Genomic DNA, 110,864 nt, shown 5'->3' on the forward strand with positions numbered 1-110,864 from the left:
CCGGTGCGCAGCGAGCCGAAGGTGGGGCGCAACGAGCCATGCCCTTGTGGTTCGGGCAAGAAATACAAGCATTGCCACGGTCAGATCGGCTGATCATGGCAGTTGAGCGCTGCTAGGGCGCTTGCAGTAAGGAGGGCTTCGGCTATGCTGCCTGCGCCCTCGTTGACGCCGCGACGGCTGTGCCGCTCGCGGCGTTTTACCATCTCTCAGACCGCCTGGCGGTCGGCAACGTCTTACAAGGAGCTCACCTTATGGCTGTTGGTCTTGGCCCGCTGTCTACCCTGCACCCGGTTCCTGGTTTCGAGCTGGGCATCGCCTCGGCCGGCATCAAGCGCCCCGGGCGCAAGGATGTGGTGGTGATGCGTTGCGCTGAAGGCTCGCGCATCGCCGGGGTGACCACCACCAACGCCTTCTGCGCCGCGCCGGTGTTGATCACCCGTGAGCGCCTGGGTGGCGAGGTGCGTTACCTGCTGACCAATACCGGTAATGCCAATGCCGGTACCGGTGCCGATGGCCTGGCTCGCGCGCGCCGCGCCTGTGCGCGTCTGGCCGAGCTGACCGGCGTTGCCGAAAGCGCCGTGCTGCCATTCTCCACCGGCGTGATCGGCGAGCCGCTGCCGGTGGAGAAGATCGAATCCGCGTTGCAGGCCGCGCTGGATGATCTCAAGACCGACAACTGGGAAGCTGCTGCCACCGGCATCATGACCACCGACACCCTGCCCAAGGGGGCCAGCCGCCAGTTCCAGCACGATGGCGTGACCATCACCGTTACCGGCATCTCCAAGGGCGCCGGCATGATTCGCCCGAACATGGCTACCATGCTTGGCTACATCGCCACCGACGCCAAGGTCGCCCAGGGCGTGCTGCAGGATCTGGTGCGCGACGCGGCGAACAAGTCGTTCAACCGCATCACCATCGACGGCGACACCTCCACCAACGACTGCTGCATGCTGATCGCCACCGGCCAGGCCGCTCTGCTCGAGATCAGCGAGGCTTCCGGTGAGCTGTTCACCAAGCTCAAGCAGGCGGTGTTCGACGTATTCATGGAAGTGGCGCAGGCCATCGTGCGTGACGGCGAAGGTGCGACCAAGTTCGTCACCGTCCAGGTCAACGGCGGCGGCACCCATCAGGAGTGCCTGGACGTGGCCTATGCCGTGGCCCACTCGCCGCTGATCAAGACCGCGCTGTTCGCCTCCGACCCCAACTGGGGGCGCATCCTGGCTGCTGTCGGCTATGCCGGCGTGCCGCAGCTGGACGTGAGCAAGATCGACGTGTTCCTCGGCGAGGTCTGCATCGCCAGCAAGGGTTGCCGTGCCGCCACCTACACCGAAGAGCAGGGTGCAGCGGTGATGGCGCGTGAGGAAATCACCATTCGCATCGAACTGGGTCGCGGCACCTGCAGCGAGACCATCTGGACCACCGACCTGTCCCACGAATACGTCAAGATCAACGCCGAATATCGGACATAAGCGGCTACAGGCGGCAAGCTGCAGGCCTCAGGCTAAGAGCCTTTAGCCTTTAGCCTTTAGCCTTTAGCCTTTAGCCTGTAGCTGCTTTTCTCATTCCCGCGCCTCATGCCCGCATGACGCGCGGGAATTTGCTATTCGGGGTGCGGACTTTTAACGTCGAATGACTTATGGGCATTTCAGGAACCCAGGCGAGGAGACGCAAGATGGCACTGCAACTGGTGATTGGCGACAAGAACTATTCCTCCTGGTCTTTGCGCGCGGCGCTGGCGGTCGATCTGGCTGGTGCCGATTGCGAAGAGCTGCGCGTGCGTTTGTTTCAGCCGGATAGCCGCGCACAACTGTTGCGCTATTCGCCTACCGGCAAGGTGCCGGTTCTGCTGACCGAGCAGGGCGCGGTGTGGGATTCCCTGGCCATTGCCGAGTACCTGGCCGAATGTTATCCCGAGGCGCAGCTGTGGCCGCAGGAGCCTCAGGCCCGCGCGCTGGCACGCAGTATCTGTGCGGAAATGCACAGCGGCTTCACGGCGCTGCGCAGCCATCTGCCCATGGACCTGGCACGGGACAAGGCTCTTGCCGAGCTGCCTGAGGCGGCGCAGGCCGATATCGACCGCATCTGCGCGATCTGGGCCGGCTGCCGCGAGCGATACGCCAGTGCCGGCAACTACCTGTTCGGCCGGGCCAGCATCGCCGATGCCTTCTACGCACCGGTCGCCGCGCGCCTGCGCAGCTATCGCGTAGTGCTACCGACTGCGGCAGCAGCCTATGTCGAAACCATTTATCGCTGGCCGGCGTTCCAGCGCTGGTATCAGGCGGCATTGCAGGAGGTAAAGGGGTGAAGCGTGTTCATGTCGCCGCAGCGGTGATTCGGGGTGTCGATGGACGCATCCTCATCGCCAGGCGGCCCGAGGATAAGCACCAGGGCGGTCTGTGGGAGTTTCCCGGCGGCAAGGTGGAGGAGGGCGAGGCAGTGCGTGTCGCCCTCGATCGAGAGCTTGAAGAGGAGCTGGGCATTCGTCCGCAGGCGGCGCGCCCGCTGATCCAGATTCGCCACGACTACCCGGACAAGCAGGTACTCCTGGACGTCTGGGAAGTCTCGGCCTTCAGCGGCGAGCCCCATGGCGCGGAGGGCCAGCCGCTGGCCTGGGCCAGCGAGCGGCAGTTGCTGGAGTATGAATTTCCCGCCGCCAACAAACCCATAGTCGCCGCCGCGCGTCTGCCGGATCGCTACCTGATCACTCCGGATGACCTGGAGCCTGGTGAACTGCTCGCCGGTATCCGCAGTGCACTGGCGCAGGGGGTACGGTTGATTCAGTTGCGCGCGCCGAACATGTTCGACCCGCAGTACCGCGACCTGGCCGTCGACGTGCAGGGCCTGTGTGCCGGCAAGGCCCAGCTGATGCTCAAGGGCCCGCTGGAGTGGCTGGGAGACTTTCCTGCGGCCGGCTGGCACCTGACCGCTGAGCAACTGCGCAAGTACGCCGCTGGCGGTCGGCCGTTCCCGCAGCAACGCTGGCTGGCGGCGTCGTGCCACAGCGCCGACGAGCTGGCACTGGCGGCGCAGATGGGCGTGGACTTCGTCACCCTGTCGCCGGTTCAGGCGACCGCAACGCATCCCGAGGCTCAGCCGCTGGGCTGGGAGGCTGCAAGCGAGATGCTGGGCCATTTCAACCTGCCGGCCTATCTGCTGGGCGGCGTCGGCCCGGCCGATATCGAACGTGCCTGGCAGGTTGGCGCCCAGGGCGTCGCCGGTATCCGCGCGTTCTGGCCTTCTAGCGCCCTGTAGGCGCGAGCTTTGCTCGCGAACATCGGCGATGTCCAGGAAGCTTCGCGAGCAGAGAACTAGGCCCCCCTCGCTCCTACCGTCTATATCTGAGGTATTGGACAAGCTGGAGGCAAGGAATGCCCCATTACCATGCATCTCATCTGCGAAGCGGTCGATTTTCCGAGCCTGGCCGCATCTATTCGATTACAGCCGTTACCCACTGTCGACAACCTTGGTTTCACGATTTTTTTGTGGGACGGCTTCTGATCGACGAATTACGTCTCGCTGAAAAACAAGGCCTCGCCATCTCGTTGTGCTGGGTTGTAATGCCGGATCACTTTCACTGGTTGCTTCAACTGGGGCAGTGCGACTTGGAGAGGCTGTTGCAGCAGGTCAAGTCGCGCAGTGCCAAGGCAATCAACCAACGCTTACAACGAGGCGGCAGGATCTGGCAATCCGGCTACCATGACCGGGCTTTACGCCGGGAGGATGATGTACGTGACATCGCTCGGTATATCGTCGCCAACCCTTTACGTGCCGGCTTGGTCAAGCAGCTCGCCAATTATCCCTTGTGGGACGCCGTATTCCTGTAGGAGCGAGCTCTGCTCGCGAACGTCGGCGAGTCTAAGAGCTTCGCGAGCAGAGCTCGCTCCTACCCCCCTCCATATTTGAGGTTTCAGGCCTATCGGGCCATCCCTAGGGCCTGTCCGCAGCCTTCCACAGCACTTCGGCCACGCCCTGGCGTCTGGCAATCAGGCGCGCGGCGACGAACAGCAGGTCGGAAAGACGGTTGACGTAAGCCAGGCCCTCGGCGCGTAGCGGCTCGACGGCGTTGAGGTGCTGGCAACGGCGCTCGGCGCTGCGGGCGAAGCTGCGACAGACATGGGCCTGGGCGATCAGTCTCGAGCCGCCAGGCAGGATGAAGTTCTCCAGCGGTCCGACCTCGTCGTTCCAGCGGTCGATAACGGCCTCCAGACGTTCGATTTCCATCGATTGCAGCGCCTGATACTCGGGCATTGCCAGCTCGCCGCCAAGATCGAACAGGCGGTGCTGGCAGGGGCTCAGCACCTCGCTGATCTCCTTGAGGCCCGGACAGGTCGCGGCGGCCTCGTCCAGGTCGGCGAGCAGCAGGCCGAGCTGGCTGTTGAGCGTATCCAGCTCGCCGATGGCTTCGATGCGCGGGTGGTCCTTGCCGACTCGGCGGCCGTCGGCCAGGCCGGTTTCACCCTTGTCGCCGGTGCGGGTGTAGATTTTCGAAAGGCGAAAGCCCATGGCTCAGAGTCCTGTGTTTTCGGGCAGCGAGGCCAGCGGCAGGCGCAGGGTGAAACAGGTGCCCTGGCCCGGTGTGGAGTGCACCTCCATCTGCCCCTTGTGGTTGTTGGTGACGATGAAATAGGAGACCGCCAGGCCGAGTCCGGTGCCCTGGCCGACTTCCTTGGTGGTGAAGAAGGGCTCGAAGATGCGCTTGCGTACCGCCTCGCTCATGCCAGTGCCGTTGTCTTCTACCTGCACTTCCGCCCAGTTGCCGGCTTGCCGGGTGCGCAGGATGATCCGGCCCGGTTCGGCATCGTCGTCGCGCTGGTGGATGGCCTGGGCGGCGTTTTTCAGCAGATTGAGCAGCACCTGTTCCAGTTCGTTGGCGGTACCGGCTACCGGCCCTAGCAGCGGGTCGAACTGACGCACGATCTCCAGCGTCCTGAAATCGAAACTGTCGGCCAGGTCGAAGTCATTGCCGGCGATCTCCAGCGCCTGGTCGATCAGTGCCGGCAGGTCGCAGGGCGAGAGCTGGCGGTCGCTGCGCCGGCTGAAGCTGAGCATGTGGCTGACGATCTTGGCGGCGCGCTGGCCGGCGTGCTGGATGCCATCGAGCAGGCGCGGTATTTCGCGTGCCTCCATGTAGTGCTGGATGGCAGGCAGACTGACGCCGGCCTGCTCGGCCTGCTCGAGGTTCTTTTCCAGGTCCGGCGACAGGCGCCGGCGGATGTTCTGCACGTTGTGCAGGATGGCGCCGAGCGGGTTGTTGATCTCGTGTGCCATGCCCGCTGCCAGGCCGCCCACCGAAAGCATCTTCTCCGATTGCACCATCATCTCTTCGAGGGCCAGGCGCTGGGTGATGTCGTCGATGCGGATGACCACGCCGCGCCCGGCGCTGCCCATCAGTGGGTAGAAGGTCAGGGCGTAATGGTGGGGCTCCTCGTCCTTGTGCCAGGTGACGCGCTCGATCTTTTCCACTCTGTGCTGTTCGGCGGTGCGCTTGAGCTGTGAGAGAAACGGCTTGAGCGGTGGAAATGCGAGGAAGACCGGCTGGTTGAGCGCCTCTTCCAGACGCGTACCGGATAACACGCTGGCCTCCTGATTCCACTGCGTTACGTAGAGCTGCTCATCGAGGGCGATCAGTGCTGACGGCATGGAGTCGATGATGCTGTTGAGGTAGTTCTGAAAGCCGGTGAGTTTCTTCTCGATCTTGCTGCGTACCTGCACTTCCAGCTCGAGCTTGCGGTTGGAATGGCGGGTTTCCTCGGCCAGACTCTGGGCCTGGTCGAAGGCCTGCTGAGCGTCGTCACGTGCGCGCTTGAGCTGCTGCTCACGCGCCTCCATGCGCATCAGCATGGTATTGAAGGCGTCGGCCAGGCTGCCGATTTCGTCCTGATGGCCGCGGTTGGCGCGCAGCGCATAGTTCTCTTCGCGAGTGACCTGGCGTGACAGCTCTTCCAGGCGGCGGATGGGTTTGGTCACCAGGCGTTTGATCTGTTTGGCCACCAGCAGCCAGAGCAGCACGCTGAAGGCCAGGATCACCAGGCTGGCGGTCAGGGTGCCGGTATAGAAGACGCTGGGCAGTTCACTGGAGGCGACCAGCAGCAAAGCCCCGGGGCGACCGCTGGGGTGCGGCAGGTCGACCAGCAGATTGGTGCGAAAGGCGGTTACGCGCCAGTTCTGCAGCTGACTGAGTTGTTGCGGCAGCTGCAGTTTCTCCCCGCGCTGCAGTTGTGCCAGGCTGTTGCCGTTGCTGTCGTAGATGATCGCTGCACGCAGCGGCGCGTAATCATCCAGGCGCTTGAGCAGGGCTTCGGCCGAAGCTGACGAGTGCAGGGCCTCCTTGCTCAGTGTCGGGCTGGCGATGAGCCGGCCGAGAGTGTGCAGGGCTTGTGGCGCCATGCTCTCCTGGGTGATCCAGTAGGCTGCGCTGATGAACGCCAGGTTGGCTACCAGCATCACCGCGGCGAGCAGCACCAGCAGCGCGGCGAGCAGTTTGCGGCCTACCGGCAGGTTTTCGAGGCGCTGGCGCAGTCTCATGAGGTTATCGCTGTGACGAGTGGAGCGGGCAGGTTAGCGCGCCAGGACCGTCATTGCCACGGTCTGGCCCGCTAGTTCACGGGCAGGCCGCGTGCTTGCAGATGCCCGAGCAGGCGCTGCTGCAGATCTTGCAGGTGCGGCAGATGCAACTGGTGGCGCTGTGCGGCGGCGCAGGCGTAGCCGAGCAGATAGCTGATCTCGGTGCGGCGCCCTTGGGCTACGTCCTGATGCATGGAGGAGTAGTTCGCCGCGGTGGCGTGAATCACCCGCTGCACTTCCTCGTGCAGATTGTCCGCTGCAACCGACTGGCCACAGCGCTGCAGCAGTTCGCCGAGCTCGGTACACAGGGCGGCGACTTCGGCCGGGTGGTCGGCCAGACCACCATTGCGACAGTCATGCAGTACGGTGAGCGGGTTGATCGCGCAGTTGAGCGCCAGTTTGCGCCACAGGCGCGCGAGGATGTCCGGACTCCACTGATGAGCGATGCCGGCGCGTTGCAGCTCGTCCAGCCAGAGCGGCGGCCGGGGATCGCACGGGTCGCCCAGCCAGTTGTGGCCGTTACCGGCGAACACCACCTGAAAATCGGCGGGGCGAAAGGCGCCTTCGGTGCTGGAGACGAACAGGCAGCGTTGCCCGGGCAGACGTTGGGCGACTTCATCCTGGCTACCCAGGCCATTCTGCAACAGCAGCAGCTCGGCACCCGGGGCCAGGCGCTCGGCGATACTGGCCACCGCGTCTTGCGCGTCATAGGCCTTGCAGGCGAGCAACAGACGATGAATTGGCGTCTGCGACTGCGGCAGCTCCGCAGGGATGGCGTACTGCAAGGGCTGGCCCGCCTCGATCAGCGTCAGGCCGCCAGCCTGGCGATAGGCTTCGAGGCGCTGCCGGTTGCGCATGATCAGCCTGACCGGCAGTCCTGCACGGGCCAGACGGCTGGCCCAGAGGCTGCCGAGGCTGCCGGCGCCGAGAATGTGCCAGGTCACGGCAGGGGCAGGCGCATGGCTGCGACCCGGCCGCTGGCGTAAGACTCTGGCAGCAGGTTTTGCGCGTGCTGGATCAGTTGTTCGGGATCGGTAGGCAGTGCCTTGGCATCCAGGCCGACCAGGCTGATACCGGCCTTGAGGGTGATGAAGCCCTCGCTGGTTTTGAAGGCTTTGAGGTTGAGCCCTTCGTGCAGGCGCTTGAAGCTGCTCGGCGAGCATTCGTGCAGGTCTTCGAGCAGGGTGATCAGACCGAAGTGGTTGTCATCCAGGCGGGTCAGCACGTCCAGTGGCCGCACCAGTTGTTGCAGGCGTCGCGCTACGCCGTGCAGCAGCTCGTTGAAGAAGCGGTCGCCATACTGGCTGCGCAGCTGCCCGGCATCCTGCAGGCCGATCAACAGATAGCAGACGGCACCACCGCGCGATTCGATCTGACGCAGGCTGTCGTTGAGCTTCTGCCGCAAGTAGCGCGGATTGCCCAGGCCGGTGAGCGGATCGACCAGGTTGCGTCGCTCCAGACTGGCGATGTTCTGCGTCAGCATGCGGTTCTCGTGCAGCAGGCGCTGCAGCGTATTGCACAGCCGGTCGGCGGCGTAGACGCGTGGCACCAGCTGTTCGTTCATCGCCGCCTTGCTGATGAAGTCATCGACGCCGCGGTCGAAGGCTTCGCCGAGGACGTTTTCGCCTTCCTTGCCGGTCAGCAGGATGATGTAGGTGTAGTGATCGGCCGTCTCGTCCAGCTGGCGCACCCGTGCGGTCAGCTCCAGGCCATCTATCTCGGGCATCAGCCAGTCGGCCAGCAGCACGCTGGCCGGGCGCCGTTCCAGGAGCTGCAGCGCTTCGCTGGCGCTGCTGGCGAAGCGTACGTCCTGGTAGCCGGCCTGGCTCAGAGCACGACCGATCATGGCGCTGGAAAACTTGGCGTCGTCCACCACCAGGATGCTGAGATGGGGGTTGGGCATGGTGCAGGCTCGCAGGCAAAGAGGAAGGACGCCAAACGGCGTATATCAGTCTGGTTATAATGGGGCCGCCAAAGTTATCGTCAAGTCAGGCGCGTTCACTCCGTGAAGAGGATCGCGCCGTCCATCAGGAGCCCTCTCATGCCTTCGTTCGACGTCGTGTCCGAACTGGATAAACACGAACTGACCAATGCGGTCGACAACGCCATCAAGGAACTCGACCGCCGTTTCGACCTGCGCGGCAAGTGCAGCATCGAGAGCAAGGACAAGGCGCTGACCTTGACTGCCGAAGCCGAGTTCATGCTCGAGCAGATGCTCGACATCGTGCGCAGCAGCCTGATCAAGCGCAAGATCGACTGCCAGTGCATGGAAACCAAGGAACCTTACGCCTCGGGCAAGGTGATGAAGCAGGAAGTCACCTTCCGCGAAGGCATCGACAAGGAATTGGCGAAGAAGATCGTCGCACATATCAAGGACGCCAAGCTCAAGGTGCAGGCCGCCATCCAGGGTGAGCAGGTACGCGTCACCGGCAAGAAGCGCGATGACCTGCAGGAGGCGATTGCCTTGTTGCGTGGTCACGAGTTCGGCATGCCGCTGCAGTACAATAACTTCCGCGATTGAACCTTTGCGGCGCTGGGGCGTCGCAGCTCAGGCTGATAGCACTTTGACCGCCATGGCATGCCATGGCGGTTTCGTTTCATGTATGGGAAAACGGGAGCACCCTATGGAGATGAACGTCGACGAACTGGTCAAGCTGTCCGAGGCCTGGCTGCCTGTGGTACTGGAGTACAGCGGCAAGCTGACCCTGGCAGTAATCACCCTGCTGATTGGCTGGTGGTTGATCAGCAAGCTTACGTCGAGCATCGGGCGTGTGCTCGAGGCGCGCAAGGTGGACCGCGCACTAAGCAGTTTCATCGGCAGCCTGGTCAGCATCGTGTTGCGCATTCTGCTGCTGATCAGCGTGGCATCGATGATCGGTGTGGAAACCACCTCCTTCATCGCCATGATCGGTGCCGCGGGCCTGGCCATCGGCCTGGCACTGCAGGGCAGCCTGGCCAATTTCGCCGGCGGGGTGCTGATCATGCTGTTCCGGCCGTTTCGTGCCGGCGACTGGATCGAAGCACAGGGCGTATCCGGCAGCGTCGACAACATCCAGATCTTCCACACCACGCTGAAGACGGCGGACAACAAAGTGGTGATCGTGCCCAACGGCAGCCTGTCCAACGGGCATATCACCAATTTCTCGCGTGAGTCGCGCCGGCGTGCCGACATCAACATCGGCATCGATTATTCCAGCGACATCAAGCGCGCGCGTGAAGTGCTGCTGGAGATCGCCAAGGATCCGCGTGTCCATGTCGAGCCGGAGCCGGTGGTGTTCGTCACCGGCCTGGGTGACAGCGCAGTGAACTTGTCGTTGCGTGTCTGGGTGGCGACTGGCGACTTCTGGCCGGTGACCTTCGCCTTCACCGAGCTGGCCAAGGAGCGTCTGACCGAAGCCGGCATCGGCATCCCGTTCCCGCAGCGGGTGGTGCATCTGGCCAAGGCCGATTGAGAGCCTCTGTAACGAGAAAGCCCCGGTCGAACCGGGGCTTTTTTCTGTCTGGCGGTCAGGCTTTTTCCACGCCAGGCGGCGCCGCTTCAGCGATGGGCTGGCGCTTGTCACGCCGCCACTGAATGATGATGAGCAGCAGGGTCGGGATGCCCATCAGCGCCGTTGCGAGGAAGAAGTGGGCGTAGCCGAGGTGCTCCACCATCACCCCGGAATAGCCGCCGATCAGACGCGGCAGCAACAGCATGATGGAGCTGAGCAGGGCGTACTGGGTGGCGGAGAACTTCAGGTTGGTCAGACTCGACAGGTAGGCGACGAACGCCGACGTGGCCAGGCCGGCGCTGAAATTGTCGCAACTGATGGTGACGATCAGCATGTTCAGATGCGGCCCCATGCCCACCAGAATCATGAACAACAGGTTGGTCGCTGCCGATGCCGCGGCGCCGATCAGCAGGATCGGCATGATGCCGAAGCGCACGATCAACAGGCCGCCGACACCTGCGCCGAGCAATGTCATCACCAGGCCGAACACTTTGCTGACACTGGCGATCTGCTCCTTGGTGAAGCCCTGATCGATGTAGAACACATTGGCCATCACGCCCATCACCGTGTCGGACAGGCGATAGGTGGCGATCAGACTCAGCAAGAGCAGCGCCTGCCAGCGATAACGCACGATGAAGTCGTTGATCGGCGTCAGCACCGGGGCCATGCCGCCCCAGAACAGGCTGGATATCGACAGGCTGGTGAGCAGGGTATAGAGCAGCGCGCGCAGGAAGGCGCGGTCGTAGTACAGCAGATCCTGCAGGGTCGTCTGGCCCTGGAACAGCAGCATCAGGTCACTTTCATAGAACTGGGTGACCATGGCCGGAATGGAGATCAGCAGGATGATCAGCAACAGTACGGAAAGCAGCTGGTGGAAGAAGCCGTACTTCGCCGCGGCGGTTTTCAGTACCGGCGCCAGCCCGCCCCAGAACAGCCCAGAGGCGCACACGCAGGCCAGGGTGCTGTAGAGCATGGCGCGCAGGAAGGCGCGGTCGTGATAGAGCAGCTCCTGCATGCTGACATCGCCGAGCAGCATGGCCGTCAGGTCGCTTTGGTAGAACTGGATGAACATGGTCGGCACGGAAATCACCAGCACGATCACTGCAGCGATCGCCAGCAGCTGGTGGAAGAAACCATGTTTGGGGGGCGCGACGTGAATGTGTGGCGGTGCCGGTGGTTCACGCATCCACAGGGAGGTGAGCAGCCCCGGCAACATGAGCAGGGCGAAGACCAGATAGGTGCCGGTCCAGGCGCTGAACTGGTAGTCCTTGGCGGTCGAGCCGAAGCCTTCGGCGAAGTACAGCGCACCAGCTGTGGCCAGCAGCGCGGCGACGCGGTAGCCGGTCATGTAGGCGGCGGCCAGCGCGGCCTGATGCTCGTCGCCGAGAATTTCCAGGCGGTAGGCGTCGACGGCGATGTCCTGGGTGGCCGAGGCGAACGCCACCAGTACGGCGAGCGCGATCAGCGAGGACAGATGGGTTTGCGGGTCGTAATTGGCCATGCCGATCAGGCCGATGGCCACCAGACCTTGCGACAGCACCAACCAGGAGCGGCGCCGGCCGAGCTTGCCCAGAAGCGGCAAACGCCACTGGTCGAGCATCGGCGCCCATACCCACTTGAAGGCGTAGGCCAGGCCGATGAGGCTGGCGAAACCGATGGTTTCGCGCGCCACACCGGCTTCGCGCAGCCATACCGAAAGGGTCGAGAACACCAGCATGTAGGGCAGGCCGGCGGCGAAACCCAGAAGCAGCAGAGCCAGTGTGGCGGGGTTGGCGTAGGTGGCGAGGGCTTCTCGCCAGGATTTGCGTGGCATCAGGCTCGAATCTGGGCAGGGTGGTTCGTAGCGCGCACTCTAACTGCTGTGCTCCATCGGGCGCCAGCCGTGACGACGCATATCCACACGTTCGTTCAGGATGCTGATGCCTTCTGCGCGCAAGCGCGCCCGTTGTTCATTACCAGAGGGGCTCCCGGCGGCCAGGCTCAGGCGCCCGCCGGCGGCGATCACGCGATGCCAGGGCAAGGTGGTGCCGTCTGGCAACTGGCTCAGTGTGCGGCCGACCCAGCGTGCGGCGCGACCGAGGCCGGCCAGTTGGGCCAGCTCGCCATAGCTGACGACCTTGCCTTGCGGCACCTGCGCCAATACCAGATACAGCGCTTCGCGGCGCGCCTCTGCGCTTGCCGGTGGCGATGCCGGCCATGCAGACTCTGGCGGTTTCGTCTTGCCCATAGGGTTTGCCCTCATCATGCGCATACTGATCGCCTTGTTTCTCTTTTCCCTGGCAGCCCCGCTCTGGGCCGATACCGTCTGGCTGAACAACGGTGATCGCCTTAGCGGTGAAATCATCCTGCTCGATGGCGGCAAGCTGGCGCTGAAGACCCAATACGCCGGCCAGGTGCTGATCGACTGGAAGGATATCGATACCCTCAGTTCGGACAAGCCCCTGCTGGTGCGGCGCAGCGGTTTCGACAACGAACGCAGCGAAAGGTTGGTCGCAGCCGGTGCAGGTATGGTGAGAGTGCAGGGGGAGCGCGAGTACAGCCTGCCGCTGGCGCAGATCAAGCGCCTGGTTCCGCCGCGGGCAGTGCTGGAAGATCGCCTCTGGGAGGGTAATCTCGACGCCAAGCTGGATATGAAGCGCAACCAGAACGATGTCGACGAATGGAAGTTCAAGGGTGACACCCGTGTCGAACATGGGCGCTGGCGTCATGTGCTCAGTGGCGAACTGGAGCGTGAAACCAAGAACGAGAGAAAGGTCGAGGACAACTGGGAGCTGGAATACGACCTCGATCGCTTTCTCTCCGAGCACTGGTTCTGGCGAGTCGGGGTGGAGCAGGCCGAGGATGAGTTCGAGGCGGTCGACCGTCAGCGCATCGTTGGCACCGGCCCCGGCTATCGCTTCTGGAACGATGAACTCGGGCGCTTCGACCTGATTGCGCAGTCCAACCGCGTACGCCTGGAGTCGGATGTCGCCGACCTGGCCTTCAACACCACGTCGTTGGAACTGGATTACAAACGTCTGTTATGGGGCACGCGGCTGGAGTTCTACGCCAATGCCGAATTGCAGGTTCCGCACATCGATGAGATCGACTACGTACTCGATAGTGAATTCGGCTTGCGCTATCGCCTCAATCAGTGGGCGCGCCTTTCTCTTCTGTATGAACTGGACCAGTTGCGTGGGCAGGGGCAGACCGTTTCCGATCGGCATTATCTGATCGGTGTCGGCGTCGGTTGGTGAGCCGTTAACCACTCTTCCAGTTGCGTCACACAGTGCCGCTCGGCGGAAAACGCTGAACTCCGCTGCGCGCGGCCGGTCAGCTCTTGCTCTAACGTCGGGCTTGCGCATAATGCCCGGTTTTTCGCCCATCAGAGCCGTATAGACCTGCCATGTCGCGTGCAAAATCCTTATCCCTGCTTGGTCTGAGCCTAACCTTGCTCAGCTCCGCCACCCTAGCCGACACCGTCTGGTTGACCAACGGTGATCGTCTCACCGGTACCATCCGCTTCTTCGATGGCAGCAAGCTGCTGCTGGAAACCGATTATGGCGGTTCCATTCCGCTGAGCTGGAAGAAGATCGCCACTCTCGAGAGCGACCATGAGCTGCTGGTCAAGCTCGGACCGGTCGATGGCGAGCGCGCCAAATCGTTGCTGGCCGCTGAGCCTGGCAAGGTGACACTGGCCAATGGCGATTCGCCCAAGACCGTCGAGTTGGCGCAGATCGAGCAGATCATGAAACCCAAGCCGCTGGTGGAGGACTTCACCTGGAAGGGCAATATCGACCTGGGGCTGGATTACAAGCGCGGTGAGCGCGATTCCGACGACTACGATGTGGACGTCAAGACCCAGGCTCGCCACGGTCTTTGGCGGCATAACGCGCTTGCCGACTACAACCGCGAGTTGAAGGACGACGTCGTCAGTACCGACAACTGGAGTGCCGAATACGCGCTCGACCGCTTCCTCACCGAGAAGTGGTTCTGGCAGGGGCGTTTCGAATACAAGCGCGACCGCATCGAGGAGGTCGAGCGTCAGCGCACCCTCGGTACCGGTCCCGGTTACCAGTTCTGGGACGATGAGCTGGGCGCATTCTCCATCGCCACCCTGGCCAACCGCAGCGATTACCGTTACCGCAACGGCGAGCAGGATCGTTTCTATGCGATGAGCGTGAAGTGGGATTACAACCGCTATCTGGTCGGCAAGACCGTCGAGCTGTTCAGCGTCGGTGAGGTAGGGAAGCCACTGGAGGGCGTCGCCGATTACACGCTGGATGCCGAGATCGGCCTGCGTTACAAGGTGACCGATTGGGCCTCGCTGAACATGAAGGCCGAGAAGGACAGGGTCAGCGGTGCCGAGGGCGATCTGGATGAAACACGTTATACCCTGGGCTTCGGTGTTGGCTGGTAAGTCCTAGCGTCGCTGCGAAGGTACGAACGAAAAGCCCGCGATGAACGCGTAATGCTGTTCACTTAAGGTCGTACACGTTTGGCTCCCCTCTCCCATTTATGGGAGAGGGGCTGGGGGAGAGGGCTGAAAACACCGCAAAATTGCCAGTTTTCCCCTCGCCGAACGCGGCCCGCCCTAACCCTCTCCCCAAAGGGGCGAGGGGACTAATCGTGTCCGGCCAGTTCTTATGTGAACAGCGTTACGCGATGAACGCGGGCTTTTTTGTCGGCAGCGGAATCAGGCGTCTTCCACGTCCCGCTTGCGCCAACCGGCAGCGCCCGGCAGCACCAGATTGAGGAGCAGGGCGCTGATTGCGCACAGGGAGATCCCCGACAGGGCGAATTCCTTGCCGCCGATGACCATGCCGCCGATGCCGAATACCAGCGTCACCGACACGATGATCAGGTTACGCGCTTCGGACAGATCGACCTGGTGACGAATCAGGGTGTTGAGGCCGACCACGGCAATGGAACCGAACAGCAGGCAGAGAATACCCCCCATCACCGGAACCGGGATGCTCTGCAAGGCCACGCCGAACTTGCCGATGAAAGCCAGGGCGATGGCGAATACCGCAGCCCAGGTCATGATCTTCGGGTTGTAGCTCTTGGTCAGCATCACCGCGCCGGTGACTTCGGCATAGGTGGTATTCGGCGGGCCGCCGAACAGGCCGGCGGCCGAGGTGGCCAGACCGTCGCCCAGCAGGGTGCGATGCAGGCCTGGCTGCTTGACGAAGTTCTTGCCGGTAACGTTGCCGATGGCGACCACGCCGCCGATGTGCTCGATGGCTGGAGCCAGTGCCACGGGTACCATGTACAGGATGGCGCCCCAGTGCAGTTCCGGTGCGATGAAGTTGGGCACGGCGAACCAGGAGGCCTGGCTTACGGCGCTGGTGTCGATCACGCCGAGCACGGCGGCGATGGCGCAGCCCACCGCGATGCCGGCGAGGATCGGCACCAGGCGGAAGATGCCGCGGCCCAGCACGGCGACCAGCAGGGTGGTGACCAGCGCCGGCATCGAGATCATCATCGCGGTGCTGTAGGGCACCAGCTCGACGCTGCCATCACCGGCCTTGCCCATGGCCATGTTCACCGCCACCGGCGACAGCGCCAGGCCGATGGAGATGATCACCGGCGCGATCACCACCGGCGGCAGCAGGCGGTCGATGAAGTTGGGGCCGCGCAGTTTGACCAGTAGCGAAAGCAGGATGTAGACCAGGCCGGCTGCTATCACGCCGCCCATGACCGCGGGCAGACCGAATTCGCCTTTGGCTGCCAGGATCGGCGCGATGAAGGCGAAGCTGGAGGCCAGGAAGACCGGAACCTGGCGCTTGGTCACCAGCTGGAACAGCAGGGTACCGATACCGGCAGTGAACAGTGCGACGTTGGGGTCCATGCCGGTGATCAGCGGCATCAGCACCAGAGCGCCGAAAGCCACGAACAGCATCTGTGCCCCGGAAATGCCCTGGCGCCACAGCGGGTCGGTGAATTCCGTCTGCGACATCTCAGGCGTCCTTCTGCTTGGTGCCGAAAATCTTGTCGCCGGCATCACCCAGGCCCGGAATGATGTAGCCCTGCTCGTTCAGACGCTGATCGACGGACGCGGTGAAGATGGTCACGTCCGGGTGAGCCTGCTCGACCGCCTTGATGCCCTCGGGGGCGGCGACCAGTACCATGGCGCGAATGTCCTTGCAGCCGGCCTTCTTCAGCAGGTCGATGGTGGCAACCATCGAGCCACCGGTGGCCAGCATCGGGTCGATGATCAGCGCCAGGCGCGAGTCGATCTCCGGCGCCAGCTTCTCCAGATAGGTGTGTGCCTCGAGGGTCTCCTCGTTACGTGCCACGCCCACGGCGCTGACCTTGGCACCGGGGATCAGGCTGAGCACGCCGTCGAGCATGCCGATGCCGGCACGCAGGATGGGGACTACGGTGATCTTCTTGCCGGCGATCTTCTCGACTTGTACGGTGCCCGCCCAGCCCTCGATGTCGTAGGCCTCCAGTGGCAGGTCGTTGGTGGCCTCGTAAGTCAGCAAGGCGCCCACTTCCTGGGCCAGCTCACGGAAATTCTTGGTGCTGATATCGGCGCGGCGCATCAGGCCGATCTTGTGACGGATCAGCGGGTGGCGGATCTCGCGAGTGGGCATGGGCTGGGATCTCCAACGGGGCTCTGGGAAAAAATCGCGTTAGATTAAAGCATTGCTCATGCCAAGTGGTGAGTAACTGATAAGTCACAGTATCCGGCGGCGTGCATCGGCTACGCTGGTCAGTCGATACTTGGCAAGCGTTGTGCGGCGCTGTACCTTTGCCCGCTTTTATTTGACGAGTCGATCAGCTTTCAGGCTGTTCGCCGCCATTCATCAGCCGATCTAGAGAGAATCCCATCATGTCCGCCGATCTCGCGCACATTCGCCAAGTCATGGCGGAAGCCGATTGCCTGTTCACCGAAGCTGAAGTGGAAGCGGCCATCGACAGGGTCGCCAGCCGAATCAACGACGAGCTGGCCGAGCGCAACCCGGTGGTGTTCTGCGTGATGAACGGTGGCCTGATCTTCTCCGGCAAGCTGCTGACCAAGCTGAATTTCCCGCTGGAAGCGTCCTATCTGCACGCTACCCGTTATCGCAACGAAACCAGCGGTGGCGAGTTGTTCTGGAAGGCCAAGCCGGAAGTCTCCTTCATCGACCGCGACGTGCTGATCATCGACGACATCCTCGACGAGGGGCACACCCTCGGCGCAATCATCGATTTCTGCCGCCATGCCGGCGCGCGCGCCGTGCACACCGCGGTGCTGATCGACAAGGAGCACGACCGCAAGGCGCGTCCAGACCTGAAGGCCGATTACGTCGGTCTGCAATGCATCGACCGTTATATCTTCGGTTACGGCATGGACTACAAGGGCTACTGGCGCAACGCCGCCGGCATCTTTGCAGTCAAGGGCCTGTAACCTCTCTACGTCGTAGGAGCGAGCTCTGCTCGCGAACCTCGTATTACGCGATAGGGGCGCCGAGCTCGCCGGCTAAACAGGCGGCGCTCCCTGCTCGGCAGGCGTCTCCTTGGTCGTGCCATCCAGCCAGCGCAGGGCTTTCTCCCGCGCCTGCGGCAAATCATGGACGTAAGCCAGCTGCCCGGCGCGTCGGTGAATGCCGGCGCGGCGCAGTTGCAGGCGCACCCGCGCCGAGGGGCCGCTGAGAATCAGGGCGATGCCCTGTTGGCGGTAGTCGCGCAAGACGTTGTCCAGCGCGGCGATGGCGGTCATGTCCAGCAGCGGTACGGCGCTGATATCGACGATCACGACTTTCACCCCGGGCGCGAAGCGGCGCAGCACGCTCAGGGCTTTCTCGGCCGCGCCGAAGAACAACGGGCCGCGAATGGCATAGGCCAGTACATGCTCGGGCAGGTCTCGCAGCGCCTCTCGCTGCTGGCGGTTCAGGGCGGCCGTATCGGTCAGCTCGCTCATGCGTTTGATGAACAGCCCGGCAGCCAGCAGCAGGCCGACGCCCACGGCCAGCACCATGTCGAACAGCACCGTCAGCACCAGGCAGGTCAGCAGCACCAGCACATCGCTGCGTGGGGCGATGCGCAGGGTGTGGGCAACATGGTGGGGTTCGCTCATGTTCCACGCCACCATCAACAGCAGCGCTGCCAGAGCCGCCATCGGCAGGTAGCTGAACAGCGGTGCGAGCAGCAGGATGGCCGCCAGTACCACCCCGGCATGAACCAGAGCCGCCAGTGGCGAAAAGGCGCCAGCGCGCACGTTGGCGGCCGTACGGGCAATGGCCGCAGTGGCGGTGATGCCGCCGAAGAAGGGCGCGGCCAGATTGCCCAGGCCCTGGCCGATCAGTTCGGCGTTGGGATCGTGCTTGCTGCCGGTCATGCCATCGGCCACCACGGCGCACAGCAGTGACTCGATGGCGCCGAGCATGGTGATGGCGAATGCAGGGGCGAGCAGTTGGCGAATCAGCTCGAAAGACAACACCAGAGGCTGGCCGTCAGCGCCAGGTAGGTTCCAGGGCATTGCCAGGTTCGGCAGGAAGGGCGGAATGCCGGGATACTCGATACCGTCGAGCTGATAGCTGAAACGCTCGCCCAGCGTCGCCGCCGGCAGCCCGAAGCGCTCCAGAGCGAGCGCCAGCAGCGCGCCGACCGCCAGGGCTACCAGATGCGCAGGGATCTTTGGCATCAGGCGCGGCCAGATCAGCAATGTTGTCAGGCAGGCGAGGCCAACCAGCGTGTCGCCAGGCTGCAGGCCGGGTAGGGCGCGCACCAGAAGATTCACCTGTTCCAGCAAGTGGTGCGGTGCCGCCGCCAGATGCAGGCCAAACAGGTCCTTGATCTGCAGAATGGCGATGACGATACCGATACCGGCGGTAAAGCCCAGGGTGACCGGGTAGGGCACGAACTCGATCAGACGTCCGGCGCGCAGCAGGCCCAGAGAGATCAGGATGACGCCGGCCATCAAGGTGCACAGCAGCAGGCCGCCAAGTCCATACTGCTGGGTGATCGGCAGCAGGATCACTACGAAGGCGGCGGTGGGACCGGAAATATTGAAGCGCGAGCCGCCGCACAGTGCGATCAGCGGTGCGGCGATGAGCACGGTGTAGAGCCCATGCTGCGGCGCAACACCTACCGCTATGGCCAGTGCCATGGCCAGTGGAATGGCGATGATGCCCACCGTCAGGCCAGCGCTCAGATCCCCGCGCAGGGCCTTCCAGGAGTAGCCCGCACGCAAGGTCTGGCGCCAGGCGGCGAACAGCGGTAACGATGGACGTGACATGCTGGCTCCCTAATGGCTTGGCGCATTATAGGGTGCGGTTTGCACTGCGCGGCATGACCTAGGTCGGCTGTCGTGTCGATTGTTCGCGTGTTAGCGTGGCGGGCTGCGCGTTGAGCCGCGCGCGGCTCGGCGGTACACTGCCGGCCCTCTGTAATGCTGGCGGGAGCGGGCGATGCGTAAAGACAAGAAGCAGGTGATTGGCGAAGAAATCAGCGATGACTCGATCAAGCTGTTCCTTGCGGTGGAACCGGCGGACGCCACGCCGCCTTCGCTGCACAAGCTGATCAAGGCTTACCGCGGTCTGCGTATCGATGATTTCGAGCGTTTCGTGGGCTTCTTCGTCGCCGAAGGCTACGACCTCTCGGCAACCGATGCGCAAGGCAATGATTTCGTCGCACTGATCCAGGATCAGCGCAATGCCGAACCGTATATCGAAGTGATCAAGGCCGCCCGCGGCTGACTCTCGCAGGTGGCGAAAATGCCCGCGCTCCGTTCAGGAGGCGGGCATTTTTTATGGCCTGCCATCCTTGGCGGCACCCTGCGGGCCGTCGCTGCGCACCGTTAAAAAAGGCGCCCGGCCATTTCTATGGCCTGAAGATCATGAGCGTGGGGCAATAAAAAACCGGCCTCTAGGGCCGGTTTTTCAAGAACCTGTCGCGGTTAGGCGGCAGCAGCTTCGCCCAGCGCCTTGATGTGCGCGTTCAGGCGGCTCTTGTGACGAGCGGCTTTGTTCTTGTGGATGATGCCTTTGTCAGCCATGCGGTCGATGACCGGGACGGCTGCGGTGTAAGCGGTCTTGGCAAGCTCGAGATCCTTGGCAGCAATAGCCTTGACCACGTTCTTGATGTAGGTACGAACCATCGAGCGCAGGCTGGCGTTATGGCTACGGCGCTTCTCAGCCTGTTTGGCGCGTTTTTTGGCAGAAGGTGAGTTGGCCACCGTCAAGCTCCTCGAAAACTGGGGGGTTACGACAAATAAGGCCGCGAATCATGCCGATCCATCTGCCTGCTGTCAAGTCTGATGACGCTTTCCTGTGCTGGCCTGACCAGTGGTGGCTCGCTACACTCGTCGCCTTCGTTGGGCGGCGGATTGTCCGCTACTGCACCTCTTTATGGAAGCCGAAACACCCCATGAATCTGCTCAAATCCCTGGCTGCCGTCAGCTCCCTGACCATGGTGTCGCGCGTGTTGGGGTTCGTGCGCGACACCATCATCGCCCGTACCTTCGGGGCTGGGGTGGCATCGGATGCCTTCGTGGTGGCCTTCAAGCTGCCCAATCTGCTGCGCCGCATCTTCGCCGAAGGCGCCTTCTCCCAGGCCTTCGTGCCGATTCTGGCCGAGTACAAGATGCAGCAGGGCGAGGAGGCCACGCGTACCTTCATCGCCTACGTGTCCGGTTTGCTGACCCTAGTGCTGGCGCTGGTCACGGCCGTCGGTGTGCTCGCCGCGCCCTGGATCGTCTGGGCCACCGCGCCGGGGTTCGCCGATGAGGCCGAACGCTTCGATCTGACCGTCGATCTGCTGCGGGTGACCTTCCCTTATATATTGCTGATCTCACTGTCGTCGCTGGCCGGGGCCATCCTCAATACCTGGAACCGCTTCTCGGTACCGGCGTTCGTGCCGACGCTGCTGAACGTCAGCATGATCGTCTTCGCGCTGTTCCTGACGCCCTATTTCGATCCGCCGATCATGGCGCTGGGCTGGGCCGTGCTGGTTGGTGGACTGGCGCAGCTGCTCTGGCAACTGCCGCACCTGAAGAAGATCGGCATGCTGGTGCTGCCGCGCCTGAATTTCGGTGATCTGGGTGTGTGGCGCGTGCTCAAGCAGATGGGGCCGGCGATCTTCGGTGTATCGGTCAGCCAGATTTCGCTGATCATCAATACCGTCTTCGCCTCATTCCTGGTGGCCGGCTCGGTGTCCTGGATGTATTACGCCGACCGCCTGATGGAGCTGCCCTCGGGAGTGTTGGGTGTGGCGTTGGGTACCATCCTGCTACCTGCGCTATCGAAAACCTACGCGAGTAAGGACCGCGAGGAGTATCGACGCCTGCTCGACTGGGGGCTGCGCCTGTGCTTCCTGCTGGTGCTGCCATGCACCCTGGCGCTGGCGATTCTCGCCGAGCCACTGGTGGTGTCGCTGTTCCAGTACGGCAAGTTCACCGCCAACGACTCGCTGATGACCCAGCAGGCGCTGATGGCCTACGCGGTCGGCCTGCTGGCGCTGATCCTGGTGAAAATTCTCGCGCCGGGGTTCTACGCGCAGCAGAACATCAAGACGCCGGTACGCATTGCCGTGATCAGCCTTCTGGCGACCCAGGCGATGAACGCATTGTTCGTCTTCGGTCTGGAGATGGCGCACGTTGGCCTGGCGCTGGCGATCAGTCTCGCGGCCTGCCTCAATGCCGGCCTGCTGTACTGGCAGCTGCGCCGCGCCGATATCTTCCAGCCGCTGCCGGGGTGGGGCGTGTTCCTGTTCAAGCTGGTGGTCGCGGTGGCAGTGATGGTTGCCGTATTGCTGGGGCTGCTGCAGGTCATGCCGGCCTGGGCGGAAGGGGAGATGCTCGTGCGCCTGATGCGCCTTGGCGCTCTGGTGGCAGCCGGGCTGGTCGCCTACTTCGGTATGCTGCTGATATTGGGATTCCGTCCGCGCGATTTCGCCCGGCGGGCGTTATAGCGGCTCCAGGCGTCGCGATGCCTGTTGTGCCTGGCGCGCTGTGCGTATAATCGGCCACTTTGTGAACAAGAAGCGTGCTATGCAGCTGGTTCGAGGTCTTCATAACCTGCAGCCCCAGGCTCGGGGCTGTGTGGTCACCATCGGTAATTTCGACGGCGTTCATCTTGGGCACCAGGCTATCCTGGCGCGCTTGCGTGAGCGTGCCGCGGAATTGGGTATGCCCAGTTGCGTGGTGATCTTCGAACCGCAGCCGCGCGAGTTCTTCGGCCCGGATACCGCTCCGGCGCGTTTGACCCGCCTGCGCGACAAGCTTGCGCTGCTGGCCACCGAAGGCGTCGACATGGTGCTGTGCCTGGCCTTCAACCGCCGCCTGCGCGAGTTGTCAGCCGCCGAGTTCGTTCAGCGTGTGCTGGTTGACGGTCTGAGCGTGAAGGACCTGGAAATCGGCGACGATTTCCGCTTCGGCTGCGACCGTGCCGGGGATTTCGAATTTCTCAAGGCCGCCGGCCAGCGTTACGGCTTCAGCGTCGATGCCTCGACCACAGTCGAAGTGCTGGGCGGCAGGGTCAGCAGCACGCGCGTGCGTCAGGCGCTGGCCGATGGCGATTTCGTATTGGCCGAAGCCTTGCTCGGTCGGCCCTTCCGTATCGCCGGGCGCGTGTTGCACGGACAAAAGCTCGGCCGCCAGCTCGACGCACCCACTGCCAACATCCAGCTCAAGCGGCGCAAGGTGCCGCTGACCGGGGTTTATCTGGTGAGCTGTGAAATCGATGGCGTGATTCAACCGGGCGTCGCCAATATCGGTGTGCGCCCCAGCGTTGCCGGTGACGGCCGCGCCCATCTGGAAGTGCACCTTCTGGATTTTGCCGGCGATCTGTATGGCCGGCGCCTCTCGGTGGCTTTCCACCACAAGCTGCGTGATGAGCAGCGTTTCGCCTCGCTGGAGGCCTTGAAGGCGGCGATTGCCGCTGATATCGCCGCTGCCCGTGAATACTGGCAGAGCCACCCGCTGATGAAGAGCCCGAAATGACCGACTACAAAGCTACGCTGAACCTGCCCGATACCCAGTTCCCGATGAAGGCCGGCCTGCCGCAACGCGAGCCGCAGACCCTGCAGCGCTGGAACGAGATTGGTCTGTATAGCAAGCTGCGCAAGATTGGCGAAGGTCGGCCGAAATTCGTCCTGCACGACGGCCCGCCCTATGCCAACGGCAGCATCCACATCGGTCATGCGGTGAACAAGATCCTCAAGGACATCATCACCCGCTCCAAGACCCTGGCCGGCTTCGACGCGCCCTACGTGCCGGGCTGGGACTGCCACGGCCTGCCGATCGAGCACAAGGTCGAAACCACCTTCGGCAAGAACCAGCCGGCGGACCTGACTCGCGAGCGCTGCCGCACCTACGCCACCGAGCAGATCGAAGGGCAGAAGGCCGACTTCATCCGCCTCGGTGTGCTGGGCGACTGGGACAATCCCTACAAAACCATGGATTTCGCCAACGAGGCCGGCGAGATCCGCGCCCTGGCCGAGATGGTCAAGCAGGGCTTCGTGTTCAAGGGCCTGAAGCCGGTGAACTGGTGCTTCGACTGCGGCTCGGCGCTGGCCGAGGCCGAGGTGGAGTATCAGGACAAGAAATCCGATGCCATCGACGTCGCTTTCCCCATCGAAGACGCAGACAAGCTGGCAGCCGCTTTCGGTTTGAGCGAGCTGAGCAAACCGACCGCCATCGTCATCTGGACCACCACGCCCTGGACCATCCCGGCCAACCAGGCGCTCAACGTCCATCCGGAATTCACCTACGCGCTGGTCGACACCGGCGAGCGCATCCTGCTGCTGGCCGAGGAGCTGGTCGAGTCCTGCCTGCAGCGCTACGGTCTGCAGGGCCAGGTGATCGCCACCGCGCCGGGCGCGGCGCTGGAGCTGATCCGCTTCCGTCACCCGTTCTACGAGCGTTTCTCGCCGGTGTACCTGGCCGAATACGTTGAACTGGGCGCCGGTACCGGCATCGTCCACTCGTCGCCGGCCTACGGTGAGGACGACTTCCGCACCTGCAAAGCCTACGGCATGAGCAACGACGACATCCTCAGCCCGGTGCAGAGCAATGGCGTCTACACCCCGGATCTGCCGTTCTTCGGCGGCCAGTTCATCTGGAAGGCCAACCCGGCCATCGTCGAGAAGCTGGCCGAAGTCGGTGCGCTGCTCAAGCACCAGCCGATCCAGCACAGCTACATGCACTGCTGGCGCCACAAGACCCCGCTGATCTACCGCGCCACTGCGCAGTGGTTCGTCGGCATGGACACTCAGCCCAAGCAGGGCGGCACCCTGCGTGAGCGCGCGCTGGCCGCCATCGAGCAGACCCAGTTCGTGCCGGCCTGGGGACAGGCGCGCCTGCACAGCATGATCGCCGGTCGTCCCGACTGGTGCATCTCGCGTCAGCGCAACTGGGGCGTGCCGATCCCGTTCTTCCTGCATAAGGTCACTGGCGAGTTGCACCCGCGCACCGTCGAGCTGATGGAAGAGGTTGCCAAGCGTGTCGAGCAGGAAGGTATCGAAGCCTGGTTCAAACTCGACGCTGCCGAGCTGCTGGGTGCTGAAGCGGCCGACTACGACAAGATCAACGATACCCTCGACGTCTGGTTCGACTCCGGTACCACCCACTGGCATGTGCTGCGTGGTTCGCACGGTCTCGGCCACACCACCGGCCCGCGCGCCGATCTGTACCTGGAAGGCTCGGACCAGCACCGCGGCTGGTTCCATTCGTCCCTGCTGACCGGCAGCGCCATCGATGGTCACGCGCCGTACAAGGCGCTGCTGACCCACGGCTTCGTGGTCGACGAGAACGGCCGCAAGATGTCCAAGTCGCTGGGTAACGTGGTTGCGCCGCAGGAGGTCAACGACAGCCTGGGCGCCGACATCATGCGCCTGTGGGTCGCCTCCACCGACTATTCCGGCGAGATGGCCGTGTCCAAGGTGATCCTGCAGCGCAGCGCCGATGCCTACCGCCGCATCCGCAACACCGCGCGCTTCATGCTGGCCAACCTCAATGGCTTCGACCCGGCCAAGGACCTGCTGCAGCCCGAGCAGATGCTCGACCTCGACCGCTGGGCCGTCGACGCCGCCCTGCGCCTGCAGGAAGAGATCATCGAAGCCTACGCCGACTACCGCTTCTGGAACGTCTACTCCAAGGTGCACAACTTCTGCGTGCAGGAGCTGGGCGGCTTCTACCTGGACATCATCAAGGACCGCCAGTACACCACCGCCGCCGACAGCGTGGCGCGTCGCTCCTGCCAGAGCGCGCTGTTCCACATCAGCGAGGCGCTGGTGCGCTGGATCGCGCCGATCCTGGCCTTTACCGCCGAGGAAATCTGGCAGTTCCTGCCGGGCGAGCGCAACGAGTCGGTGATGCTCAATACCTGGTACGCCGGTCTGCAGCGCCTGCCGGAAGGCTTCGAGCTGGACCGCGCCTATTGGGATCGCGTCATGGAGGTCAAGGCCGCGGTCAACAAGGAGCTGGAGAACCTGCGTACGGCCAAGGCCATCGGTGCAAGCCTGCAGGCCGAAGTCACCCTGTTCTGCGACGACGCCAAGCAGGCCGACCTGGCCAAGCTCGGCGACGAGCTGCGTTTCGCCCTGATCACCTCGGCGGCGCAGACTGCGCCGCTGGCCGATGCGCCGGCCGATGCGGTGGTGACCGAGGTCGAAGGCCTGAAGCTGAAGATCCTCAAGTCTGCCCACGCCAAGTGCGGCCGCTGCTGGCACTTCCGCGCCGATGTCGGCAGCCATGCTGAACATCCGGAGCTGTGCGGCCGTTGCTTGAGCAACATCGAAGGCGAGGGTGAGGTGCGCAAGCATGCCTGAGTCCTCGCGTTTCGGGCATCTGCCCTGGTTGCTGCTGAGCGTGCTGATCCTGGTCGTCGACCGGGTGACCAAGGACATCTTCGAGGGCGCGCTGAGCATGTATCAGCGCATCGAAGTGATCCCGGGCTACTTCGACTGGACCCTGGCCTACAACACTGGCGCAGCGTTCAGTTTCCTGGCCGATGCCGCCGGCTGGCAGCGCTGGTTCTTCGCCGCCATCGCCATCGTCGTCAGCGTCGTGCTGGTGGTCTGGCTCAAGCGCCTCAAGCGTCACGAGACGTTGCTGGCCGTGGCACTGGCCATGGTCCTGGGTGGCGCGCTGGGCAATCTGTATGACCGCGTGGTGCTTGGCCACGTGGTCGACTTCATCCTGGTGCACTGGCAGAGCCGCTGGTTCTTCCCGGCGTTCAACCTGGCCGACACCTTCATCACCATCGGCGCCATCCTGCTGGCGCTGGATATGTTCAAGAGCGACAAGTCCGTGAAGGAGGCTGCGCAATGACAGACGTACGCATCGGTCCGGACAGGGAAGTGACCCTGCATTTCGCCCTCAAGCTGGAAAACGGCGATGTGGTCGACAGCACCTTCGACAAACAGCCGGCGACCTTCAAGGTCGGCGACGGCAACCTGCTGCCCGGTTTCGAGCAGGCGCTGTACGGCTTCAAGGCCGGCGACAAGCGCAGCGTGCAAGTGCAGCCGGAGCAGGGCTTCGGCCAGCCCAACCCACAGAACGTGCAGATCATGCCGCGCAGCCAGTTCGAGGGCATGGAGCTTTCCGAAGGCCTGCTGGTGATCTTCAACGACGCGGCCAACGCCGAGCTGCCAGGTGTGGTCAAGGCGTTCGACGACAAGCAGGTCACCATCGACTTCAACCATCCGTTGGCCGGCAAGACGCTGCAGTTCGATGTGGAAATCATCGAGGTCAAGGCGCTCTAGCCTGCGCTGCCGCTCTTGTAGGAGCGGCTTTAGCCGCGAAGCTCTAGTTGCAGCCTGCGTTCATCCCGCGCAGGCTGTACCTTTCCGGGGGCGAACCATCGCGTCGTGCGATCCCCGATCAATACCGAGACAGCCAGCATGCATATCAAACTCGCCAATCCCCGTGGCTTCTGCGCCGGCGTCGATCGCGCCATCGAAATCGTCAACCGGGCGCTGGAGGTCTTCGGCCCGCCGATCTACGTACGCCATGAAGTGGTGCACAACAAGTTCGTGGTCGAAGACCTGCGTGCCCGCGGCGCGGTATTCGTCGAAGAGCTGGACCAGGTGCCGGACGACGTCATCGTCATCTTCAGTGCCCACGGCGTGTCCAAGGCCGTGCGCGACGAGGCGGCCCGGCGCGGCCTTAAGGTATTCGACGCCACGTGCCCGCTGGTGACCAAGGTGCATATGGAGGTGGTGCGCTACAGCCGTGAGGGCCGTGAGTGCATCCTGATCGGCCACGAAGGCCATCCGGAAGTCGAAGGCACCATGGGCCAGTACGACGCCAGCAACGGCGGCGCCATCTACCTGGTGGAAGACGAGGCGGACGTCGCCGAGCTGCAGGTGCGCAACCCAGAGAACCTGGCGTTCGTCACCCAGACCACCCTGTCCATGGACGACACCAGCAAGGTGATCGACGCCCTGCGTGCCAAGTTCCCGGCCATCGGTGGCCCGCGCAAGGACGATATCTGCTACGCCACGCAGAACCGCCAGGATGCGGTCAAACAACTGGCCAGCGAGTGCGACGTGCTGCTGGTCGTCGGCAGCCCGAATAGCTCCAACTCCAACCGCCTGCGCGAACTGGCCGAGCGCATGGGCACCCCGGCCTATCTGATCGATGGCGCTGAAGACCTCAAGCACGAGTGGTTCGAAGGGGTGAGTGGTATCGGCATCACCGCGGGTGCGTCTGCGCCTGAGGTGCTGGTGCGCGGGGTGGTTGATCAACTGTGCGCCTGGGGAGCGGCGGGAGAAACCGAGCTGGATGGTCGGCCGGAGAATATTACGTTTTCGATGCCGAAGGAGTTAAGGATGAGGCAATTGTAAGCAATCGAGAGAAGTCACCCATTGTTTTACACAGCTTCGCCTTGAAAGCAATGCTGCTTCACTTCCAAGTTGAAGGGGGCATGTCCATGACGACCGCTTCGATTTGCTAGTAGCGCTCAACTTCGAAGGGTGGACGGGTGGCGGGCGATCACAGCGTCGGCCCCAGTCTCCAGACGATGTTTGTCGAGTGTTGTGCCGGTGTAAGTTGGTCAGTTGGCTGAGGTGGCTAATGGGGTAGAAACCTTGTTGGTAAGCTTGATCTTCCCTCAACCCCGCGAAGAGCCTAAAGCATCCGATGCCTGCTTCAGGCATCGGATGTTGCTTCCGGGGTGACTGGCATTAGGCGATTCAAGCCGGTTCCTGGTCTTTTACTTCCAGCACTCTTCTACGCTCTTGGCACTAGGGCCGGTGGCACTAATAGTTCTGATGCCAGTGGCGTTGAGAGAAAGGTTACCGCAGGCTGGGTCACTGAACGTCGGCGAATTGGGAGTGGCAGTTAGGGTATAGCCACCATCGCCAGCGAACACGGAGACGGAAACTCTGTAGTAGTCATTTTCCGAGCGGATTCTTTGGGCTGCTCCCGAACCGACTACCTGGCCAGGATTGTTGCTCAGTCGTTGAATATTCGAATTGTTCGTGACGTAGCTGTTGTTCTGCGCATAGAAACGTTCCTGTAACGCTGCAGCATTTGCCAGTACCGCCTGCCCTTCGGAGCGTTTGGTTCTGTTCAGGTATTCGGAGTAGTTGGGGATGGCAATAGCCGCCAGCAGGCCGATGATGGCAATCACCATCATCAGCTCAATCAGCGTGAACCCCTTCTGTTGTATTGCTGCGCTCATTGGAAGTCCTCGGGAATGATATGCCAGCTCTGGCGGGGGGGGCCTATGACATCCGGTAAGGTCATGGGGGGCTGGCCGCCTTCGCCAAATACGCCGCCAGGAGACATGGTAAAGCCGCCGGGAGCATTAAAACGCCGGCCCGATACAGCCCGGCCTTTGAATTGATCCAAGTCGTTAAAGACTCTGTCGTTATTCAAATCCAGAATATTCTTGGGGGTGCGACCGCCTGTGTGAGCACTGACACCATAGAACCAAGTGGTAGCGCCAGCTTGGCAGGGATCATCGTTAGGTGTCAGGGTGCTAAGCAAAAGCGTTTTGCCGCGTGCGGCCATATTGTTTACAACCATTTCGCCAGCCAAGGTCTGGGTGCCTTTGCGATCCTCAGATTTATCCCAGTCGTCTTCATTCGCAACTTTTTCTACTGCCAGGTCCAGACGCCAGCCCCATTTTTCAACGTGTTCATCCTTGCCCGGCTCGATGGGGCCACCAAGAACCTCGGGGTCTTTGTACCATTGAACGGTGTTCTGGCTGAGCAGGCGAATATCGTTGGTAACCTCTTTGCCATCCTCGCCAAACTCTACACTTTCTTCCTGGGTGATAAATTCCTGCTTCTGCAAGTTGGCGCGGACACGATTCTTTTGGGCGTATTCATCGTATTCCGTCTCCTGCCGCCGAGTCTTGCGATCCCAGATACCATAAACGCTCATAGCTCTGCTCTTATCGACGTTGGCATCGCTATTTTCGAAATACTTGCCAGTGCCTATGAGTACCAGGTAGCCAAGGTTGGATGGGTGACGAACCAATGATGGCTGAATTGTGATGGCTTGACGTTTTCCCGCGTTGTCCCTTGCAACGAATAGAGGCTTTTCACCATAAGCCAGTTTGATACTGGCTGCAGTAAATTTTTCAAGTTCATTCTGGCCACGGTAGAACGGATCATCGTTGGGTCCAAATTCTGCAGTCGTACCGGGGGTCAGGTCGAAGCGCCAGACATTGCCTTGCAGGTCGCCCGCATAGGCATAATCAGCCAAACCATCGCCATTGTTATCGGCGGCACGAACGCTCGACAATCCATTGGATAGCGTGATGTTGTCAGCATCGATGGCATCGGGGACGACAACTTTCTTCAACAGCTCGCCCGTCTTGATGTCAATGACCAGCAGGGCGGCCTTGTCGTTGGTGCTGTTGTAGCCATTGCCTTGGAGCACTGCCCATTGCCCGCTGTGCAGGCGAACGATTTCGGGCTGGGCAAAGGTATAGCCGAGGTCTTCATCGTTGCTCGAATCAAATTCCCATAGCAGCTTGATGTTATCCGGGTCGGTGACGTCGAGGGCGAACAGGGCCTTGCCACCTGCGCGCAATGTTCCGACCAGAACCGTACGCCAGCCGTCGGTATTGTCAAAATAGACATCTCGCACAACAGGGCTGCCGTCGACAAAGTAATGGTGCTCGCCGCCTACATAATTTTGTCCGGTAAGTTTGTTCAGATTTGCTATTACTGCGCTGGGTATAAAGGCGAAAGTTTCTCGACCGGTCGCGCTTTCAAAGCCATGCAGCATACCGCCATTGCTGCCAACGTAGAGCATCTCCTTGCGCTGTGACCGTTGGTTGGCTAAGCGGAATTCGCCATAGTTCTTGTACCCATCTCCGCGGTCCCTTCTTTCAATACTGTCCGCAAGGTGTGGCAGGTAGGCAGGGGTGCCTACCAGTGCAGGGCTGGAGTTGATGATGTCGCCCAGTATGGTGCTACGCTGACGGAAGTCTGGAGAGGCTATGCCCTCTTTGCTACGGTCACCACGAATATAATTAAGACGATCTTGCCCACGGTTATCCGAGGCTGCACCAAGGCTTTCCGGATTTATATTGAGTGCGGTCTGTTGAGCAGGCGTGAGGTTGCTCCAGGTAAAGCTTTGCAAGCCTATACTTTTGTTACCTGCATCCTTGATCATCACCTTACGTTCGGCGGGGTCGACATTGGCATTGGCGGTTCGGGTGCTCCAACCTTCTCCCGGAACGACCATGCCCATTTTGTTTATGGTAGTTTTGGTGATTTCACCACTCCAGTCCTCGCTGGAGAACTGTGTGGCATAGACTCTGCTCTGTAGCTGATTGACATTGTCGGCTACGAACGCCGCGGATACGGCTGGGCGAGCGGCTGTCGTGGTACGGTCGGCAATGCGGTTGAGAATGGCTTTGAATGCCTTGACCATATCGTCAGGGCTGTCGACGCTGAAGAACTCGCCGCGTGAATTGACTGCGGCGTGCCAGAGGTCGTAGACGTTATTGGCATTGCTAACGGATGCGGCAGGCCAATTGGCAGTGCCCGCAGCAAGTCTCTCGTAGCCTGCGCCACCGAAAGTCTCGCCTGTCCATGGTAGGTTGGCTACGTTTAGCGAGTTGGTTAGACCCAATCCCATGGTGTAGTTGACCATATGTTGCCAGGTGGCAGGGTTATTGCGTGGATCCCAGAATTGCTTTTCCGCATCGCTATTTTTGGTGTGTATATAAGGTTTTAAATCATTGTCTAGGCCAGAGCGAAGGTCTGTAGCCCAATAGTGCATGGCAATATCGGCCAGGGTTCCGGCTGTTGTCCTTTCGTCATTGCCGAATGGTGCTCTTGTACCACTGTAATTATATGAGGTGTCACCGGTGGCTCCGGGTTTGAAAGTGGCACCATCGTGTCGGGTAATGCCGCTGGGGAAGTTGCCGTCGTTCCACATGCCGTCGGTCATCAGTACATGGAAGCTTGGTCGGCAGGCATATTCAGGCGAGGTGACGGTGGTGCCACGTCCACCACTACTAGTCATGGGGTTAGGGGTGTGTGCCCAGGGCGTAGCTGTTGTGTAGAAGTCGCCGGCACGCTTGGTCGCAGCAAGTAGAGGCGTGCTGCTGTTGAACTTGACGTTGGCCAACCAGTTGAGAAAGTTGGCTTTATGGCGCGGACTGAAGTCCCTGAAGTAATTAGTACCGCAGTCGGTAGAGTTGGTATTGAGGGTGTTGCATACGGCTAGTGTCTGCCAGGTGAGACGAGTGGAAGAGGCCATCTCGTTGAAGGCCAGATTGGCGGCGCTGACGGTAGCCAGGGCGCGAGTCCGGTAGAACGAGTACCAGATGGCGAAGTTTTCTCGCTCGTCGGTACCGCCAGGGCCAGAGTTGGCTGATACAAAGACTAGGCGGTGGCAGGCGTCGCTATTTTTGTTGGCGTTACAGCCGCTAAGAGAGGTGTCGTAAACGTAATAGTAGGCAGGAACGGCAGTCTGAGTCAGGCTTCTGGTGATGCGGAAGGAGTCCCCACTGTTTCGAGTACAGGTTACGCCTGAAGTTGTAGGCGAAATTGAACAACTGGTTCCACTTCGAGTGAAGGTGACAGTTCTGCCTAGGATATTCCTGGTTACGGGGGATCCTGCTACTAGGGTTACATTCTCGCTACCGCCGAAGTCCAGGGAAGGATTCTGAGATAAGTTAAATATCTGCCCTGTCGGGGCTGCATAGTTGACGGAAGAGTTGTAATTGTAACTTACGGCACCATCGGTGCTGAAGTTCCAAGAAACACGATAATTATTGCTCAGGTTGATGCTGCCGTACGAGGTCTGAAAACCATTCTGCCAGGCCTCGGTGAAGCTGGTTGTATAGCCTGTAGCCGGGGTCGAGCCGTCCGTATTCAGCTTGGCCGGCAGGCGGTATTCCACATTGGGGTTGTAATACATTGGGTTGGTGCTGGACGACATGCCTCGGCGAGTATTGCGCAGGTTGCTGGCACTCTCCTCCCGGCCGGCATCATCGGGGGCGAAGGCCCAGCGCATACTGCCGGAGTCATCCAGGGTGAAGACCAGGTTGGGGGCCACGGTTTCACTCAATATCAAAGGTTTTTGACTGATGTTGAGTGTTGCTGCGACGGCACTGTTGAACCCTGAGAAGTAAAAAACGAATACCAGCATGCTGCCGAGAGTTTTACCGGCTGTTTTGATTGTATGCATGGTAGTCTCCCTGACTCGATCAGGTGGGGTGATGATGGGCTTGGTAGTCATGCGATTCATTCTTCTTCGATAAGGCCTTCGCCATGGTAGGCTGCAGTGGTGCGAATCGCTGTGGTCATATCTTTGCGTTTAGCTTCACCATTGACTTCGTAGCGGAAGATACCAATCCCCAGCAGCATGTTGCCGTATTCGGGATTTTCAGTTTCGCCACGGCGTTCTCCAGCTGGCGATACGAGGACATAGTAGTTTGCGTCTCCATCAAGTTTAGTAGAGTCGGGGGAATATCCACGTTTTTCGCTAATATCCAAGGCGTATTCAGGCTCGCGGTTCAGTACGCAGGGTCTATTCGCTTGTACGCTTGTGCAATCTGCCCGTGGGATGGGAGGAGAGAAGTACACATCTCCGTCTGAGTCGACTAAGGTCAGGCTTCTCTCGCCGTCGCGCACGGCTGATTCAGCCACATTGAGCAGGCGCTTGCTTTCGATGGTATTGCCGGTGATGCGGCTTTCCAGGGCTACTTCGCGCATGTTGGCGATGGTGACCATAGTAATGATCAGCAGAAAGACCAAGGCAATGATCAGCGCTGCACCCTGTTGTGCATGTGAAAACTTTGGCGGGCGGCATGCTTTGCTCATGGCAGTAGGTTCCTCATGCTGGCGCTTGTGGAAAACAGGCTATAAAGTTTTTTATCGGTTGGCTCTGCGTCATCAAACCAGAACTCATAAATGGTACTGGCTGACTCTTTGGTGACTTCAGTTGGGCTGCTGGCCAGTACGGAGAGCTGGATGACACGAATATTCTCATTGTCTTCAGGTATGTTGATATACCTGCTTATGGCTTTTTCATCCTTGAGAGAATTAACGCCATAGTTGAAGCGTATGTCACCGATATTGGCGGCGATTTCCTGGCCGTTACAGGTTAGGGTTTGAGTCGCGTTATTGAGAGCGAAGCGTGCATAAGCCAGTTCTGCGCCCGACTCAACCTCATAAGGTTTGTTGGCTATATTGTCGATAGGCTCACCATCGCAATTGCTGGCACCAGTGAAAGCGGGTTGATAACGGATGCAGAATTCCGTGTCGCTAATATATTTGGCCACTTGTCCTTTGACCATTTCACCACAGCCTGGGTAGCTGGCTGTAGGAAAGGCGAACTCAGTGTCATCGTCAGGTCGTCTTTTATAGCCAGCTTTTGCCAGCTCCTGCTCCAGCAGTAGGATGGAAAAACGAGCATTTTCAATGTTACTGGCTTGGCTCTGCTGAAAGAGCGTGTTGCTCCTGTTGTCCAAATAAACCTGGGTAACACCAAGAATAAGAAAGCTACTAATGAGCATGGCCACTAATAGCTCAATCATGGAAATGCCAAGTTGCTTGTGTTTCATCAGAGCTCTCCCTGTATGTGGAGACGGCAAACAGATGGATCGTTGCCTGCTTCTGGACTGTCATCCATACAGTTGTCACCTGCCGCCCGCCAGGCTACCTGTACCATGTACGCTGCGCCGTCAGCATTGCAGGACTTGGGTGCGTCAGAGCGACATATTCTGAATTCTGATTTAAGTATTTCGGCGTCAGGTAGCAGCAGTCGTACTCGAGAAGCCCAGCAGCCTAGTTGTTTTTCGATGTCGTCGGACGAGATCTCTAATTCGCAAGCTGAGTTGGTCGGCAGTTCGTTGAGGTTGTAACTCGCTGCCTTATCCCGGTTGGCGCGAATCATCTCCATGGCTTCATTGGCTAGCATCAGGGCGTTATTTCGCTGGGCAGCATCTGCCGTGTACTGGATGCCACGGCCTTGCATAGCAACAAGGCCCAGCATGCCCACCGTCAACAAAACTAGTGTCACCATGACCTCAATTAGGCTGAAGCCCTGATCTCTCTTTTCATAACGCGTCATGGTGTGCAATCTCCCAGATCGGTGCCGTCGTGTTTTTTACCTCGGGCGTGCAGGCGGGTAAGACCGCTGGGTTGAACGGTTAACTGGTAGGCGAAAATAGGGTCGTTGTCATGACATATGGTGAAGCTTGGTGTTGGGATTGTGGCAGTGCCGTTGTAGAGGAAAGTGATCGCCACGGGGGATTCGGTGGCTGCGATCGTAGCGTGCTCAGGGTCGAAGCTTTCTGTGCGCAAAGTCTGGCCGTTGGCTGTGACGATCCAGTCATTACCGTTATTGCTAAACTCAACCGATGTACGCCGCACAACTGCCTCTGTTCTCGCGTATTGCAGAAGGCTGTTGAGGGACTGAGCCTGGGTTTCGATCTGATGATTACGTATCAGGCGCGACATGTTGGGGATGGCTATGCCTACCACAATTGAGAGCAGAACCAGGATGATCATCAGTTCGATCAGGGTAAAACCTCGCATGCTTGACCGCTGCAGCATGTTGCGCTCCTTAAGAATATCCGAGCTAATCTTGCTTTAAGGGATTGCGCATGTCTGCCGCTGCGTGACGGTTGGCTGGTTCAGGGGGATGACTGGCTATGGTTGGCAGCGATGAGCCTCTGCTAGGTTTTCGCTAAGACTTGCGTGCCTGACTCGTCCTTGACGATTGATGATCAGTTGCCAGGAGATTTGTCCCTCCTTGCATTGGAAGAAGCGGCCGTTGCTGGTAGGTGTTGTGCCGTTTTTTTGAAAGCGAAGCCGTCTGTCGAAGCCAGCCCAGCGTAGCCTCGAGGATTTGTCTAGCTGTTGGATTAGCAGGCTCTGTTCAGGACTCTTCAGTTGGTACACGCGCCAACCTTGACTCCAGTCGTTGCGGCATGTGAGTCCGTCGGGAGAACCGCACAATCCTACGGCGGTTCGGTGTAGCACGGCGTGGGTCCTAGCGTGATTGAGTGAGGCATGTAGTTGATCGCGCAGTGCGGCATGCGCACTTTTATCTTTGAGAATGGAGTAAGCAGGGATGACCATAGATAGGACGATACTGAAGATCATCAGAGTAATGATCAGTTCTAACAGGCTAAATGCGGAAGGCGCGCGACGGTTCATTGTTATAGTCCCTTAATTTATAGTGAGTGCTTTCCTGGCACTACTAGGGGTGTAGTCGTTATTGGCAGTCTTTGCAAATTGGGGGGAAGGTGGGAAGGACGATAGTCGTTGGTGGAGGCGTGCTGGGGCTGCTGTCGGCCCGGATGTTGGCTTTGTCCGGTAGATATGTGCTTCTTCTAGATCGCCAGGGGCTTGGCCGCGAATCCTCCTGGGCCGGCGGCGGCATCGTTTCGCCGCTCTACCCCTGGCGCTACAGCGCGGCGGTGACGGCGCTGGCGCATTGGTCGCAGGATTTCTATCCGGGGTTTGCACAGCAGTTGCTGGAAGGCACTGGTGTCGACCCCGAGGTGCATGTCACCGGGCTCTATTGGCTGGATCTCGATGACGAGGCCGAGGCCCTTGCCTGGGCTCAGCGTGAGGAGCGGCCGCTGTTCTCGGTGGATATCGCCGAGGCTTATCGGGAGGTGCCTGTGCTGGGCAGCGGCTTTGAGCGCGCCATTCATATGCCGGGTGTGGCCAATGTGCGTAACCCCCGCCTGGTCAAGGCGTTGCGGGCGGCGCTGGCGGCTATGCCGAACGTGGAGTTGCGTGAGCATTGCGCGGTCACTGGCTTCATTCAGGAGGGCGGACAAATCTGTGGCGTGACCACGGCGGATGGCGAGATTCGCGCTGATCGTGTGGTGCTTGCGGCCGGTGCCTGGAGTGGCGAGCTGCTCAAAACGCTTGGGCTGGAGTTGCCGGTCGAGCCGGTGAAAGGGCAGATGATCCTTTACAAGTGCGCCGAGGATTTTCTGTCGAGCATGGTGCTGGCCAAGGGGCGTTATGCGATACCGCGGCGCGACGGCCATATTCTGGTCGGCAGCACGCTGGAGTACTCCGGCTTCGACAAGACGCCGACCGACAGCGCGCTGGCCAGCCTCAAGGCTTCGGCCGAGGAGTTGCTGCCTGCGCTCAAGGACGCCGAAGTGGTGGGGCACTGGGCCGGTTTGCGGCCCGGCTCGCCGGAGGGCATTCCCTTTATCGGCGAGCTGCCTTCGCATCCTGGGCTTTGGCTCAATTGCGGGCATTTCCGCAATGGTCTGGTGTTGGCACCGGCCTCCTGCCAGCTGTTGGCCGACCTGATGCTCGGGCGCGAGCCGATCATCGATCCGGCACCTTATGCCCCGGCAGGGCGGCTCGGGCATTGATCCGAAGGCTGGGTATCAATCGATGCCCAGCTTCTTCAGGCGATAACGCATCGAGCGGAAGGTCAGCCCCAGACGCTGGGCCGCCGCCGTACGGTTCCAGCGTGTCTCTTCTAGGGCCTGCATGATCAGCTTGCGTTCGATGTCCTCAAGGTAATCCTCGAGGTTGTCGATCTGCGCCAGGCTGGCTTCGCCGCCTTCGTTGCCAGGGGCGCTGGCGTCTGCCAGGCGCAGGTCGCTGGGTGTTATCTGATCGTCTTCGCACAGGGTGTAGGCGCGTTCTAGCATGTTTTCCAGCTCGCGCACGTTGCCCGGGAAGCGGTAGTTCTTCAGCTTTTCCAGTGCATCGGGGTGCAGCTTGGCGGCCGTCAGACCGGTGCCTTCTGCCAGGCGCGCGAGCATCACCTCGGCCAGTTGCGCAATGTCCTCGCGACGCTCGCGCAGTGGCGGTACGCGCAGTTCGATGACGTTGAGGCGATAGTAGAGGTCCTGGCGGAAACGCCCGGCGGCGACTTCGGCAGCCAGGTCCTTGTGGGTGGCGCAGAGGATGCGTACATCGACCACCACTTCCTGCTGGCCACCGACAGCGCGCACGGCCTTTTCCTGGATGGCGCGCAGCAGTTTCACCTGCATCGGCAGCGGCAGGTCGGCGACTTCATCGAGGAACAGCGTGCCGCCATTGGCTGCCTGGAACAGGCCCTGCTTGTCTTCGATGGCGCCGGTGAAGCTGCCTTTCTTGTGGCCGAAGAATTCGCTCTCCATCAGTTCCGAGGGGATGGCGCCGCAGTTGACCGGCACGAAGGGCTGTTCGATGCGTGGCCCCTGTTCATGAATCAGGCGGGCCACCAGTTCCTTGCCGCTGCCCGATTCGCCGCTGATGTAGACCGGCGCCTGGCTGCGCGAGAGTTTCTGAATCTGTTTGCGCAGCGACTTCATTGGCGGCGAGTCGCCGAGCAGGCGGCTGTCGACCGGGGTTTCCTCGCCCTCGGGCGAGCGAATGCGCAGGGCGGTGGCGACCAGTTCGCGCAACCGGCCGAGGTCTACTGGCTTGGTGAGAAAGTCGAAAGCCCCGGCCTTGAGCGAGTTGATCGCGGTATCCAGGCTGCCGTAGGCGGTGATCATCGCCACCGGCACTTGGGGGTGGCGCTGCTGGATGTGTTGCACCAGATCCAGGCCGGTGCCGTCAGGCAGGCGCATGTCGGTCAGGCACAGGTCGAAGGGCTCGCGCGCCAGCCACTCGCGTGCTTCCTTGACGTTGCGGGCGCTGCGGGTGTCCAGCTTCATGCGTCCGAGGGTGATTTCCAGCAATTCGCGGATATCGGGTTCGTCGTCGACGATCAGGGCTCTCTGACGGTTCATGTTCAGCTCAGTTTGCGCGGATGGGCGAAGGTGATGCGGAAGCAACTGCCGCCCCCTTCACGAGGTTTATAGTCGAGGCGGGCCTGATTGCCCTGGCACAGCTCGCGGGAGATATACAGGCCGAGACCGGTCCCCTTGTTCTCGGTGGTGTAGAAAGGCTCGAAGATGTGCTGCTCCTGCTCGGGCGGCACACCGGGACCATCGTCGAGCACTTCCAGTACCGGCAGGTCGCTGGATTCGTCACGGAACAGGCGCAGCCAGACCTGGCCGAGTAAATGCTGCTGAGCGCTGTAGCGCAAGCCGTTCTGTACCAGGTTGGTCAGCACCTGAGTCAGCTGGTGCGGGTCCATGCGCGTTTGCAGGCTGCCGCCCTGTGTTTCCAGGTGGATCTGCCGGTCAGCCGGTGCCGAGCTGCGGAATTCGCTGGCGAAGCGGTGCAGCCAGTATTTCAGGTCCAGCAGTTGCGGCTCGGCCTGGCGCCGACGCGACAGTTGCAGGACGTTCTCGATCACCAGGTTCATGCGTTTGGAGTGATCCTGAATGATCTGCGCCAGACGCTGGTCCGGCCCTTGCAGGTCTTCCGACTCCTGCAGCAACTGCGCGGCATGGCTGATCGCGCCAAGCGGATTGCGGATCTCGTGGGCGATACCGGCAGTCAGGCGGCCGAGCGAGGCGAGCTTGAGCTGCTGCGCCTGCTGGGCGATCTGCGAGATGTCGTCGAGAAACACAAGGGTGTGCTGCTGCTCGCCGCGCTGCAGGGAAATGAAACTGGGCTGCAGCACCGGGCCGTCGACCTGCGCCTGCAGGTTGTCCGGGCGCAGGGTCGGGTTATGCAGCCATTGCTGCAGGCGTTTGACCAGCTCGGGGCAATGCGGGTCGATGATCTTGCCGCTGAGCTCGCCGCGGCCCAGCAGCTGCGTCGCGCCCTGGTTGGCCAGCAGCACGCGGTGTTGGGTATCGAGCACCAGGATCCCGGTGCGCATACGCTGGATGATCTGTTCGTTGAGCTCCTCCAGATTGGCCACGTCTGCCGCGCGTTGCTCGGCCAGACTTTCGCTGACCTGCAGGCGCCGGGTGATGCCCTGGATGAACAGCGCGCCGGCGAAACACAGCGCGCCGAGGGCCCCTGCCTGTACATACTGGGCGGCAGCGGCGGGGCGGCTGAGGCTGAGATAGAAGGTCAGGTAGATCAGTGCGATGGCGGCGATGGCTGCGATCAGCAGACCGACGCGGCCGCGCAGCAGGATATTGGCGATGGCCACCGCCACCACCAGCAGATTGCCGATGCCGCTCGGCGTGCCGCCAGCTGCATAGAACAGCGCAGAGAGAAAAATCACATCCACCAGCGCCAGGCTGAACAACTGCATCAGGTGCTTGGGTCTTTGCACCAGCACGGCGATGAAGATATTGAGGATCAGGTAGATCCAGCTGCCGGTACGAAACAGCTCGATATGCACCACGTCCAGAAACCGCTCATCGAGGTTGCTGGAGATAAGCAGGATCAGCGCCAGGCCGATGCTCAGGCGATAGAAGTGATAAAGCCGGAGGATGCGTCGCCCTGGAATGCCTCCTTGCAGGCTGAGCTCAGCGGTCACCGGCGTGCGGGCCTTGTTCGAGGTGGGCCTGGCTGCAGTACCACTGCTGATTCTGGCTCAGGGCTTGAGGCTTGGGAACATGCACGCCGCAGTGTGCGCAGCGCACCATCGGAGCGGCGGCGCCCTCGGCGGGGCGAGTGCTTTTAGGTTTGCTGATGTAGCGGCGCCAGATCCAGATTGCAGCGAAGATGACCGCGATCCAGAACAGCAGACGGAAAAGACCCATATCGTGCTCTTTTGTTCGTTCAAAGCCGGCAGTTTAGCCAAGCCGAGTGCATCGGCACAGTGTGCGCATGGCAGCCTGTGCGCTGTTTCCGGGCTGTCCGTCTGGCTCGAAGGTCGCGCCCATGCCGCAGAGGTGCGGCAAGAACGCCAGGCAAGAAAAAGGGAGGCCGTGGCCTCCCTTGTCATTGACGCATCGATCAGTCGAACAGACCGAAGGTCAGGTAGCTCCAGATCGAACGCTTCTTGGCGGTTTCGCCGGTCTTGGCGTCCTGCTGCAGTTCGGCTGGAATCTGTTGCTCGGCGTCTTCGTACTGGCGAATTACGTCCTGGCTGGCGCGGGTTTCGCCTGGCGGCAGCGGCGTGTCGGTTTCGATCAGGCCCAGGGTGGCCTTTGCCAGCCAGGAACGGTTGTCGGCTTCTTCTTCACGCGGTACGAATTCGCCGCTCTCCAGGCTCGGGTGATCCGGATAGTTGAGCTTGAGGGTTTCCAGGCTGGTGGCCGCCAGGTCATCCATGGACAGGCGTTGATAGGCCTCGGTCATGATCGCCAGGCCGTCGCCGACCGACGGGGTTTCCTGGAAGTTTTCCACCACGTAGCGGCCACGGTTGGCGGCGGCGACATAGGCCTGACGGGTCAGGTAGTAGTGGCCAACGTGTACTTCGTAGGCGGCCAGCAGGTTGCGCAGGTAGATCATGCGCTGCTTGGCGTCCGGGGCGTAGCGGCTGGTCGGGTAGCGGCTGGTAAGCTGGGCGAACTCATTGTAGGAGTCGCGCGCGGCACCCGGGTCACGCTTGGTCATGTCCAGCGGCAGGAAGCGCGCCAGCAGGCCGCGGTCTTGATCGAACGAGGCCAGGCCCTTGAGGTAGTAGGCGTAGTCGACGTTGGCATGCTGCGGATGCAGGCGGATGAAGCGCTCGGCGGACGACTTGGCAGCCTCCGGCTCGGCATTCTTGTAGTAGGCGTAGATCAGTTCCAGCTGCGCCTGCTCGGCATAACGGCCGAACGGGTAGCGCGATTCCAGCGCCTTGAGTTTGGAAATGGCCTGGGTGTAGCTGCGGTTGTCCAGGTCGGCCTGGGCCTGCTGGTACAGCTCCACCTCGCTGAGGTTTTCATCGACCTCCGGCTGCTTGGAAGAGCAGGCGGCGGTAAGGGCGAGGATGGCGATCAGCAGCAGGTGTTTCACTTGCATGGCGGCTTGCGTCCCTGTGACGGCCGCGCGGCCGTCCTGTTATGATGAGCGCCCCCGGAAAACCCTGGGGCAAAGACGCCGTATTTAACCACAAGCCTGTCGCCGAAACCAAAGGCCTGGCTCCCGCCGTTACCGAACATGACCTCTATAAATAAGCAGCTGATCCAACTTCAAGCCATTGTCCCCTTCGAACAGGGCGGTCAACGCCTCGACCAGGTGGCTGCGCAGCTGTTTGGCGAGTACTCCCGTTCGCGTCTTTCCACCTGGATCAAGGAAGGTCGGCTGACCGTCGATGGTGCCGTGGCACGTCCGCGCGACACCGTGCACGCCGGCTCGACCCTGGTACTGGATGCCGAGCAGGAGGCGCAGGGCGAGTGGGTAGCACAGGACATCGAGCTGAATATCGTCTATGAGGACGAACACCTGCTGGTGATCGACAAACCGGCAGGCCTGGTGGTGCACCCGGCTGCCGGGCATGCCGACGGCACGCTGCTCAATGCGCTGCTGCACCATGTGCCGGATATCGTCAATGTGCCGCGTGCCGGCATCGTGCATCGCCTGGACAAGGACACCACCGGCCTGATGGTGGTAGCCAAGACCCTGCAGGCGCAGACCAACCTGGTCGAGCAGCTGCAGAAACGCACCGTCAGCCGCATCTATGAATGCATCTGCATCGGCGTGATCACCGCCGGTGGCACCATCGATGCGCCGATCGGACGCAGCTCCAGCCAGCGCCAGCGCATGGCGGTGACCGATGGCGGCAAGCCGGCGATCAGTCATTACCGCGTGCTTGAGCGCTACCGCTCGCACACCCATGTGCGGGTCAAGCTGGAAACCGGGCGTACCCACCAGATTCGCGTGCATATGAGCCACGTCGGTTATCCGCTGGTGGGCGATCCGGTCTACGCCGGGCGCTTCCGCATTCCGCCTGCTGCCAGCCAGAGCCTGGTGCAGAGCCTCAAGGAGTTTCCGCGCCAGGCCCTGCATGCGCGCTTCCTGGAGCTGGACCACCCGGCCACCGGCAAGCGTATGAAATGGGAGTCGGCGCTGCCGGATGATCTGGTCTGGCTGCTGACCCTGCTGCGCCAGGATCGCGAGGCCTTCGTCGGGTGAGCGCCCACGACTGGCTGACGCCCGACTGGCCTGCGCCGGCCAACGTTCGAGCCTGCGTGACCACCCGTAGCGGCGGCGTCAGCGCCGCGCCGTTCGATACCTTCAACCTGGGCGATCATGTCGATGATGACCCGGCTGCTGTGGCGAGCAACCGTGCCCATCTGGTCGATGCACTCGGTTGCCAGCCTGCCTGGCTACGCCAGGTGCACGGCATCGTCGTGGCGCCAGCCGATCCTGCCGTGGTCATCGAAGCCGACGGCAACTGGACGGCCACGCCCGGCATCGCCTGCACGGCGATGACCGCTGACTGCCTGCCGGCATTGTTCTGCGACCGCGCCGGTACGCGCGTGGCGGCGGCTCATGCCGGCTGGCGCGGTTTGGCCGGTGGCGTGCTGGAGGCGACCGTCGAGGCGCTGGACGTCGCACCGCAGCAACTGCTGGTCTGGCTAGGCCCGGCCATCGGCCCGACTGCATTCGAGGTGGGCGGCGAGGTGCGCGAGGCATTCGTGAGGCAGCATGCCGAGGCTGCCGGTGCATTCATGCCCAGCGCCAATGCCGGCAAGTTCATGGCCGATATCTATCAACTGGCGCGCATTCGCCTGGCCGCCATCGGTGTGACTGCGGTCAGCGGTGGCGGGCTGTGTACCTACAACGACCCGCGTTTCTACTCCTATCGCCGCAGTGCGCGCACCGGGCGTTTCGCTTCGCTGATCTGGCTGCAGCCCTGAGCCTGAGGTTAGATCACGCGGTCCACCAGAACAGTGCCGTCCAGTCCTTGTGCTCGCCCGGCCAATAGCTGCCAGATCGCCCCGAGCGAGCTGTAGGAGCGGCTTTAGCCGCGATGCGTTTCGCGGCTGAAGCGGAATGCCGCCCAGCCGTTCCTACAGATTTGAGTGGATCACGCCCCGTCGATGAGCGTGGTATCGGCTTCGGAAGGTCTTCTCATCCAAGTGCTCTGTTCTAGCCCTTAATCACTGTCATCAATAGTGCTGTGCCGAGCGAGACGACCGGTCATATGCTCGGCGTCATGAACAGCATTCGACTCGACAAGCGCGACCTGATCCTGAGCAAAGGCTCGGCGGTGATGACCCGGCGCGGTTATCACGGTACCGGCGTGCTGGAGATCGTCCAGGCGGCGGGGATTCCCAAGGGCAGCTTTTATCACTACTTCGCCAGCAAGGAAGACTTTGCCCTGCAGGCGCTGGCCTTCATCTACCGTCCGCGTCTGGAGCGTTACGCCCAGGCATTGAACGATCCGGCGCTAAGCCCGCGTACGCGCATCCTCGGCTATTACCGCGTCCTGCTGGCGCACTTCGCCCGGCAGGAGACGCCACAGTACCACTGCTTCATCGGCAGTCTGAGTTTCGAGATGAGCGAGATGCTGCCGGCGATCGGCGCAGAGGTCGCGGCCATCCAGCAGGCCTCGGTGGATATTCTGCGCGACTGCCTGGAGCAGGCGCAGGCCGTCGGTGAACTGCCGGCCGACGAGGACTGCGGCAACCTCGCCACCTTCATCAGCGACGCCTGGCAGGGCGTGCTCGCCCGCCTCAAGGTCGGTCGCAACCTGCAGCCGCTGGAAACTTTCGTCACCCGCCTGGAGCGCTTGCTGCAGGCCTGATTACCCTTCAACCCCAGAGGAAAGATGATGAGCGCTCCCGTTCAAGCCCTGTTCGCCCCCTTCCGTCTCGGTAACCTGGAGCTGCCGACTCGTGTGGTCATGGCGCCGATGACCCGTTCCTTCTCGCCCGGTGGCGTGCCCAATGCCAAGGTCGTCGAGTACTACCGTCGTCGCGCGGCTGCGGGCGTGGGCCTGATCATCACCGAGGGCACCACGGTGGGCCACAAGGCGGCCAACGGCTACCCGAACGTGCCGCGTTTCTACGGCGAAGACGCGCTGGCGGGATGGAAGCAGGTGGTCGACGCTGTGCACGCCGAAGGTGGCAAGATCGTCCCGCAGCTCTGGCACGTCGGTAACGTGCGTCGCCTGGGCACCGAGCCGGACGCCAGCGTGCCCGGCTATGGCCCGATGGAGAAGGTCAAGGACGGCGAAGTGGTGGTGCATGGCATGACCCAGGCCGACATTGACGAGGTGATCGCCGCCTTTGCTCAGGCTGCGCGTGACGCCAAGGCCATCGGCATGGATGGCGTGGAGATCCACGGTGCCCACGGCTACCTGATCGACCAGTTCTTCTGGGAGGGCAGCAACCAGCGTAGCGACCAGTACGGTGGCGACCTGGCAGCGCGTTCGCGTTTCGCCATCGAGCTGATCCAGGCCGTGCGCGCGGCGGTTGGCCCGGACTTCCCGATCATCCTGCGTTACTCGCAGTGGAAGCAGCAGGACTACACCGCGCGCCTGGTGCAGACCCCGGAGCAGCTGGAGGCCTTCCTCAAGCCGCTGTCCGAGGCCGGCGTGGACATTTTCCACTGCTCCACCCGCCGCTTCTGGGAGCCGGAGTTCGAAGGCAGCGACCTCAACCTGGCTGGTTGGACACGCAAGCTCACCGGCAAGCCGACCATCACCGTCGGCAGCGTCGGCCTGGATGGCGAGTTCCTGCAGTTCATGGTCAAGACCGACAAGGTGGCGGCGCCTGCCAGCATCGAGAATCTGCTCGAGCGCCTGAACAGGGAAGAATTCGATCTGGTTGCCGTGGGGCGTGCGCTGCTGGTCGACCCGGACTGGGCCGTGAAGGTACGTGAAGGCCGCGAGCAGGACATCCTGCCGTTCAGCCGCGAGGCGCTGACTTTGTTGGCCTGAGCCAGTCACTGCCGGGCGTCGCGAACCGACGCCCCGTTTTCAGCCCCGGCACATCGGGGCTTTTTTATGTCTGCGTGTCGGTACGGATGGGCTCAGGTAGAGCGAGTGCAGCTCCCTGGTCTTCTCAGTGGCGGCTTTCACCCGCCCTGCGGGCAAGCTCGGGACTGATGCGGGTTTGAGGCTGCATTGCACTGCGCAGGTGTTGTTCAAATTGCGCGACAATGCCGTCCCAGCTGAGGTGGCTGGCATGGCGGCGGGCGTTGAGGCGGATGCGCCGCAGCACTTCTGCGTCTGCCAGCAATTCGCAGGCCGCCTCGCAGAAACCGGCTTCATCACCCGGGCGTGCGAGCATGCCGTTGTGGCCATGGTGAATATGCTGGGCGGCCGCCGCCTGATCAAACGCCACCACGCCTAGGCTTGAGGCCAAGGCCTCCAGCACCACGTTGCCAAAGGTTTCCGACAGGCTGGGAAACAGGAACAGGTCGCCCGAGGCATAGTACGTGGCCAGTGCCTCGCCACGTTGCAGACCGCAGAACAGGGCTTCCGGCAGCTGCGCTTGAAGGCTGGCGCGCAGTGGCCCGTCGCCAACCAAGATCAGGCGCATGCGCCTTTGCGGGTGTGCCTGCTGCAAGGCAGTGTAGGCCTTGACCAGCAGGCCGAGGTTCTTCTCCGCGGCCAGGCGACCCACATGCAGTACCGCCAGATCATCCGCTTCCAGGCCCCAGCTTGCGCGCAGCTCGTCGCTGCGCCTGCGTGGGTGAAACAGCTGGCTATCGACGCCGCGGGCGAGCAGGGCCAGGCGTACGAAATCACGGCGCTCGAGATCCACCTGCTGGCCGACACTCGGCACCAGGGTCAGCTGCGTGCGGTTGTGAAACCAGCGCAGATAATTGGTCATCGCCCGCGTCAACAGGCCGAGGCCGTAGTGCCCGGTGTACTGTTGGAAATTGGTGTGAAAACCGCTGACCACGGGGATCGCCAGGCGCCTGGCTGCGCGCAGGGCGGAGAGCCCGAGCGGGCCTTCGGTGGCGATATAGAGCACGTCGGGACGTTGCCGCTGCCAGCGTCTGAGCAGCTTGTGCAGCGACGACTGACCCCACTGCAGGCCGGGGTAGCCGGGCAGTGGCCAGCCGCGGGTGAGCAGCAGATCATCGTCGGCCACCTGTTGCTGATCGACGTCCTGACGCGGCCGAATCAGCTGCACACGATGGCCGCGCCCGCGCAGGCCGTCGACCAGGCGGCCGAGGGTATTGGCTACGCCATTGATTTCCGGGGAGAAGGTTTCGCTGATCAGGGCGACATGCAGAGACTGTGCGTTCATGTACGCAGTCTCCGCCTGTGCGATGTAACAACTGTGACGGTTGGATTGCGGTTTTGTGATAGGGCGCGACTAGCCGCGCTCGCGTACCCAGAACAGCGTCGCACCGGCCACGGCGGCCGGCATCATCAGGATGTTGAGCCCCGGCACCAGCAGCGCGGCGTAGGTGATGCCACCGAAGCTCAGGCTCTGCCAGCGCTTCTCGCGCAGCCAGGCGAGCATGTCCTGCCAGCTCATCTTGTTGTTGTCTGCCGGGTAGTCGATGTACTGCACGGCCATCATCCACACGCCGAACAGCAACCACAGCGGGGCAGCGACCAGGTTCACCACCGGGATGAAACTGAGGATCAGCAGGCCGATGGCGCGCGGCAGGAAGTAGGCCAGCTTGCGCATCTCGCGACCCATGGTGCGCGGCACCATGGCCGCCAGTTCGCCCCAGCTGAACGGCGGAAAGTGATCCTCACCACGTGCGACCACCTCGACCTTCTCGGCGAGAAAACCGTTGAATGGCGCGGCGATGATATTGGCCAGCAGGGTGAAGGTGAAGAACACCATCAGCAGCACCAGCACCACGAACAGCGGCCAGAGAATGTACTGCAGAAAGCTCAGCCAGCTTGGCAGCGTGGGCATGAAGGTATCGACCCAGCCACTGAACTGCTGCACGGCGAAGCCGATCATGGTGGCGAACAGAATCAGATTGACCGCCAGCGGCAGCAGCACGAACAGGCGCAGGCCGGGGCTGAGGACTAGCCTCAGGCCTTCTCGCAAATATTGCGGGCCGGACAGAACGGGGGCGGCGGGCATGGCGGTCTCCTGACTGGTTGATGCGCGCGACCATACCGACTTCGCGCGCGAGACGAAAGTTCAGCCAGGTAGTTGGCTTGGGTCCCGGCGCAATAGGCCGGCTCTATTCGTGGAATTGGCAATGCATATTTCCGCTTCGCCAGCTGCCCCGATAGCCTTGCGCACAGCTTCCCTTTTGCGGGGCTCTCATCCTTCAAGCCTTCCCCTAGTGCTTCGAGAGTCCCTTTTTATCTGGCCTGCCGGCTCCTGGCCGGCGAGGAGTTAACAATGTCTGTGGTTCGTCACGCCCGTGTCATCATCCTGGGCTCCGGCCCTGCCGGTTACAGCGCAGCCGTGTATGCCGCGCGCGCCAATCTGAAGCCGCTGCTGATCACCGGCATCCAGGCGGGTGGTCAACTGACCACCACCACCGAGGTGGACAACTGGCCGGGCGATCCGCACGGGCTGACCGGGCCGGCGCTGATGCAGCGTATGCAGGAACATGCCGAGCGTTTCGAGACCGAGATCGTCTTCGACCATATCAACGCCGTCGATCTGGCCGGCAAGCCTTTCACTCTGGTCGGTGACAGTGGCACTTACAGCTGCGATGCGCTGATCATCGCCACCGGCGCCAGTGCACGGTATCTGGGGCTGCCCAGCGAAGAGGCGTTCATGGGGCGTGGCGTATCGGCATGCGCGACCTGCGATGGTTTCTTCTATCGTGGCCGCGAGGTGGCGGTGGTCGGCGGCGGCAATACTGCGGTGGAGGAGGCGCTGTACCTGGCCAATATCGCCAGCAAAGTCACGTTGATCCATCGTCGCAACGCCTTTCGCGCCGAGAAGATCCTGCAGAACAAGCTGCAGCAGCGGGTGGCCGAGGGCAGGATCGAGTTGCAGCTCGATGCCGAGGTCGACGAAGTGCTGGGCGATGCCAGCGGCGTCACCGGTGTACGCCTGAAGCAATACGGCGGCGCCTATCGTGAGCTGAAAGTGGATGGCCTGTTCGTCGCCATCGGCCATACGCCCAATACCAGCCTGTTCGAAGGCCAGCTGGCGCTGAAGGATGGCTACCTGGTGGTCAATGGCGGGCGCGAGGGCAATGCCACCGCGACCAGCATCCCCGGCGTGTTCGCTGCCGGCGATGTGGCCGACTCGATCTATCGCCAGGCGATCACCTCGGCCGGTGCCGGCTGCATGGCGGCGCTGGATGTCGAGCGCTATCTGGAAGGGCTTTGAGTCCGATTGCGGCTGTAGGAGCGGCTGGGCGGCATTCCGCTTCAGCCGCGAAAGGGCTGATAAACCTCCCCCGGATTTGATCCGGGCTACGTAGCAGTGGGGGCGTGGGAAGGAGTTTCCCTGCATCGATCGAACTCCCGCACCGATGCGGCCGAGCCGCGACTTCTAAAGCTCGCCGCTAAAGCGCCTCCCACTATCGATGATTCAATCCGGCCAGTGCCACGCCGGCTCGTCCAGCATGCCCTGGCCACGAATGCAGGTCTGGCCGAGCTGCTTGTCCAGCTCCAGGGTGTTGCACGCCGGGCTTTCCTTGAGCGTGGCGATCAGCCGGCTGGCGTGGGACACCACCCACACCTGAGTATTCCGAGAGGCGGCGATGATCAGGCGACCGAGTGCCGGCAGCAGGTCCGGGTGCAGGCTGGTTTCCGGTTCGTTGAGCACCATCAGTGACGGTGGCCGAGGGGTGAGCAGGGCGGCCACCAGCAGCAGGTAGCGCAACGTGCCGTCGGACAGCTCGGCGGCGCTCAAGGGGCGCAGCAGACCTTCCTGACGCAGTTCGACGGCGAAGCGCCCGCCGGCCTGAAAATCAATGTGCAGGCGGCTGCCGGGAAAGGCGTCGTCGATGGCGGCATCCAAAGCCTCGCGGTCACCGATCTCGCGAATGGTCTGCAGCGCTGCAGCGAGGTCGCGGCCATCGTGGTGCAGCACTGGCGTGCGCGTGCCCAGTTGCGGCTGGCGCGCAGGGGCGTCGGCATCGCTGCGAAAGTGATCGTAGAAGCGCCAGCGGCGGATGGTTTCGCGCAGCTGGAAAACTTCAGGGCAACTCGGGTCGTTGCCGACCTGGTCGAACAGGCTGTCGTAGTCTGGCATGTGCTGGGCCAGTACCTGCCAACTGCGGCCTTCACGCAGGCGCACCAGCGGTCCGCTGCGGTCCACCAGCAGCGACGCCGGACGATAACTGGCGCCGGCCCAGATGCACTCGCGCTTGATCTCGGGATCGAGGGCGAAAGCGCTGGGCGTATGGCGATCTTCTCCCGACTTCGAGTCGGGAAGGCCCAGGGCGATGCTGTAGCCGAAATCTTCACCAATAAAGCCCAGGCGCAGCCGCATTGCGCTCCGCCGTGGGCCTCCTTGCACGGGGACGTCGCCCTTGAGCATGCGTCGGGAAATCCTCTCCGGCCCGGCCCAGAAACTCGACTCCAGCCCACCTTCGCGGGCCAGTGCGTTGACCACCCCGCCCTGGGCGGTTTCCGCCAGCAGGCGCAGGGCGCGGTAGAGATTGGACTTGCCGCTGCCGTTGGCGCCGGTGATCAGGTTGAGCCGGCCCAGCGGCAGGATCAGGCTGTTGATAGAGCGGTAATTGGCAACGGCGAGGGTATGCAGCACGGCGAAGTCATCCTGACGAAAGGATCAGCGGCCATGGCGTGGCGAGAAGGCCAGCCAGGCCAGCACGGGGTAGCACAGATAATGCAGGCTGAAGAGAAACAGGCCCATGGGGCTGGGCGTGTCCTGCAGGTACATCATGCCCAGTAAACCCAGATACAGCAGCCCAAGTACGCCGCCATAGAGCAGGATGAAGCGCCAGCGTTCGGCGTTGCTCGGCGCGCGCCCGCATCGCCAGTGAAATACCAGCGCCAGGCCGGCGGCGATGGCGGCGGCGATCAGCAGGGTGGTGAACACGCCGCCCAGGCGTACGAAGGTGCGCAGCAGCAGGTTCAGCACGATGGCCGCGACCACCCCGGCAGCTGCGTAGTAGCGCAGGTGCAGGCCCTGGTTCACAGGTTTTGCACCAGACCGAAGCGTTTGCGCAGCACGCGCTCGAGTAGCGCCTTTGGCAGCAGCGTGGCGAGCAGTGGCAGGGCGCGGCTGCCATTGCCCAGGCGCAGCAGGCGCGGGCGTTTGTCGCGCTGTACGGCAGCCAGCAGTTGCGCGGCGAAGTCACTGGCCGGGGTCGGGTTGTCCTGCGAGGCCTTCGCGCGGGCGCGGATGCCCTCACGCAGCGGCCACCAGGGCGAGTCCTGGCGGATCAGTGCCTCGGCCTGCTGGCTGGCGCTGGCGCCGAAGCTGGACGCGATAGCGCCTGGCTGCACTTCCATCACTGCGATGGAGAAGGGCGCCAGCTCCATGCGCAGGGCATCGCTCAATGCATGCACCGCCGCCTTGGAGGCGCTGTAGGCACCGGCGAAAGGCGTGACCAGCAACGCCGACACGCTGCCGATATTGACCACCAGGCCGCGGCTGCGGCGCAGCAGCGGAAAGAAGGCGCGGGTGACGCCGACGATGGAGAACACGTTGGTTTCGAACTGCTTGCGCATGGCCTCCACGCCGCCATCGAGCAGCGGGCCCATGGCGCCGTAACCGGCGTTGTTGATCAGCACGTCGAGGCCGCCGATCTCCTCGTTCAGGCGCGCGGCCAGTCGATCCAGAGCCGCGCTGTCGTTGACGTCCAGTTGCACCGCATGGAAGCCCGCCTGCTCAAGCGCCGCCAGGTCACTGTCCTTGCGCGCCGTGGCCCAGACTGCGTAGCCGCCAGCCTTGAAAGCGTCGGCCAGGGCGCGGCCGATACCGCTGGAGCAACCGGTGATCAGGACGTTGGGTTGAGGCATGCGCGGGACTCCCTGAGACGCGAATGGGCTGCAGCTTAGCAGCCTTGGCTTGAGGTGATGGCGGACTGTTCGCCTTGATCCCGTAGCCCGGATGCAATCCGGGAACAGTCACAGGCAACTTCCCCGGATTTCATCCGGGCTACGAAGCGGGCAACGGATGTTGAGTATTGTAGGAGCGAGCTCTGCTCGCGAACGCGGTTAACGCGAGAAGCTTCGCGAGCAGAGCTCGCTCCTACGGATCATCGGATGAACTTGCCCTGCAGGCGCTCGGCACGAAACTCCAGCGTAGCCGGGCGATAGCCGCTGCGCAGGTCGGGCAGGGGCATGCAGTCGCTCCAGCTGGCGCCGGGCAGGAGTTCACCGGGGCCACTGTAGCGTGGCGATTCATACAGGCGCTGGGCCAGGTTGGTGGCGTTGCCGGGGCGGTAGGCAGCGACTTCCCAGCGCAGTTCCAGCAGGGCGGCATCGCTGCCGTTCTTCAGGTCGATGGCCAGCGGTCGGTCGGCGGGGCAGCGCTGCGGGGCATAGCTCAGGCGCAGTTCGAGATGGGCGAGGTAGCGCTCGTCCCGGCTTTCCTGCCAGATCACCCAGGTGGCCACCAGTCCGAGACCGACCAGCGCGGCCATGGACACCGGTAGCGCCTTGGTCGGGTAGCGGATCAGCAGAATCAGCCAGGTGATGACGAGTACGACACCGAACAGCATGAGGGCAGCCCTTTTGGAAGTCTGCGCTCATCCTACACAAGGTGCTTGGTCAGGGTAACCGCGTGGGCTGTCGCAGGGTGTGACAGCTTCCTTCGCCTGGCGGGAAGGGGAGGTGGGGAAAGCAGAGCCTTCAATGCCGTGGGCGTCTTCTGCCCTCTCCCCCAACCCCTCTCCCATAAATGGGAGAGGGGAGCTCACTGCGTATGCCCCGGATTTGCGGTTGAGCAGGTTGTCAGCCACTAAGAGAGCTTTGCGGATAAGTCCGCTCCCACTACCTGAGTGCTGTCAGCCACCTGTGTAGGCCATGGCACCCGTGGGAGCGGACTCGTCCGCGATCGCTACCGGGCGCTAGCTCGCGGCGCGCACGGTCACGGCATCGCTGCGGCCATAGACGTCCTCCAGGCGCTCGATATCGTCCTCGCCCAGATAGGTGCCGGACTGCACCTCGATGATTTCCAGCGGAATCTTGCCCGGGTTGGAGAGGCGGTGCACCGAAGTCATCGGGATGTAGGTGGACTGGTTTTCAGTGAGCAGGAACTCGCGGTCGTCGCAGGTGACCTTGGCCGTACCGGAGACCACGATCCAGTGCTCGGCGCGGTGGTGGTGCATCTGCAATGAGAGCTGCGCACCCGGCTTGACGGTGATGTGCTTGACCTGGAAACGGCCGCCCATGTCCACCGAGTCGTACGAGCCCCACGGACGGTAGACCTCGCAGTGGTTCTGGGTCTCGCAGCGGCCCTGCTCGTCGAGTCTGCTGACCAGTTTCTTGACGTCCTGCACGCGGTCCTTGTGCGCCACCATCATGGCGTCCTTGGTTTCCACCACGACGATGTCGTCCAGGCCCAGCACCGAGACCAGCTTGCCGTTGCCGTGAATCAGGCAGTTGCGGCTGTCCTCGACCACCACGTCGCCCTTGGTGACGTTGCCGGCGTCGTCCTTGTCGTGCACTTCCCAGATCGACGACCAGCTGCCGACGTCGCTCCAGCCCGCCGACAGCGGTACCACACAGGCACGGCTGGTCTTTTCCATCACCGCGTAGTCGATGGAATTGTCCGGGCAGCAGGCGAAGGTGGCCGGGTCGATGGCGATCTGTGTGCCTTCGCGCTGGCTGCGCTCCAGAGCCAGCAGGCAGGTGTCGTAGATGTCCACGTCGTGATGCTTGAGCTCTTCGAGGAAGCGGCTGGCGCGGAACAGGAACATGCCGCTGTTCCAGAAGTAGTCGCCGCTCTTCACGTACTCGGTGGCGCGCTTGGCATCGGGCTTCTCGACGAAGCTGGCGACGCACGCCACTCCGTCGGGCAGGGTGCCGTCGGCCTGGCTGCGGATATAGCCGTAGCCGGTTTCCGGACGGTCGGCCGGTACACCGAACAGCACCATCTCGCCTTTCTCGGCGGCCACGGTGGCCAGCGCCAGGGCCTGGCGGAACGCTTGCTGGTCGTCCAGTACGTGATCGGCCGGCAGCACCAGCATCAGCTCGTCACGGCCTTCGGCGACCAGTTGCAGGGCGGCCATGGCAACGGCCGGTGCGGTGTTGCGGCCGAAGGGTTCGAGCAGCAGCATCTGCGCCTGCTGGCCGATCTGCTCCAGCTGCTCGAGCACGATGAAACGGTGCTCCTGATTGGCCACCAGCACCGGCGGCTGCATGCCTTCGAAGGACAGGCGCTGCAGGGTCTGCTGGAACAGGGTTTGTTCGCCGGTCAGGGCAAGGAACTGCTTGGGATACAGCTTGCGCGAAAGAGGCCAGAGTCGCGAGCCGCTGCCACCGGAAAGGATGATGGGGGTCATGGTTGTGTCTCTCCTGAGCGATTGATCAAGTGGTTTGCCCGTGTCGTGTCGGTGCGACGTGTACCCGCCGTTTTCCTTGTTCTAGAAACTCACTGCCTCAACCGTCGATGGGGCGCTTGACCCACACCGGCGAAAACTTGCCCTGGCCGCCGGTGACGAACAGGCTGACCACTTCACCGCGTTCCAGGGTGACCGGCTTCAGGTCGGCGACCTTGCGCTCGCCATCGAACAGCGCCAGGCCGACCTTGACCGGGTTGATCTCGCGGTCACCGCGGCCGTCCGGCTTGACGTCGGCGACCACATCGGTCTTGCCGTCAGCGGTTTTCACGCTCAGGGTGCTGTCGGTCAGGTTCTGCACGCGCAGCAGGGCTTTCTGGCGGCTGGTGAAGGGCGGCTCCTCGACCAGGCGTGGCTTGTCGCCGGTCTGGCTGACCAGGGTGTAGTAATGCTCGGCTTCCAGGTCCACCGGCATCTGCGTGTTGCCGACCTGCGCCTGGTAGCTGCCGGCCGGGAGGAACTTGAAGTCGCTCGAGCCCAGCGGCGAGATCTGCTTGAGCTGGGTCTGGCCGACGCTGACATCGAGTTCGGCGCTGCTGGCGTTATAGGCGCGGACGAAAGCCGAGCCCTTGGGCGCCTTGGGGCCGTAAAGTGCGCCGTCGTCGGCCTGTGCCTGGATCATGCCGAGGCCCAGAGCCAGGGCGCAGGCGCCCAGAGTGAAACGGCGTAGGGTGGTTTGATTGCTCATCGGATAGTCCTCCTTGGGGGATGAATCAGTGACTGGCGGCAGCCAGCCCCTGGCGCTCGCCGCCGTCTTTGAGTGCGGCAAGCCATTGCGGGTCGAAATCGGTGAAATCGCTGGTCATCGGCAGGTAGCGCTCGGGGAATTCCCAGATCACCAGCTGCGGTGGGTTGTTCTCGAAATCCTCGCTCTGCAGGTACTTGAGCATCGGCACCAGCGGGCCGCCGCCTTCCTCGGCGTGGTTGGCCAGGTCGCGCTGCAGGTGCTCACGCAGGGCGCCTGCGAAATTCCAGGCCGGGTTGGCGCTGTAGCTGGTGCCGACCAGGGTCACCGGCAGATCGCTGTCGCCGAACAGGTCGTCACCGCCACCTTCGGCGGCGTGGGTCTCGCGCTGCTGCAGGCGGTCGGCCTGTGGCATCAGGCTTTCGAACAAGGGGGCCAGCGGCAGGAAACGGGTCAGGTCGCCCTGGTGCGCGCGGGTTTCCACGGTCTCGGTGACGAACTGCTGCGGCTCGCCACGCAGCTGCATGGCGCTGCGCACCACTTCGCTCAGCGCCTTGGCAGTCACGTCCGCGCCTTCCGGGGTCCAGTGGGTGTCGGTACGCAGGAACATCGGCGCCTCGTTCTTGGCCGCCTGCAGCGGTTCGAGCAGGTCCGGTGCGGCGATCCCGGCGTTGCGCACCGCACGGTGAAAACGCGGGTACAGGCTGCGTTGCAGGGCGCTGGGACGATGGCTGCCGGTGTGCTCCGGGTACAGGCGCGTCTTGGCCGGGACGATGGCCAGCAGCAGCTGGATATCGCGTTCTTCCAGCTGGCGCTGCACGCCGCGGATCAACGCCAGGTTGTCGCGCATCTGGCGCTGACCGTCGGCCAGCGGAGCGAATTCCTCGTCCGAGTACAGCCAGCCGTCCTGGCCGATCACCAGACCGCTGCGGCCTTCGCCGAACACCAGATATTCCACGGCAGCCCAAAGGTTGATGCCGGCCTGCTTGAGCGGAAAGTTCTCGTCGTAGTGACGTTCGATGCTCTTGGCCAGGCCGCCGTCGAGCACGCTCGGCTGCGCCGGCATGTGATAGTCGGCGAGCTTGCTCAGGGCGAGCAGGCTGACCGGCAACAGCAGCAGGGCGAACAGCGCGACGTACAGGGTTTTGATGGGGCGATTCATGCTTGGCCTCCGCTCAGAACTGGAAGTAGAGGAAGGGGGAGTAGCTCTGCGCCGAGAGCTTGAGCAGCGAGGCGCAGAACAACAGCAGCAGGGCGCCGCGCAGGGCCACCATGCGCAGGTCGATGGCCTGCAGGGCGACGCCGGCGCTGGCCAGGGTCAGCCCTGGCTCGTGGCCGCGGCTGGCGAGGAACTGACGGGCGCCGTTGACCGCGATCACCACCCAGGCCAGCGCCAGGGTCGCCATCTGCAGCCCGGTGATGTGCGCCAGGGTCAGCTCGCTCAGGCGCCAGTCGCCGAAGGCGAACAGGGCCGCGTACATGCGCCCGGCCACCTCAAGGTTCTCGGCGCGGAAGATCACCCAGCCGAGCATCACCAGCAGCAGGGTGAAGGCCCACTTCAGCGGGTTGAACACCGTGGGTGCAGCCTTCACCCCCAGCGCGCGTTCGATGGCCAGCCAGGTGCCGTGCCAGGCGCCCCAGATCAGGAAGGTCCAGTTGGCGCCGTGCCAGAAACCGCCCAGCAGCATGGTCAGAAAGAGGTTGCGGTAGGTGTTGAACGTGCCGTGGCGGTTGCCGCCCAGTGGCACGTACAGGTAGTCACGCAGCCAGGTGGACAGGCTGATGTGCCAGCGCCGCCAGAACTCGGTGATCGACTGGCTGATATAGGGCTGGTTGAAGTTCTCCATGAAGCGAAAGCCCATCATCAGGCCCAGGCCGATGGCCATGTCGCTGTAGCCGGAGAAGTCGAAGTACAGCTGCGCGGTATAGGCGATCATGCCCAGCCAGGCGTCGCCGGTGCTGGGGTTCTCCAGGGCGAAGCAATGGTCCACCAGCGGCGCCAGGCTGTCGGCGATGAACACCTTCTTGACGAAGCCCTGCATGAAGCGCGTGGCGCCTTCGCTGAATTTGTCGATGCTGTGGGTACGGTCGGTGAACTGGTCGGCCAGGTCCTTGTAGCGCAGCACCGGGCCGGCGATCAGTTGCGGGAAAAGGGCGATGAAGGCGGCGAAGTTGATCAGGTTGTGCGTCGGCTCGGTGTCACGGCGGTACACGTCGATCAGGTAGCTGATCGACTGGAAGATATAGAAGGAAATGCCGATCGGCAGGATCACCTGGGTCAGCACGAACGGCTCCATGCCGGCGGCTTCGAGCAGGGCATTGATATTGGCCACGCCGAAGTTGGCGTACTTGAAGTAACCCAGCGTGGCCAGGTTGCCGATGACCCCGGCCACCACCCAGCGGCGTGCCGCCTGGGTACCGGCGTGGGCGTGAATGCGCAGGCCGAACAGGTAGTTCCACAACGTCACGGCGGCAAACAGCAGGAGGAAGTCCACCCGCCACCAGGCATAGAAGGTGTAGCTGCCGATCAGGATCAGCAGGTTGCGCCCGCGATTCGGGCACAGGTAATACAAGCCGAGGAAGATCGGCAGGAACAGAAACAAAAAGACGTTGGATGAAAAGACCATCCGTGCTTCTCCGTGAACAGCCGGGGCAGCGCCCCCCTTTCCCCCCGCCAGCGGAGGGTTTGTTTTGTTACGTCGCCGCAAACCTGTGGGAGCGGCTTCAGCCGCGATTTTCGCGGATAAATCCGCTCCTACAGGGTGTGTGCATCAGCGCCCGTCACCGAACACTTGCGTCACCTCGCCACCGAGGCGGAAGCTGTTGAACGGCCCCTTCTCCTGGTTCAGTTCGCGGGTCTGCTCGTCGCAGGCGTAGAGGCTGCAGTAGGGCGCCAGCCAGGCGTACTTGAAGTCCTTGCGCAGCTCGCTCATGTCCTGCTTGGCGCCGGTGCGCTGGGAAAACGCGGCCGGGTCGCGCGCGCCTTGCAGCACGCGTTCGGCCAGGCGCTGCAAGGCGCCATGGTTCTCGCCGCGCAGATCGACTTCGTTGGCCTTGGCGAACGCGGCGATCATCGCCAGCGGTGGCAGGGCGTAGTTGTGGTAGGCAAGAGCACGCTGGCTGCGGCGCATTTCGTTGGCCAGGTAACCTTCGTCATCGACCTGATTGGCGGCGATGCGGAACTGGTCCACGGACCAGTCGAACAGGTCGCGGCGGTCATTGATCACCGCTACCGCCATCACCGACCAGGCGGCCCAGTAGCTGTGGTTGTTGATCTTGCGCAGCGGCAGATCGCTCCACTCGCGCACCGTGTGTTCAGCCAGGCGGGTGAACCAGGCTTCGATGCGCGCGCTCTGTTGCGGGTAGGCTGCCAGTGGCTGCGACTCGGAAAACTTCAGGCGCAGCCAGGCGCCGGCCAGGCTGCCGAGCGCCCATTTGCGCATCGACTTGCCGGTATGGTTGAACCGCTCGGACTCCAGCGCATCGGCGCTGGCCCAACGGTCCAGCCATTCGATGGCGCATTCCAGACGCTCCGGCTGACCGGTGCGCATGTAGCCGGTGATCATCCGTCCGGCTTCCTTCTCCAGGCGGGTGATGTGCGCGGTCTGCTCGCGGAAGTTCTTCTCCGCCTTGCGATTGAGCGTGGCGCGCGCGCTGTCGGAGCCCTTGTACTTGCTGGTGAACTGCAGCTCACCGGTATAGGGTTGCGGCACCGCCGGGCAGGCTGGCGCCTTGCCGTCGCGCTGGCCGACGGCGGCGTAGTAACCGGACGGCGGTTGCAGTTCGGCAAGGGCTGGACCGCTGAGTAGCAGCGCCAGGAGTGTGAGTGGAGCGAGTCGTTTGGGCATGCTTGCCTCCTCAGTCGTTCGCACTGTGCTGCGCGACTTGCTGGCTGGCCCCGCCCGGGCGCTGGCACAGGCTGGCCTGGACTTTCAGGTCGTCATCGCTGTCTTCGGGTTTCTCGATTTCCAGAGCGAAGAAGTTCTGATCACCCCAGCCCGGCTCGTCGCGCAGTTCCACGGCGAAGCGGCCGTCGGTATCGACGGTGTTGGGTTTCTCCAGCTTGAGCTGCTCGCGGCGACCGTTGAGGTACCAGATGGTGGCGTCGACGCGCTTGACCGATGGGTCGCTGAAACGCAGGTCCAGCTGGTGGCGGTTGCCGCGCAGGGTCAGCAGCTTGTTCTCGCCATTGACCAGAATTTCGTTGCTACCCGGATGCAGGCGTTTCTCGCTGGCGAGCAGTTCGGTCTGGCCGCTGCAGCCGTTGTTCAGAGTGGCCATCAGCTGGCGGTGAATCTTGTCCGAGGCCAGGTCGTAGAGTGGCGAAAATTCCCAGATGAGGATCTTCGGCGGGTCGTTCTGGAACGACTCGCTGGCCAGGTACTCGAGCATCGCGCCTTCCAGGCCACCACCGGGGAAGGCTGCGTTGAGCACGTCGGTGCCCAGGTACTCTTCGAGGAAGCCGCCGAAGTTGTAGTTCTTGCCGCTGTGGCTGGTGCCGATCAGGGTGATCTGCGGGCTGCTGTCATCGCCGAACAGCGCGTCGCCATCGCTGGCGTCCTTCGGCTCGGTGACGAACTGGTCGACGTACTGCACCGCATAGCCGGTGCCGCACAGCTGGCTGGCGACGTTCTGCATGGTGCCGGTCTTGCCCATCAGGCCGACGCGCTCGGTGACGAATTCCTTGCGCGGGATGTCCTCGAAGCCGGGGATGCGCTTGACCGTCTCGGCCACCAGGCGCGCGGTACGCTCGGCGCCGTAGGGCGTCCAGTGCTGGTCGCGGCGGAAGTAGAACTCCTTGTCGGTGTTCTCGTCGGTCAGCGGAGTCAGGTCCGGTACCCAGATGCCCAGCTGTTCGAAGCGGGTCAGCGCCTGGCGATAGTTGCGCAGCGCCTTGTCGTAGTCGAAGCGCTGGTAGTCGGCCGGGCGCAGCTTGCTGCGATTGACCAGGCCGCGGGTCGGTTGGTAGACCACCACCAGTTCCACGCCGCGCTGCTTGAGGCCGTCGCGCAGCTCCTTGAGGCGCTGGTAGCCGATCTCGGTGGTGCCGAACTCGGTGCGCAGGTCCTCGACACTGCGGAACAGCCAACCCTCGTCGGCATCCATCAGGGTGATGAAGTTCTTCATGTAGTTGGTGGTGTAACGGCTGGCATCGTGCGCAGCCGGGCACAGCGAGCAGCAGTCTTCCACCTGATATTGCGGCGCCTGGCGCTCTTCGGCCTGCAGCGCGCTGCCGAATGCGGCGCAAGTCACTGCCAGGGCCAGGGTCTTGAGTTTGTATGCAGTCATGGGAGGCCTCGTCAGTTGGTCATCGGCTCGGGCTCGATCGGATCGATCAGCACGGGCAGGCGCTGGCGCAGCATGAGGTCGAGGATTTCGTCCTGTTTCTCGCCGAGGATGCCGGCGAGCTGGATGCCGGTGCTCTTGCTCGGAGCGAGCATCTTCACGCGGTACAGCTCGACCGACAGCGGCGAGTCGATGTTGATCGGGCTGGAACCGTTGCCGGCCAGGGTGCCGCCGACGATGATCATGGAAATCTTGGTGTCGAACGGGTCGAGCTGCAGGTCGCGGTCGGTGTCGGACAGATCCTTGATGTGGCCGTACACGCCGGTGAGCTGGTTCATCGCCGAGAGGTTCTCGTAGAGGCGGATGTTCTCGCTGTTGCGGATGCGAATGCCGTGGCGCTGGTTGCCCAGCACCTGATTGCCCCACAGCAGGTTGTCGCCGCTCTCGTACAGGGTGATGCCGTCGGAATGATTGCCGCGCACCTTGTTGTAGGCGATCACGTTGCGCTCGCTGTTACGGTCGATGACCACGCCGGAGAGCTTGTTGTCGTAGCTCTCGTTGTTGATGATCCAGCTGTCGTTGACCTCGCGGGAGATGATGATGCCGTGCTTCTTCTTGGTGCCGAAGACCTTGTTCTCGGCGATGATCAGGCCGTGCGAGCGGTCGTGCGGGTCGATGCCGTAGACGATGTTGTCGCGGTAGGTGTTGCCCTTGATCACCACGTTCTGCGCTTCGTAGCAGTAGAAGCCGTACCAGTGATCGACGAACTCGGAGTCGATCAGCCAGCCGGTCGGCTCGTCGCGCTTGAGGCGCTCGTGCATGTTCGGCGTGTACTGGGTGATCGACACCCCGTACGACTTGGAGTTGTCGTAGCCCAGGCTGGTGATCACGCTGCCGGCGATGTACAGCTCGCTGCCGCCCCAGGACACTAGAAACGGGCGGAATTCCTTGCCGTTGTCGCGCATGGTCGCCGGGCCGTTGTCGGCCTCGCGCCAGGCGGTGACGCGGGTGTCGGTGAGAAACATCAGGCCATCATTGACCAGGAACGAGCCGCGCTCCTGCGACAGGCGCAGTTCACGGGTTTCCTTGCCCACATGCAGCGCCGCGCCTTCGGCGACGACGATGGGCAGGCGAGCGATGTACACGCCCGGCTCCTGCTCCTGGAACTGGCTGTCGGGCAGCGCCTTGGCCAGGTCCTGGGCGGTGACCAGGCCACCTTCGATGAAGATCGCCTGGGGCATGCCCTGCTGGCGCTTGATCCACTCGCGCAGGCGCTCGTTGCCGCCGGTGAAGTCTTTCAGCGCGTCCTGGCGCAGCATGCGCCGTACCACCACCTGGCCGCGTTGTTCGCGCGGAATCTTGGCCAGCACGGCCTCCTTGGTGTAGCCGGACAGGTCCGGCAGTTTGGGCGCTTCCATATGCAGTTCATCAGCCGGTGCACTGCGCACGCGGTAGTCGAACTGTTGCTGCGTCGGGTTGGCCTCGGCCAGCGGCACCGTGAGGCACAACGCGCCGAGCAGCAGGGGTAGGGCTAAGCCGTTGGGTTGCATGATCCGATCCCTCAGAAGCGCCAAATGAAGTCGACGAAGGCGCGGTGCATCACCGAGTCGGTGCCGCTGCCGTAGGCGTCGCCCGGCAGGAACACGCCGGCGCGCAGGCGTACCAGGGCCGAACGGTCATCCAGCTGTTCGGCGACGGTGGCCGGCAGCAGGCCCTGCTTGAAGTAGCGGGTCAGCACCAGGTCGACTTCCTGGCCGATGTCTTTCTCGCCGGCGACCAGCGGCGCGGTGATGCCGCTGTCACCGACGTCCTGATCACCATCGACGCGCCAGAAGCGGTGATAGACGACGCTGGCGTCGTAGTCCTGGCCCAGTTGCCAGGAGCTGAACGCGCTGGCCACCTGCAGGTTGGAGAGTTCGCCGCGGAAGGCCTCGCCGTAGCGGTGCAGGCGCGATTCGACGCCGGTGAAGTTGGCGCGGTTGCTCTGCAGACCGGTCTGCATGAACTGGCGCGACTTGCCGTCGTTGCCGCCGCCGCTGCCACGGGCGTAGGCGGCGCCGATCTTCCAGTTTTCATCGAGGCTGTAGCGCAGACCCAGGTCCATGGCCCAGGCGTCGACGTCCTGGCTGCGCGAGCCGGTGGCGATGCGCTCGCTGCCGACCACCTGCTGCTGCAGCTGATCGGTGTCGCCCTTGAGCCAGGTCATCTGCGCCCAGTAGTTGAGGCGATTGCGCGAGTTGCGCTCGAAGAAGCCGCCGTCGGCGTGCAGGCCGAACCAGGTCAAGTCGCCGGTGTAGCGCTTGCTCAGTTCGTCGACGCGCTCGCCGGCGTTCGGCAGGCTGCCGTCGTCGCGGCTGTGGTGCAGCTTGGCGCCGATGCGATGACCGGGCGTCCACTGGTAGTCGAGACCGGTGAAGAAGTGGCGACGGTCTTCGTCTTCAGGTGCCAGATCGTCGAGGTCGGTGCGGTATTCGGAGAAGCGCTCGGCGACGCCGACCGTGGCTTGCAGCAAGGTGGTGTCGAAGCGCCAGTTGACCGCTTCGATGTTGGTGTCCCACCAGGTGCCTTCATCGCTGCGCAGGCGCTGGCGGCCGACGCGCAGGTGCTCGCCGGGGTAGGCGGTGAGGCCGCTGTAGTCGACCCAGAATTCGCGCATCGCCAGGTAGCTCTTGTCCGGCTGGCGGGCGTCGCTGCGCTGTGCGCTGTCTTCGCCGTCGTCTTGCAGCGGGTCGGTTTCGATGGTGTCGGTGGCGGTGACCGCCTGGCCCATGGCGAAGGCGCTCCAGTCGCCGCGCTCGCCGTAGGCCCAGGGGCGCAGGTCCAGACCGATACCGCTGACATCCCCGCCGCTGCGGGTGCCGAGGTCGCGGTCGTCTTCCGATTGCGCGGTGATTTTCACATCCAGGCCGAAATTCTTCGGTGCATCCGCCGCCCAGGCAGTGCTGGCGGCCAGCAGGCTGGCGCTCAGCCCCAATTGGCTGACGATACGATTTAGCTGCATGCGTGCATCCCTGTTCATGGCTGGCTGACCTGCAGGGCGGCCTGCTGCTGCAGGACGATGCCGCGGGCATCGCGTTCCTCGCGCAGCAGGCGTTGGCCTTCGGCCAGTTGCGCCGGGGTCAGGCTCGCTTCCACCTCATGCGCCAGCTCGAAGGTCGGCGGCGTATTGCGTGGCAGGGCCAGTTGGCTGAATACATAGGCGTTGACCGGGTTGGGCTTGACCCCGCGGCCCTGGCTGAACATCTGCGCCAGAGCGAAGTCGGCGCTGAGCTGGCCGGCGCGGGCGGCGCTGAGCAGATGGTCGAGCGCCTGCTGGGCGTAAACCTCGCCGAGGTAGCCGCGCAGGTAGATCTGCCCCAGGTAGTAGTTGGCGCTGGGCTCGCTGGGTGCGGCTTTGCGCAGGTGCTCCTCGGCCTTCTTCGGCTGCTGCGGCAGCAGCTTGCCCTCGTAGTACAGGCGCCCGAGCAGCAGTTCGGCGCGCGGCAGGGCCGCCTCGCGACCCTTCTCCAGATAGCCGAGCAGGGTGTCGATATCGCCTTGTCCCGGATAGTCGTAGAGCAAACGCGCGAGGCTGACCCAGGCGGCCGGGTAGTTCGGCGCGATGGTTTCCAGCAGGTCCTGGGCGAGCTGCGGTTGCGGCTGGCCCAGCTCGGGGTCGCTGAGCACCTGGGCTACGGACTCGACCTGGTTGGGCGAGACGCTGCCGGCGCGGTAGCCCGCCAGCAGCTGATCGATCAGCGCCTGGCGATCGTCTTCGCGATTCTGCTTCTGGTACACGGTGGCCAGCTCGGCGTAGCAGGCGTCGTTGCTGGCCAGGCGTGCCTGGCAGATGCGCTCGATCTCGCCCAGATGCTGGTCGTAGGTGCCATCGGTGCGATACAGAAGAATCTGCGCCAGTTCCGCCTGCGGCAGACCCTGCTGGCGCCAGTCCTGAATACGTTGCGCGATGTTCATGGCGGGAAAGTCCTGTGGGTAGAACAGGTAGAGTTCGGTCAGCGGCAGCAGCGCGCTGGGTTCGCGCGCCTTGGCTGCGCTTTCCAGCAGTTCGGCGGCCTCGTGGCGCTCGGCCAGGGTGCTGCCGGGCTTGCGCGCCAGCAGCTTGCCCAGACGCGCCTTGGCGCGTGGCGAACCGTCCATGGCCTGGCGATAGATGCGCTCGGCCTCATCCAGGTCCTGGTTCTGGCCATTGGCGGCGTAGATGTCGGCCAGGCCGATCTGCGAGTCGCTGTAGCCCATCTCGGCGAGCTGGCGGAAGTGCCATTCGGCCGTCTGCTGATCACCGCTCTGCAGGGCTTCGCGGGCCAGGCGCTCATCCGGCAGGCCGGCACAGCCGGCCAGCGTGGCGCTGACGGCGAGGCCGAGCAGGGCGGGGCGAAGTAGAGGCATGCTCACGGCACCTTCTCCTTATCGACCTGCCGCGACGGCGCGATCAACCAGCCAGCCCAGCGACGGGCCGCGGTCGATGACCACGTCCACCGGCTGACCGGCGAGGCCGGCCGGCAGGGTGTCCTGCGGCTTGATCACTAAGCGGATGTCCGAGCTCAGGCCGCCATCGTGCAGCGCGCTGCTGACGATCTCGCCGTGGCGCGCCTGGTCCTCGCCCGCCACCTTGAAGGTCACCGGGGTGCCGGGGCGTGCCTGCTCCAGGTGGCGGTAGGGGAAGCTGGCGCTCACGGTCGCCACACCATCCTGCGGCACCAGTTCGAAGATCACGTCGCCCTTGCTGGCGAACTGGCCGTCGGCCACCAGCTGGCGGGCAATCTTGCAGTTGCACGGGCTGGTCAGGGTGCCCTGCATCTCGCGGGCGAACAGCGCTTCGATCTGGCTCGGCTCGAGCTGATCGTCGCCCAGGTGGCCCTTGAGCATTTCCAGCATGCTGGTGGTGAAGGTGGCGATCGGCGCACCTTTTTCCACGATGCCGTCGGGTTGAACCAGGGCCTGCACGCTGCCTTCGCGCGGCATGGTGACCTGCAGCGCCGGCAGGCTGATCTGCGCCGACTGGGCGTGGGTGACGAAGTACAGGCCGTAGATCGACTTGCCGATGTAACCGAAGGCGGCCAGGCCGATAACGAAGATCGCGGCGCTGAAGGTCACCGCGCGCAGACGGCCGAACATGCCCATGCCGCCGCCTGCGCCGTTCTTGCGCGCCTTGGTGAAGTTGTCACGCTGGAGGATGTGCAGCACCTCGCCGACGTTGACCAGCTCACCGGCCAGGTGGGCGCTGATCAGGTGGCGCAGGGCGGCAGCTTCGCGTGCGCCGAGGCCGTGGAACTGGCAGCCGATGCGGTTGTGCTCCGGCTGTACCGAATTGACCTGAAACTCGACGTCCAGACCCAGCACCAGGCTGTCGAGCTGAAACTGCAGCTGGCCGCGATGAAAATCGCCGACCTTGTGCGAGGTCTTTTCGTTGGTGAAGCTGAAGCCGCCGGCAGAGATGTCCTGCAGGCGCGCATCGATGCGCTCGCCCTTGGCATTGGTGAAGCGCAAACGCCCTGGCAGCTTGACGCGTGCGTGCTGGCGCTGGGCCTCGGACTCATGGACGACGTTGTGATTGGCGACGGAGTTCATGGTGGCTAATTCCTATTCGAGTAGGGTCATACCAGCGCCAGCAGCGCGGCGATGAAGACGGAGGCAGCAGAGAAAGTCATGGCACGCGACGACCAGCTGTTGAACCAGTTGGCGAAGCTGGACAGGCCGCGGTTGAGCTTGGTGTTCTGGCGCGTCCAGGACTGTTGGTCGAGGCGGAAGAACACATAGATCTTCACCATGGCCCCGACGATCTGGTTGTAATAGAGCAGCGCCGGGTAGGCCGGGCCGATGCGGTGGCCGGAGAGCATCAGCAGCAGCGTCAGGATCAGCCGCGTGGTGCCGATCCACAGCAGGTAGATCAGCAGATACATCACGCTGTACTTGAGGCTGGCGATGATCGCCACGCACAGGCCCAGCAGGCAGGTCCACATCGATACGCGCTGGTCGAACAGCACCAGGCTGGTGAAGGCGCCGAGGCGACCCAATCCCAGACGCAGCGCCCGCGAGTTCTGCCGCAGGTTGTTGCCGTACCAGCGGAACATCAGCTTGCGGCTGGCCTTGATGAAGCTCTTCTCCGGCGGATGTTCGACCGTGTTGATGGCGGCGTCCGGCACGTAGAAGGTGTCGTAGCCCAGGCGCATCAGGCTGTACCAGCTGGATTTGTCGTCACCGGTGAGGAACTGGAAACGACCCAGGCGCCAGTGTTCGAGGTGGTCGGCTTCGACGTCGCGGATGAACTCGGGATCGGTCACCACGCTGGCACGGAATACCGACATGCGCCCGGTCATGGTCAGCACGCGCTTGGAGAGGGCCATCGAGCACATGTTGAGGTGGCGCTGGGCGAAGCGCAGCTTGTGCCATTCGCTCATCAGGTAGCTGCCGCGTACCTCGCAGAACTCGTTGGTGGTCAGCCCGCCGACATTGGGGAAGAGCTTGAACCAGGGCACGCATTTACGTACCACTTCAGGCTCGAGCACGGTGTCGCCATCGATCACCGCCACCACCGCGTCGCGGTCCGGCATCTGCCGGGAGATGGCGCGGAAACCGTGGGCCAGGCCGTCACGCTTCCCGGTGCCGGGAATGCGCACGATGTCCAGGGTGACGTGCGCCGGCGGTTCGGCCTGAGCCCAGAGGTTCTTGATCAGCAGCTCGTCGGAGAGCTCGACGATCGAGCACACCACGGTGCAGGGGTAGCCGCAGTCGATGGCTTCGCGAATCACCGAGCGGTAGACCATGGCGGTGGTCAGCGCCTCGATGCGGAAGCTGGTGACCAGCAGGAACACATGAGAGGGGTCGGCGTCCTTGCCGAGTTTTGTAACCTTGCGGCGGTACCAGGGGTACACCAGGTAAAGGAACAGGCAGCCGCGCACGAAGTGCATGGCGCCCATGGAATAACGCCAGATGCCGACGATGCCGATCAGCAGCAGGAAGTGCCGCGACTCGGGGTCGAACACCGAGCGGGGCAGCGCCAGTGCCAGGAGCATCAGCAGGCTGAGATAGAGCATCCAGCCGCTGGCTTGGTTGAGGCCGTTCTTGAGCTTGTCCATATGCGTCTCTCGGTACCCGCGCGCCGGGCGCGCGGGTACGACTGGGCCTTACCAGCAGATGCCTTCGGCCACGCCGTTGCTGGCGTGGGGCATGAAGCCGACCAGGTCGATCACGCGCTTGCCGCTCGGTGCCTGCTTGGCCAGTTGGGCGAAGCGCTCGTCGCTGTTGCCCAGGACGATGATGTCGGCCTTCGCCACCACATCGTCCAGGTCGCTGTTGAGCAGCGAGGAAACGTGCGGGATCTTCGACTCGATGTAGTCCTTGTTGGCGCCGTGGACGCGGGCATACTCGACGTTGCGGTCGTAGATGCTCAGGTCAAAGCCCTTGCCGATCAGCATCTCGGCCAGCTCCACCTGCGGGCTTTCACGCAGATCATCGGTGCCGGCCTTGAAGCTCAGGCCGAGCAGGGCGACCTTGCGCGAATCATGACTGGCGATGATGTCGAAGGCCTTCTGCACCTGGGCGGCGTTGCTGCGCATCAGCGAGCCGATCAGCGGGGCTTCCACGTCAAGGCTGCTGGCGCGGTAGTTCAGCGCACGCACGTCCTTGGGCAGGCAGGAGCCGCCGAAGGCGAAGCCGGGCTTCATGTAGTACTTGGACAGGTTCAGCTTGTGGTCCTGGCAGACCACGTCCATCACCTCGCGACCGTCGACGCCGACCGCCTTGGCGATGTTGCCGATCTCGTTGGCGAAGGTGACCTTGGCCGCGTGCCAGACGTTGCAGGTGTACTTGATCATCTCGGCGACTTCGATGTCCTTGCGGATGATCGGCGCGTCCAGCTCGCTGTAGATGCTTTCCAGCAGGTCGCCGGAGGCCTTGTCCAGCTCACCGATGACGGTCATCGGCGGGAAGTCGTAGTCCTTGATCGCGGTGCTTTCACGCAGGAACTCGGGGTTCACCGCCAGGCCGAAATCGACGCCGGCCTTCTTGCCCGAGCAGTCTTCGAGAATCGGCAGCACGACGTTCTTGGCAGTGCCCGGCAGCACGGTGCTGCGCACCACCACGGTGTGACGTTCGTTCTTGTCGCGCATGGCCATGCCGATCTCGCGGCATACGCCTTCGATGTAGTTTAGTTCCAGGTCGCCGTTCTTCTTGCTCGGCGTGCCGACGCAGATGAACGATACATCGCTCTCCAGAACGGCAGCGGCGACGTCGGTGGTGCCACGCAGGCGGCCCTGACGCAGACCCTGTTGCAGCAGTTCTTCCAGGCCCGGCTCGACGATGGGCGATTTGCCGTTGTTGATCAGGTCGATCTTGTTCGCGGAAATGTCCACGCCAATCACATCGTGCCCCCGTGCCGACAAACAGCCGGCACAAACGGCACCTACATAACCCAAACCGAAGATACTGATTCGCATGGTATTCACCTCGTCCGTTCGATGCAGTTTCAAATACTGGCTTTTTTGGTCAAAACTAGTCCGTGAACTTGCTTTTAAATGGCGAGCAAGTTCATTCAGGCATAAGTAGAGAGCGGCGCCTGAGTTGGCACCAAGTGCGGGCCTTTATATGTAAGGTGGCCCTTTGATGTTGTCGCTTCTGCCTCGAGCGAGGCGTCTATATCAGTACTCTGGCGAGTTGCTATATCTCCCTTTTAACCACACGAACTTTTCTCGGCGTGAAGCTGTCCGGCGAAAGTCAATCCGCTGCCTGGCAGGTTCAGTTGACGAAAAGTTATGTGTTGAAATGTGTTACGGGCTGTATGAGTAGTGGCCCTTTCGGATAGTTCCTACCGTTCGTCCTGAAGCTGAACTGGAGCTGAACGGCTAAATTGATCGCAATATAGTGGCAAGTTGCAAAATGCATGATGGCACCGTTGCCAGTTAACTAACGCGAAACTATCCGATAACTAAGTAGCGCAATAAGTTCTGTGCAAAGTGCAGTCGTGCTGAAACTGTGATGCCAAGCAGGTTTTTGAGAATCAGACGCAACGGCGGCTGAATTTTTGCCAGGCGTAGCGCTCGGGGGCCGAGAGGTGACAGGCGAGCGGAGCAAAGGGAAGAGAGGATGGTGCGCAGCGCAGCGGCCAAACCCATGCAGGAGCCGATGAGCGGTGCATGGGTTTGATGAGCTTGGCGATCAGTCCTGTGGCTGGTCGCGCAGGAAAACCAGGCTGTCGGCCCTGGAGTGCTCGGCCGAGTAGCGGTAGCCCTGATAGTTGAATTCCTTCAGGCCTTCGGGGTTGGTCAGGCGTTCCTTGATCACGTAGCGGGCCATCAGGCCGCGGGCCTTCTTGGCATAGAAGCTGATGATCTTGTACTGACCGTTCTTCAGATCCTTGAACTCGGTGTCGATGATGCGAGCGTTCAGCGCCTTGCGCTTGACCGCGCCGAAGTATTCGTTGGAGGCCAGGTTGAGCAGCACATCATCACCCTGCGCGGCCAGCGCTTCGTTGAGCCAGCCGCTGATGCGCTCGCCCCAGAAGGCGTAAAGATCCTTGCCGCGGCCGTTGGCCAGCTTGGTGCCCATCTCCAGGCGATAGGCCTGCATCAGATCCAGCGGGCGCAGCACGCCATACAGGCCGGAAAGCATGCGCAGGTGGGCCTGGGCAAAGTCGAAGTCGTCTTCGGAAAAATCCTCGGCGTTGAGCCCGGTATAGACGTCACCCTTGAATGCGAGCAGCGCCTGTTTGGCGTTGGAGGGGTTGAACGGCCGTTCCCAGCTGCCGAAACGCGCGGCGTTGAGCCCGGCGAGTTTGTCGGACAGGCCCATCAGTTCGGCGATCTGCGCCGGGCTGAACTCGCGCAACTGCTCGATCAGCTCCTGGGCGTGGTCAAGGTGTTCGGGTTGAGTGAAGCGCGGGGTGGCGGGCGGGGTTTCGTAATCGAGGGTCTTGGCCGGTGAAATCACCATCAGCATGTGCAAGGTCTCCAGAAAGCGTGACGGCGATTCTAGAGGGCAGGGATCGGCAAGACCACCTATCGCGGCGATTGAGAATGGCCGATCGCTGCTGTGGTAGGCGCGAGCTCTGCTCGCGAATGAGCCGACCGCCCCTGGGAAGGCAGAAAATTCATGGCTAAGCGAAAGGCGCTGCACCTGATTGGCGCAACATGCTGCAAGTGAGGGCGGGTAAGCGAAGCGGGATGAAGCGGGTGGGACTTCTGACTTTAACGGTCGGTTGGCGGTACGCCAAGCGTTATCTGTCGCCCGTGCAAATAAACCCACATGCGGAGAAAAAAACGTTTTTCTGTCATGTGAATTGGAGTAATAAAAAAGCAAGACCGCCGAAACCTGCAGACAGGTGGCGGCCATTGGCCCTCACCTTGCTTGCCACCTTTCGGCCCCGATCTGAAAAATCGGCGGTCTCTGTCCGGCGCAGCACCGCCCTGGTATTGCGTCGCCTGGCTACTACAAGAAGGTGACCGAGTATGGATGACCACGGACGCTCCAAGCCCACCGCTCCAACCCTCTACGCCCTCGACACCAATGTTCTGATTCACGATCCCAACGCCTTGCTCAACTTCGAAGAACACCACGTCGCCATTCCGATGACGGTGTTGGAGGAACTCGACAAACTGAAGTCCGGCAAGCATGGCGTCGCCGCCGAATGTCGCCAGGCCATCCGCCTGATCGATCAGATTCTCGCTGGCGCCGAACCCGAAGACGTCGAATATGGCGTACCTATCCAGCGTGGCAAGAGCGGTCCCTGTGGGCGACTTTCCATTCTTATGAGCAAGAGCGCCGCGCCGGTTACCTGGCTGCCGGAAACCCTCAACGACAACAAGATCATCAACCAGTTGGTAGAGCTGAAAACCCGCAACCCCGGGCTTTCCGTGGTGCTGGTGACCAAGGACATCAACATGCGCCTGAAGGCGCGCGCCTGCGGTATCGACGCCGAGGACTACCACACCGACCAGCTGGTCGATGACGTCTCGCTACTGTCGAAGGGCTACCACGACATGCCCGGCTCGTTCTGGGACCGTGTGAGCAAGGTCGACACCCGTCAGGATCACGGCCGCACCTGGCACCGCGTGCAGCTCACCGACAACCTGCCGGCTGTGCACATCAACGAGTTCATCCTCGATGAGCAGGGATTCGTCGGCTGGATCAAGGCGATCAAGGGCGATGAGCTGGTGATTCTCGACATGCACCAAGAGCCGCTGCTGCACCAGGAAGCCTGGGGCCTGAAACCGCGCGACATCCACCAGGCGCTGGCGTTGTTCGCGCTGCTCGATCCGGACATCCACCTGGTCAACCTTTCCGGTGCCGCTGGCTCCGGCAAGACCATCCTGGCGCTGGCCGCGGCTATCGAGCAGACCATGGTCAGCAAGCGCTACCGGCGCATCATCGCCACCCGCAGCGTGCAGGGGCTGGATCAGGAGATCGGCTTTCTGCCCGGTACCGAGGCGGAAAAGATGGAGCCCTGGCTCGGCGCGATTACCGACAACCTCGAAGCGCTGCATATGGAGGACGAGAGCACCCACGGCAGCGTCGATTACATCCTGCAGAAGGTGCCGCTGCAGTTCAAATCCCTCAACTACATCCGCGGGCGCAGCTTCCAGCAGAGCCTGATCCTCATCGACGAATGCCAGAACCTCACCCCGCACCAGATGAAAACCATCATCACCCGTGCCGGCAGCGGCTCGAAGGTGGTGTGCCTGGGCAACCTGGCGCAGATCGATACGCCCTATCTGTCCGCGCCCAGCTCGGGCCTGACCTACCTCACCGAACGTTTCAAGGACTTCCCCCACGGCGTTCATATCACCCTGCAAGGCGTACCGCGCTCGATCCTGGCGGAATACGCCGAAAGCCATATGTAGCCTTCCGGTCGGTAAACCCGCGCCCCTGCTCGCTAGAGCAGGGGCGTTTTAGTCTGTATTAACGAATCGCCACAGGCGCTGTGGGAGCGGCTTCAGCCGCGATGATCGCGGATAAATCCGCTCCTACAGTTGCCTAGCCCGGATGCAATCCGGATGACGTGCCCGGGGCTGCATCCGGGCTACGAATTCCTGACCTGCAGGTTTACAATCGGTGGATTCCCGCCAGGAGCTTTCCCGTGCTGACCCACCTCGATTCCCAAGGCCGCGCGCACATGGTCGACGTCACCGACAAGGCGACCACCTTCCGCGAAGCCACCGCCGAAGCGCGTGTGCGCATGCTGCCCGCTACTCTGCAGATGATCGTTGCCGGTGAGCATCCCAAGGGCGATGTGTTCGCCGTGGCGCGCATCGCCGGCATCCAGGCGGCGAAGAAAACCAGCGATCTGATCCCCCTGTGCCACCCGCTGATGCTCAGCGGCGTGAAGGTCGAGCTGAGCGCCGAGGGCGGTGACACAGTGCATATCACCGCACGTTGCAAACTGTCCGGGCAAACCGGTGTCGAGATGGAGGCACTGACTGCCGCCAGCGTCGCCGCGCTGACCATCTATGACATGTGCAAGGCCGTGGATCGCGGCATGGTCATCGAGCAGGTGCGCCTGCTGGAAAAGCTCGGCGGCAAGAGCGGTCACTACAAGCTGGAGGAACAAGCATGATCCGCGTGCAGTATTTCGCCCGCTACCGTGAAGCCCTGGGCCGTGACGACGAACAACTCAGCGGCGACTTCGCCACCCTCGACGACCTGCGCCTGCACCTGATGGCTCGCGGCGGCGAGTGGGAAGTGCTGGGCGAGCAGAACCTGATGTGCGCACGCAACCAGGAGCTGTGCAGCCTCGACGAGCCGCTGGCCGAAGGCGATGAAGTGGCCTTCTTCCCCACCGTCACCGGCGGCTGATGCTGCTGTCAGCCGCTGCTGCGCTCGTTGTCGCGGCTGAAGCCCCTCCCACCGCTCCAAAGCCCTACCGAACGGACACACCGCATGACCATCCGCGTCCAAACCCAACCCTTCGATCCCGGCACCGAGCTCAATGCCCTGCATGCCGCCAACCTCGGCATCGGCGCGGTGGTCACCTTCGTTGGCTACGTGCGCGACTTCAATGATGGACGCGAAGTCGGCGGCATGTTCCTTGAACACTTCCCGGGCATGACCGAAAAGGCCCTGGCCAAGATCGCCGATGAGGCGCGCGAGCGCTGGTCGCTGCTGGGCATCGAGATCATCCACCGCGTCGGTCGGCTGGAGCCGGGCGAGCCCATCGTCTTCGTCGGCACCAGCAGTGCCCATCGGCAGGCGGCGTTCGACGCCTGCAACTTCGTCATGGATTATCTGAAGACCCGCGCGCCGTTCTGGAAGAAGGAAGACACCAGCGAAGGTCCGCGCTGGGTCGAAGGCCGCTGCAGCGACCGGAGCGCGGCCGAGCGCTGGCAGAAACCGTAGCGACATCTACCAGGTCGATGCCTACGGCGCGCCCTACGCCAGCGCCAGATGCACCCGCAGCGCAATTGGCACCAGCATCAGCAGCACGCCCAGGCCCAGAACCCGCACGCCCCATTCGTGTTCGCGAAAATTGAAGCCGACTCCCAGCATCAGAAAGCCGCCGATCAGCAGTACCAGCATCAGGTGATAGTGGTCCATCGCTCTTCTCCGCTTCGCCATCCTGTATACAGCCTAGTCCCTGCATCTCGTTTCAGCGCTGATCTGAGGCAATGATTGGCTGACTCGATTGGCGACAAAATGCGTCTCGATCGGTCGCTGTCTGGCGTCATGGCGTGCCCCATACTGTGCGCAGTCATCGTCAAGGATCGTCCATGCGCCTGTTTCCCTCCCTTCTGCTCGTCGGTCTGCTGGCTGCCGCGCCGCTGGCCGCTGCCGAGCGCGGTTTCACCATCCTGCACAGCAATGACTGGCAGTCGCGCCTGCTCGGTTTCGGTCCCAACAACGAATACAGCCCGGCAACGGTCGACGATGACGGCACGGTTGGCGGCGTGGCGCGCCTGGCCACCTTGTTGAGCGAGCGCCGCGCAGCAGCCGGTGACGAGCCCCTGCTGTTGCTCGATGGCGGCGACTTCACCATGGGCACGCTGTTTCACACCATCGCCCGCGAGATGGGCAGCGAACTGCGCCTGATGACCGAGCTGGGCTACGACGCCGCGGTGATCGGTAACCATGAGTTCGACTTCCGTCCGGCGGGCCTCGCCGCGATGATCAGCTCCGCGCACAAGGCCAAGGGCGATACGCTGGTGCCGCTGCTGTCGAGCAACATGCGCTTCGATCCGGCGAGCAAGGCCGACGACAGCCTCGAGGCGCATGCCGAGGCCGGGCGCATCCTGCCATACAAGCTGATCGAGCGTGGTGGCATCCGCTTCGGCCTGTTCGGTCTGCTCGGCAACGACGCCGTGGCGGTCAGCCCGATGATCAAACCGGTGACCTTCGCCGACCCGGTGGCCACCGCGAAGGAAACCGTAGCCAAGCTGCGCGAGAAGGGCGCCGAGGTGGTCATCCTGCTCTCGCACATGGGCGTCACCCAACAGGACGATGGCAGCTGGCGCGGCGAGGAAGTGGAGCTGGTCGAGCAGGTGCCGGGCATCGATATCGTCGTCGGCGGGCACTCGCATGTGGCGCTGCCGCAGCCGGTATTGGTCAATGGGCATACTCCGGTGGTGCAGGCCGGTTCGGAAATCCAGTACCTCGGCGAGCTGCGCATGACCCTCGGTGACGACGGCGTGCCACGAGTGCGCGACTACCGTCTGCATGCGGTCAATGACAGCATTGCCGGCGATGCGACCATCACCGCCAAGGTCGAGGATTTCAAGCAGGTGGTCAGCGAGCGCATGCTGGCGCCCAAGGGCTATCGTTTCGACCAGCCGCTGGCCAAGGTCGACCAGAGCCTGGGCCGCGACTTCAGCGACCAGACCCTGGCCAACCTGGTGACCGATGCCCTGCGTCATGCGGTGGACGCTGACCTGGCCTTCACCGGCAACGGCACCATCCGCGATGACCTGTTCAAAGGCCGCAACGGTGTGCAGGATGTCTCCGACCTGTTCCGCATCGCGCCGCTGGGCATCGGCCATTTCGACGACGAACCCGGCTACCCGATGATCAAGGCTTACGTCAGCGCCCGTGAAATCAAGTCGCTGCTGGAGGTGCTGCTGCTCGCCTACCAGCTACGCGACAGCCAGAGCTACTACCCGCGGGTCTCCGGCGTGCGCTTTACCTACAACCCCTGGCGTGTGCCGTTCGACCGCGTCAGCCGCATCGAGATTGGTGATCCGGTCAGGGGGTACCGCGACCTGGATCTGAACGACACGCGCCTCTACAGCATCGGCGCCACCAGTTACGTCGGCAGCTTCACCTGGCTGGTGCCGGACCTGACCAAGGGCCTGCTCGACGTAATCCCCAAGGATGCCGAGGGCAAGCCGCTGCCGCGTATCGAAGACGCCATCGTCGACCAGGACCCGGAAACCGAAGGTGTGCAGGAACTCAAGGAATGGCAGGCGCTGCTCGACCATATCCGCAGCCTGCCGGATCTCGACGGCGACGGCCTGGCCGATATTCCCACCACCGGCATCGCTGCCGAAGCGCGCATGATTCGCGCGCCCAGCCTGCATCCGGTCGAGATGTTCCGCCTCGCCGGGCCGCTGCAGTGGGGCACCAGTGCGGTGATCCTGGCTTGCGAGCTGCTGATCCTCTGGCTGCTGAGCCGCCCGTTGCGGCGACGGTACTGAGCGCCTGGGGCGCGCTGCGTGCCGACTCCGGTACGCAGTGTGCCTTTGCTCATCCGCCGCGATCTTGCCAAGCCTGGCCTGCCTCCGTATGGTGCAAAGCCGCCTGATTCGGAAGCTATGCAATGATCGCTCAGCACTGCCCGCTCGCTGACCGTGCTCAACCGGGCCGTTCCCGTTCGGATAAAACTGGCGCGGCAATCGCCTTATGAACGCACTTCAACACTCGCGCCCGCTGGCGCTGTTCGGCCTGTTGCTGGCCAATCTCTGCTGGTCCGGCAATGCCCTGGTGGCGCGCGCCTTCGCCGGTGAAATCGCGCCGTTCACCCTGTCGTTCTGGCGCTGGTGCCTGGCCCTGGCGCTGCTGCTGCCTTTCGTCGCCATGCCGCTATGGCGTCACCGCGTGGCCGTGGGCAATGCCGGCTGGCGCTTGCTGGTGCTTGGCGGCCTGGGCATCGCCGGCTACAACTCGCTGCTCTACAGCGCCGCGCAGACCACGGCGGCGATCAACATTTCGCTGGTCAACACCTGCCTGCCGCTGGTGACCTTCATCGGTGCCGGGCTGTTGCTCAACGAGTGGCCGGCGCGCCGTGCCTGGTGGGGCATGCTGGTGGCCGTGGCTGGGTTGGCGGTGCTGATCAGCCAGGGACAATGGAGCCGCCTGGCCAGCCTGTCGTTCAACCAGGGCGACCTGATCATGCTGCTGGCCGTGGTCGACTGGGCGCTTTACTCGCTGCTGCTGCGGCGCTGGTCGGCGTACCTGCAGCCGATTCCGCCACTGGCCTTGCTCGGCGTGTTCATTCTGCTCGGTGTGCCGCTGATCCTGCCTTTCTACCTCTATGAACTGAGCCAGGGCACACACCTGACGCTCAATGCCGCCAATCTCTCGGCCATCGTCTACACGGCGGTGTTCGCCTCGCTGGTGGCCTACCTGGCCTGGAACCATGGCATCCGTGTGATCGGCGCGGCCAAGGCGGCGCTGACCAACTACGTGATGCCGGTATTCACCGCGTTGCTGGGCTGGGTGCTGTTGAACGAGAGTCTGCAGCTCTACCACTGGCTGGGCGCCGCGATGATCTTCGGTGGTCTGCTGCTGGCCACGCGGCCGGGCAAAAGCGCCTGAATAAACTCCCCTCTCCCGCTTGCGGGAGAGGGGCCGGGGGAGAGGGTGCTTAGTCCGGCTTCATCATCACCAAGGCCTCACCGCCCTTACGATCGTGCATCAGGATGAAAGACTGCCCGGCGATCATCATCTTCACCGGTACCTTGCGCGGCACCGTGGTGCCGGCGCTGACCGCTGCGGCCGTCAGCAACTGACGGGTCAGCGTGTCGTCCTGCTGCGTCTCGCTGGTCACCACGCATTCGTGGCTGACCTTCACCTGCATGCTCAGGCTCTTGTCAGCGTTGAAGCCAATGACGGCAAAGCCCATATCGGTCATTTCGGTGATGCCATACTCCCGCGCCACGCGATGCGCCTCGGCAAAGCTCGGCGCCGTCCGCAGACAGATATCGCGAAAGGCCTGCACCACCGGCGAGGTAACCGGTACTGGTGGCTGCGAACCCAGGTTGGCGCAGGCGCTCAATAGGCTGCAGCCGACAAGCAAGGCGAGCTTTTTCATCACATCTTCCTTAATGAAGGTTGGTTCAGGGTTGCTGGCAAAGATCATGCCCGAGCAACTGCGAGGCCAGCCCCCTGGCCAGATAGGTTTCCACCACACGGCCGTCGCCGCAGTCGGTCTTGTGACCGATGGCGATGCCGATGGAAAGCACAACGAATAGCGCCAGGCCGATATTCTGGATGGGCGTCATGACAGGGCTCGTTTGGTCAACAAGTGGGGCAGGATGAAGAGGTGGGCAGGGGATGGCAAGTGCCAACACCACCGTCGGCACCTCCAGTGATGCAGCGATGTGACCGTTACGGCAGGGTGATCGACAGGCTGCTAAGCGCGACCTGCGCGATAAGCGTCCAGGCGATGGCGCTAATGATGCCCAGCACGCCATAGCCGACAACGATGCCAATGGCGATCTGCTTCCACAGCCCGGCGAAGCGGTTGGGTTCGTTGCGGTAATGCGTCGGCATATCACGCTCCGCCCGCAGATCGTCGAAGTCGTCTCTCGCTCTCAAGGTGTTCTCCTGGTTCATGGGCCAGCGCGCGGCGGCGCTGCAGCCTGCTGCAGGTGGATTTTCCGGGATCGTCCGACAGCCCCGCAAGCACCGTCCGAGCAATTGAGCGGTGAACCGCAGGCTCGGAAACGAGTGATTGGGCGCGCCGCCAGCGGCGAAGCCTAACCGCTTGATAAAACGTAAATTTATCGTTGATCTGGGGTTGACAGCAGTGGGCGAGACGCGGACAATGCGCGCCGTTGGCTACATAGCTCAGTCGGTTAGAGCGCAGCATTCATAATGCTGATGTCCCAGGTTCAAGTCCCGGTGTAGCCACCATATATTTCAAGGGGTTAGCGCAAGCTAGCCCCTTTTTATTTGGGCCGGTGTCCCCTAACTGTCCCTATCTTGTCCCAGTGAGGCCGAGATGAAGAAAGAAGAGTTCCTGAGATGCCTGGATTTTCCAAGCGAGTGGCTGACTCTCAATCTCTACCCCGACGAGCTGTTCCGTATTCAGATCGCTGAATATCAGCCTGAACATCGTTCGTCCTCTGAACACACAAGAAACGGCGCTTTCAGCTGGTGGCTCCATGACGAGCCCTCTGAGACGCTACTTGTGCAGCTCGCTCTCCTAGCCCGTATAGATCCCGACCCACTCTTGAGTGCTGACATCCAGGCAAGGATCAGGGCTTCTCGCTACTACAGCTCCAAGGTAGAGAAGGCGCTGACTGAGTCTAATCCTGACTGAGCAACGCCAGCGGCGAGTAGGTCAGGGCTGTGGCGAAGTGATCCGGCGCGAGGTGCGAATAGCGCATGGTCATCTTGATGTCGCCATGGCCCAGGATGCGCTGCAGGGTGACGATGTTCCCGCCTTGCATCATGTAGTGGCTGGCGAAGGTATGGCGGAGTATGTGGGTCATCTGCCCTGGCGTATGCAGGCCGGTGCGCTCGTAAGCTTTGCGGAAGGCTGACCTGCAGGAGCTGAACAGCTTGCCGTTTCCAGGGTAGCCACGCGACAGAATGAGCTTCTCCAGCTCTGCCGGGATCGGCACCGAACGACTCTTGCCATTCTTGGTACGTACGAAGCGCACTTGGCCATTGGAGACCTGCGGCCGGGTCAGGCTTTCTGCTTCATCCCATCGAGCACCGGTAGCCAGGCAGATTTGGGCGACAGGCAATGTATGGCTATTGGTCGAGGCGGCGCATTCCTGCAGGACAAGCCGGCATTCATCCAGGGTGAGGAAGGCGCGTTCTGTTTCATCCACCTTGAGCTGACGCAGCAATGCCAGCGGGTTGGCCTCATGCCATACGCCCAGGCGGATCAGCTCGTTGAACACGGCTTTCAGGTAGCGGTGTTCGTGGTTCACGGTGGCCGGGGTGCAGTCTTTGAGGCGCTGGGTACGGTAGCGGCCAAAGTCCAGGGCGGTGAAGGTGGCGGCAATAGGGTTGCCCAGGGCATGCGCTATGGCCATCGTCCGGCTGTAGCGGTAAGGGTCTTTCAGCGTGGAGCCGTGCAGCTCTTGCCACGTATCGACCAGATCGGACAGGCGTTCGCCCGGATCACGGCCACGTTGGCTGTATTGGCGGCGGGTGTCGGATACCCAGCGTTCGGCCTCGCTCTTGGTGCGAAAGCCACGTTTGCGCTTGCGGATACCGGCAGATTTATCGAGCCAGAAATCGACGTCCCAGCCCTTGGGTCCCTTGGTGATCAAACGGCACGCCCCCAACGAACGCTGCGTTCCTCTAGCAAGGCTTTGAGGTGTTTGTAGAGGCGGTCTTCATCGAGGCCCTTGGAGGCGTAGTGATCGCGGATCACCGGCCAGCAGTCCCATTCCTTGAGGGTGTAAAAAGCTTTTCTAGCGCCCACTCGCTCCCGTGCCAGCAGGCTTACGAAGTTTCCCAGGAACAGTTCCACGTTCTTGCCGGAGAAGCCCCGCGACGTCTTGTAGTAGCGCCTGTAGTCGGTGTCATCGAGCAGGGAATCGACCGGCAGATCGACGCGCACGTCATCGCGGATCAGCGTCCAGATCGGGGCGTAGTAGCCGCGACGGGCAAGGTATTTGAACTGGTTTAGGCCGTAGCGCCACAGGCCGTCCAGATGGCCCGCGAAGGCTGCAAAGGTGCGGGTGTCGATCACTTGTCCGCTCTGCAGGTCTACCGAGCCACTGGCGAACTGCTGGACGATGGAATGGTGGTAACGCAGCTCAACGCGCCATACATCCTGGGTGGGGTCGTAGTTATCCGGGTCGGTTTCGTCGAAGCTGTCACGGCGACGCCAGACGCTTTCCCAGTAGTCGAGCTTGTCGGTGGCCCTGGCCTGTTCGGTCTTGTTGTAGATGCAGAGCTGCAGGCCGTTGGCCGAACCGAACATCGAGGTTTCACCGCGGCCATACACGCTGGATTTCGTGGCCCAGTGCAGTTCGTTGATGCCGGATACATCCCGGTGCGAGCGGGCACGGCAATGCATGTTGCTGACCAGATCGGCGGGAGGCGTCCAGCCCTGCAGATCGAGGGCAAGATGCACCGCGCATTGATTGACCTCGATGTTCGTCAGCACCTGGGAGGCGTAGTGATCCAGGCGGGCCTGCAGGCGCTCGGGCGACAGGTTGTCGATGGCATGGGGTGACACCTCTATTTTCAGGTGTGGGCCGATGTTCTCGACTTTGGCGTTGAAGTTCTTCACCAGCAGCACGAACCCCAAGTCAGCGTTCTGCAGCTTGTACTGGTAGCCCGAGTCACGGCTAACACGGCCCGAGTGCCAGCGCTCACCGGCGAAATCGACAATGGCGCCCGGCTTGTCGAACAGGCCCAGGATGTCAGGGCGCAGCAGGCCCTTGTAGAGCTGGCGGACGGTATCGACGCCGCAGCGGAGCAGGCGAACGGCAGACAGATCGACAAAGCCGGTCTTGCCGATGTCCAGGAACAAACGACCATGAGGGGACTCAAGGCCGGTTTGGTTATCTACGCGGAAGAAGTCTTTAACGGCGTCCATTTGATTTCCTGTTATTGAAGGTTTGTCACTCGTTCAACTGCTTGTTATCTGACGTGTTACAGGGACGTCAGGCGGCGCTGCGCCGCTGTGGCACCAGCGCCCGTTGCGCTACGCTGACTCGGCGCTGGTGTCAGCTCGCGGCGCGCTGCGCCCCCGACGCACCCGAACCCGTCTCGGCTGCGCCGAGACACACACGGATGCGTCAGGGGCTCGCACTTCTCTTGCTTCATCCATCGTTCAAACTCTCTGAATGGTCTTTTCTGCTCGATCAGGCACGGTTGCTCCTGGGTGTAGGAGGGCACCTGGGGACGATCAAAGGGCGGGAGGCTGGCGTACCAGAGAAAGGCGCTGAGCAGCGCCAGGAACACGAGGTGCAGGCAGTCAGCGAAGTGCAGCGGGCGGGGCTGGATCAACACCAAGGGCTTTGCCCTTGTCATCCCACTCTTGCCGCCGAGGGCTCGGGAGCGTGGGGCGGTGAAGCTGCCCCACTCTCCCGTGGTCAGGCTTGTTTTCATGGCGTGGGGTCAAGGGTTCGCTGCGCCCGTGCTTCCGTTCGCCGGAACGGTGGAGCTGTTCCGACGAGCCGGGAGCGCGGCCCCTGACCCGGAACCATCGGCGGAATGGGTCAGGGTCATGCGGCCCAGTACGTTGCCGGAACCATGCCGGTCGCGGTGCCGCATCGCCCTGATAGTGCGGATGGTGTCGAGATAGATTTCAGAGGGAAACCGATCTTTACCATCCAAGTTAACGGTTATGAGGCATGCGTCTTTCTGAACGCCCTCCACGGGGACAATCACCCCAACAACAGTGACGCAATGCCAGACGGTCTCCGGCTCATCATCCCAGCACAGTTCGACCAGAACGGTCTGGCCGATGTAGCCAAAGGCATTGGAGGCATCCAGGGTGAGGCCGTAGCTATTCATGGCTGTAGTCCCCCGCCTTGAAGGACTCCTTACCGTTCAGCAGATCGGCGCGAAGCTTGCCGACGTTGACCATACGGAAGTCGGCAAAGGTCGCGCTGGGCAGGGTTCCGTCTTCTACCCACTCGGTCACTTCATCGACCGGAATGCCGCTGGCAGATGCAAAGGTGACGATGCTGCACAGATCGCTGATGGCTGCACCCAGCGGGACGACGTTGCCGTGGTTCGGGTTGGCCTTATTCATCGACGTAATCCCCCTGCGCAAAGATGGTCTTGCCCTTGGCCAGATCGGTGCGGATTTGGGCGAGGTGAACGAGGCGAGGGCGGCCCATCTTCACGCTGGGGATGGTGCCGCTCTGCATCCAGGCGATCACGGTGTCGGTGGAAACACCGTTCATGGCAGCGAAGGTTTCCTTGCTGCAGGTGAGGGCGTTACGGCAGTCGAGATAGATGACGCGTTTGCCGTCTACGTCGAAGCTGACATCGAAAGGTGGTTCGTTCAGGTGCTGAGTAGTCATTGCCTATCCCTGCCTATGAAATGCTCATAAACTGTGGTTAATGGGTATTCAGGTGTGACGAAATATTCGTCAGCGGGAGAAACTATACATGACGAAATATTCGTCGTGACGAAAATTTCGTCATTTTATAGACGGTTTTAGAATATGGAAGAAAGGCTAAGAGAGGTTGTTAGGCATATAGGCCCGTCAGCCTTGGCCAAGAGCACGACCATCAGCGACCGTCGCCGGTGGCAGACCGTGGCGACAGACATCAGAACCAAGACCAGGGTGGAAGACCTGTCCGCGCTGCTGGCGGCATACCCTGAGTACGAGCTTTACATTGTTCGAGGGGAGGTTGATCCATCCCGAGGACAGATCAGTCCGGCCTACGCCGAAGCAGACCTAAAATTGGCAGGACAAGAAGCGGGCAGCAGGTAACAGCGGAAGTGGCCCGGCGATGGTTCAGCCGAACAACGTGACTCCAGGGAGAAGGGCATGGGAAACATCATCGACATGGCGAGCTTCGAGCATCTGCGCCGGTCAAACACCGATGACCGCTACACGTGCCCGAAGACCAACGTAACATTCCCCTACATCTACAAAGTGCTGGTGCCGGACGGCGATCTAGTGGATGACGTGCCGGTCTTCATCGGCACCTACAGCACAGAGTACCGGCTCAAAGAGCCATCGAGCCTAGAACAGCTTCCAGGCTTTCCCCCTCTAACGGCAACAAAGATCAGCACGCTCGATGCTGCCGATGAAATCTATCTCGACGTAATCCACTTCACCAACAAAGACAGAGCGCTTGGCTTTAGGCAGGCCTGCGGGCACCTAGGACTGGAGCCAGAATACGTCCGCTCGTTCAAAGATGAACAAGGCGTGTTCATATTGCTGCGAAGGGATGATGCCCCAAGAAAGGTGGGGCATATCATCTTTAGAACCAGCGATGTTCAGTTTATACATGGGCTTGCTGCTGATATGGAGTGCGAGTATGTAGCAGCATTTAATGTATTGGGTGAATTGATTCCTCTTCAGTCAATTGAAAATAACGAAGAGGAATGAAATGGTTTAAGGCTGATTGTTTGTACTTATTTCTGTTTTGGCTCTTCTTAATTTGCGCGGGTCAATTTCGACTTCCGTGTTTCCGGTTTTTAGTTTAACCATTGATGCTGTTCCCATTATTGCAGACGCAAGCTGGTCTGCTGGGTGCACTAAGCTCTCCACTTTTTCGCCTTGAGGGGTGAATAGGTTTCTACTCAAACTGTCTAGTAGTTCTGGCGGTATAGGATTACCTTTTGCGTCATTCCATTCTAAGCTGGTTTCAACAATCCAACTTGCTCTTTCCATGTCAAGTTCAAGTTGTTTTAGTTGGAACTCTGCAAGTGAGTGTTGTTCAAACCAACGATTTTGCCAGCGGATATAAAAAAGAATAGAACCAACGGCGCCAAATGAGTAAATTACTTGCTTTAGTCCGGGTATCCATAAGGCACTTGTGTCGTTCAGGGTGAGTGCGTGGTAGAAGTCTCTAATGGAGAATCCTGCAAGCGCAATGAACAGGACGATAAGCCCCAGCATTGATGCTGCAACTGGCGTTCTTAGGCTGTTTGTGCCGCTGGTTAGTTTGAATTCAGTTTGGCGTTTTTTAATTTCACTAATAATATCTTTGCGAATTTGTCGTCTTGCGTGAGTGTTGCTCTTGCTGTCGAGTTCTTTCTTTCTTTCTTCAAACGCCTGTTCTTTCTCTTGAAGCTGTTCGCTAAGCCGCTGATGGTTTTTAGTTAGCTCCTGTTCTCTTGTGCTGAACGCTTCCTCTAGAGTGTGTAGTTTGCTTAGGTGCTCGGCCTCAAGCTTTTTTCTATATTCATGACTGTCGAATATTAGTTTTTCGTTCAGCTCTTCAAGGCGACTCAGCGTCGCTTCATGGATTGAAGCTAGCTCTTCTTGCTCTTTAGAGTTTTTGCCGCCTACGGTTCTGCCTGATTCTATAGCTTTTAGCTTTTTTACTACGGTGTAACCAATTTCTATTTTTTCATTATCACCTAGTTTGCAGTCATTTCCAGGGATTAGTTGTAGATCATCGGTATAAGGGGACTTTGGCTCTCCGGTGCCGCCACGATATAGTCTTAAAAGAAATCCCCCTACGTTCAGAGATAGGCTAAAGATTAATTCTGAGTTCTTCTTGATTAGTTCAGATACTTCTTCGTTTTCTTCCGGGTTTGCCGGGTCGAAAGAAAAGCTTGCTGATCCTAGTAGGGATGTGCTGGCTGTTTGCTTGTGGCTGCTTAGTTTTACTGCGATTTCTTTGAAGCAATCAATTAGTACTTTGTCTTTTAGTCTTGGGATTTTTATTGTCTGGCTCAAGCTTGATTGCTCCTTTGGTCATTTGTTTAAGGATTATCTTAAGATAAATATTTGGGTTTTTTAATAGATAAGTATCACGGATAGATATTTTGAAAGTCCGCAACGGTGAATCCATTCAAGCGCTTGTTCCCGACCAATATGACGGGAACGCCATTGCCGCCAATTGCGTCATAAGCTCTGCGGGCGTTCTGATTTTTCTCGATATCGTATTCCACGAAGCTGATGCCGTTGCTCCGGAAGTACTGACGGGCCTGCTTGCAGTATCCGCACCAGGCTGCGGAATACATGATGACGCGCTGCGATGTCGCGTTCTGGGCTGGCGTGAAGGATTCGTAGCTGACGCTTTCGTAGGAATTGATCTTGAGCGAGAGTTGCTCGGCTTGATCCTTGTCCTTTGGCTTGTCGCCGAAATGAACGCGCCCGTTCTCATCCGTCCACTTGTAGATTTCCGCAGAGCAGATCAGCGGCAGGATGGCGATCAGGGCAAGGAGGAATCGGGTCATGCGGCAGCTTCCATGCAGGGGAGGGCGTGCTGGCTGTCCCAGGAGCGCCACTGTTCAGGCAAAAGAGGTGTCCCCTTTCTGCCTCAAAACACCATGCAACGGATACTAGCCAATAGCTGGCACCGGTGAAAGCCCCGTTTTTACAGGCGTCCAGCTTCTTCCGAAGGCAGAAGACTTTCTTTGACCGATAAGGCTCACTGCCAGATATCAGGAGCCGTCGTAGATATCCAGGGAGAGTGATATGCCTCGGTCGCCCAGGCGCTTGAGCGTTGAAGGAGAAATATCTAGTCCTTCGTTACTCTCCTGCAGGAACAGGCCGCAGAATAGGTCGCATTTGTAGGACTCTGATAGTTTGCTCCAGATATCGAGGTCATCTGTGAGCTGATCAAGTATCTCTTTTGCTTGACCGTCAATATCCTCTGGTTCATGAGCTTGAGCAGACAGCGACCAATGACCTGATTTTCTTGTTACGTTCCTACCTGTGGATTTGATTGTGAACGTCTCGCCTTTGGCATACATCGTCGTCCCTTCTCGGCCGAGAAGCTTCGATATCTCCGAGGGATTCAGGCTGTCACCCATTATTCTCAGTGACGCCCTTGAGCGGCTGACGTGTGCCATACGGTGCTTCTCGCTATTTGACCAGAATGAGCCGACTCGTGATGCTTGGTTGCATATCGAGCAGGTTCGGATTGGGGAAGTGTCCCCTTGCGCCCTAAAAAATCCAAGTAGTGGATATTAATAAGTGAATAGTGGTAGCTGAACCCCCGATTTTACTGGCTTCCAGCGTCTGCCGAAGGAGGTGGCGCTTTTTCATAATGCTGATGTCCCAGGTTCAAGTCCCGGTGTAGCCACCATAAATTTCAAGGGGTTAGCGAAAGCTAGCCCCTTTTTATTTGGGCTGGTTTCCCCTGGCTGTCCCAATCTTGCCCCAGCGATGGCTCGATGTAATCGCTGCCAGTGCAGAGCTGCACAGTGACCGGTATCAGCGCAGCTGAATGCCGCCGATATGATGGAAAATGACCCGATCAAGGAGGATCAGAATGAGCAAACCACATCACTGGAATGACTGGGCTGGTGTACTTACAGTCATGATTCAATGCGTTGTCTATATCCCGCTTTTCTACGTCATTTTTATGCCTTGGCTTTGCCTCGCACTGGTCAAATTTGAACTAGTGCCGTTCATACCTGGGTTTTTCCAAGCCATGGCTTCAACTGGGTGGCTCATTGCTTCTGCGGCAGCTTTCCTATTTGTTGTTTTTGTGCTGCTTCGTGGACTCTTCAGAAAAAGAAGAGAGAGTTCGCGGGCTTCTAGCTAGCCCTGTTCTGATGGCATGCACAGTAGAGCAAGAGACGAGTGGGTCAGGTTTCGGCTTCATCCCGGCGAGCCCCCACAAAATCAAGTTCGTCTCCTTTTCTCCAAGCTAGCTTCTTTTTATGTGCCCGTAGAAAGGGCGCCTGAACGGCGCCCTGTTCACTTAGCTGCCAATTGCGCCTAGACATGAGGTGTAGCGCTTGGCGATGGCGATCACCTCGGACTTGCTGGCAAAGCTCTGAGGGGATCGGCCAAAGATGCGGTTCTCGCACATTTCCCGATAGTTCTCGTAACGCGCCATGCAGCTAGCGGGTGTTGAGCCGCCTGTAACCTGGTAGCTGGGATCGCTGCATATGAACGTTGCAAGGTTGTTGGCACCAACTTTCACCTCATCGAGACTTACGCTTGTGGCCTCTGCCTTCTTCAGTAAAGCCTGGTAGCTATCGACCGTGATGGCGGTAACGGAGAAGTGCTCGTTATAGACGTAATAGCCGGCGGCGGCGATGGCGATCAGTAGTAGCAGTGTTTTCACGTGGTTCATCCTTGATGCGAAAGGCCGGCAGATTAATTGCTCGCACTGAGGCTGTCCATGGCGTTCTGGGTGCGAGCGTCAGGGCAGGAACAATCCGCCCCTTTGTTTTTCAGGTGTCCCTAGACCGAAGTTTGTTCAATACCGCTTCGCGTGAAGGTAATGGGCGTTCCGCATCGGCAGGAGTGACCTGAAAACCCGCCAAGCGCAGGCTGGCAAAGTAGTTGGAACGACGCACCCTGGCGAAGTAGGCCTTTTTGATCTGCAAAGATGGGGGCGACATGACGCTACCTCTATTGACGGTGACAATTGCTTCAGCAATCAGGCGAACGCCAGTTTGCCAACCTGTTTGAGGTCTACGTGCTGACGGGCGATCCACAGATCATAAGCGTCCTGCATGGCCAGCCAGCTTTCCGGCGAGCGCCCCAGTGCTACTGACAGGCGCAGGGCCATTTCCGGTGTTACACGGCTACTGCCTTTGAGTACACGACTCAGTGTCGAGGGCGCTACGCCTAGCTTCTCGGCCAGCTCGCGGCCGCTGATGCCATTGGGCTCTAGGTAGATATCGGTGATGAACTCACCGGGATGGGGTGGGTTGTGCATGTTCATCAGTGGTAATCCTCATAGTCCAGGACATAAGCGTTTCCGTCGCGAAACTCGAACGTCAGCCGCCAGTTGCCGTTCACCATGATCGACCAGCGCCCACGCATTTCTCCCTTGAGCGGGTGCAAGCGAAAGCCAGGGATATCCATATCATCTATCGTCATAGCGGTATCCAGCGCTGCCAGCTGCATTCGTAATCGCTTGGCGTGGGCTGCTTGTACGCCAGCCGTGCTGCCCGTTTCGAACAGCTTGCGTAGCCCTTTGTGCTGGAAAGATTTGATCATCGCCGGAGTCTAGCGTGTTGCGCAACGCGCAACAATGCGTAAATTCGCAGAGTATTGTGTGGACTGCTCCTCGATCCGGGGGCTGGAGTCTCGGGCTGCTGCGCCAATCTAGTCGGCTCCGCCGGCCTGTGCGATGAGCACATCGATGTCGGCATGAACCGTGGGGGTGTCTTGCCGCGTACGTATGGTTTCGGCCAGACGAGTATCGTCGATCATTTCCAGCATGGCCTCGTACCGTTCAGTGGGAACGGCATAGAAGACAGGTGCGTTGTGATCGAGGATCACCACCGTCTCGCCGCCGCATTCGTGAAGGATGCCTATTGGGGCTTTCCTGAAGTCAGCCAGCGATACGGCGGTATCGGCCAGTATTCGGCAGGTCTTGGCCTTGGGCGGTTCGATAAAGAGTGCTTCACGCAGCATCTGCCGCACCTCCTCCGCCATCGAGCGCCCATTACGGGTTGCCTGGGCGCGCAAGCGTTGCTTGAGGTCGTCGTCCATGCGGATGGTGAGGCTGGCCATCAGCGCCACCAGCGATTGAGCAGGGCGCGTAGCGAGCGTTCGCCGGTTGCTGGCGGCGGGGCGAAGCGCGGCATGTCGCGCAGGGCGATCCACAGGTCGCCTTGCCATTCCAGCAGGCTGATGCGCTGGCGATCCCAGGTCATCAGCGTGCGCCTGGGTTCTTGTGCGCGATGTTCCCAAGAGTCGCGCAGGGCGGGCAGGGTTTCATGAGTGAGCCAGCGACGCAGGCTGTGATTCTCGGGATGGCTGAAACTGCACAGGGCGCGGTAAAGCGCGGATTCGCTAAGCACCTACACAGGCTCCGCATCGCCCTGGTGAGTGCGGAAGATCACTGTGCGCACCTGGTCGTCATCCATCAGCCGGCAGATCCGCTCCGGGTGACGATGCCCCATCAAAAGGCCGAACTCCTTGGCGCAGACCCAGGGCTGGCGGTCGATCATCACGCCGCGCAGCGGGCGGTTGTGGCGCATCAGCAGCAAGGGGATATAGCTTTCTTCCATAAAGGCCTCCGTGGGGTCAGGCAGGCGTCTGGTCGTCTCTGATCCGTGCTGTGCCCAGGAGATGAACCAGCATGGATTTCGTGCAGAACTGCGCTCGGAAGCGCGGCACATCAGACCGTTCCGTAACAAAGTCCCTATAATCGGGGAGCACCTGAATGGTTGTGGGATATGCCAAATGCTCAGGTGGAATAATACCACTATCTATCGATTGTGGAATATTTCAACAGGCTATTGTTAAGACCTTTATGGAATCAACCCACGATAGAGTCCGGCTTTTTTTGTCTAAGATCGGCCACCGCGAGGTCAGTGAAGCCACTGGCATCAAGGAGGAGCGCTGCAAGACGATCCGATATGACAAGCGAGCGAACCTGAGGACGAGCGAACTGGACTTGATGGCAGAGCGCTATCCTGAATACTCTCTATGGCTAAGAACGGGGCGGGTCGATCCTGCCAATGGCGAGATCAGCCCTGACAGCGAATAGACCAGCCAAGATCTCACCAATCCAAACGCCGGGTAGTGATTACGCAGGATGTCGCTAAGTGCTGGGACGCCTGCAAGCAGCTCAAGGACGGCAAGCAATGATCACACTCGAAACCCTCGAAAGGCGTAACAACCTAGGCTATTCAATCGTGGCAGGCAGCGCTCTAAGCGGCTTGCTCTATATCGGATTCAGCTTTTACGGAAGCCTCTACACGGGCTTCTACTGCCTCACGTGTTTCGCATCCATTATCTGGCTAAGCCTCTCGTCAAAACGCTGGAACCCGCTTCTAGGGCTAAGGCAGCCCTATTTATTCGATTGGGTGGTGGTAGCGTCTATAGCTTGGTTTATGACCAATAGCGTGATGCTGCTTGGTCACAAGATACTGGTCGGCGTGTGGGTGACGGTATGTATAGCCCCAACAGTGGTATCGGCCCGAAGAAAGCGGGTGAGGGATTAGTAGCTTGAGTAGTGGTTGCTTGGTGGGGCATACAATTAATCGTGGTCTGTCCCCTATTGTTATTTCAAAAGGCCTGCGTCATTGTAGTGTCGTTACGCATCATTATGGAGGGCACTATAAGTCGTAATGACTTTTTCTAGCTCAGACTTGCATAAAAAAGCATTGAGTTCGTGACCATCAACGGCCCCCTTCGCCGCTATACCAACAATATGAAGGTTTGAGTTTAAAACTGGGCCGCCACTATTGCCTGAATAAAGAACTTTATCTACTTCATAGTAAGTAACTGCTGATGCAATAAAACCGTTCACGACGCGTGCCCAAACGCAGCCGACATAAGTAGAGGCGGGCTTGTAGTCGGGAAATCCATATACTGAGACTTTGTCGTTTTGTTTGACGGGTATTTTCTCTTCTATCCGGAAGAAGGGGAATTTGTGGGTGTCGTGATCAATTTTTAGTAAAGCTATATCTCTATGTTTGTCGTAATGCACCACAATTGCTTTGTACTGATCGGATTTGTTACTCACGCGAAATACTGTACATGATTCGACAGGCTTGTCCGCATCATCCTTGGACGCCACAACGTGAGCGCATGTGACCAAAAGCCCCCCTTCGACAATGAAGCCAGAGCCTTGAGAGATAGTTTCCTCTATCTCAAGAATCCAGCATTTATCAACGACATTTGCGTTGATACTAATGTTGTCTTTTGACTCGTGTGACGATAGCGGAACTTTATATTCTTCAGATAAGGAGTTGAATTTTATAGCCATGTTTCGATAGACGGGGCAGGACTCGCCTTTGATTTGCTTAATGAAAAGCAGTCGCCCTTGAATGTGCGGCTCTAGCTCAAAAGCAGCTTCGTCAGGGTTCTCTTTAGAGGGGTTGAGCGCGATATTTAAGAATTTGGCACCTTCGATGCCAAGCGATTCGATTGAGTGAATCATGGCACTAGTCTTTCTAATGTAGCGCCTATCAACATTGACTTTTTTGTTAACGGTCAAGCCCGTGACGACTTGGCGTTCATGTTTGAACTGTAATCGAACTTTTCCCGGGTTTACGATAAAACCATTTGTAGATATGATTTCTCTTAACTTGCTGCCGGTTCGAGCGTTGTAGTGGTTAATCTTTTCTGGGTTGGCCTGTGTGTTAACTATCTCCAGTGGGAGATACTTTAAAGGGCAATAAAATGAGAAAGTAATGTCGTCGGCATATCTGGTGTATTGTGCCCGATGCTGTTTTGCTAGAGAGTTCAGCTGGCGATCTAAAGAGGCGCAGATCATATTGGAGATTACAGGAGAGCTTGGAGCACCTTGGGGGAGATGACCATTAACAGTTGTTAAATGCGCGATAACTGATGCTGTTGATGGGTCTAAAGAGTATGGTTTAGAGATTAAAAGTCCACGGACGCGGGCGAATGTAATTGTCGGGAAAAAATCTTTTAGATCAATGTTGAATACAAAGCTTTTTCTTGTATGGTTGATGGCGTTGTCGTAGAGCGATGTACCTTTGACAAAGGCTGTTACGTATTTCTTTGGTTTGTAAAGATTGGATAGAAGGGAGGCTATTCGGCCCTGAAGCACTTTTAGCTGTTTGTTAGGGGCATATATTTCTCTCACTCCCCCATTTTTCTTATTTATTTCGAATCTGGTATAGAAGCTAGCAGTTCTTGATCCGCTGCGGCCATAATAGAAGTATTTAATTTTTCCATAGCTGGTTCCCAGTATGGTAGCTAATAACTCAGGCGTAGTAGAGCTATCAAGTGTGGGCTTGGGAGAAGAGATGTCCCCGTCCATAGTTTCACCTTACATCATCGCGGACCGCCGAATAACACTCGTCGACCCACCGCTTTTGCATGTCACATTATTGAGCCAGGTCGCATTTGAACAACCCATGTTAATCCCTGGACGGGGACGCTAGGATCATATATCAAGTCGAAGGCTATTTCAATGCGGGTGCTTGTACGTTATTGGTGGAAAAATAAAGGTACACTACAAAATATTTCTTTATAGCGAAATCATAACGCCGGTGGGGCGTAGGTCACAGTTTGTAAGAGGGTTGTCGTGATCTATTTTCTGTTGTCTATGTCTTGGCGTGCTTAATGATCTATATGGTGAAGTTAGGGGGCGATGCAATATCAGGCTTTCGAGGTGCCACAGTCTGCTGGTTCAGATACCGCTAAAAAGGTCATCGCCATCATCGACTTCAAGAGCTTCAAGATGTGAAAAATATAGTTTAGGTCTCTTTGCAGTTGTCCTTCCTTTCTCATCTGTACGGTCTACTGTGCCAAAGAGTCTGCAGCGCAGGAATAGCAGTGGTTTATATCGAACGATGCTGCCTGTTTCTGGATAGGCAGTTAAGATATGGTCAAGATATTTGAAGCCCATTGAATTTGATGTCTTGTTCTCTCTGGTGACCTCTCCCTCAAGAACAACATTTTCCCCATGGCGAAGCTCTGGGAAAAGAGGTTCGTCGGAGTCTTCATCTTCTTCATCGCAAAAAATATATTTGTCATCTTCGGTGATGATTACCTCGTCAACAATGGTGCCGTTAATATCCCCGATTTTTAGACTTCTGCCTTCTATGACCAAAGAAACTAACCCTTCAAGTATTCTGGGGTCGCTTTGAACGTATAGATCAAGAATGTATTTTGGGATGTAAAGATATTCCCCTGCGTCATTCTTTATTCCGATTGAATTGTTGTTATCGGCAAATTTAACGTCTTCAAACGGCTTTGTTTCGACACGGCCTAGATGCTTTCCAAGACGAGCGAACCACTTTATTGCTGCCAAAGCTTTGCTAAAGATATCCTTTGCGCCGAATTCGTCGAAATCACGTTCAGCCATCTTTTGGGCTGCTTGAGTCAAATATGCAGTTGCCGCTATTCCTAAGCTGGCTTGAACCCAGCCAGAGACAGTTTCAGGAATCAATGCTTCCCAAGAGCCTTCTCTGACTTTTACAGGAATTTTTCAAAGTCAATGCCTTTGAACGCGGGATTAAGTTTGACAATGAAATGTCGAAGCGCATGATCCATTCCTAGCAATGCATCTGCTTGTTTACGGGCATCCATGATCCCCCGCTCCAATCCTTTCCCATCATATTTTATGTAACCCAGAAAGCCATCAATGTCTGAGTTAGATTCAATGAAAAGGTCGCTATTCATTGTTCCAAAGTTCCTTCTATGGATGCAGCCTGGAAAGTGAAATAAAGCAAAGGGGATGTAACTTGAAAGTGACTATTCTTGGCAAAACGCCATCACGAAAGCTACCGCGATAGGCGGGGCTAGGTAAAGAGCTTTGGGTGACTACATTGGTCTAATTTTCTGGAAAGGACTGGGCTGGCCAGCGTGGGGAAGGACGGAAAACCGCGTTTTATGGGCTTTCTGGCTCAGTCGGGCGGTTCGTAGCGGATTCATAATCCCCAGCTCCCGCGCCATCCGCACTAGACAATTCCCCACCCCAAAAACAACAAACCCCGCTTTCGCGGGGTTCTGTTTATGCACTGCTTACGATCAAACGTTAAAGCGGAAGTGCATCACGTCGCCGTCCTTGACGATGTAGTCCTTGCCTTCCAGGCGCCATTTGCCGGCTTCCTTGGCGCCGGCTTCGCCCTTGTAGGCGATGAAGTCGTCGTAGGCGACCACTTCGGCGCGGATGAAGCCTTTCTCGAAGTCGGTGTGGATCACGGCGGCAGCCTGCGGGGCGGTGGCGCCGACGCGGACGGTCCAGGCACGTACTTCCTTCACGCCAGCGGTGAAGTAGGTCTGCAGGTTGAGCAGCGAGTAGCCGGCGCGGATCACGCGGTTCAGGCCCGGCTCTTCCATGCCCATGGTTTCGAGGAACATCTGCATTTCTTCCAGATCGTCCAGTTCGGCGATCTCGGCTTCGATCTTGTTGCACACCGGCACGACGATGGCGCCTTCTTCCTTGGCGATGGCGTTCACCACGTCGAGGTGCGGGTTGTTCTCGAAGCCGTCTTCGGCGACGTTGGCGATGTACATCACCGGCTTGGTGGTGAGCAGGTGGAAGGTCCTGGCCAGGCGCTTCTCGTCGTCACCCAGGTCCTTCAGCAGGCTGCGTGCCGGCTTGCCTTCGGTGAGGTGGGGGATGAGCTTTTCCAGCAGGGCCTTCTGCGCCACGGATTCCTTGTCGCCACCCTTGGCGGTACGGGCAACGCGCTGCAGTTGCTTCTCGCAGCTGTCGAGGTCGGCCATGATCAGTTCGAGGTCGATGATCTCGATATCGCGCTTGGGGTCGACGCTGTTGGCGACGTGGATGACGTTCTCGTCTTCGAAGCAGCGCACCACGTGGGCGATGGCGTCGGTCTCGCGGATGTTGGCGAGGAACTTATTGCCCAGGCCTTCACCTTTCGATGCGCCCGCCACCAGGCCGGCGATGTCGACGAATTCCATGGTGGTGGGGATGACCTTCTCGGGCTTGACGATCTCGGCCAGGGCATCCAGGCGCGGGTCGGGCATGGGCACGATACCGCTGTTCGGCTCGATGGTGCAGAAGGGGAAGTTTTCTGCGGCGATGCCGGATTTGGTGAGGGCGTTGAACAGGGTGGACTTGCCGACGTTGGGCAGGCCGACGATGCCGCAGTTGAATCCCATGATGTGTCCCTCGGGGGATAGGTGGTTACTTGGTGTAATGCTGTTCACTTATGGTTGCGTGCGTTTGGCTCCCCTCTCCCATTTATGGGAGAGGGGCTGGGGGAGAGGGATGACAGCACCGCAAAACTGCCAGTTTTCCCCTCTCCCTAACCCTCTCCCCAGAGGGGCGAGGGGACTGATCGCGCTCGACCATTTCTTATGTGAACCGCATTAGGTTACTTGGTGGCCTTCTGGCTATGCAGTTTGCGCATGGCCACGGTCCAGTCGCCGGCGAGTATTTCCGGCAGGACGTCCAAGGCGAAGTCGATGCTCTGGTCGAGCAGTTCCTGTTCGCTGCGTGGGGCGCGTCCGAGCACGTAGCCGGAAACCAGGCTGGCGTGTCCCGGGTGGCCGATGCCGAGCCGCAGGCGATGGAAGTTATTCTGGTTGCCGAGCTGGGCGATGATGTCGCGCAGGCCGTTGTGCCCGCCGTGGCCGCCGCCCTGTTTGAGCTTGGCGACGCCGGGTGGCATGTCGAGTTCGTCGTGGGCCACCAGTATCTCTTCGGGCTTGAGCTTGAAGAAATTGGCCAGGGCCGCCACGGACTGGCCGCTGCGGTTCATGTAGGTGGTGGGGATGAGCAGACGAACTTCGCGCCCCTGGTGGTTGAACTTGCCCACCAGGCCGAAATACTTGCGATCTACGGAGAGGTTGACGCGCTGGCTCTCGGCCACGCGCTCAACGAAAAGGGCCCCTGCATTGTGCCGGGTCTGGTCGTATTCGGGGCCGGGGTTACCCAGGCCAACGATCAGTTGTACGGCAGTCATACAGGAGCCCTTTCGATAACATGGCCCGGCGTGATCGCATGCCGGGCCTGCTACTGACGATTACTCGGCAGCGCCTTCGCCGGCAGCTTCTTCACGAACGCGCGGCAGGTGGATGCTGGCTACCGGCAGGTCGCTGCCGTGGGCCAGAGCAACCAGCTCAACGCCTTTCGGCAGCTTGATGTCGGACAGGTGAACGGTCTGGTCAACAGCGACCTTGGCCATGTCGACTTCGATGAATTCCGGCAGGTCTTTCGGCAGGCAGGAAACTTCGACTTCGTTCAGGGCGTGCAGGACTTCGCCGCCGCCTTGCTTGACGCCAACGGCGGTAGCTTCGTTGATGAAGTGCAGCGGTACGTGGGCGGTCAGTTTCTGGCCGGCAACGACGCGCTGGAAGTCAGCGTGCAGAACGAAGCCTTTGGCCGGGTGGCGCTGCAGGGCTTTGATCAGAACGTTTTCTTTGGTGCCGGCAACGTCCAGGCTCAGAACGTGGCTGAAGGCGGCTTCGTTTTCCAGCAGCTTGGCCAGGTCTTTGGCCAGCAGGCTGATGGATACGGGCTCTTTGTCGCCACCGTAGATCACGGCAGGCACCATGGACACGTTACGACGCAGGCGGCGGCTCGCACCTTTCCCCAGGTCGGAACGCACTTCGGCATTCAGGGCAAACTCAGTCATTTCATTTCTCCAAAATAACCAAACCGCCTTATGGCTTGCGACCAGCCTCGGGCGGTAGGGCAAAAAGCCCCGCACGAGGCGGGGCAGTGTGATCTGGCCTGTTCCGCTTAGCGGAACATGGCGCTGATCGATTCTTCGTTGCTGATGCGGCGGACTGCTTCGGCGACGACCGGGGCGATGTCGAGCTGGCGAATGCGCGAGCAGGACTGCGCCGCAGCGGACAGCGGGATGGTGTTGGTGACCACCAGCTCGTCCAGGACGGAATTCTCGATGTTCTCGATGGCGCGGCCGGACAGCACCGGGTGGGTGCAGTAGGCGTAGACCTTGGCGGCACCGCGCTCTTTCAGCGCCTTGGCGGCGTGGCACAGGGTACCGGCGGTGTCGACCATGTCGTCGACCAGGATGCAGGTACGGCCGTCTACGTCACCGATGATGTGCATCACTTCGGACTGGTTGGCCTTCTCGCGACGCTTGTCGATGATCGCCAGGTCGACGCCCAGGCTCTTGGCCACGGCGCGGGCACGAACGACGCCGCCAATATCGGGGGAGACGATCATCAGGTTGTCGAAGCGCTGGTCTTCGATGTCGTCGACCAGGACCGGGGAGCCGTAGATGTTGTCCACCGGAATGTCGAAGAAACCCTGGATCTGGTCAGCGTGCAGGTCGACGGTCAGCACGCGGTCGATACCGACCACGGTGAGCATGTCGGCAACCACTTTGGCGCTGATCGCCACGCGAGCGGAGCGCGGGCGGCGATCCTGGCGGGCGTAACCGAAGTAGGGGATGACCGCAGTGATGCGGGTGGCCGAGGAACGGCGGAAGGCGTCGGCCATCACGACCAGTTCCATCAGGTTGTCGTTGGTGGGCGCACAGGTCGGCTGGATCAGGAAGACGTCCTTGCCGCGGACGTTCTCGTTGATTTCGATCATGACTTCGCCGTCGGAGAAACGTCCGACCGAAGCATCGCCGAGGGGAATGTGCAGCTGACGAACGATCCGTCGCGCCAGATCGGGGTTTGCGTTCCCCGTGAAGACCATCATCTTGGACACGCGCAGTACCTGCCGGCTGAGGGTATACCTGGATGGGTATGGAAAATGGCAGGGGCGGCTGGATTCGAACCAACGCATGGCAGGATCAAAACCTGCTGCCTTACCGCTTGGCGACGCCCCTATATTCTGTGTCGAATGCTGCTCGATCCGGTTTTCGATGCCTCCCGAGGGAGGTTATGGCAGGGGCGGCTGGATTCGAACCAACGCATGGCAGGATCAAAACCTGCTGCCTTACCGCTTGGCGACGCCCCTGTATCGTATAACCGAATGCTGAGCATTCACTTCTTGGCCAATGCTTGGAGCTTGCGGTGCAGCATCGAGATGTTGCGACCTTGAGCGACAAAGCTCGGCAGAGTGCCTGGAAGTTGGCGGGCGACTTTATCAGCATCGTCCCGATTTGGGAAGCTCCCAAATACGCAAGCTCCAGTGCCGGTCAATCTAGCTGAAACAAATTTGTTCAACAAGATCAAAGCGTTACGAACCTCTGGGTAACGCTTCTCTACAACCGGCTGGCAGTCGTTTCGACCACCCCCCGCAAGAAGGCTGCGAACTTTAATGGGCGGCGTATCGCGTGTCAACTCGGGCGAGCCGAAAACTTCTGCTGTGCTTACAAAGACTTGCGGCGCGGCGACGAGGAACCAGGGTTCCTCCAGCTCAACGGGCGTCAGACGCTCGCCCACGCCTTCGGCAAAGGCTGCGCGGCCGCGCACGAATACCGGCACGTCGGCGCCCAGAGCCAGGCCGATTTCGGCCAGGCGATCTTCGCCCAGGCGGGTGTTCCACAGATGGTCGAGGCCGACCAGGGTGGTGGCGGCATCCGAGCTGCCGCCGCCGATACCGCCGCCCATGGGCAGGCGCTTGTCCAGCCAGATATCGGCGCCCAGCGCGGTGCCTGAAGCTTCCTGCAGACGCCTGGCGGCGCGCACGATCAGGTTGCTGTCATGCGGCACGCCTTCGATGGGGGTGTGCAGGTGAATTTCGCCATCCTGGCGCAGGCTGAAGCCGAGCTCGTCGCCGTGGTCGAGAAACTGGAACAGGGTCTGCAGCTCGTGATAGCCATCGGCGCGGCGGCCGAGGATATGCAGCATCAGGTTGAGCTTGGCAGGGGCGGGCAGGGTGAGTTCGGCGTGGGCGGGGATGCGAGTCATGGTCGGGGCGGGGCAGTCGTCACGAGAGTAGGTGGCGATTCTATCCGGGAAATGCATCGGCAGGCGCGGTGTGTCGGAGGTACCGCGGCTGAAACGGAATGCCGCCCAGCTGCTCCTGCAAACACCGCGGCCTCCCCCGTAGGAGCGGCTTCAGCCGCGAAAGGCCCGGTTCGTAGCCCGGATGCAATCCGGGGCTTGGTGGCGATGGTTCCCGGATTTCATCCGGGCTACGGCCGTGTGCGCGAAACCTGTAGGAGCGAGCTCTGCTCGCGAAGCGGTTGGCGCCTTGTCGGGTGGCAGGGGGATTTCGGCGTGGTTGGGGATGGTGCTTTCATCCGCCAGCTGTGTGCTGTGGAAGGGCTGGGCAAGCTGTCGCGGCTAAAGCCCCTCCCACAGGATAGTGAGCTTATTGCCCCAACTGGCGCGGCTGCCAATCCTTGATCACCAGGGTCACTTCCAGATCCTGACCGTATAGCTTCATCCGCTCTGGCAGGGCGTAGCCGTTCTGCTCGGTATAGCGCTGGTATTCGACTTTCCAGCCGTCCTGCTCCAGCTGCGCCAGGTGGCTTTCGCCGTCGAGGGTGATGCGGCTGCGGCTTTCCGGGGCGGGCAGGCCGCGAATCCACCAGAGCAGGTTGGAGACTGGCAGATCCAGGCGCAGTTGTTCGCGCAGCAGGGCCTCGGGAGATTCGGCGCGGAAGCGGCCACGGTTGGACACTTCCAGCAGAATGTCACCCGGGCGCCCGGTCAGGCGCGCGGCGCCACCGCCCAGCGGGCCGGACAGGCGGATGTCGTAGTAGTCCTGGCGTTGCAGCCAGAACAGCGTGGCGCTGCCGGAGTCCTGCGGGGCGCGGATGCCGATCTTGCCGTTGATCTGCCAGCCGTCGAGCTGGGTGATCTGCTGTTTGTGGGCTTTCCACTGGGCCGGGTCGCCCTGGCCTTCCAGCGCTTCGTGCGAGGTGAGGCCGGCGCAACCGGCGAGCAGGGCGAGAAGGCTGAATACGAGTAGGTGACGAAGCATCAGGGAGTCTCGGAACCGGTCAGGCGCAACAGCGTGTCACGCAGGATGGGGCTATCGGGCGTTTTACGCAGTGCGTCGCGCCAGATGCCGCGGGCTTCACGCTGCTTGCCCTGGGCCCAGAGCACTTCGCCGAGGTGGGCAGCGACTTCGTGGTCGGGGAATTTCTCCAGGGCCTGGCGCAGCAGACGTTCGGCCTCGTCGAGATTGCCCAGGCGATAGTTGACCCAGCCGAGGCTGTCGAGAATCGCCGGGTCATTCGGGTTGAGCTGGTGCGCCTTGGCGATCAGCTCGCGCGCTTCTTCGTAGCGCGTGGTGCGGTCGGCCAGGGTGTAGCCCAGGGCATTGAGGGCCATGGCATGCTCCGGCTCGCGCTCGATGATGTAACGCAGGTCGGTTTCCAGCTGAGCCAGGTCATCGCGTTTTTCCGCCAGCATGGCGCGGGTGTAGAGCAGGTTGAGGTCGTTGGGGGACTGCTCCAGGCCCTCGTTGATGACCTTCCAGGCCGGCTCGACCTGGCCGCTGTTGCTCAGCCCTTCGGCCTCGATCAGGTACAGCTGGATGGCGTAATCCGGCTGGGCGTCGCGGGCCTGGGCCAGGCGTGCGCTGGCTTCTTCGCTGCGCTGTTGGGAGAACAGCAGTTCGGCCTGGCGCTGCTGGGCTGGCAGGTAGTCGTTGCTCGGACCAACCAGGGCGTATTCCTGCAGGGCGCTGTCGTCGTCGTTCAGCTCTTCGTAGGCGCGGCCGAGGTTGTAATGGGCGGCATCGACATGACTGCGACGTTCGACCAGCTCCTCCAGATAGACGATGGCCTCTTCCCAGGCTTCGGCTTCCAGGCACACCAGGGCCAGGGAGAAACGCAGGTCGTCATCGTTGGGGTTCTCCTGCACCAGCTTGGAGAACTCGCCCTTGGCGTCGTCGAGGCGGCCCTGTTCGACCAGCAGGCGCGCGTAGGTCAGGCGCAGACGTTTGTCATCGGGGTTCTTGCGGATGCCTTTCTGCAGCAACGGCAGGGCCTCGTCGCCACGACCGAGGCTTTGCAGCAGGCGGGCGCGCAGCAGGATCGGCGAAACCTGATCGGCACTTGCGGCACTGTCTTCGAGCAGCGCCAGGGCCTCTTCGGAACGGCCATCCTGTTGCAGGAGAATGGCCTTGCCGAACAGCAGCTGGCTGTTGTCCGGGTTCTTGCTCAGCAGGCGGTCAAAGCCTTGCAGCAGACCGGCACGGGTGTCCGGGTCGGTTTCCGCGGCAGAGAGCGCAAGGAAATCGAAGTGGGTATCACCCTGGCGCTGCAGCACCTGCTCCATGTAGGTCATGGATTCGTCGTAGCGGCCGGCGCGGGCCAGCTGTACGGCGGCGGCGCGTTGCGCATCGATGTTGCTCGGTGCGTTGCTGGCCCAGATCAGCGCGCTGTCCAGGGCAGCCTGTTCGGCGCCAAGGTATTCGGCAATGCGGAAAGCGCGTTCGGCTACGCCGGCATCGCCTGTGCTCTGCGCCTGCTGCACGTAGTTGCCGAGGGCTATGTCGAAGCGGTTGCGCTGCCCGGCCAGCTCGGCGGTGAGCAGGGCGAACAGGGTTTCCTGACTGAACGAGCCGTACTCGCTCGGTTCCAGTTGGGTGGCCTGGTCGGCTTCCTGCACCGGCGGCGTACCGTCCGGCTCGCTGGGGGCGAAGGTTTGGCAGCCGCTGAGGAAGGCGAATGCGGTGAGCAACGCGAGGGGTCTGTTCATAGTGCCTTGTCGTGCGTTATTCCGGGGCGAGGGCGTTGCTGGCTCGTGCCCTGCGACGTTCGCGGCATCATGACACAAGCCTTTGAGCAAGCCCACTGGCCAGCACGATGCGGCGAACCGTCTATTGGGACAATAGGTCGCAGGAGTTGTTCTATCGGGGGCGAAGTAGGACAATTGCCGGCTCCCGTATTGCCCCTCAGCGACTCTGCATGGCCTTTATCGCCCTCGGCATCAACCACAAGACCGCCTCGGTAGAGGTGCGCGAGCGCGTTGCCTTTACCCCTGAGCAACTGGTCGAGGCGCTGCAGCAGCTGTGTCGGCTGACGCCCAGCCGTGAGGCGGCGATCCTCTCCACCTGCAACCGCAGCGAGTTGTACCTGGAGCAGGATCAGCTGAGCAGTGACGACGTGCTGCAGTGGCTGGCCGACTACCACCGCCTGAGCATCGATGAACTGCGTGCCTGCGCCTACGTGCACAGCGAGCAGGACGCGGTGCGCCACATGATGCGTGTGGCCTGCGGCCTCGACTCGATGGTCCTCGGCGAGCCGCAGATTCTCGGTCAGCTCAAGTCCGCCTACGCCGTAGCGCGTGAGGCCGGTACCGTCGGCCCGCTGCTCGGCCGCCTGTTCCAGGCCACCTTCAGCACCGCCAAGACCGTGCGCACCGACACCGCCATCGGCGAGAACCCGGTGTCCGTGGCCTTCGCTGCGGTGAGTCTGGCCAAGCAGATCTTCGCTGACCTGCATCGCAGTCAGGCACTGCTGATCGGCGCCGGCGAAACCATCAGCCTGGTGGCGCGTCACCTGCATGATCAGGGCATCAAGCGCATCGTCGTTGCCAACCGTACGCTGGAGCGTGCCAGCCAACTGGCCGAGCAGTTCGGCGCCCATGCCGTGCTGCTGTCGGACATTCCCGACGAGCTGGCGCACAGCGATATCGTCATCAGCTCCACGGCCAGCCAGCTGCCGATTCTCGGCAAGGGCGCGGTGGAAAGTGCGCTGAAAAAGCGCAAGCACAAGCCGATCTTCATGGTCGACATCGCCGTGCCGCGCGATATCGAACCGCAGGTGGGCGAGCTGGATGACGTCTACCTCTATACCGTCGATGATCTGCACGAGGTCATCGAGGAAAACCTCAAGAGTCGCCAGGGTGCGGCGCAGGCTGCCGAGGAGCTGATCGCTGCCGGCACCGACGATTTCATGCAGCGCCTGCGCGAGCTGGCCGCGGTCGACGTGCTCAAGGCCTACCGCCAGCAGGCCGAGCGCCTGCGCGACGAGGAGCTGGCCAAGGCCCAGCGCATGCTGGTCAATGGCAGCAATCCCGAGGACGTGCTGGCGCAACTGGCGCGCGGCCTGACCAACAAACTGCTGCACGCGCCCAGCGTGCGCATGAAGAAACTTACCGCCGAGGGGCGCGTCGATGCGCTCAGCCTGGCCCAGGAATTGTTCGCCCTCGACGAGAGCGCGCCGCAGGACAAAGGTCTGCAATGAAAGCTTCACTGTTGAACAAACTGGACAACCTCAGCGACCGCTTCGAGGAACTGACGGCGCTGCTCGGCGATGCCGAGGTGATTTCCAAGCAGACGCAGTTTCGCGCCTACTCCAGGGAATACGCCGAGATCGAGCCGGTGATCGCCACCTTCCGCGAGCTGCGCAAGGTACAGAGCGATCTCGAAGGGGCTCAGGCGCTGCTCAAGGAAAGCGACCCCGACCTGCGCGAGATGGCCGAAGAAGAAGTGGCCCAGGCCAAGGAAGCTTTGACCACCCTGGAAGACAAGCTACAGCGCATGCTGCTGCCCAAGGACCCCAACGACGGCCGCAACGTCTACCTGGAAGTGCGCGCCGGTACCGGTGGCGACGAGGCGGCGATCTTCTCCGGCGATCTGTTCCGCATGTACTCGCGTTACGCCGAGAGGCAGGGTTGGCGCGTCGAGGTGCTGTCGGCCAACGAGGGCGAGCACGGCGGCTTCAAGGAGGTCATCGCTCGCGTCGAGGGTGAGAACGTCTACGCCAAGCTCAAGTTCGAGTCCGGCGCCCATCGCGTGCAGCGCGTGCCGGAAACCGAATCCCAGGGCCGCATCCATACCTCCGCCTGCACCGTGGCGGTGCTGCCGGAGCCGGACGAGCAGGCGGCCATCGAGATCAACCCGGCCGATCTGCGCGTCGATACCTACCGCAGCTCTGGCGCTGGCGGCCAGCACGTCAACACCACCGACTCGGCGATCCGCATCACCCACATTCCCACCGGCACCGTGGTGGAATGCCAGGAAGAGCGCTCGCAGCACAAGAACCGCGCCAAGGCCATGGCCTGGCTGGCGGCCAAACTGCAGGACCAGCAGGAAGCGGCGGCGCACAAGGAAATGTCCGACACGCGCAAGCTGCTGGTCGGCTCGGGCGACCGTTCCGAGCGCATCCGCACCTACAACTTCCCGCAGGGCCGGGTCACCGACCACCGCATCAACCTGACCCTGTATTCGCTGAGCGAAGTCATGGCCGGCGGCGTGGAGGCAGTGATCGAGCCCCTGCTGGCCGAGTACCAGGCCGACCAGCTGGCGGCGCTGGGGGACTAAAAAGCGGCTGCAGGCCACAGGCTAAAAGCCGTAGCCCGGATGCAATCCGGGAAGAGCTGACAGCAAGCGCCAACGTAGCGCCTAACAGTCCCCTCTCCCCTCGGGGAGAGGGTTAGGGAGAGGGGGCGCAACGACACACCCTCTCCCCCGACCCCCGCTCTGCGCCCCAGCCCCTCGCAGAGCTCAGGGCGCTTGAGCGGGCGAAGCGATGCTTCGCTATCTCCGCTCGAGCGCCGCAAGCGGGAGAGGGGAGAAAAGCAGTCAGGATGAACCATGGCCACCATCGAATCTCTGCTCGACAACGCCGATCTGCCCGACTCGCCCACCCCGCGGCTGGACGCCGAGCTGCTGCTTGCCGCCGCGCTGGGCAAACCGCGCAGCTACCTGCGTACCTGGCCGGAGCGCGAGCTGGAGGTCGATCAATTGGCGCTGTTCCTAGCGAATCTGCAGCGCCGTCGCCAGGGCGAGCCGGTGGCCTATATCCTCGGCCTCCAGGGTTTCTGGAGTCTGGAGCTGGAGGTGGCGCCGCATACCCTGATCCCGCGCCCGGACACCGAACTGCTGGTGGAAACCGCTCTTGCTCTGCTGCCGGCTGCACCCTTGACCGTGCTGGATCTCGGCACCGGTACCGGCGCCATCGCCCTGGCCCTGGCCAGCGAGCGGCCGGCCTGGCGGGTGACCGGGGTGGATCGCGTCGAGGAGGCCGTGGCGCTGGCCGAGCGCAATCGCCAGCGTCTGCAACTGGACAATGCTGCGTTCATGCATAGTCACTGGTTCTCTGCCCTGAGCGGGCAGCGTTATGGCCTGATCCTGAGCAATCCGCCCTATATCCGCGCCGACGACCAGCACCTCGTGCAGGGCGACGTGCGCTTCGAACCAAGTAGCGCGCTGGTAGCCGGCAGCGACGGGCTGGACGATATTCGTGCGATCATCCAGGCCGCGCCGCAGCACCTGCTATCCGGTGGCTGGCTGCTGCTGGAGCATGGCTTCGACCAGGCCGAGGCGGTGCGCGGGCTACTGGCCGCCGCCGGCTTCGCCGAGGTGCATAGCCGGCGTGACCTGGGCGGCCATGAGCGCATCAGTCTGGGACGTTTCGACCATGAGTGACGATATGCTGAGCGATGACGAGCTGCTGCGCTACAGCCGGCAGATTCTGCTGAAACAGATCGATGTGGACGGCCAGTTGCGCCTGAAACAGGGCCGCGTGCTGATCGTCGGCATGGGCGGGCTGGGCTCGCCGGTGGCGCTGTACCTAGCTGCCGCCGGCGTCGGTGAACTGCACCTGGCCGACTTCGACACGGTGGACCTGACCAACCTGCAGCGGCAGATCGCCCACGACACCGCCAGCATCGGCCAGGCCAAGGTGGATTCGGCCATGGTGCGTCTGGCGGCGATCAATCCGCAGATCAAACTGGTGCCGCATCGCCAGGCGCTGGATGCCGACTCGCTGGCTGCCGCAGTGAGCAGTGTCGACCTGGTGCTGGACTGCTCGGACAATTTCTCTACCCGCGAGGCGGTCAATGCCGCTTGCGTCGCAGCCGGCAAGCCGCTGGTGTCCGGTGCGGCGATCCGCCTGGAAGGGCAGCTGTCGGTGTTCGATCCACGCAATGCGGCCAGCCCCTGCTATCACTGCCTGTACGGCCACGGCAGCGAGGCCGAGCTGACCTGCAGCGAGGCCGGCGTGGTCGGCCCGCTGGTGGGCCTGGTGGGCAGCCTGCAGGCGCTGGAGGCGCTCAAACTGCTGGCCGGTTTCGGCGAGCCGCTGGTCGGTCGCCTGCTGCTGATCGATGCACTGGGTACGCGCTTTCGCGAACTACGGGTCAAGCGCGACCCGGCCTGCGAGGTGTGCGGTGGGCGTTAAGGACCGTAGGAGCGAGCTCTGCTCGCGAATGTCGCCGCAGCCTCAAGACGCTTCGCGAGCAGAGCTCGCTCCTACAATGAGCCGGTCACAGGCGCCGGTTGGCGTTTTCGATTCCGGCGTCGGCGGTCTGTCGGTGCTGCGCGAGATTCGCCAGCTGCTGCCCAACGAGTCGCTGCTCTACGTTGCCGACAGCGGCCATGTGCCCTATGGCGAGAAAAGCCCGGAGTACATTCGCGAGCGCTGCGTAGTGATCACCGAGCATCTGCTGGCGCAGGGCGCCAAAGCCCTGGTGCTGGCCTGCAATACGGCGACGGCGGCAGCCGCTGGAGAACTGCGCGAACGTTATCCGGATTTGCCCATCGTCGGCATGGAGCCTGCGGTTAAACCGGCGGCAGCGGCGACCCGCAGCGGCGTGGTCGGTGTGCTGGCGACCACCGGTACGCTCAAGAGCGCGCGGTTCGCCGCGCTGCTCGATCGCTTCGCCAATGATGTGCGGGTGATCACCCAGCCTTGCCCGGGGCTGGTGGAATGCATCGAGGCCGGCGAGCTGCAGGCGCCGGCCACCCGTGAACTGCTGCAAGGTTATGTGGCGCCGCTGCTGGCAGAGGGCTGCGATACCTTGATTCTCGGTTGCACCCACTATCCCTTCCTGCGCCCGCTGCTCGCTGAGCTGGTGCCGGCATCGGTGAGCCTGATCGACACCGGTGCTGCGGTGGCGCGCCAGCTGCAGCGCCTGCTCGCTCACCACGATCTGCTGGCCACTCAGTCTGCCCTGTCAACGCGTTACTGGAGCAGTGGAGAAGCCTCGCAACTTTGCCGAGTATTGCCGATTTTGTTGGGTGAACAGGCCAAGGTTCATTCGATTTAGTGAATCTTTTTCAAATTGCGCTTTCATTGACACTGGATGTTTCTATATTTTGTTACAGGCCTGATAAAACCTCTCGCTATTAAAGGAATGACTCATGAAGAAGTTGTGTGCCTTTGCTGCAGCTACGGCCCTCTCGTTCGGAACCATGGGCGCTGCGCAGGCTGCGGATGTAACCGCGGCTATTGGTCAGAGTGGCGATTCCACCATGGTTTACCGTTTGGGCGCGCAGTGGGACTGGAACCATAGCTGGCTGGAAAGCAGCTATGGTCGTCTGACGGGTTACTGGGACCTGGGCTACACCTACTGGGACGGCGACGACACGGCGAGCAACCACAGCCTCTCCTTCGCTCCGGTGTTCGTTTACGAATTCGCCGGGCAGAACGTGCGCCCCTATATCGAAGCCGGTATCGGCGTTGCCGCGTTCTCCAGCACCGAGCTGGAAAGCAACGATCTGGGCTCTTCCTTCCAGTTCGAGGACCGCATCGGCGTAGGCCTGCGTTTCGCCGGGCAGGAAATCGGCCTGCGTGCGATCCATTATTCCAACGCCGGTCTGAAGAAGCCGAACGATGGCGCCGAAGCCTACACCGTGCATTACCGCATGAGCTTCTAAGCGGTCATCGACGTCGCCATGAAGAAATCGCCCCTCTGTACGAGGGGCGATTTCGTTTCAGATCATCGGGTCCCAGCGCTGCGACCAGTCGGTGTCTTCGGCGATGATCTCGCGCAGCAGATCGAACGACTGCTGCAGCACTGCCGAGTCGCGTTCCCGGGAATACACCAGGTAGGTCGGGTAGCTGAACTCCGGCGCGCGAGGCACGCGTTTGAGCACCTTCTTGTCCAGGTAGCTCTGCACCACCCGCGTGCGGAAGTAGCCAGAGCCACCGTGTTCGAGGATGTACTGCAGGGCCAGCGGGCCGAGGTTGAAGGACACCGGCGCCTTGGCCCGATCCGGTAGCGCGCTGTCGTGCTGCAGGCGGAAGGCCTCGCCCCAATCGACGTACACGTAGGGTTCGGGATTCTTCGCGCGCACCAGGATCAGCTTTTCTTCCAGCAACTGCTCCACCTGCATGCCCGGCCAGTAGTTCGGCTGATACACCAGGGCGGCATCCAGCACGCCCAGCTCCAGCTGACGCAGCAGCTCCTGGCCGTCGCCGATATGGGTGTGCACGGCGTAGTGGTCGATGTTGGCGCGGATGCGGCTGACCCAGCGCAGCATCAGCGGGTTGCACAGGCTGACTTCGCCGCCGACGTGGATCACGTTGTTATAGCCGTCCGGCAGGGGCAGGTCGCGCTGCGCCGCCTCCCAGGTTTGCAATATCTGGTTGGCATAGGCGACGAAGGCTTCGCCGTCGGCGGTCAGCTTGGCCCCGGCTCGGTTGCGTACGAACAGCGTGCAGTTGAGGTGACCTTCGAGCTTCTGGATGCGCGCCGTGACGGCTGTCTGGGTAATGTGCAAGCGTTCGGCGGCGGCGATGAAGCTGCCGCTGCGAACGATTTCCAGAAAGGTGCGAGTCAGATCGATGTCCATGTCGTGGCAGGGCTCAGCAAGCGGGCAGACGCGCAGTGTAAGGGCTGCTCTGGCACTTTTCGATGCGCAGCCGCATTACGCCGTCACGAGCTGCGTCACTACAGATCGTCGTTCCAATCGAAGTGGGCCAGCAGATCTCGTTGCAACGCGGCGATCACGTCGGTCTGGGTGATGATCCCCACCAGCTTTTCGTTCTCCAGCACCGGCAGGCAGTGCAGACCGCGGTCGGACAACACGCCGATCAGGTCGACCACGTGCGTATCGACATCGGTGCAGCGCACCGGGCTGCTCATCAACTCGCCCAGACGCGGGCGAGGGCGCCGCCTGAATAGGCCGAAGCGCCTGGCCGGCCGGCGATGTATGGGAGCAATCAGGTCGCTGAGGCTGACGATGCCGACCAGTCGCTGGTTGTGGTCAAGGATCGGCAGCGCCTTGAGGTGGTGGTGGCGCAGCAGGTGCAGGCCCTGTTTGATGCTGGTGCCCGGCGTGGCGCAGACCAGGTCGCGTGACATCACCTGGCCGGCGCGTATGTCGCCCATGCTGCGACGCAGCGCATGGCGCTCGGTGCTTTTCACGATCATGGCCAGGTCTTCGCGAGTCACGTCGACGAAGGCGCCGAGTTCATCGAGCGCCTGGTCGAGGTCGGTATCGCGAATGCCCACACGCTCGCCGGGCAACGGGTCGCGGGTATGGTGGGCATCGGCGGGAGGGGTGGTCTGGCGCGGGTAGCGCATGCCGGTGAGGTTGTTGTAGATCAGCGCGCTGCTCAGCAGGCCCAGCGCGGCCATCACCGCCGTCACGGCCGGGTGCCAGGCGGGTATTCCCGGCGCCACCGGCGCGAACACCACGCAGAAGGCGATGGCGCCACCCGGCGGGTGCAGACAGCGCAGCGGGCACATCAGCAACAGGCTCAGGCTTATGGCCAGGGCTGCGCCGATCAGGCTGTGATCGAGCCAGTGGCCGACCAGCAAACCAACCAGCGTGGCGCACAGATAGCTGCCGAGTATCGACCAGGGCTGCGCCAGCGCGCCCGAAGAGACGGCGAACAGCAGCACCGCAGAGGCGGCCAGCGGGCCGGAGAAATGCACGGCCAGCTGCAGGCCGAAGAGCTGGCTGCATAGCCAGGTGCTGAAGACGAATCCGATGCAGGCACCGAGTGCCGCGCGCAGCCATTCTCGTGGGCGGGTGTGCGCAGCGTCGGGGATAAAGGCGATGCACCATTGGTACAGGCGTGATGATGTGTTCATGGTTTCCGGTAGAAAAAAGTGGGCTCTTCACTGCTGAAAAGCCCATAGGGTGCCGCAGGCGGCACTTCTGGACGCCCGTCCATGGGCGGAGCATCAAGTGAGAAGGTGCTCTCCGGTCGTATTGCCGGGTTTTTCGCGTGGCTGCGTGGTGATCTCCCACGGCCGGCCCGCTGCATGCGTCATGCGCGCCGCCGCTTCCGGCGGGCGGCAAAGGGCTGCAGGCTGGCCTGGTCGAGCGTCGACGGAGTGCGACCGCTCAGCCAGCAACCGAGCAGGCAACCCAGCGTGGCGGGGACCTGCAGAATCAGGGCGTCAGGCATGGGCTGCGGCTCCACCACCCTGGGGCGAGAGCTCCGACATGTCGCGGCCGATGGCCCGGTCGGCGTAAGGGGAAAGCGCGTTGACCGTCCTGATGGATCTCGGACACAGGGCGGTGAGGGTGAAACGGCGAACGAGCTCGTAGTGGTGAGAGTGGGGGCAGTCGCAAGGGCAGCCATCATGATTCCGTCTTGCTGAGAATTCAGGCGTGCTCTCCTGTCGCTCGGAGTGGCCGTCGGCGGGCACGTCAGGTCCGTAAGGGAGAGCCCCGAAAGTGTGCGCGACGGTTATGAATTCGACTAATTAATAATAAATTCAGTTTTGTTCTATTTTTTTGATATCAACCCGTGAGGTGCATATGAGTAACGCACTGGATTGGTGCTGGCGCACTGAAATGGCTCGGTGTTGAGCCAGGGAATTCCTCGCCGTCGACGGTGATGTATTTATAGAAATGCACTTATTCAGCATTAAAATTCATACATGAAATGTTACTGACTGTAGGCGGTGGCGATGCCGCGGCGTTCTTCCAGGCATTCGGTGGCGCCGAGTTCGAACTCGCGGCAGATCAGCGGGCGTTGTGCGTAGATGGTGCAGCGCATGGTGTCGCGATCAAGCGCTATGCACCAGCCATCGTCCAGGCGGCGCATGACTTCGCCGCCCCAGTCGTCGGTCTCGATGTAGCGTTGGGGCACCCCGGTGTCGCCAATCAGCATCACTTCCAGCTGGCAGCAGCAGGCCGCGCAGGTGCTGCAACTGATGGCGGGGGCGGTCGGCAGTTGGGTGTGGGGGATGGTCTCGCTCATGGCGCGGCAGTGTACGCCATGCTGTGGATACGCGGGGTTTGGGCTGACAGGGTGCAGTGGACAGTGTCGCCAGTTCCGCAGGCCGGCCAGCGGCTTTTCGTAGGCGCCTCGGGGCGAGGCTGTCGAACCCGAGGCAAAGCGGTTCGCGGCGAGGCGCCGCTCCTGCAGAGGCTATCGGCTAGGCCGAGCGGCGGCTGCGCAGGCGCTGTTGGTACTGCTCACGATACAGCTTGGCGAAGCCATGCAGCACCGGCATCACCAGCGCCCAGACCAACGCAAGAATCGCGAGGGTCGGCCAGGTACCGAGCGGCAGGGTGACGCCGGCGATCTTGGCGCCGCCGTAGTAGGACAGCGGTGCCGCAAGCGCGCCCAGCAGGCTGCCGCGCCACCAGGGCTGCGCGGTCCAGGCCAGGCAGTGGTTGAGCGTGCTGGCCAGCAACAGCCAGAGCAAGGCCAGCCATAGCGGGATCAGCTGGCGCGGTTCGCCGAAGTCGAACACCCCCAGATTGAGCAGAAAGCTGTCCAGCGCGCTGCCGGCGAGGAACACGCTGAGCAGCAGCTTGCCTTCCGCCGCCCAGCTACTGATCCACAGCAGGTGCACGCCGATGATCGCCGCCACTACCAGCAGCCAGGGGCCATCGCCGGCGAACACGCAGACGAGCCAGCCGAGCTGGAACAGGAGGGCATTGGCGATCAGCTTAGGCATCGAAGTTTCCCAGCAGTGGCGCAGGGCGAGCGGCCGGTTTGGCCAGCAGCAGTTGCGCGGTGCCAATGGTGCGTTCGAGGAAGCCGCCTTCGCAATAGCAGAGGTAAAACTCCCACAGGCGATAGAAGTAATCGTCGTAGCCCAGCTGCTCCAGACGCTGGCGGGCCTGGCGCAGGTTCTCGTGCCACAGGCGCAGGGTGCGCGCGTAGTGCAGGCCGAAGTCTTCCATGTGATGCAGGTTGAGGTCGGTATGGCGGGTGACCACGTCGAGCATCTTCTGCATCGACGGCAGGGCGCCGCCGGGGAAGATGTAGCGCTGGATGAAATCCACCGAGCGGCAGGCCTGCTCGTAACGCTGGTCGCGAATGGTGATGGCCTGTAGCAGCATCAGCCCTTCGGGCTTGAGCAGGCGCGCGCACTGCTCGAAATAGGTGGGCAGGTAGCGGTGGCCGACGGCCTCGATCATCTCGATGGAAACCAGCTTGTCGTACTGGCCGTCGAGGTCACGATAGTCCTCCAGCAGCAGGGTTACGCGGCCCTCCAGGCCCAGCTCGCGGATGCGCCGCTCGGTGTAGGCGTATTGCTCGCGCGACAGCGTGGTGGTGGTCACCCGGCAACCGTAGTGGGTTGCGGCATAGAGCGCCATGCTGCCCCAGCCGGTGCCGATTTCCAGCAGATGATCGGACGGCTGCAGGGCGAGCTTCTGGCAGATGCGTTCGAGCTTGTTCAGCTGTGCCTGTTCCAGGCTGTCGTCATCGCCTCTGAACATGGCCGCCG

General features: G+C 61.5%; 112 protein-coding genes, 3 tRNA genes and 1 pseudogene (2 of these 116 cut by a window edge). 39 read left to right on the forward strand and 77 right to left on the reverse strand.

The genetic code is table 11. From position 1 onward, the window contains the following. The 5 genes from secA to DXK50_RS12790 form a co-directional block, all read left to right on the forward strand. Positions 1-93: the final stretch of a preprotein translocase subunit SecA gene (gene secA, locus DXK50_RS12770; RefSeq protein ID WP_212630567.1), read on the forward strand. Its footprint begins 2,643 nt before the window's first position; the window shows 93 of its 2,736 coding nt (coding positions 2,644-2,736); its start codon lies off the left edge, out of view; it ends in the stop codon at positions 91-93. Positions 94-251: 158 nt separating this feature from the next. After that, entirely contained in the window at positions 252-1,469 is a 1,218-nt protein-coding gene (gene argJ, locus DXK50_RS12775) for a bifunctional glutamate N-acetyltransferase/amino-acid acetyltransferase ArgJ (RefSeq protein ID WP_212630568.1), read from the forward strand. Positions 1,470-1,672: 203 nt separating this feature from the next. Beyond that, positions 1,673-2,305 carry a glutathione S-transferase family protein gene (locus tag DXK50_RS12780; protein WP_212630569.1) on the forward strand — a complete coding sequence of 211 codons (633 nt, stop codon included), beginning with the start codon at positions 1,673-1,675 and terminating at the stop codon, positions 2,303-2,305. Then, entirely contained in the window at positions 2,302-3,252 is a 951-nt protein-coding gene (locus tag DXK50_RS12785) for a Nudix family hydrolase (RefSeq protein WP_212630570.1), read from the forward strand. Before DXK50_RS12780 ends, DXK50_RS12785 begins: the two co-directional genes overlap by 4 nt. 116 nt (positions 3,253-3,368) lie before the next feature. Further along, positions 3,369-3,824 carry an REP-associated tyrosine transposase gene (locus DXK50_RS12790; protein WP_212630571.1) on the forward strand — a complete coding sequence of 152 codons (456 nt, stop codon included), beginning with the start codon at positions 3,369-3,371 and terminating at the stop codon, positions 3,822-3,824. Positions 3,825-3,927: 103 nt separating this feature from the next. On the opposite strand, the gene DXK50_RS12795 is transcribed toward DXK50_RS12790, so the two are convergent. The 4 genes and pseudogenes from DXK50_RS12795 to DXK50_RS12810 form a co-directional block, all read right to left on the reverse strand. Next, positions 3,928-4,503, reverse strand: a complete 576-nt coding sequence (locus DXK50_RS12795; protein WP_212630572.1) for a cob(I)yrinic acid a,c-diamide adenosyltransferase — start codon at positions 4,501-4,503, stop codon at positions 3,928-3,930. A 3-nt stretch (positions 4,504-4,506) separates the two neighbouring features. Next, entirely contained in the window at positions 4,507-6,525 is a 2,019-nt protein-coding gene (locus DXK50_RS12800) for a HAMP domain-containing sensor histidine kinase (protein ID WP_212630573.1), read from the reverse strand. Positions 6,526-6,596: 71 nt separating this feature from the next. Beyond that, a complete protein-coding gene (locus DXK50_RS12805; protein WP_212630574.1) occupies positions 6,597-7,508 on the reverse strand; it encodes a putative 2-dehydropantoate 2-reductase in 912 nt (303 codons plus the stop codon). Beyond that, positions 7,505-8,470 (reverse strand): annotated as a pseudogene (locus DXK50_RS12810) (GGDEF domain-containing response regulator); the annotation flags it as partial. The pseudogene DXK50_RS12810 and the gene DXK50_RS12805, both read right to left, overlap by 4 nt. 135 nt (positions 8,471-8,605) lie before the next feature. Between DXK50_RS12810 and DXK50_RS12815 the strand changes: the two are divergent. Then, a complete protein-coding gene (locus tag DXK50_RS12815) occupies positions 8,606-9,085 on the forward strand; it encodes a YajQ family cyclic di-GMP-binding protein (protein WP_003459380.1) in 480 nt (159 codons plus the stop codon). A 103-nt stretch (positions 9,086-9,188) separates the two neighbouring features. After that, complete coding sequence (locus DXK50_RS12820) at positions 9,189-10,016, forward strand: mechanosensitive ion channel family protein (RefSeq protein WP_161865002.1); 828 nt, start codon at positions 9,189-9,191, stop codon at positions 10,014-10,016. 55 nt (positions 10,017-10,071) lie between these two features. Here the strand turns inward: DXK50_RS12820 and DXK50_RS12825 are convergent, their stop codons facing one another. Together DXK50_RS12825 and DXK50_RS12830 are read right to left on the reverse strand one after the other, a co-directional pair. Continuing rightward, positions 10,072-11,868 carry an AmpG family muropeptide MFS transporter gene (locus tag DXK50_RS12825; protein ID WP_161865003.1) on the reverse strand — a complete coding sequence of 599 codons (1,797 nt, stop codon included), beginning with the start codon at positions 11,866-11,868 and terminating at the stop codon, positions 10,072-10,074. A 39-nt stretch (positions 11,869-11,907) separates the two neighbouring features. Further along, positions 11,908-12,282, reverse strand: coding sequence for an MGMT family protein (locus DXK50_RS12830; protein WP_161865004.1), 375 nt, complete (start codon positions 12,280-12,282; stop codon positions 11,908-11,910). Positions 12,283-12,298: 16 nt separating this feature from the next. Here DXK50_RS12830 and DXK50_RS12835 point away from each other — a divergent pair, with 16 nt between their 5' ends. Further along, positions 12,299-13,291, forward strand: a complete 993-nt coding sequence (locus DXK50_RS12835; RefSeq protein WP_161865005.1) for a DUF481 domain-containing protein — start codon at positions 12,299-12,301, stop codon at positions 13,289-13,291. A 149-nt stretch (positions 13,292-13,440) separates the two neighbouring features. After that, positions 13,441-14,454, forward strand: a complete 1,014-nt coding sequence (locus DXK50_RS12840) for a DUF481 domain-containing protein (protein WP_212630576.1) — start codon at positions 13,441-13,443, stop codon at positions 14,452-14,454. A gap of 276 nt (positions 14,455-14,730) precedes the next feature. On the opposite strand, the gene DXK50_RS12845 is transcribed toward DXK50_RS12840, so the two are convergent. Next, positions 14,731-15,993 carry a uracil-xanthine permease family protein gene (locus tag DXK50_RS12845; protein ID WP_161865007.1) on the reverse strand — a complete coding sequence of 421 codons (1,263 nt, stop codon included), beginning with the start codon at positions 15,991-15,993 and terminating at the stop codon, positions 14,731-14,733. A 1-nt stretch (position 15,994) separates the two neighbouring features. Further along, the gene (gene upp, locus DXK50_RS12850) at positions 15,995-16,633 is read right to left on the reverse strand and encodes a uracil phosphoribosyltransferase (protein ID WP_212630577.1); all 639 of its coding nucleotides are present in this window, start codon (positions 16,631-16,633) and stop codon (positions 15,995-15,997) included. A 239-nt stretch (positions 16,634-16,872) separates the two neighbouring features. Between upp and DXK50_RS12855 the strand changes: the two genes are divergently transcribed. After that, on the forward strand, positions 16,873-17,430 hold the full coding sequence (locus DXK50_RS12855) for a hypoxanthine-guanine phosphoribosyltransferase (RefSeq protein WP_212630578.1): 558 nt from the start codon (positions 16,873-16,875) through the stop codon (positions 17,428-17,430). A 72-nt stretch (positions 17,431-17,502) separates the two neighbouring features. Here the strand turns inward: DXK50_RS12855 and dauA are convergent, their stop codons facing one another. Then, positions 17,503-19,260, reverse strand: coding sequence for a C4-dicarboxylic acid transporter DauA (gene dauA, locus DXK50_RS12860; RefSeq protein WP_212630579.1), 1,758 nt, complete (start codon positions 19,258-19,260; stop codon positions 17,503-17,505). 172 nt (positions 19,261-19,432) lie between these two features. Between dauA and DXK50_RS12865 the strand changes: the two genes are divergently transcribed. Further along, positions 19,433-19,720, forward strand: a complete 288-nt coding sequence (locus tag DXK50_RS12865) for a PA4642 family protein (RefSeq protein ID WP_024307054.1) — start codon at positions 19,433-19,435, stop codon at positions 19,718-19,720. Positions 19,721-19,920: 200 nt separating this feature from the next. On the opposite strand, the gene rpsT is transcribed toward DXK50_RS12865, so the two are convergent. Continuing rightward, positions 19,921-20,199 carry a 30S ribosomal protein S20 gene (rpsT, locus tag DXK50_RS12870; protein ID WP_003243036.1) on the reverse strand — a complete coding sequence of 93 codons (279 nt, stop codon included), beginning with the start codon at positions 20,197-20,199 and terminating at the stop codon, positions 19,921-19,923. A gap of 191 nt (positions 20,200-20,390) precedes the next feature. On the opposite strand from rpsT, the gene murJ reads away from it, so the two are divergent. The 6 genes from murJ (at position 20,391) to ispH (ending at position 27,809) form a co-directional block, all read left to right on the forward strand. Next, positions 20,391-21,932 carry a murein biosynthesis integral membrane protein MurJ gene (gene murJ / locus DXK50_RS12875; RefSeq protein ID WP_212630580.1) on the forward strand — a complete coding sequence of 514 codons (1,542 nt, stop codon included), beginning with the start codon at positions 20,391-20,393 and terminating at the stop codon, positions 21,930-21,932. Between the two features lie 79 nt (positions 21,933-22,011). Next, complete coding sequence (gene ribF / locus DXK50_RS12880; protein ID WP_212630581.1) at positions 22,012-22,962, forward strand: bifunctional riboflavin kinase/FAD synthetase; 951 nt, start codon at positions 22,012-22,014, stop codon at positions 22,960-22,962. Beyond that, complete coding sequence (gene ileS / locus DXK50_RS12885) at positions 22,959-25,790, forward strand: isoleucine--tRNA ligase (protein ID WP_212630582.1); 2,832 nt, start codon at positions 22,959-22,961, stop codon at positions 25,788-25,790. Before ribF ends, ileS begins: the two co-directional genes overlap by 4 nt. After that, positions 25,783-26,292 carry a signal peptidase II gene (lspA, locus tag DXK50_RS12890; protein WP_212630583.1) on the forward strand — a complete coding sequence of 170 codons (510 nt, stop codon included), beginning with the start codon at positions 25,783-25,785 and terminating at the stop codon, positions 26,290-26,292. Before ileS ends, lspA begins: the two co-directional genes overlap by 8 nt. After that, on the forward strand, positions 26,289-26,726 hold the full coding sequence (locus DXK50_RS12895; RefSeq protein ID WP_003243044.1) for an FKBP-type peptidyl-prolyl cis-trans isomerase: 438 nt from the start codon (positions 26,289-26,291) through the stop codon (positions 26,724-26,726). The genes lspA and DXK50_RS12895 overlap by 4 nt, the downstream gene beginning before the upstream one ends. A 138-nt stretch (positions 26,727-26,864) precedes the next feature. Then, the gene (gene ispH, locus DXK50_RS12900; RefSeq protein ID WP_212630584.1) at positions 26,865-27,809 is read left to right on the forward strand and encodes a 4-hydroxy-3-methylbut-2-enyl diphosphate reductase; all 945 of its coding nucleotides are present in this window, start codon (positions 26,865-26,867) and stop codon (positions 27,807-27,809) included. 368 nt (positions 27,810-28,177) lie between these two features. Here ispH and DXK50_RS12905 read toward each other — a convergent pair whose 3' ends face one another. The 7 genes from DXK50_RS12905 to DXK50_RS12935 all read right to left on the reverse strand — a co-directional run bounded on the left by DXK50_RS12905 (position 28,178) and on the right by DXK50_RS12935 (position 35,603). Then, entirely contained in the window at positions 28,178-28,648 is a 471-nt protein-coding gene (locus tag DXK50_RS12905; protein ID WP_212630585.1) for a type IV pilin protein, read from the reverse strand. Beyond that, positions 28,645-32,625, reverse strand: coding sequence for a pilus assembly protein (locus DXK50_RS12910; protein ID WP_249186823.1), 3,981 nt, complete (start codon positions 32,623-32,625; stop codon positions 28,645-28,647). Before DXK50_RS12910 ends, DXK50_RS12905 begins: the two co-directional genes overlap by 4 nt. Positions 32,626-32,681: 56 nt before the next feature. Beyond that, entirely contained in the window at positions 32,682-33,260 is a 579-nt protein-coding gene (locus tag DXK50_RS12915; RefSeq protein ID WP_212630586.1) for a pilus assembly PilX family protein, read from the reverse strand. Further along, entirely contained in the window at positions 33,257-34,003 is a 747-nt protein-coding gene (locus DXK50_RS12920; protein ID WP_212630587.1) for a PilW family protein, read from the reverse strand. The genes DXK50_RS12915 and DXK50_RS12920 overlap by 4 nt, the downstream gene beginning before the upstream one ends. Continuing rightward, a complete protein-coding gene (gene pilV / locus DXK50_RS12925) occupies positions 34,003-34,512 on the reverse strand; it encodes a type IV pilus modification protein PilV (RefSeq protein ID WP_212630588.1) in 510 nt (169 codons plus the stop codon). The genes DXK50_RS12920 and pilV overlap by 1 nt, the downstream gene beginning before the upstream one ends. Further along, positions 34,509-34,997 (reverse strand): GspH/FimT family pseudopilin, encoded by a 489-nt coding sequence (locus DXK50_RS12930; protein ID WP_212630589.1) that lies wholly within the window; start codon positions 34,995-34,997, stop codon positions 34,509-34,511. Before DXK50_RS12930 ends, pilV begins: the two co-directional genes overlap by 4 nt. Before the next feature lie 96 nt (positions 34,998-35,093). After that, positions 35,094-35,603: a GspH/FimT family pseudopilin gene (locus DXK50_RS12935; protein WP_212630590.1), complete on the reverse strand. Its 510-nt coding sequence runs from the start codon at positions 35,601-35,603 to the stop codon at positions 35,094-35,096. An 89-nt stretch (positions 35,604-35,692) separates the two neighbouring features. Here DXK50_RS12935 and thiO point away from each other — a divergent pair, with 89 nt between their 5' ends. Further along, positions 35,693-36,790 carry a glycine oxidase ThiO gene (thiO, locus tag DXK50_RS12940; protein ID WP_212630591.1) on the forward strand — a complete coding sequence of 366 codons (1,098 nt, stop codon included), beginning with the start codon at positions 35,693-35,695 and terminating at the stop codon, positions 36,788-36,790. Between the two features lie 15 nt (positions 36,791-36,805). Here thiO and DXK50_RS12945 read toward each other — a convergent pair whose 3' ends face one another. From DXK50_RS12945 to DXK50_RS12960, 4 genes are all read right to left on the reverse strand, one after another. Further along, entirely contained in the window at positions 36,806-38,146 is a 1,341-nt protein-coding gene (locus DXK50_RS12945) for a sigma-54-dependent transcriptional regulator (RefSeq protein ID WP_212630592.1), read from the reverse strand. Between the two features lie 2 nt (positions 38,147-38,148). After that, positions 38,149-39,741 (reverse strand): sensor histidine kinase, encoded by a 1,593-nt coding sequence (locus DXK50_RS12950; protein WP_212630593.1) that lies wholly within the window; start codon positions 39,739-39,741, stop codon positions 38,149-38,151. Further along, entirely contained in the window at positions 39,731-39,967 is a 237-nt protein-coding gene (locus DXK50_RS12955) for a PP0621 family protein (RefSeq protein ID WP_212630594.1), read from the reverse strand. The genes DXK50_RS12950 and DXK50_RS12955 overlap by 11 nt, the downstream gene beginning before the upstream one ends. A 196-nt stretch (positions 39,968-40,163) precedes the next feature. After that, the gene (locus DXK50_RS12960) at positions 40,164-41,156 is read right to left on the reverse strand and encodes an outer membrane protein assembly factor BamD (protein WP_161865026.1); all 993 of its coding nucleotides are present in this window, start codon (positions 41,154-41,156) and stop codon (positions 40,164-40,166) included. A 138-nt stretch (positions 41,157-41,294) separates the two neighbouring features. Here DXK50_RS12960 and rluD point away from each other — a divergent pair, with 138 nt between their 5' ends. The 4 genes from rluD to DXK50_RS12980 all read left to right on the forward strand — a co-directional run bounded on the left by rluD (position 41,295) and on the right by DXK50_RS12980 (position 45,024). Beyond that, positions 41,295-42,269 (forward strand): 23S rRNA pseudouridine(1911/1915/1917) synthase RluD, encoded by a 975-nt coding sequence (gene rluD, locus DXK50_RS12965; protein ID WP_125879993.1) that lies wholly within the window; start codon positions 41,295-41,297, stop codon positions 42,267-42,269. After that, positions 42,266-42,997: a peptidoglycan editing factor PgeF gene (gene pgeF / locus DXK50_RS12970; RefSeq protein ID WP_212630595.1), complete on the forward strand. Its 732-nt coding sequence runs from the start codon at positions 42,266-42,268 to the stop codon at positions 42,995-42,997. Before rluD ends, pgeF begins: the two co-directional genes overlap by 4 nt. 299 nt (positions 42,998-43,296) lie before the next feature. Beyond that, positions 43,297-43,887: a TetR/AcrR family transcriptional regulator gene (locus DXK50_RS12975; RefSeq protein ID WP_249186824.1), complete on the forward strand. Its 591-nt coding sequence runs from the start codon at positions 43,297-43,299 to the stop codon at positions 43,885-43,887. Between the two features lie 27 nt (positions 43,888-43,914). Then, entirely contained in the window at positions 43,915-45,024 is a 1,110-nt protein-coding gene (locus tag DXK50_RS12980) for an NADH:flavin oxidoreductase (RefSeq protein ID WP_212630597.1), read from the forward strand. Between the two features lie 124 nt (positions 45,025-45,148). On the opposite strand, the gene DXK50_RS12985 is transcribed toward DXK50_RS12980, so the two are convergent. Next, on the reverse strand, positions 45,149-46,345 hold the full coding sequence (locus DXK50_RS12985; RefSeq protein ID WP_212630598.1) for a glycosyltransferase family 4 protein: 1,197 nt from the start codon (positions 46,343-46,345) through the stop codon (positions 45,149-45,151). A gap of 69 nt (positions 46,346-46,414) precedes the next feature. Next, positions 46,415-47,146, reverse strand: coding sequence for a sulfate transporter CysZ (gene cysZ / locus DXK50_RS12990; protein WP_161865032.1), 732 nt, complete (start codon positions 47,144-47,146; stop codon positions 46,415-46,417). 267 nt (positions 47,147-47,413) lie between these two features. Between cysZ and trxB the strand changes: the two genes are divergently transcribed. After that, positions 47,414-48,361 carry a thioredoxin-disulfide reductase gene (gene trxB / locus DXK50_RS12995; RefSeq protein ID WP_212630599.1) on the forward strand — a complete coding sequence of 316 codons (948 nt, stop codon included), beginning with the start codon at positions 47,414-47,416 and terminating at the stop codon, positions 48,359-48,361. 204 nt (positions 48,362-48,565) lie between these two features. On the opposite strand, the gene DXK50_RS13000 is transcribed toward trxB, so the two are convergent. The 17 genes from DXK50_RS13000 to yaaA all read right to left on the reverse strand — a co-directional run bounded on the left by DXK50_RS13000 (position 48,566) and on the right by yaaA (position 69,417). Further along, positions 48,566-49,747 carry an AAA family ATPase gene (locus DXK50_RS13000; protein WP_212630600.1) on the reverse strand — a complete coding sequence of 394 codons (1,182 nt, stop codon included), beginning with the start codon at positions 49,745-49,747 and terminating at the stop codon, positions 48,566-48,568. Between the two features lie 24 nt (positions 49,748-49,771). Next, complete coding sequence (locus DXK50_RS13005; RefSeq protein WP_212630601.1) at positions 49,772-50,140, reverse strand: hypothetical protein; 369 nt, start codon at positions 50,138-50,140, stop codon at positions 49,772-49,774. Then, positions 50,137-50,967: an SDR family oxidoreductase gene (locus DXK50_RS13010; RefSeq protein ID WP_212630602.1), complete on the reverse strand. Its 831-nt coding sequence runs from the start codon at positions 50,965-50,967 to the stop codon at positions 50,137-50,139. Before DXK50_RS13010 ends, DXK50_RS13005 begins: the two co-directional genes overlap by 4 nt. Before the next feature lie 239 nt (positions 50,968-51,206). Further along, positions 51,207-51,671 carry a multidrug transporter gene (locus tag DXK50_RS13015; protein WP_161865037.1) on the reverse strand — a complete coding sequence of 155 codons (465 nt, stop codon included), beginning with the start codon at positions 51,669-51,671 and terminating at the stop codon, positions 51,207-51,209. Between the two features lie 348 nt (positions 51,672-52,019). Further along, positions 52,020-53,456, reverse strand: a complete 1,437-nt coding sequence (locus DXK50_RS13020) for a mannose-1-phosphate guanylyltransferase/mannose-6-phosphate isomerase (protein ID WP_212630603.1) — start codon at positions 53,454-53,456, stop codon at positions 52,020-52,022. Positions 53,457-53,553: 97 nt separating this feature from the next. Beyond that, positions 53,554-54,201 (reverse strand): alginate O-acetyltransferase AlgF, encoded by a 648-nt coding sequence (locus DXK50_RS13025; RefSeq protein ID WP_161865039.1) that lies wholly within the window; start codon positions 54,199-54,201, stop codon positions 53,554-53,556. A gap of 25 nt (positions 54,202-54,226) precedes the next feature. Continuing rightward, positions 54,227-55,360 (reverse strand): alginate O-acetyltransferase, encoded by a 1,134-nt coding sequence (locus DXK50_RS13030; protein WP_161865040.1) that lies wholly within the window; start codon positions 55,358-55,360, stop codon positions 54,227-54,229. 13 nt (positions 55,361-55,373) lie between these two features. After that, positions 55,374-56,825, reverse strand: coding sequence for an MBOAT family O-acyltransferase (locus DXK50_RS13035; RefSeq protein WP_212630604.1), 1,452 nt, complete (start codon positions 56,823-56,825; stop codon positions 55,374-55,376). A gap of 144 nt (positions 56,826-56,969) precedes the next feature. Further along, positions 56,970-58,046 carry a mannuronate-specific alginate lyase gene (locus DXK50_RS13040; RefSeq protein ID WP_212630605.1) on the reverse strand — a complete coding sequence of 359 codons (1,077 nt, stop codon included), beginning with the start codon at positions 58,044-58,046 and terminating at the stop codon, positions 56,970-56,972. Positions 58,047-58,056: 10 nt separating this feature from the next. After that, on the reverse strand, positions 58,057-59,487 hold the full coding sequence (locus tag DXK50_RS13045) for an alginate O-acetyltransferase (RefSeq protein WP_212630606.1): 1,431 nt from the start codon (positions 59,485-59,487) through the stop codon (positions 58,057-58,059). Between the two features lie 11 nt (positions 59,488-59,498). Further along, the gene (gene algG / locus DXK50_RS13050) at positions 59,499-61,034 is read right to left on the reverse strand and encodes a mannuronan 5-epimerase AlgG (RefSeq protein WP_212630607.1); all 1,536 of its coding nucleotides are present in this window, start codon (positions 61,032-61,034) and stop codon (positions 59,499-59,501) included. An 11-nt stretch (positions 61,035-61,045) separates the two neighbouring features. Beyond that, positions 61,046-62,485, reverse strand: a complete 1,440-nt coding sequence (locus DXK50_RS13055) for an alginate export family protein (RefSeq protein ID WP_212630608.1) — start codon at positions 62,483-62,485, stop codon at positions 61,046-61,048. A gap of 14 nt (positions 62,486-62,499) precedes the next feature. Then, on the reverse strand, positions 62,500-63,876 hold the full coding sequence (gene algK / locus DXK50_RS13060) for an alginate biosynthesis TPR repeat lipoprotein AlgK (RefSeq protein ID WP_212630609.1): 1,377 nt from the start codon (positions 63,874-63,876) through the stop codon (positions 62,500-62,502). Positions 63,877-63,888: 12 nt separating this feature from the next. Further along, entirely contained in the window at positions 63,889-65,052 is a 1,164-nt protein-coding gene (locus DXK50_RS13065; RefSeq protein WP_212630610.1) for an alginate biosynthesis protein Alg44, read from the reverse strand. A gap of 26 nt (positions 65,053-65,078) precedes the next feature. Further along, the gene (locus DXK50_RS13070) at positions 65,079-66,560 is read right to left on the reverse strand and encodes a glycosyltransferase family 2 protein (RefSeq protein WP_161865048.1); all 1,482 of its coding nucleotides are present in this window, start codon (positions 66,558-66,560) and stop codon (positions 65,079-65,081) included. Between the two features lie 48 nt (positions 66,561-66,608). After that, positions 66,609-67,919: a GDP-mannose 6-dehydrogenase gene (algD, locus tag DXK50_RS13075; protein WP_161865049.1), complete on the reverse strand. Its 1,311-nt coding sequence runs from the start codon at positions 67,917-67,919 to the stop codon at positions 66,609-66,611. 718 nt (positions 67,920-68,637) lie between these two features. Beyond that, the gene (gene yaaA, locus DXK50_RS13080) at positions 68,638-69,417 is read right to left on the reverse strand and encodes a peroxide stress protein YaaA (RefSeq protein ID WP_212630611.1); all 780 of its coding nucleotides are present in this window, start codon (positions 69,415-69,417) and stop codon (positions 68,638-68,640) included. 509 nt (positions 69,418-69,926) lie between these two features. On the opposite strand from yaaA, the gene DXK50_RS13085 reads away from it, so the two are divergent. From DXK50_RS13085 to moaE, 4 genes are all read left to right on the forward strand, one after another. After that, positions 69,927-71,318 carry a PhoH family protein gene (locus tag DXK50_RS13085; protein WP_161865051.1) on the forward strand — a complete coding sequence of 464 codons (1,392 nt, stop codon included), beginning with the start codon at positions 69,927-69,929 and terminating at the stop codon, positions 71,316-71,318. Between the two features lie 236 nt (positions 71,319-71,554). Further along, entirely contained in the window at positions 71,555-72,031 is a 477-nt protein-coding gene (moaC, locus tag DXK50_RS13090) for a cyclic pyranopterin monophosphate synthase MoaC (RefSeq protein ID WP_212630612.1), read from the forward strand. Beyond that, positions 72,028-72,270, forward strand: a complete 243-nt coding sequence (locus DXK50_RS13095; protein WP_212630613.1) for a MoaD/ThiS family protein — start codon at positions 72,028-72,030, stop codon at positions 72,268-72,270. Before moaC ends, DXK50_RS13095 begins: the two co-directional genes overlap by 4 nt. A gap of 84 nt (positions 72,271-72,354) precedes the next feature. Next, positions 72,355-72,810, forward strand: coding sequence for a molybdopterin synthase catalytic subunit MoaE (moaE, locus tag DXK50_RS13100; RefSeq protein ID WP_212630614.1), 456 nt, complete (start codon positions 72,355-72,357; stop codon positions 72,808-72,810). A 33-nt stretch (positions 72,811-72,843) separates the two neighbouring features. On the opposite strand, the gene DXK50_RS13105 is transcribed toward moaE, so the two are convergent. Next, positions 72,844-73,008: a hypothetical protein gene (locus DXK50_RS13105; protein ID WP_178101776.1), complete on the reverse strand. Its 165-nt coding sequence runs from the start codon at positions 73,006-73,008 to the stop codon at positions 72,844-72,846. Positions 73,009-73,181: 173 nt separating this feature from the next. On the opposite strand from DXK50_RS13105, the gene DXK50_RS13110 reads away from it, so the two are divergent. Beyond that, entirely contained in the window at positions 73,182-75,098 is a 1,917-nt protein-coding gene (locus tag DXK50_RS13110; RefSeq protein WP_212630615.1) for a bifunctional metallophosphatase/5'-nucleotidase, read from the forward strand. Positions 75,099-75,303: 205 nt separating this feature from the next. Continuing rightward, positions 75,304-76,218 (forward strand): DMT family transporter, encoded by a 915-nt coding sequence (locus tag DXK50_RS13115; RefSeq protein ID WP_161865054.1) that lies wholly within the window; start codon positions 75,304-75,306, stop codon positions 76,216-76,218. 49 nt (positions 76,219-76,267) lie between these two features. On the opposite strand, the gene DXK50_RS13120 is transcribed toward DXK50_RS13115, so the two are convergent. The 3 genes from DXK50_RS13120 to DXK50_RS13130 all read right to left on the reverse strand — a co-directional run bounded on the left by DXK50_RS13120 (position 76,268) and on the right by DXK50_RS13130 (position 77,238). Next, positions 76,268-76,762 carry a hypothetical protein gene (locus DXK50_RS13120; RefSeq protein WP_249186826.1) on the reverse strand — a complete coding sequence of 165 codons (495 nt, stop codon included), beginning with the start codon at positions 76,760-76,762 and terminating at the stop codon, positions 76,268-76,270. After that, a complete protein-coding gene (locus DXK50_RS13125; RefSeq protein ID WP_212630616.1) occupies positions 76,740-76,904 on the reverse strand; it encodes a hypothetical protein in 165 nt (54 codons plus the stop codon). The genes DXK50_RS13120 and DXK50_RS13125 overlap by 23 nt, the downstream gene beginning before the upstream one ends. 106 nt (positions 76,905-77,010) lie before the next feature. After that, positions 77,011-77,238, reverse strand: a complete 228-nt coding sequence (locus DXK50_RS13130) for a hypothetical protein (RefSeq protein WP_212630617.1) — start codon at positions 77,236-77,238, stop codon at positions 77,011-77,013. Between the two features lie 223 nt (positions 77,239-77,461). Between DXK50_RS13130 and DXK50_RS13135 the strand changes: the two genes are divergently transcribed. Both DXK50_RS13135 and DXK50_RS13140 read left to right on the forward strand, forming a co-directional pair. Then, positions 77,462-77,538: transfer RNA gene (locus tag DXK50_RS13135), tRNA-Met, on the forward strand. 88 nt (positions 77,539-77,626) lie between these two features. Beyond that, a complete protein-coding gene (locus DXK50_RS13140; protein WP_183896177.1) occupies positions 77,627-77,947 on the forward strand; it encodes a hypothetical protein in 321 nt (106 codons plus the stop codon). Here DXK50_RS13140 and DXK50_RS13145 read toward each other — a convergent pair. The 5 genes from DXK50_RS13145 to DXK50_RS13165 form a co-directional block, all read right to left on the reverse strand. Continuing rightward, positions 77,934-78,911, reverse strand: a complete 978-nt coding sequence (locus DXK50_RS13145) for a phage integrase (RefSeq protein ID WP_212630618.1) — start codon at positions 78,909-78,911, stop codon at positions 77,934-77,936. The two genes, DXK50_RS13140 and DXK50_RS13145, sit on opposite strands and share 14 nt — an antisense overlap. Further along, the gene (locus tag DXK50_RS13150) at positions 78,908-80,191 is read right to left on the reverse strand and encodes a hypothetical protein (protein ID WP_093048913.1); all 1,284 of its coding nucleotides are present in this window, start codon (positions 80,189-80,191) and stop codon (positions 78,908-78,910) included. Before DXK50_RS13150 ends, DXK50_RS13145 begins: the two co-directional genes overlap by 4 nt. Positions 80,192-80,715: 524 nt before the next feature. Then, positions 80,716-81,114 carry a hypothetical protein gene (locus DXK50_RS13155; protein WP_212630619.1) on the reverse strand — a complete coding sequence of 133 codons (399 nt, stop codon included), beginning with the start codon at positions 81,112-81,114 and terminating at the stop codon, positions 80,716-80,718. Beyond that, a complete protein-coding gene (locus DXK50_RS13160; protein ID WP_212630620.1) occupies positions 81,107-81,355 on the reverse strand; it encodes a hypothetical protein in 249 nt (82 codons plus the stop codon). The genes DXK50_RS13155 and DXK50_RS13160 overlap by 8 nt, the downstream gene beginning before the upstream one ends. Then, a complete protein-coding gene (locus tag DXK50_RS13165) occupies positions 81,348-81,629 on the reverse strand; it encodes a MerR family transcriptional regulator (protein ID WP_037002676.1) in 282 nt (93 codons plus the stop codon). The genes DXK50_RS13160 and DXK50_RS13165 overlap by 8 nt, the downstream gene beginning before the upstream one ends. Positions 81,630-82,103: 474 nt before the next feature. Here DXK50_RS13165 and DXK50_RS13170 point away from each other — a divergent pair, with 474 nt between their 5' ends. Then, complete coding sequence (locus DXK50_RS13170) at positions 82,104-82,670, forward strand: hypothetical protein (protein WP_212630621.1); 567 nt, start codon at positions 82,104-82,106, stop codon at positions 82,668-82,670. A 6-nt stretch (positions 82,671-82,676) separates the two neighbouring features. On the opposite strand, the gene DXK50_RS13175 is transcribed toward DXK50_RS13170, so the two are convergent. The 3 genes from DXK50_RS13175 to DXK50_RS13185 form a co-directional block, all read right to left on the reverse strand. Further along, positions 82,677-83,969 carry a hypothetical protein gene (locus tag DXK50_RS13175; protein WP_212630622.1) on the reverse strand — a complete coding sequence of 431 codons (1,293 nt, stop codon included), beginning with the start codon at positions 83,967-83,969 and terminating at the stop codon, positions 82,677-82,679. Between the two features lie 74 nt (positions 83,970-84,043). Beyond that, a complete protein-coding gene (locus tag DXK50_RS13180; RefSeq protein WP_212630623.1) occupies positions 84,044-84,472 on the reverse strand; it encodes a glutaredoxin family protein in 429 nt (142 codons plus the stop codon). Between the two features lie 207 nt (positions 84,473-84,679). After that, positions 84,680-85,090 (reverse strand): DUF4279 domain-containing protein, encoded by a 411-nt coding sequence (locus tag DXK50_RS13185; protein WP_212630624.1) that lies wholly within the window; start codon positions 85,088-85,090, stop codon positions 84,680-84,682. A gap of 422 nt (positions 85,091-85,512) precedes the next feature. Here DXK50_RS13185 and DXK50_RS13190 point away from each other — a divergent pair, with 422 nt between their 5' ends. Next, positions 85,513-85,788 carry a hypothetical protein gene (locus tag DXK50_RS13190; RefSeq protein ID WP_212630625.1) on the forward strand — a complete coding sequence of 92 codons (276 nt, stop codon included), beginning with the start codon at positions 85,513-85,515 and terminating at the stop codon, positions 85,786-85,788. Positions 85,789-85,947: 159 nt separating this feature from the next. Here the strand turns inward: DXK50_RS13190 and DXK50_RS13195 are convergent, their stop codons facing one another. From DXK50_RS13195 to DXK50_RS13285, 19 genes are all read right to left on the reverse strand, one after another. Next, positions 85,948-86,316 carry a hypothetical protein gene (locus DXK50_RS13195; protein ID WP_212630626.1) on the reverse strand — a complete coding sequence of 123 codons (369 nt, stop codon included), beginning with the start codon at positions 86,314-86,316 and terminating at the stop codon, positions 85,948-85,950. Between the two features lie 109 nt (positions 86,317-86,425). Further along, positions 86,426-86,596 carry a YhfG family protein gene (locus DXK50_RS24940; RefSeq protein ID WP_249186827.1) on the reverse strand — a complete coding sequence of 57 codons (171 nt, stop codon included), beginning with the start codon at positions 86,594-86,596 and terminating at the stop codon, positions 86,426-86,428. 38 nt (positions 86,597-86,634) lie between these two features. Next, on the reverse strand, positions 86,635-86,922 hold the full coding sequence (locus DXK50_RS13200) for a HigA family addiction module antitoxin (protein ID WP_106739111.1): 288 nt from the start codon (positions 86,920-86,922) through the stop codon (positions 86,635-86,637). Then, the gene (locus DXK50_RS13205; RefSeq protein WP_212630627.1) at positions 86,922-87,200 is read right to left on the reverse strand and encodes a type II toxin-antitoxin system RelE/ParE family toxin; all 279 of its coding nucleotides are present in this window, start codon (positions 87,198-87,200) and stop codon (positions 86,922-86,924) included. The genes DXK50_RS13200 and DXK50_RS13205 overlap by 1 nt, the downstream gene beginning before the upstream one ends. 108 nt (positions 87,201-87,308) lie before the next feature. Then, complete coding sequence (locus DXK50_RS13210) at positions 87,309-87,719, reverse strand: FitA-like ribbon-helix-helix domain-containing protein (protein ID WP_249186828.1); 411 nt, start codon at positions 87,717-87,719, stop codon at positions 87,309-87,311. Beyond that, positions 87,719-88,009, reverse strand: a complete 291-nt coding sequence (locus DXK50_RS13220; RefSeq protein WP_212630628.1) for a BRO-N domain-containing protein — start codon at positions 88,007-88,009, stop codon at positions 87,719-87,721. The genes DXK50_RS13210 and DXK50_RS13220 overlap by 1 nt, the downstream gene beginning before the upstream one ends. Beyond that, positions 88,010-88,219 (reverse strand): BRO-N domain-containing protein, encoded by a 210-nt coding sequence (locus tag DXK50_RS13225; RefSeq protein ID WP_212630629.1) that lies wholly within the window; start codon positions 88,217-88,219, stop codon positions 88,010-88,012. It abuts the gene before it with no gap. 1,031 nt (positions 88,220-89,250) lie between these two features. Beyond that, a complete protein-coding gene (locus tag DXK50_RS13230; protein WP_212630630.1) occupies positions 89,251-90,948 on the reverse strand; it encodes a trypsin-like peptidase domain-containing protein in 1,698 nt (565 codons plus the stop codon). 372 nt (positions 90,949-91,320) lie between these two features. Then, a complete protein-coding gene (locus tag DXK50_RS13235; protein WP_212630631.1) occupies positions 91,321-91,998 on the reverse strand; it encodes a hypothetical protein in 678 nt (225 codons plus the stop codon). Positions 91,999-92,108: 110 nt separating this feature from the next. After that, the gene (locus tag DXK50_RS13240; RefSeq protein ID WP_212630632.1) at positions 92,109-92,315 is read right to left on the reverse strand and encodes a hypothetical protein; all 207 of its coding nucleotides are present in this window, start codon (positions 92,313-92,315) and stop codon (positions 92,109-92,111) included. A 348-nt stretch (positions 92,316-92,663) separates the two neighbouring features. Next, positions 92,664-93,764 (reverse strand): redox-regulated ATPase YchF, encoded by a 1,101-nt coding sequence (gene ychF, locus DXK50_RS13245; RefSeq protein WP_090426958.1) that lies wholly within the window; start codon positions 93,762-93,764, stop codon positions 92,664-92,666. A 215-nt stretch (positions 93,765-93,979) separates the two neighbouring features. After that, entirely contained in the window at positions 93,980-94,570 is a 591-nt protein-coding gene (gene pth, locus DXK50_RS13250) for an aminoacyl-tRNA hydrolase (protein ID WP_161865066.1), read from the reverse strand. Between the two features lie 60 nt (positions 94,571-94,630). Further along, positions 94,631-95,242, reverse strand: a complete 612-nt coding sequence (locus DXK50_RS13255; protein ID WP_161865067.1) for a 50S ribosomal protein L25/general stress protein Ctc — start codon at positions 95,240-95,242, stop codon at positions 94,631-94,633. Positions 95,243-95,349: 107 nt separating this feature from the next. Further along, complete coding sequence (locus DXK50_RS13260; protein WP_161865068.1) at positions 95,350-96,291, reverse strand: ribose-phosphate pyrophosphokinase; 942 nt, start codon at positions 96,289-96,291, stop codon at positions 95,350-95,352. A 46-nt stretch (positions 96,292-96,337) separates the two neighbouring features. Next, positions 96,338-96,412: transfer RNA gene (locus tag DXK50_RS13265), tRNA-Gln, on the reverse strand. Positions 96,413-96,468: 56 nt separating this feature from the next. Beyond that, positions 96,469-96,543 (reverse strand) — tRNA-Gln (locus DXK50_RS13270). A 26-nt stretch (positions 96,544-96,569) separates the two neighbouring features. Further along, complete coding sequence (gene ispE / locus DXK50_RS13275) at positions 96,570-97,439, reverse strand: 4-(cytidine 5'-diphospho)-2-C-methyl-D-erythritol kinase (RefSeq protein ID WP_212630633.1); 870 nt, start codon at positions 97,437-97,439, stop codon at positions 96,570-96,572. A gap of 406 nt (positions 97,440-97,845) precedes the next feature. After that, a complete protein-coding gene (lolB, locus tag DXK50_RS13280; protein ID WP_212630816.1) occupies positions 97,846-98,463 on the reverse strand; it encodes a lipoprotein insertase outer membrane protein LolB in 618 nt (205 codons plus the stop codon). After that, positions 98,460-100,187 (reverse strand): tetratricopeptide repeat protein, encoded by a 1,728-nt coding sequence (locus DXK50_RS13285; RefSeq protein ID WP_212630634.1) that lies wholly within the window; start codon positions 100,185-100,187, stop codon positions 98,460-98,462. Before DXK50_RS13285 ends, lolB begins: the two co-directional genes overlap by 4 nt. A 209-nt stretch (positions 100,188-100,396) precedes the next feature. Here DXK50_RS13285 and hemA point away from each other — a divergent pair, with 209 nt between their 5' ends. The 6 genes from hemA to DXK50_RS13315 all read left to right on the forward strand — a co-directional run bounded on the left by hemA (position 100,397) and on the right by DXK50_RS13315 (position 106,095). Further along, the gene (gene hemA / locus DXK50_RS13290) at positions 100,397-101,677 is read left to right on the forward strand and encodes a glutamyl-tRNA reductase (protein WP_161867339.1); all 1,281 of its coding nucleotides are present in this window, start codon (positions 100,397-100,399) and stop codon (positions 101,675-101,677) included. Then, the gene (prfA, locus tag DXK50_RS13295) at positions 101,674-102,756 is read left to right on the forward strand and encodes a peptide chain release factor 1 (protein WP_212630635.1); all 1,083 of its coding nucleotides are present in this window, start codon (positions 101,674-101,676) and stop codon (positions 102,754-102,756) included. Before hemA ends, prfA begins: the two co-directional genes overlap by 4 nt. 273 nt (positions 102,757-103,029) lie before the next feature. After that, a complete protein-coding gene (prmC, locus tag DXK50_RS13300; protein ID WP_212630636.1) occupies positions 103,030-103,863 on the forward strand; it encodes a peptide chain release factor N(5)-glutamine methyltransferase in 834 nt (277 codons plus the stop codon). Positions 103,864-103,867: 4 nt separating this feature from the next. After that, a complete protein-coding gene (locus DXK50_RS13305) occupies positions 103,868-104,617 on the forward strand; it encodes a molybdopterin-synthase adenylyltransferase MoeB (protein ID WP_212630817.1) in 750 nt (249 codons plus the stop codon). Between the two features lie 76 nt (positions 104,618-104,693). Continuing rightward, positions 104,694-105,485 (forward strand): glutamate racemase, encoded by a 792-nt coding sequence (gene murI, locus DXK50_RS13310; RefSeq protein ID WP_212630637.1) that lies wholly within the window; start codon positions 104,694-104,696, stop codon positions 105,483-105,485. A 94-nt stretch (positions 105,486-105,579) separates the two neighbouring features. After that, the gene (locus tag DXK50_RS13315; RefSeq protein ID WP_161867343.1) at positions 105,580-106,095 is read left to right on the forward strand and encodes an acyloxyacyl hydrolase; all 516 of its coding nucleotides are present in this window, start codon (positions 105,580-105,582) and stop codon (positions 106,093-106,095) included. A gap of 57 nt (positions 106,096-106,152) precedes the next feature. On the opposite strand, the gene DXK50_RS13320 is transcribed toward DXK50_RS13315, so the two are convergent. The 6 genes from DXK50_RS13320 to DXK50_RS13345 form a co-directional block, all read right to left on the reverse strand. Next, the gene (locus DXK50_RS13320; protein ID WP_212630638.1) at positions 106,153-107,013 is read right to left on the reverse strand and encodes a LysR family transcriptional regulator; all 861 of its coding nucleotides are present in this window, start codon (positions 107,011-107,013) and stop codon (positions 106,153-106,155) included. A 98-nt stretch (positions 107,014-107,111) separates the two neighbouring features. Next, complete coding sequence (locus DXK50_RS13325) at positions 107,112-108,260, reverse strand: HPP family protein (protein WP_212630639.1); 1,149 nt, start codon at positions 108,258-108,260, stop codon at positions 107,112-107,114. A gap of 179 nt (positions 108,261-108,439) precedes the next feature. After that, positions 108,440-108,580: a hypothetical protein gene (locus tag DXK50_RS24945; RefSeq protein ID WP_249186829.1), complete on the reverse strand. Its 141-nt coding sequence runs from the start codon at positions 108,578-108,580 to the stop codon at positions 108,440-108,442. A gap of 486 nt (positions 108,581-109,066) precedes the next feature. Next, positions 109,067-109,381, reverse strand: a complete 315-nt coding sequence (locus DXK50_RS13335; protein WP_212630640.1) for a YkgJ family cysteine cluster protein — start codon at positions 109,379-109,381, stop codon at positions 109,067-109,069. A 178-nt stretch (positions 109,382-109,559) separates the two neighbouring features. Further along, the gene (locus tag DXK50_RS13340; RefSeq protein ID WP_161867347.1) at positions 109,560-110,087 is read right to left on the reverse strand and encodes a DUF2878 domain-containing protein; all 528 of its coding nucleotides are present in this window, start codon (positions 110,085-110,087) and stop codon (positions 109,560-109,562) included. Next, a protein-coding gene (locus DXK50_RS13345; protein ID WP_212630641.1) for an SAM-dependent methyltransferase crosses the window boundary here: on the reverse strand, positions 110,080-110,864 show its 3' portion. The gene runs 490 nt beyond the window's last position; 785 of the gene's 1,275 nt are visible here — the last part of the coding sequence; the start codon falls outside the window, past its right edge — the gene reads right to left on this strand; its stop codon occupies positions 110,080-110,082. Before DXK50_RS13345 ends, DXK50_RS13340 begins: the two co-directional genes overlap by 8 nt.

This window comes from Pseudomonas sp. KB-10 (assembly GCF_018221585.1).
Classification (GTDB): Bacteria; Pseudomonadota; Gammaproteobacteria; order Pseudomonadales; family Pseudomonadaceae; genus Aquipseudomonas; species Aquipseudomonas yangonensis.

What these genes read in the sequence shown, in the direction of transcription:
- DXK50_RS13180 (WP_212630623.1), bottom strand. Translation starts at nt 84,472, where the DNA reads ATGACCCGATTCCTCCTTGCCCTGATCGCCATCCTGCCGCTGATCTGC.
- DXK50_RS13210 (WP_249186828.1), bottom strand. Translation starts at nt 87,719, where the DNA reads ATGGCCAGCCTCACCATCCGCATGGACGACGACCTCAAGCAACGCTTG.
- upp (WP_212630577.1), bottom strand. Translation starts at nt 16,633, where the DNA reads ATGCCCACTCGCGAGATCCGCCACCCGCTGATCCGTCACAAGATCGGC.
- DXK50_RS13200 (WP_106739111.1), bottom strand. Translation starts at nt 86,922, where the DNA reads ATGAACATGCACAACCCACCCCATCCCGGTGAGTTCATCACCGATATC.
- DXK50_RS12985 (WP_212630598.1), bottom strand. Translation starts at nt 46,345, where the DNA reads ATGAACGCACAGTCTCTGCATGTCGCCCTGATCAGCGAAACCTTCTCC.
- moaE (WP_212630614.1), top strand. Translation starts at nt 72,355, where the DNA reads ATGACCATCCGCGTCCAAACCCAACCCTTCGATCCCGGCACCGAGCTC.
- ispH (WP_212630584.1), top strand. Translation starts at nt 26,865, where the DNA reads ATGCATATCAAACTCGCCAATCCCCGTGGCTTCTGCGCCGGCGTCGAT.
- ribF (WP_212630581.1), top strand. Translation starts at nt 22,012, where the DNA reads ATGCAGCTGGTTCGAGGTCTTCATAACCTGCAGCCCCAGGCTCGGGGC.
- DXK50_RS13185 (WP_212630624.1), bottom strand. Translation starts at nt 85,090, where the DNA reads ATGGCACACGTCAGCCGCTCAAGGGCGTCACTGAGAATAATGGGTGAC.
- DXK50_RS12945 (WP_212630592.1), bottom strand. Translation starts at nt 38,146, where the DNA reads ATGAACCGTCAGAGAGCCCTGATCGTCGACGACGAACCCGATATCCGC.
- DXK50_RS13150 (WP_093048913.1), bottom strand. Translation starts at nt 80,191, where the DNA reads ATGGACGCCGTTAAAGACTTCTTCCGCGTAGATAACCAAACCGGCCTT.
- DXK50_RS13320 (WP_212630638.1), bottom strand. Translation starts at nt 107,013, where the DNA reads ATGGACATCGATCTGACTCGCACCTTTCTGGAAATCGTTCGCAGCGGC.
- DXK50_RS13110 (WP_212630615.1), top strand. Translation starts at nt 73,182, where the DNA reads ATGCGCCTGTTTCCCTCCCTTCTGCTCGTCGGTCTGCTGGCTGCCGCG.
- hemA (WP_161867339.1), top strand. Translation starts at nt 100,397, where the DNA reads ATGGCCTTTATCGCCCTCGGCATCAACCACAAGACCGCCTCGGTAGAG.
- DXK50_RS12960 (WP_161865026.1), bottom strand. Translation starts at nt 41,156, where the DNA reads ATGCAAGTGAAACACCTGCTGCTGATCGCCATCCTCGCCCTTACCGCC.
- DXK50_RS13325 (WP_212630639.1), bottom strand. Translation starts at nt 108,260, where the DNA reads ATGAACACATCATCACGCCTGTACCAATGGTGCATCGCCTTTATCCCC.
- cysZ (WP_161865032.1), bottom strand. Translation starts at nt 47,146, where the DNA reads ATGCCCGCCGCCCCCGTTCTGTCCGGCCCGCAATATTTGCGAGAAGGC.
- rluD (WP_125879993.1), top strand. Translation starts at nt 41,295, where the DNA reads ATGACCTCTATAAATAAGCAGCTGATCCAACTTCAAGCCATTGTCCCC.
- DXK50_RS12865 (WP_024307054.1), top strand. Translation starts at nt 19,433, where the DNA reads ATGCGTAAAGACAAGAAGCAGGTGATTGGCGAAGAAATCAGCGATGAC.
- DXK50_RS12855 (WP_212630578.1), top strand. Translation starts at nt 16,873, where the DNA reads ATGTCCGCCGATCTCGCGCACATTCGCCAAGTCATGGCGGAAGCCGAT.
- trxB (WP_212630599.1), top strand. Translation starts at nt 47,414, where the DNA reads ATGTCTGTGGTTCGTCACGCCCGTGTCATCATCCTGGGCTCCGGCCCT.
- DXK50_RS13065 (WP_212630610.1), bottom strand. Translation starts at nt 65,052, where the DNA reads ATGAACTCCGTCGCCAATCACAACGTCGTCCATGAGTCCGAGGCCCAG.
- DXK50_RS12795 (WP_212630572.1), bottom strand. Translation starts at nt 4,503, where the DNA reads ATGGGCTTTCGCCTTTCGAAAATCTACACCCGCACCGGCGACAAGGGT.
- argJ (WP_212630568.1), top strand. Translation starts at nt 252, where the DNA reads ATGGCTGTTGGTCTTGGCCCGCTGTCTACCCTGCACCCGGTTCCTGGT.
- DXK50_RS13205 (WP_212630627.1), bottom strand. Translation starts at nt 87,200, where the DNA reads ATGATCAAATCTTTCCAGCACAAAGGGCTACGCAAGCTGTTCGAAACG.
- DXK50_RS13235 (WP_212630631.1), bottom strand. Translation starts at nt 91,998, where the DNA reads ATGGCTGAACGTGATTTCGACGAATTCGGCGCAAAGGATATCTTTAGC.
- DXK50_RS12905 (WP_212630585.1), bottom strand. Translation starts at nt 28,648, where the DNA reads ATGAGCGCAGCAATACAACAGAAGGGGTTCACGCTGATTGAGCTGATG.
- DXK50_RS12895 (WP_003243044.1), top strand. Translation starts at nt 26,289, where the DNA reads ATGACAGACGTACGCATCGGTCCGGACAGGGAAGTGACCCTGCATTTC.
- lspA (WP_212630583.1), top strand. Translation starts at nt 25,783, where the DNA reads ATGCCTGAGTCCTCGCGTTTCGGGCATCTGCCCTGGTTGCTGCTGAGC.
- DXK50_RS12820 (WP_161865002.1), top strand. Translation starts at nt 9,189, where the DNA reads ATGGAGATGAACGTCGACGAACTGGTCAAGCTGTCCGAGGCCTGGCTG.
- DXK50_RS13225 (WP_212630629.1), bottom strand. Translation starts at nt 88,219, where the DNA reads ATGGAAGAAAGCTATATCCCCTTGCTGCTGATGCGCCACAACCGCCCG.
- DXK50_RS13230 (WP_212630630.1), bottom strand. Translation starts at nt 90,948, where the DNA reads ATGGACGGGGACATCTCTTCTCCCAAGCCCACACTTGATAGCTCTACT.
- DXK50_RS12935 (WP_212630590.1), bottom strand. Translation starts at nt 35,603, where the DNA reads ATGAACCGTCGCGCGCCTTCCGCATTTAGCCTGTTAGAACTGATCATT.
- DXK50_RS13340 (WP_161867347.1), bottom strand. Translation starts at nt 110,087, where the DNA reads ATGCCTAAGCTGATCGCCAATGCCCTCCTGTTCCAGCTCGGCTGGCTC.
- DXK50_RS12955 (WP_212630594.1), bottom strand. Translation starts at nt 39,967, where the DNA reads ATGGGTCTTTTCCGTCTGCTGTTCTGGATCGCGGTCATCTTCGCTGCA.
- DXK50_RS13160 (WP_212630620.1), bottom strand. Translation starts at nt 81,355, where the DNA reads ATGAATAAGGCCAACCCGAACCACGGCAACGTCGTCCCGCTGGGTGCA.
- DXK50_RS13085 (WP_161865051.1), top strand. Translation starts at nt 69,927, where the DNA reads ATGGATGACCACGGACGCTCCAAGCCCACCGCTCCAACCCTCTACGCC.
- DXK50_RS12840 (WP_212630576.1), top strand. Translation starts at nt 13,441, where the DNA reads ATGTCGCGTGCAAAATCCTTATCCCTGCTTGGTCTGAGCCTAACCTTG.
- DXK50_RS13070 (WP_161865048.1), bottom strand. Translation starts at nt 66,560, where the DNA reads ATGGACAAGCTCAAGAACGGCCTCAACCAAGCCAGCGGCTGGATGCTC.
- DXK50_RS13335 (WP_212630640.1), bottom strand. Translation starts at nt 109,381, where the DNA reads ATGAGCGAGACCATCCCCCACACCCAACTGCCGACCGCCCCCGCCATC.
- prmC (WP_212630636.1), top strand. Translation starts at nt 103,030, where the DNA reads ATGGCCACCATCGAATCTCTGCTCGACAACGCCGATCTGCCCGACTCG.
- DXK50_RS24945 (WP_249186829.1), bottom strand. Translation starts at nt 108,580, where the DNA reads ATGCCTGACGCCCTGATTCTGCAGGTCCCCGCCACGCTGGGTTGCCTG.
- DXK50_RS13025 (WP_161865039.1), bottom strand. Translation starts at nt 54,201, where the DNA reads ATGAGCAATCAAACCACCCTACGCCGTTTCACTCTGGGCGCCTGCGCC.
- ispE (WP_212630633.1), bottom strand. Translation starts at nt 97,439, where the DNA reads ATGACTCGCATCCCCGCCCACGCCGAACTCACCCTGCCCGCCCCTGCC.
- murJ (WP_212630580.1), top strand. Translation starts at nt 20,391, where the DNA reads ATGAATCTGCTCAAATCCCTGGCTGCCGTCAGCTCCCTGACCATGGTG.
- DXK50_RS13040 (WP_212630605.1), bottom strand. Translation starts at nt 58,046, where the DNA reads ATGCCCAAACGACTCGCTCCACTCACACTCCTGGCGCTGCTACTCAGC.
- DXK50_RS13095 (WP_212630613.1), top strand. Translation starts at nt 72,028, where the DNA reads ATGATCCGCGTGCAGTATTTCGCCCGCTACCGTGAAGCCCTGGGCCGT.
- DXK50_RS13315 (WP_161867343.1), top strand. Translation starts at nt 105,580, where the DNA reads ATGAAGAAGTTGTGTGCCTTTGCTGCAGCTACGGCCCTCTCGTTCGGA.
- DXK50_RS12835 (WP_161865005.1), top strand. Translation starts at nt 12,299, where the DNA reads ATGCGCATACTGATCGCCTTGTTTCTCTTTTCCCTGGCAGCCCCGCTC.
- DXK50_RS13190 (WP_212630625.1), top strand. Translation starts at nt 85,513, where the DNA reads ATGAGCAAACCACATCACTGGAATGACTGGGCTGGTGTACTTACAGTC.
- DXK50_RS13020 (WP_212630603.1), bottom strand. Translation starts at nt 53,456, where the DNA reads ATGACCCCCATCATCCTTTCCGGTGGCAGCGGCTCGCGACTCTGGCCT.
- dauA (WP_212630579.1), bottom strand. Translation starts at nt 19,260, where the DNA reads ATGTCACGTCCATCGTTACCGCTGTTCGCCGCCTGGCGCCAGACCTTG.
- DXK50_RS12800 (WP_212630573.1), bottom strand. Translation starts at nt 6,525, where the DNA reads ATGAGACTGCGCCAGCGCCTCGAAAACCTGCCGGTAGGCCGCAAACTG.
- DXK50_RS12915 (WP_212630586.1), bottom strand. Translation starts at nt 33,260, where the DNA reads ATGAGCAAAGCATGCCGCCCGCCAAAGTTTTCACATGCACAACAGGGT.
- DXK50_RS13155 (WP_212630619.1), bottom strand. Translation starts at nt 81,114, where the DNA reads ATGAATAGCTACGGCCTCACCCTGGATGCCTCCAATGCCTTTGGCTAC.
- DXK50_RS12780 (WP_212630569.1), top strand. Translation starts at nt 1,673, where the DNA reads ATGGCACTGCAACTGGTGATTGGCGACAAGAACTATTCCTCCTGGTCT.
- DXK50_RS13120 (WP_249186826.1), bottom strand. Translation starts at nt 76,762, where the DNA reads ATGATCTTTGCCAGCAACCCTGAACCAACCTTCATTAAGGAAGATGTG.
- DXK50_RS12910 (WP_249186823.1), bottom strand. Translation starts at nt 32,625, where the DNA reads ATGCATACAATCAAAACAGCCGGTAAAACTCTCGGCAGCATGCTGGTA.
- DXK50_RS13140 (WP_183896177.1), top strand. Translation starts at nt 77,627, where the DNA reads ATGAAGAAAGAAGAGTTCCTGAGATGCCTGGATTTTCCAAGCGAGTGG.
- ychF (WP_090426958.1), bottom strand. Translation starts at nt 93,764, where the DNA reads ATGGGATTCAACTGCGGCATCGTCGGCCTGCCCAACGTCGGCAAGTCC.
- DXK50_RS12845 (WP_161865007.1), bottom strand. Translation starts at nt 15,993, where the DNA reads ATGTCGCAGACGGAATTCACCGACCCGCTGTGGCGCCAGGGCATTTCC.
- DXK50_RS12825 (WP_161865003.1), bottom strand. Translation starts at nt 11,868, where the DNA reads ATGCCACGCAAATCCTGGCGAGAAGCCCTCGCCACCTACGCCAACCCC.
- DXK50_RS13305 (WP_212630817.1), top strand. Translation starts at nt 103,868, where the DNA reads ATGCTGAGCGATGACGAGCTGCTGCGCTACAGCCGGCAGATTCTGCTG.
- pilV (WP_212630588.1), bottom strand. Translation starts at nt 34,512, where the DNA reads ATGACGCGTTATGAAAAGAGAGATCAGGGCTTCAGCCTAATTGAGGTC.
- DXK50_RS13035 (WP_212630604.1), bottom strand. Translation starts at nt 56,825, where the DNA reads ATGGTCTTTTCATCCAACGTCTTTTTGTTTCTGTTCCTGCCGATCTTC.
- murI (WP_212630637.1), top strand. Translation starts at nt 104,694, where the DNA reads ATGAGCCGGTCACAGGCGCCGGTTGGCGTTTTCGATTCCGGCGTCGGC.
- DXK50_RS12790 (WP_212630571.1), top strand. Translation starts at nt 3,369, where the DNA reads ATGCCCCATTACCATGCATCTCATCTGCGAAGCGGTCGATTTTCCGAG.
- DXK50_RS13045 (WP_212630606.1), bottom strand. Translation starts at nt 59,487, where the DNA reads ATGACTGCATACAAACTCAAGACCCTGGCCCTGGCAGTGACTTGCGCC.
- DXK50_RS13285 (WP_212630634.1), bottom strand. Translation starts at nt 100,187, where the DNA reads ATGAACAGACCCCTCGCGTTGCTCACCGCATTCGCCTTCCTCAGCGGC.
- DXK50_RS13165 (WP_037002676.1), bottom strand. Translation starts at nt 81,629, where the DNA reads ATGACTACTCAGCACCTGAACGAACCACCTTTCGATGTCAGCTTCGAC.
- algD (WP_161865049.1), bottom strand. Translation starts at nt 67,919, where the DNA reads ATGCGAATCAGTATCTTCGGTTTGGGTTATGTAGGTGCCGTTTGTGCC.
- DXK50_RS12815 (WP_003459380.1), top strand. Translation starts at nt 8,606, where the DNA reads ATGCCTTCGTTCGACGTCGTGTCCGAACTGGATAAACACGAACTGACC.
- DXK50_RS13015 (WP_161865037.1), bottom strand. Translation starts at nt 51,671, where the DNA reads ATGCTGTTCGGTGTCGTACTCGTCATCACCTGGCTGATTCTGCTGATC.
- DXK50_RS13115 (WP_161865054.1), top strand. Translation starts at nt 75,304, where the DNA reads ATGAACGCACTTCAACACTCGCGCCCGCTGGCGCTGTTCGGCCTGTTG.
- DXK50_RS13170 (WP_212630621.1), top strand. Translation starts at nt 82,104, where the DNA reads ATGGGAAACATCATCGACATGGCGAGCTTCGAGCATCTGCGCCGGTCA.
- DXK50_RS13010 (WP_212630602.1), bottom strand. Translation starts at nt 50,967, where the DNA reads ATGCCTCAACCCAACGTCCTGATCACCGGTTGCTCCAGCGGTATCGGC.
- prfA (WP_212630635.1), top strand. Translation starts at nt 101,674, where the DNA reads ATGAAAGCTTCACTGTTGAACAAACTGGACAACCTCAGCGACCGCTTC.
- DXK50_RS12975 (WP_249186824.1), top strand. Translation starts at nt 43,297, where the DNA reads ATGAACAGCATTCGACTCGACAAGCGCGACCTGATCCTGAGCAAAGGC.
- yaaA (WP_212630611.1), bottom strand. Translation starts at nt 69,417, where the DNA reads ATGCTGATGGTGATTTCACCGGCCAAGACCCTCGATTACGAAACCCCG.
- DXK50_RS12830 (WP_161865004.1), bottom strand. Translation starts at nt 12,282, where the DNA reads ATGGGCAAGACGAAACCGCCAGAGTCTGCATGGCCGGCATCGCCACCG.
- DXK50_RS13055 (WP_212630608.1), bottom strand. Translation starts at nt 62,485, where the DNA reads ATGCAGCTAAATCGTATCGTCAGCCAATTGGGGCTGAGCGCCAGCCTG.
- ileS (WP_212630582.1), top strand. Translation starts at nt 22,959, where the DNA reads ATGACCGACTACAAAGCTACGCTGAACCTGCCCGATACCCAGTTCCCG.
- pth (WP_161865066.1), bottom strand. Translation starts at nt 94,570, where the DNA reads ATGACTGCCGTACAACTGATCGTTGGCCTGGGTAACCCCGGCCCCGAA.
- DXK50_RS13255 (WP_161865067.1), bottom strand. Translation starts at nt 95,242, where the DNA reads ATGACTGAGTTTGCCCTGAATGCCGAAGTGCGTTCCGACCTGGGGAAA.
- DXK50_RS13030 (WP_161865040.1), bottom strand. Translation starts at nt 55,360, where the DNA reads ATGAATCGCCCCATCAAAACCCTGTACGTCGCGCTGTTCGCCCTGCTG.
- DXK50_RS13125 (WP_212630616.1), bottom strand. Translation starts at nt 76,904, where the DNA reads ATGACGCCCATCCAGAATATCGGCCTGGCGCTATTCGTTGTGCTTTCC.
- DXK50_RS13130 (WP_212630617.1), bottom strand. Translation starts at nt 77,238, where the DNA reads ATGAACCAGGAGAACACCTTGAGAGCGAGAGACGACTTCGACGATCTG.
- DXK50_RS13105 (WP_178101776.1), bottom strand. Translation starts at nt 73,008, where the DNA reads ATGGACCACTATCACCTGATGCTGGTACTGCTGATCGGCGGCTTTCTG.
- DXK50_RS12930 (WP_212630589.1), bottom strand. Translation starts at nt 34,997, where the DNA reads ATGCTGCAGCGGTCAAGCATGCGAGGTTTTACCCTGATCGAACTGATG.
- DXK50_RS13240 (WP_212630632.1), bottom strand. Translation starts at nt 92,315, where the DNA reads ATGAATAGCGACCTTTTCATTGAATCTAACTCAGACATTGATGGCTTT.
- DXK50_RS12980 (WP_212630597.1), top strand. Translation starts at nt 43,915, where the DNA reads ATGAGCGCTCCCGTTCAAGCCCTGTTCGCCCCCTTCCGTCTCGGTAAC.
- DXK50_RS12920 (WP_212630587.1), bottom strand. Translation starts at nt 34,003, where the DNA reads ATGAAACACAAGCAACTTGGCATTTCCATGATTGAGCTATTAGTGGCC.
- DXK50_RS24940 (WP_249186827.1), bottom strand. Translation starts at nt 86,596, where the DNA reads ATGTCGCCCCCATCTTTGCAGATCAAAAAGGCCTACTTCGCCAGGGTG.
- algG (WP_212630607.1), bottom strand. Translation starts at nt 61,034, where the DNA reads ATGCAACCCAACGGCTTAGCCCTACCCCTGCTGCTCGGCGCGTTGTGC.